We start from the raw sequence: 87,236 nt of genomic DNA on the forward strand, positions 1-87,236 counted from the left end.
TTCGGTCAGCCGGAAGGCGATCTGCAGCGGGAAAATTTCGTCAGTTTCACCAGCGACCAGATCGGCGGCATGCTCTCGCCACTGACCATCTTCCGCGACCAGCAAGGTTTCTCCGGGCGCATCGTCGCCTCGTCGCCGAGCCTCGAGGAAGTGCGGCGCCTGGTGATCGCCGGGTTTGGCATCGGTTGCCTGCCCGAGCATGTGGTGGCGGCGGATGTCGCGGCGGGCCTGCTGTGGAAGCTGCCGCCGCTGGAGGGGATCGCCGATGTCGACATTCACCTGCTGTGGAACAGGGACCAGCGCATGAGTCGGGCCGAGGACAGTTTCATCAAGGCGTTGCAAGCCTGCCTGGATTGATGGGTTGCACAGCGGTCAGTCGTGCGCACTCAGCGCTCGCCCGGCCTTGACCGGCTGGCCGCGAGTCGCCAGGCAGTAGTACAGCGGCACCGTCACCAGCAGCCCGAACAGCCACGACAGGTCCGCGCCCTCGACCAGGTTCGAGTACGGCCCGACATACAGCGAAGTGTTGGCGAACGGCAGCTGCACCAGGGTGCCGCAGGCATAGGCGATGATCGCGTGCGGGTTGAAGCGCCCGTAGATGCCGCCATCGGCGCTGAAGATCGAGGCGATGTCGTACTCGCCCTTCTTGATCAGGTAGAAGTCGACCAGGTTGATCGATGCCCACGGCACCAGCACCAGCAGCAGCGCCAGGATCAGGCCGATGAACTCACCGATGAAGTCCGCCGAGGCGTTCAGCGCCACCAGCACGCACGTCACCAGGATCACCGAGGCCAGCACCACGCGCTCCCTGACGCTCGGCGTCCAGCGGGCGGCGAAGGTCTGGATCGCGGTGACGATCGACAGCACCGCGCCATACAGGTTGAGGGCGTTGTGGCTGACGATGTTGAGCAGGAACAGCACCATCAGGACCGGCCCCAGCCAGCCGGTGGCCTGCCTGACCGCGACCATGGCATCGGTGCCTTCGGGCACGCACAGTACCGCCACGGCACCGAAGCTGAAGCACAGGATGGTGCCCAGGGTCGCGCCGAAGTAGGTGGCCCAGAACGGCCTGGCGATGCCGATTTCACGGGGCAGGTAGCGCGAGTAGTCGCCGGTGTACGGCGAGAAGCTGATCTGCCAGATGATCCCCAACGACACCGTGGCGATGAAGCCCGACAGGTTGAACGCGCCCCGGCTGAAGAAGTCGGCCGGCAACGCCTGGGCGAACATCATGATGAAACCGGCCAGCAGCGCCGAACCCATCACCCAGGTGCCGATGCGGTTGAGGATGTGAATGAAGCGGTAACCGATCACGCCGATGGCGGTGGCGCTCAGGGCACCGATGACGATCGCGCCGGGCATCGGCACGCTCGGGGCGATACCGTGGATCGACTTGCCCGCCAGGACGATGTTGGAAATGAAGAAGCCGACATAGATCAGCGCGGTGAAGAACACGATCAGCAGCGCGCCGTAGCGGCCGAACTGGCCCCGGCTCTGCACCATCTGCGCAATGCCCAGCCGCGGTCCCTGCGCAGAGACCAGGGCGATCACCACGCCGCCCAGCAGATGACCCAGCACGATGGCGACCAGGCCCCACAACAGGTCCAGGTGGAACACCTGCACGACCATGGCGCCGGTGACGATGGGCAGTGGCGCGATGTTGGTGCTGAACCAGAGGGTGAACAGGTCGCGCGCCTTCCCATGGCGCTCGGCGGGTGGAACGTGATCGACCGTGTGATTCTCGACAAACTGGTGTTGCGATGACGGTTGGGACATAGGTTTTCAGCTCGAAAGGTCGTTTTCTTATCGTTGTACGGAAACCGCTCAAGGCGGCCTCTCAGCTGCGCACCATATTATGGTATTCCAAACTTTTGACAACACTGAGCCGCGTTTTTTCGGCGCACCTGCTCCGCTCTGCGCCGCCTCCTTGAACACCAGATTACGCGCGTGAACCAATGAACACGGGGCCTGAACCGTTCATCGCGTTCTCCGGGCAGTGGAAAATTCAGCTTGCAAAACAGGTATTACGGTATACCATCAGACACATCAACGATAAAAACCGCGGACCACCGCAGCTTTCCGAGGATCACGCCATGATCGACGCTACCGTCTACAAGAACGTCCTGGGCTCCTTCCCGTCCGGCGTCACGGTCATCACCACCCTGGACGACGACGGCTCGATCGTCGGCCTCACCGCCAGCGCCTTTTCTTCCCTGTCGATGGACCCGCCGCTGGTGCTGTTCTGCCCCAACTACAGTTCCGACTCCTACCCTGTGCTGATCCGGCAGAAACGCTTCGCCATCCACCTGCTCTCCGGCCAGCAACAGGCCGAAGCCTATGCGTTCGCGAAAAAAGGCAAGGACAAGGCCGCCGGTATCGACTGGACCTTGAGCGGACTGGGCAACCCGATCCTGGCCGGCGCCACCGCCGTCATCGAGTGCGAGCTGTGGCGAGAATACGAAGGTGGCGACCACGCCATCATGGTCGGCAAGGTACACAACCTGATCGTCCCCGAAGAGGCGCCGCGACCGATGGTCTACTGTCGCGGCAAGATGGCCTGCCTGCCCGCCTTCGCCTGACACATTCCGCATCGAGACCTGCCCCGGCAGGCGACAACAACAAGCTCCGAGGAAAGCCCCATGAAATTTTCGCTGTTCGTGCACATGGAACGTTGGGATGAACAGGTCAGCCACCGCCAGTTGTTCGAAGACCTGACCGAACTGACCCTGATGGCCGAAGACGGCGGTTTCAGCACCGTGTGGATCGGCGAACACCACGCCATGGAATACACCATCTCGCCGAGCCCGATGCCGCTGCTGGCCTACCTCGCCGCGCGCACCGAGAACATCCGTCTGGGCGCCGGCACCATCATCGCGCCGTTCTGGAATCCGATCCGTGTGGCCGGCGAATGCGCCCTGCTCGATGTGATCAGCAACGGACGCATGGAGGTGGGCCTGGCCCGCGGCGCCTACCAGTTCGAATTCGACCGCATGGCCGGCGGCATGCCGGCCACCGACGGCGGCAAGGCGCTGCGCGAGATGGTGCCGGTGGTGCGCAAGCTGTGGCAAGGCGACCATGCCTTCGAAGGCGAGGTGTACAGGTTCCCCACCTCCACCAGCGTGCCCAAGCCCATGCAGAAAGGCCTGCCGCCGATGTGGATCGCCGCGCGCGATCCGGACTCGCACAACTTCGCCGTGCAGAACGGCTGCAATGTCATGGTCACCCCGTTGATGAAAGGCGACGAGGAAGTGCTGGACCTGAAGAACAAGTTCCAGGCCGCCGTAGACAACAATCCCGACGTGCCGCGCCCGCAACTGATGGTGCTGCGCCACACCCACGTGCACAGCCCGGCCGACCCGGACGGCTGGAAGGTCGGCGCCCAGGCCATCTCGCGCTTCTACCGCACCTTCGATGCCTGGTTCGGCAACAAGACCACGCCGGTCAATGGTTTCCTCGCGCCCAGCCCTGAATCGAAATTCGCCGAGGTACCGGCGTTCGAGCTGGAGAACATTCGCCGGAACACCATGATCGGCACGCCGGAAGAAATCATCGCGCGCATCAGGTACTACGAGGAACTGGGCGTCGACGAGTTCAGCTTCTGGTGTGACAACAGCCTGCCCCACGCCGAGAAGAAGAAGTCGCTGGAACTGTTCATCAAGGAAGTGGTGCCGGCGTTCGCCTGATTTCCCTTTGCCTGAATTATTGCGGGATCGGCCCGCTCCCGTGGGTCGTCCTGGCCCGCTGGAGTGGGCTTTTTTTCAGGGCCCTAGCGCGGGGCATGACCAGACGCAGACCACCCAGAGAATTTTTCAACCCCTATTGCACATCAAATATTATGGTATACCATCAGACAATAAAATTTGATAACCCTGCCAGGAGCCATCCATGAGTTTCGAAATCCGCAAGATCGTCACCTACTCCGAAGAGACCCGCATCGAGGGCGGCAAGGCCAGCGACAAGCCAGTGACCATGGTCGGCCTCGCCGTGGTGATCAAGAATCCCTGGGCCGGTCGCGGTTTCGTCGAGGACCTGAAGCCGGAAATTCGCGCCAACTGCTCCGACCTGGGCGCGCTGATGGTCGAGCGCCTGACCGCCGCCATCGGCGGCGCCGACAAGATCGAAGCCTACGGCAAGGCCGCCGTGGTCGGTGCCGACGGCGAGATCGAGCACGCCTCGGCGGTGATCCACACCCTGCGCTTCGGCAACCACTACCGCGAGGCCGTGCAGGCCAAGAGCTACCTGAGCTTCACCAACAAGCGCGGCGGCCCGGGCACCTCGATCCAGATCCCGATGATGCAGAAGGACGACGAAGGCCTGCGCTCGCACTACATCACCCTGGAAATGCAGATCGAGGACGCCCCGCGTGCCGACGAGATCGTCGTGGTGCTGGGCGCCGCCGACGGCGGTCGCCTGCACCCGCGCATCGGCAACCGCTACATCGACCTGGAAGAACTGGCCGCCGAACAGGCCAACGCTCGATAACAACAACCAAGACGGGCCGGGGCGTGGCGCGCCTACCCGCCACGCCCGACCTTCAAGGAGCGCCCTCCATGATTCAGCCTGTCGCTGAACGTACACCGGCCGGGACCAGCTACCTGGCCCTCGGCCAGGGCCAACCCGTGGTGCTGATCCACGGCGTGGGCCTGAACAAGGAAATGTGGGGCGGACAGTTCGTCGGCCTGGCCAACGACTATCGGGTCATCGCCTACGACATGCTCGGCCACGGCCAGAGCGCCCTGCCCGCCGCCGACAGCGGCCTGGAAGGCTACGCCGCGCAACTCGCCGAACTGCTCGACCACCTGCAGCTCGCCCAGGCCACCGTGATCGGTTTCTCCATGGGTGGCCTGGTGGCCCGCGCCTTTGCCCTGCACTATCCGCAGCGCCTGGCGGCGCTGGTAGTGCTCAACAGCGTGTTCAACCGCAGCCCGGAGCAGAGCGCCGGGGTCATCGCCCGGGCCGCCCAGGCGCTGGCGCAAGGCCCGGACGCCAACGTCGACGCCGCCCTCGAGCGCTGGTTCAGTCGCGAGTACAAGGCCGCCAACCCGGCGCAGGTCGCCGCCATCCGCCAGGTGCTGGCGAGCAACGACCCGCAGGGCTACCACACCACCTATTCGCTGTTCGCAACCCAGGACATGTACCGCGCCGATGACCTGGGCAGCATCCAGGTGCCGACGCTGATCGCCACCGGCGAACTCGACACCGGCTCCACTCCGGCCATGGCCCGCCAGCTCGCCGCGCGCATTCCCGGAGCCCACAGCGTGGTGCTCGCCGAGCAGCGGCACATGATGCCGGTGGAAGCGCCGCGCGAAGTCAACAAGATGCTGCTGGACTTCCTCAGGCAAGCCCGCACCCTCACCGAATCCGCCAAGGGGATAGTCGCATGACCCTCGTTCGTTTCCAGATGTGCATCGACGGCCAGTGGCGCGATGCCCAGAGTGGCAAGACCTTCGACAGCCTCGACCCGGCCACCGCCAGGGTCTGGGCACAACTGCCCGACGCCGGCGAGGCCGACGTGGAGCTGGCCGTGCAGGCCGCCCAGCGCGCCTTCGAAAACCCGGCCTGGCGCAGCCTCAGCGCCACCGCCCGGGGCAAGCTGCTGCGCCGCCTGGGCGACCTGATCACCGAGCACAAGGAACACCTGGCCCAGCTGGAAAGCCGCGACAACGGCAAGCTGATCCGCGAGACCCGCGGCCAGGTCGGCTACCTGCCGGAGTTCTTCCACTACACCGCGGGCCTGGCCGACAAGCTCGAAGGCGGTACCCTGCCGCTGGACAAGCCCGACCTGTTCGCCTACACCGTGCACGAGCCGATCGGCGTGGTGGCCGGGATCATTCCGTGGAACAGCCCGCTGTACCTGACCGCGATCAAGCTGGCCCCGGCCCTGGCCGCTGGCAACACCATCGTGCTCAAGCCCTCCGAGCACGCCTCGGCGACCATCCTCGAACTGGCTCGCCTGGCCCTGGAAGCCGGCTTCCCGGCCGGCGTGGTCAACGTGGTGACCGGCTATGGCCCGAGCACCGGCGCGGCGCTGACCCGTCACCCGCTGGTGCGCAAGATCGCCTTCACCGGCGGCGCCGCCACCGCCCGCCACGTGGTGCGCAGCAGCGCCGAGAATTTCGCCAGGCTGTCGCTGGAACTGGGCGGCAAGTCGCCGAACATCATCTTCGCCGACGCCGACCTGGACAGCGCCGTCAATGGCGCGGTGGCCGGCATCTACGCCGCCTCCGGGCAGAGCTGCGTGGCCGGCTCGCGCCTGCTGGTGCAGGACGAGATCTTCGATGAGTTCGTCGAGCGCCTGATCGCGCGCGCCAAGCGCATCCGCATCGGCAACCCGCAGGACGACAGCAGCGAGATGGGGCCCATGGCCACCGCCCAGCAACTGGCCGTGGTCGAAGGTCTGGTGGCCGCGGCCCAGGCCGAAGGCGCCCGGCTGCGTCTGGGCGGCAAGCGCGCCGAGGTCGAGGGCGATGGCTGGTTCTACGAGCCGACCCTGTTCGAATGCGACAGCAACTCGATGACCATCATGCAGGAAGAGGTATTCGGCCCGGTCGCCGCGGTGATCCGCTTCAAGACCGAGGAACAAGCCCTGGCGATGGCCAACGACTCGCAGTTCGGCCTGGCCGCCGGCATCTGGACCCGCGACCTGGGCCGCGCCCATCGTCTGGCCCGCGACGTGCGCTCGGGGATCATCTGGGTCAACACCTACCGCGCCGTGTCGGCCATGGCCCCGATCGGCGGCTTCAAGAACAGCGGCTACGGCCGCGAAAGCGGCATCGATTCGGTGCTGGCCTATACCGAGCTGAAGACGGTGTGGATCAACCTGTCCACCGCGCCCATGCCCGATCCGTTCGTGATGCGTTGAAGAGGTGACACAGCAATGATCGAACCCGGCATCTACAAAGACGTGATGGGCTCCTTCCCGTCCGGCGTCACCGTGGTCACCACCCTGGACGCCGACGGCGGCATCGTCGGCATCACCGCCAGCGCTTTCAGCGCGCTGTCGATCGAGCCGGCGCTGGTGCTGTTCTGTCCCAACTACGCCTCCGACACCTACCCGATCCTGCGGGACAGCAAGCAGTTCGCCATCCACCTGCTGTCCGCCGACCAGACCGCCGAGGCCTATGCCTTCGCCGGCAAGGGCAAGGACAAGGCCAGAGGCATCGACTGGCACCTGAGCGAGCTGGGCAACCCGCTGCTGGCCAGGGCCACGGCGATCATCGAGTGCGAGCTGTGGCGCGAGTACGACGGCGGTGATCACGCGATCATCGTCGGCCAGGTGAGAAACCTGGTGCTGCCCGAGCAGCCGGTGACGCCGATGGTGTACCACAAGGGCAAGCTCGGCGGGTTGCCGCCGCTGGGCTGATGCCCGGCCGGATATCGGCGCGGGCCTCTTCGCGGGCAAACCCGCGAAGAACACAACACCGATATCCCAGGTTTCCGGGTGCCGTGCTACCCCACTCCCTCACCCTCGGTCACGGCCCCCGTTTTTCTTCACCCACGCAGGAATCCGCCCCATGAGCAACGAGAAATACGAGAAAGGCCTGCAGATCCGCACCCAGGTGCTCGGCGAGGATTACGTCAGCCGCTCGATCCAGAGCGCCGACGACTTCACCCGACCGCTCCAGGAGCTGGTCACCGAGTACTGCTGGGGCCACGTCTGGGGCCGCGAGGGCTTGTCGCTCAAAGAGCGCAGCATGATAAACTTGGCGATGATTTCCGCGCTCAACCGGCCCCACGAACTCAAGCTGCACATCCGCGGCGCCCTGCGTAATGGCCTGAGCCGCGAACAGATTCGCGAGATCCTGCTGCAAGTCGGCATTTACTGCGGCGTGCCCGCGGCGGTGGACAGCTTCCGCCTGGCCCGCGAGGCCTTCGCCGACGCCGACGCTGAGCCCACCCGTTAACCGCGGGCTGTTCGAACCACTGCAAGGAGTGCCACGGTTCGTGGTGCTTCGCGATGTTGGCGCAACAGCCTCATAAAGAGCGCACCTGATGAAACGCCAGCCCCTCGACGACAGCTTCAAGGTCAACCGCAACCCCGTCACGCTCCGTGAAATCGTGCTCGACAAACTGCGCGGCGCGATCATGAACTTCCACCTGCTGCCAGGCGATCGCCTGGTCGAGCGCGACCTCTGCGACCGCCTCGGCGTGAGCCGCACCTCGGTGCGCGAAGCCCTGCGCCACCTGGAGTCCGAAGGCCTGGTCGAGTTCGCCGACGCCAAGGGCCCGCGCGTGGCCATCATCACCCTGGAAGACGCCCGCGACATCTACGAGCTGCGCTGCGTGCTCGAAGGCCTGATCGTCCAGCTGTTCACCCTCAATGCCAAGGCCAAGGACATCCGCGCCCTCGAACGCGCGCTCGAGGTCAATCGCGAGGCGCTGGAGGAAGGCGAGCTGGCCCAGGTGCTCGACTCGGTGCAGGGTTTCTACGACGTGCTGCTCGAAGGCTCGGGCAACCAGGTCGCCGCCCAGCAGCTGCGCCAGTTGCAGGCGCGCATCAGCTACCTGCGCGCCACCTCGGTGTCCCAGGAGAACCGCCGTGGCGCCAGCAACCGTGAAATGGAAAGGATCGTCGAGGCGATCAAGAGCGGCAACCCGCAGGCCGCCCACCAGGCCTCGGTCGACCATGTGCGCGCCGCCGCCAAGGTCGCCCTGGACTACCTGCGCCAGAAGCAGGACGACAACGCCAAGGTCCGCGAAATCGTCGAGCCCCTGCCCCTCAAGGACCCTCGCATAGGCCGCTGACCATGCCCGCCGCCCCGCGCTACTGCCCGCACTGCACCACGGAACTGGCCCGGGGCATCCCCGGCGGCGATACCCACGAACGCCTGCACTGCACCGGCTGTGGTTACGTGCATTACGTCAACCCGAAGATCATCGCCGGCTGCATCATCGAGCGCGACGGCAAGTACCTGCTGTGCCAACGCGCGATCCCGCCGCGCCCCGGCACCTGGACCCTGCCGGCAGGCTTCATGGAGGCCGGCGAAACCACCGAGCAGGCCGCCCTGCGCGAAGTCTGGGAAGAAAGCGGGGTGCGCGCCGAGATCGTCTCGCCCTACTCGATCTTCAGCGTGCCGACCATCAGCGAGGTGTACATCGTGTTCCGCGCCATCGCCACCGAAGAGACCGGGGAGCATGGCCCGGAAACCCAGGCCTATCGGTTCTTCGCGGCGGACGAGATTCCCTGGGACGAGATCTACTACCCGGCGATCCGGCAGATCCTCGAGCGCTACATCCTGGAACGCCAAGCCGGGGTCTATGGCATCTACATGGGCAACGACGACACCGGCAAGGTGCACTTCATCCGCTGACCACGCCAGGCGCTAGCCCCAACCCTCCATGCGCATCGTCGCCCGCACCAGCCGCTGCTGCTCCTGCTCGATCTCGCGCAGGCTGTCGCGCACGCCATGGATGTGGTCACGCGCCGCGCGCTGGGCCTGCTCCGGTAGCTGCTCCATCACCGCCTGGTACAGGCGCGCGTGCTGGCGATCGATCTGGCGCTTCTGCGCAGGCCGGCAGTAGAGGTTGTTGACCGATGCGAACACGCTGCTGAGGGTCAGGTCGCTGAGCGATTGCAGGGTATGCACCAGCACCGGATTGTGCGACGCCTCGCTGATGGCCCGGTGGAAGGCGTGGTCGCGCCGGGCGTGCTCCCGCGCGTCGACGGGCACGCCGTCGTCATGGGCAGACAGCATCTCCTCGTAGCGCCGCCGGATCAGCAGGCGGTCGACCTCGGTGGCGCGCACCGCGGCCAGGCGCGCGGACTCGCCCTCCAGCATCGCCCGCACTTCGAGCAGGTCGAACAAGGTGCGTGGCTGCGAACGGAACAGGTGCATCAGCGGGCTGGCGTCACCCTGGCCGCTGAGCTCGGCGACGAACGAGCCGCGGCCCTGCTCGGTGTCGATGATGCCGCGCCCGCGCAAAATGCGCAGGCCTTCGCGCAAGGCCGAACGCGAGCAGCCGAGCTTGTCCACCAGACGCCGCTCCGAAGGCAGTGCCTGCCCGACCTTGAGCACGCCATCGACGATCAGCTTTTCGACCCGCCCGGCCACCTGGTCGGCCACCTTGACCCTTGCGCTCATTCACTGCCTCCCACTGGTAGGACCACTGCGCATGACTCCACTCGAGCCGCACGCCAAGACCACAGCTAGCCTAGTACGTATCGAACAAACTGGTAGGACCAGTCTGCAAACCACTCGACGAACATCCCCGTGCCGCCCAGCCTGCAGGGAACAACAACAAGAATCGCCGGGTGAGCCTCATGAACATCCTCTACGACGAACGCGTCGATGGCCCGCTTCCCGCCGTCGACAAGGCCGAGCTGCTGGCGGCCCTGCGCGCCGCCCTCCCCGACCTCGACATCCTGCACCGCGGCGAAGACCTCAAACCCTACGAATGCGACGGTCTCTCGGCCTACCGCACGGTGCCGCTGCTGGTGGTGCTGCCCGAGCGCCTGGAACAGGTGCAGGCGCTGCTCAAGCTCTGTCATCAGCGCGGCGTGCCGGTGGTGGCGCGGGGGGCCGGCACCGGCCTGTCCGGCGGTGCCCTGCCGCTGAGCCAGGGCATCCTGCTGGTGATGGCCCGCTTCAACCGCATCCTCGAGGTCAACCCGCAAGGCCGCTACGCCCGCGTGCAACCCGGTGTGCGCAACCTGGCGATCTCCCAGGCAGCGGCGCCCCACGGCCTGTACTACGCGCCGGACCCGTCCTCGCAGATCGCCTGCTCGATCGGTGGCAATGTCGCCGAGAACGCCGGCGGCGTGCACTGCCTCAAGTACGGCCTGACCGTGCACAACCTGCTCAAGGTGGACATCCTCACCGTCGAGAGCGAACACCTGGCGCTGGGCAGCGACGCCCTGGACAGCCCGGGCTTCGACCTGCTGGCGCTGTTCACCGGCTCCGAAGGCATGCTCGGGATCGTCACCGAGGTGACCGTCAAGCTGCTGCCCAGGCCACAGGTGGCGCGGGTGCTGCTGGCCAGTTTCGACAGCGTCGAGCACGCCGGGCGGGCGGTGGCCGAGATCATCGCCGCCGGCATCATCCCCGGCGGCCTGGAGATGATGGACAACCTGGCGATCCGCGCCGCCGAGGACTTCATCCACGCCGGCTACCCGGTGGATGCCGCGGCGATCCTGCTGTGCGAACTCGATGGCGTCGAAGCCGATGTGCAGGACGATTGCCTGCGCGTCGACGCGCTGCTGCGCCAGGCCGGCGCCCGCGACGTGCGCCTGGCCTGCGACGAGGCCGAGCGGACGCGCTTCTGGGCCGGGCGCAAGAATGCCTTTCCAGCGGTGGGGCGCCTCTCGCCAGACTACTACTGCATGGACGGCACCATCCCGCGCCGCGAACTGCCGCGGGTACTCAAGGGCATCGGCGAACTCTCCGAGCAGTACGGCCTGCGCGTGGCCAACGTATTCCACGCCGGCGACGGCAACATGCACCCGCTGATCCTGTTCGACGCCAACCTGCCCGGCGAACTGGAGCGCGCCGAGGCCATCGGCGGCAAGATCCTGGAACTGTGCGTGGCGGTGGGCGGCAGCATCACCGGCGAGCACGGCGTGGGCCGGGAGAAGATCAACCAGATGTGCGCCCAGTTCAACAACGATGAGATCACCCTGTTCCATGCGGTCAAGGCCGCTTTCGACCCGCGGGGCCTGCTCAATCCCGGCAAGAATATCCCCACCCTGCACCGCTGCGCCGAGTTCGGCGCCCTGCATGTGCATCACGGGCAATTGCCGTTCCCCGACCTGGAGCGCTTCTGATGAACACCGACCTCAGCCTGAACCTGCTGGAACAGGTCAACCAGGCGCTGGACCAGGGCACGCCACTGCGCATCCAGGGCGGCGACACCAAGGCCATGCTCGGGCGCCCGGTGGCCGGCGAGATCATCGATACCCGAGGCCATCGCGGCATCGTCAGCTACGAGCCGAGCGAGCTGGTGCTCACCGCCCGGGCCGGCACGCCGCTGGCGGAGATCGAAGCGACCCTGCACGAGGCCGGCCAGATGCTGCCCTGCGAGCCCCCACACCTGGGCGCCGGGGCGACGCTCGGCGGCATGCTCGCCGCCGGCCTGTCCGGGCCGCGCCGGCCGTGGGCCGGCGCGGTGCGCGACTATGTGCTCGGCACGCGGCTGATCACCGGCCACGGCAAATTGCTGCGCTTCGGCGGCGAGGTGATGAAGAACGTCGCCGGTTACGACGTGTCGCGGCTGATGGCCGGCAGCTTCGGCTGCCTGGGGCTGCTGACCGAGGTGTCGCTGAAGGTCCTGCCACGGCCGCGCCAGTGCCGGAGCCTGCGCCTGGAACTGGACGGCCAGCGAGCCCTGGCCGCGCTGGCCGAGTGGGGCCAGCAACCGCTGCCGATCAGTGCCGCATGCCACGATGGCGAGGCCTTGTACCTGCGCCTCGAGGGCGGCGAAGGGTCGGTGCGCTCGGCCAGCGAACGGCTGGGAGGCGATTCGCTGGACAACCGGTTCTGGAGCGACCTGCGCGAGCAACGCCTGGCGTTCTTCGCCGACCCAGCACCGTTGTGGCGCCTGTCATTGACCAATGCCACAGGCGCGCTGGACCTGCCGGGCCGCCAATTGCTCGACTGGGGCGGCGCCCAACGCTGGCTCAAGTCCGACGCGCCACCACAGGCCCTGCGCGAGCAGATCGCGAAAGTCGGCGGCCATGCCACCTGCTACATCCCCGGCGACCACAGCTGGGCGCCACTGACCCCGGCATTGCTGCGCTACCACCAGGCGCTGAAAAGCCAGCTGGATCCCCGGGGCATCTTCAACCCTGGCCGCCTGTACGCCGATCTGTGAGGCCCGACCATGCAAACCCATCTCAGCGCGTCCGCCCGTCAGCTCGCCCGCGGCGAAGAGGCCGAGCGCATCCTGCGCAGCTGCGTGCACTGCGGCTTCTGCACCGCCACCTGCCCCACCTACCAGTTGCTCGGCGATGAGCTGGACGGGCCGCGGGGGCGCATCTACCTGATCAAGCAGGTGCTCGAGGGCGAACCGGTCACGGCCAGCACGCAACTGCATCTGGATCGCTGCCTGAGCTGTCGCAACTGCGAAACCACCTGTCCATCAGGGGTCAAGTACCACGACCTGCTCGACATAGGCCGCGCCGTGGTCGACCAGCAGGTTCGACGCCCGCTGAACCAGCGCCTGCTGCGCAACGGCTTGCGCGCCCTGGTACCCCGTCCCGCCGCGTTCAAGGCCCTGGTCCACGCCGGGCTGGCACTGCGCCCGGTGCTGCCGGCCGGCCTCAAGGGCAAGCTGCCCGCCCAGGTGCCGGCGCCGGGCCAGCGCCCCGCGCCGCGCCATGCCCGCCGCGTGCTGCTGCTCGAAGGCTGCGTGCAGCAAGCGCTGTCGCCCAACACCAATGCCGCCGCCACGCGCCTGCTCGACCGCCTGGGCATCAGCGTCGAGCCGATTCGCGAGGTCGGTTGCTGCGGCGCCGTCGACTATCACCTGGACGCCCAGCAACAAGGGCTCCAGCGCGCCCGGCACACTATCGATGCCTGGTGGCCAGCGATCGAAGCCGGCGCCGAGGCCATCGTGCAGACAGCCAGCGGCTGCGGCGCGTTCGTGCGCGACTATGGCCACCTGCTGCAAAACGACCCGCGCTACGCCGCCAAGGCCGCGCGCGTCAGCGCGCTTTCCCGTGACCTGGTCCAGGTCCTTCAGGCCGAACCCCTTGACCGGCTCGGGGTGTGCGCCGAACAGCGCCTGGCCTTCCACTGCCCTTGCACCCTGCAGCACGCGCTCAAGCTCGGCGGTGCGGTGGAAGCGCTGCTGACCCGGCTGGGCTTTCACCTCACGGCCGTGCCCGATGGCCACTTGTGCTGCGGCTCCGCGGGCACCTATTCACTGACCCAGCCCGAACTGTCACGCCAGTTACGCGACAACCGCCTGGCGGCGCTGGAAAGTGACCGCCCGCAAGTCATCGCCACCGCCAACATCGGCTGCCAGCTGCACCTCGGCGGCGCAGGAAGGACACCGGTGCGGCACTGGATCGAAATCGTCGAAGCGGCACTGGAAACGGAGACCTCGCATGCATAGCAAGCCAGTTCTGAACCAGGAGGACATCGCACGGTTGCTCGACACCGCCCGCCGGCAGGCCCTGGCCGGACAGTGGTCGGTGACCATCGCGGTGGTCGACGACGGTGGCCACCCGCTGGCCCTGGAGCGCATGGATGGTTGTGCGCCGGCCAGTGCCTATATCGCCCTGGAGAAAGCCCGCAGCGCCGCCCTGGGCCGACGCGAAACGCGGGATTACGAGCAGATGGTCAACGGCGGGCGCACGGCGTTCGTCACCGCGCCGCTGCTGACCAGCCTCGAAGGCGGTGTGCCATTGCGGGTGGATGGCCAGGTGATCGGGGCGATCGGCGTATCCGGGGTCAAGCCGGAGCAGGATGCCCAGGTGGCCAGGGCAGCAGCGGATGCCCTGTGAAACTCTGCGCCTGAATGCTGGATCCAGCCGCGACCTGTGGTGGGCTTGCCATCATCAGCCTTGCTGCCCGATCACCAACGGCTCGCCAATCGCGTAGAAATGCCCGCCTGCCACGTAATGCAGGCTGCGCCACGCCGGGTCGGCATGCTCGTACGCCCAATGCCCGTCACGGAACACCCGGTCATCGGCCCAGGCCGCGACCACTTCGCCGATGAACAGGTCGTAGGTCTGCTGGTTGTGCGGCTCGTCGATCACCCGGCACATCAGCCATGCCGAGCAGCCATTGACCAGTGGCGCCGAGTAACCCTCGACCCTGGCCAGCCCGACCCCGATGCTCGCCAGCTTGTCGGGCTGGTCGAACAGGCTCTGACTGCCGACCTGGTAGGTCAGCCTGGCCTGGGCCGCATTGGGCACCTGCAGCACGAACCAGCCACTGCCCTCCACCAGTTGGCGGGTACGGGCCGTCTTGTCGAGGACCACCGTCACCTTGGGCGGATCGAAATCCAGCGCGCAGGCCCAGGCGGCGGCCATCACATTGTCGACCCCCTCGTGACTGGCCGAGACCAGCACGGTCGGTCCGTGATTGAGCAGGCGATAGGCCTTCGCCAGATCGACGGGCTGGAAGTGGCTGTGCATGGCGAACCTCGGCAATGCAGGTGGATAGGCGTCGGATTGTGCCGCACCCGCCCGCATCGCGCCATCGGCGGCGGGGCTGACACGGATCAAGGCGACGATCAGGCCCCTGCCTGTAGCTTCGGAAGCCTCCTACCACAAGCACGGACGCTTCCTGATTGCTGCCCATCTGAGGCAAAAAGATCATCCGACCTGGAAACCTCAAGACCGCCCTGCGCGGCCAACGCCTTCCAGACGAGGCCAAGCCATGCCCACCCGCGAACTGTGCCACACGCTACGCCAACTGCTGGCCCATGAGGTCAGCAACCCCGACGACAACCCGCACCTGTCCGGCGTGCGCTTCTTCTGCGCCACCGACGAGCACACCCGCCAGCTGATAGAGCGTGTCGAACTGCTCGCCAGCGAGGCGTTCTTCGACGCCAAAGGTCATGCCATCCCCGCCCGCATGCGCGATGCCGCCGTCGATGGCGTGCGCATCAAGCAGAAGCGCAAGGCCTGCGACGACGAAACGGTGATCCGCATCGCCCTGCCGGACAAAGGCTATATCACCATCAGCACCGCCCGGCTCTGACGCCCTCTCGCCTTGCGCCAGGCCAGGCTGCATGGGCAGTGGCCCGTACCGCCGCCCCTTGCAGCTTTTTCGCCAAACCCCGAAGCTTTGCCATCCCTTGCGCTTCGGACTCCCTTCCCGATGGAACTGCATATCCGCCTCGAGGGCCGCAAAGGCCTCGCCGAGCAGCTCTACCAGCAACTGCGCGCCGCCATCGACAGCGGTCACCTGGCCGCCGGCACCCAGCTGCCGCCTACCCGCCTGCTGGCCGAACAACTCGGGGTCTCGCGCAAGACCGTGGCCGAAGCCTATTCCCGGCTGACCTACGACAACCTGCTCAGCGGCGTGGTCGGCCGCGGCACCTTCATCGCCCCGCGCCAGCCCATTCGCAGCAGCAATCGCCAGACCGTCCCGCTGGCCGCCGCCGACACCCTCGAACGCTGGCGCCAGCGCGCCACGGTGCTGGGCCGGCGCGCGCTGGACGCGCCTTCGCGCTACGACTTCGTCGGCGGCGCCTCGAGCAAGGCCCAGTTCCCCTACGACCAGTGGCGCAGCTGCATGAACCACGCCTTGCGGCGCAGCCAGCGGCACACCGAGCGGCAGTTCGCGGCCCAGGGCCTGCCGGAGTTGCGCGAGGCCATCGCTCACCACGTCGCCTACGCCCGCGGCGTGCAGTGCAGCCCCACCGATGTGCTGGTGTGCAACGGCGCCCAGCAGGCCCTGGACCTGATCACCCGGGTGCTGGTCGAGCCCGGCTGCAAGGTGGCCATGGAAGACCCCGGATACCCGCCTGCGCGCCAGCTGTTCCTGGCCCTGGGCGCGCAGCTGCAATCGGTGCCGGTGGACGACCAGGGTATGTGCGTGGAGCGGATCGAGGACGGCACGCGACTGATCTACGTGACCCCGTCGCACCAGTTTCCGCTGGGCATGCCGATGGCCGAGCCGCGGCGCCAGGCGCTGCTGGCACGGGCCGCCGAGCTCGGCGCGCTGATCATCGAGGATGACTACGACTGCGAGTTCCGCTACCAGGGACCGGCGGCCGAGGCCTTGCAGCGCCTGGACCGGCATGGGCTGGTGGCGTATGTAGGGACCTTCTCCAAGACCCTGCTGCCGGAACTGCGCCTGGGCTACGCGGTGCTGCCCCCGGCGGTGCTGCAGGCCGCCTGCGTGGCCAAGCACCTGAGCGACTGGCACAGCCCGAGCCTGCACCAGTGGGCCTTGGCACGGTTCATCAGCGAGGGTTACCTGAACAAGCACATCCGCCGCTGCCACGAGGTGTACAGCGCCCGGCGCGAGCGGATCCTGACGCGGCTCGGCGGCGACCTCGCCCCCTGGTTCGACGCGGTGCCCGCCAGTGCCGGCTTCCACCTGAGCGCGCTGGCCAGGCCTGGGGTCGATGTCGAACTGCTGATCAACCTGGCGCGCAAGGTCGAGGTGGGACTCTACTCGCTGGCGCCGTTCTTCAGCGAGGCCCCGGTGCGCCCGGGGCTGGTGCTGGGCTTCGGCGCCATCGAGTTGCTGGACATCGACCCGGCGCTGGATCGCGTGCGCGACACCCTGCAGCAGCTCAGCTGAGCGATGCCGCCGGCTGGCGCTCGCCACGGGCGATAGCCTGGGCGTAACCGCCCGGGGCGAAACGCGCGGTCACCAGCAACATCGCCAGCACCGTGCAGGTCAGCAGCATCCACGAGGCCTGGAAGTCGCCGCTGGCATCGCGCAACCAACCAGTGATGTACGGCACGATCCCGGTGACGATGAAACCCACGCCCTGGACGAAGGCCGCCAGACTGCCGGCCTCCCCCGGCGTGCGCAGGTGCTCCAGGGTCAGCGTCAGGCTCAGGCTGAAGCATGCCCCCAGGCCCAGGCCGATCATCGCCACCCACAGGCCCATGGCGCTGGCCGGCGCCAGCAACAGGCCGAGAAAGCCGGCCAGCTGGATCAGCAGGGCCAACCACAGGCCGGGGCGGCGGTCGGCCAGGCGACGCAGCAGCAGAGGCAGCCCCAGGGCACCGGTGACCTGGAAGATCGTCATCAGGCCGACCAGTTCACCGCCGCCCTGGGCCGTGCCGCCATGTTCCAGGTGATAGGCCGGCAGCCAGGCCACCATGCTGGTGTAGCCGCCGTTGATCAGCCCGAAATACAAGGCCAGCAGCCAGGCGCGGCGATTGCCGAACCAGTGTCCGCCGCCACCCCCGACCAGGGTGGGTGCATCGTCTCGCGGGCGCAGGACGAGCCAGGCCACCACCGCCAGCAGCGCAGGCAACGCCCAGAGGCCCAGGCCCACCTGCCAATGGCCAAAGTGCGCGCTGATCGATGGGCCGAGCACCGCCGCCAGGCCACCTCCGGTCATCAGCGCCGCCGAATACAGGCCCATGCTCGCCGCCAGGCGGGTCGGGAACCAACGGTTGACCAGCCCCGGCATCATGCCCTGCACCACCGCCACGCCAAGGCCGGCGACCACCGCGCTGGCGATCAGCGCCCATGCGCTGTCCAGCTGCAGCCGCCACAGGCAGGCCAGGGCGATGGCCGAGAGCCCGGCGAGCATGCCGCCGTGCTCGCTCAGCCAACGCCGCAACCAGGGTTGCAGCAGCGGCACCAAGCCCATGCACAGCACCGGCAGCGCGGTCAGCAGCGCCGCCTGCTGATAGCCCAGCCCGGTGCTCTGGCGCATGGGCTCCAGCAACGGGCCGATACTGGTAAGAATCGGGCGCAGGTTCAGTGCCAACAGCAGCACCAGCAACAGGTTCAATGCCGCCCTCATGCCTGGCCGGCCTGCTTCCATTCACGGTACAGGCCATCCTCGCCGGCCGGCTTGAGCGGGCGCAGCGGCAGGCTTTGCTGTTGCGGCGGGCGGGCCATCTGCGCATAGACAGCGGCCGTGGACAGCCCGTAAGGCTCGCCCTCGTCATTGTCGTAGGCGAACCAGGCGCGCTCGATGCCGCACAGGTGCATGGCCGCCAGGCACATCGGGCAGGGATGCCCGCTGGCATAGATCTCGGCGCCGTCCAGGCGCGTGCGGCCCAGTGCCTGGGCCGCCTTGCGGATGGCCTGCAGCTCGGCATGACTGGTCGGGTCCTGGGTGCTGTGGATCTCGTTGACGGCGCGGGCGACGACCTGCCCCTGGTACACCAGCACGGCGCCGAAGGGGCGGCCACCTGCCTGAATGTTGGCGCGGGCCAGGTCGAGGGCTTCGCGCATGTAACGTTCGTGGGACATGAATCGGTTCTCCGCTAAAGACCGGCCCATTATCCCGGCTCGACGACCATGGCTGAAATGAAGAGATTGGATGCCTGCCAGTGGCCATCTGAATAAGCGATTGGCCTCCTGGCAAAGCAGGCGATTGGCTATTCGGCCTGACCCGGCCTGACGCTAAGGTGGTGGCACTTCCCCTCGCCCCCTGGAGCCACACCATGCATGACCGTATCGAATGGGCCAAACAGTCGCCGGAGGCCTACAAGGCCATGGTCGGCCTCGAGCAGGCACTGATTGCCTCGGGCCTGGAGCACTCGCTGCTGGAGCTGATCCGTTTGCGTGCCTCGCAGATCAATGGCTGCGCCTACTGCGTCAACATGCACGCCAACGATGCGCGCAAGGCCGGCGAGTCCGAGGCCCGGCTGCAGACCCTGAGCGTCTGGCGCGAGACCCGTTACTTCACTGCGCGCGAGCGCGCGGCGCTGGCCTGGGTCGAAAGCCTGACCCGCCTGCCCGAGCGCGGCGCGCCGCAGGATGAGTACCTGGCGCTGCTTGAACACTTCGGCGAAAAGAAGGTAGCCAACCTGACGCTGGCCATCGCCACCATCAATGCCTGGAACCGCTTCGGCGTCGGCTTTGCGATGGTGCCCGCTTAACGCCCATCCCTTTCAAGGTGTTCGCCGTTAGCGTTGCAGCGAACACCTTGCGCCCCTCACTCGTCACCCCGAAACCTTGAAAGAGCTGCGCCAAAGCCAGTCAGCAGCACCTGTCAGCCCCCATGCGGCCTTCCGCCAGCCTTAGTTTTTTTAAGGTTCATGAGCACATATTTACTAATTTCTCGATCCCGGCCCGCCCCGCATCATCGCTCCAACAAGAACGCGTCGCCCCTTGCCGGCACGCACCCGGGCAGCACCCGATGCCCCACCTTGCCTTGGAGTCAGTCATGACCAGCGCAGCCAATTCGGCACCCCTCATCGAGAAACACACGATCGGCTACGTGCCGCCGCAAGACCGCCATGGAAAGGTAAGGGATCTGTTCACACTGTGGTTCGGCGGCAACATCGCGCCCTTGCCCATCGTCACTGGCGCGCTGGGCGTGCAGCTGTTCCACCTCAACCTGGTGTGGGGCATCGTCGCCATCCTGGTCGGTCACCTGGTCGGCGGCGTGCTGATGGCGCTGCATTCGGCCCAGGGCCCGCAGATGGGCATCCCGCAGATGATCCAGAGCCGCGCGCAGTTCGGCTCGCTCGGCGCGCTGCTGGTGGTGGTGATCGCAGGCGTCATGTACATCGGTTTCTTCGCTTCCAACATCGTCCTGGCCGGCAAGTCGCTGCATGGCGTGGTCGAGGCCGTGCCGGTGCCGGTGGGCATCGTCATCGGCGCGCTGGGCTCGGGGATCATCGGCATCATTGGCTACCGCTTCATCCACGTGCTCAACCGTATCGGCACCTGGGTGCTGGGCATCGGCATCGTGGTCGGCTTCGGCTACATCTTCAGCCACGTGCAAAGCGACGATTTCCTCACCCGCGGCGGCTTCAACCTGGCCGGCTGGCTGGCCACCGTGTCGCTGGCGGCGCTGTGGCAGATCGCCTTCGCCCCCTATGTGTCGGATTACTCGCGCTACCTGCCAGCCGACGTCAAGGTGAGTTCGACCTTCTGGACCACCTACCTGGGCTCGGCCCTGGGTTCGAGCCTGTCGTTCATCTTCGGCGCCGTCGCGGTGCTGGCGATCCCGGCCGGCATGGACACCATGGACGCGGTCAAGCTGGCCACCGGCACCCTCGGTCCGCTGATGCTGGTGCTGTTCCTGCTCAGCGTGATCAGCCACAACGCCCTCAACCTGTACGGCGCGGTGCTGTCGATCATCACCCTGGTGCAGACCTTCGCCTACCGCTGGATCCCCACCGCCAAGAGCCGCGCCGTGCTGTCGCTGATCGTGCTGGCCGCCTGCTGCGTAGTGGCGGTGTTCGCCTCGGCCGACTTCATCGGCCACTTCGTCGACATGGTGCTGGTACTGCTGGTGGTGCTGGTGCCGTGGACGGCGATCAACCTGATCGACTTCTATGTCATCCACAAGGGCGACTACGACATCCAGTCGATCTTCAAGGTCGACGGCGGTATCTACGGCCGCTACAACCCGCAGGCGCTGATCGCCTACGCGGTGGGCATCGTGGTGCAGATTCCGTTCATGAACACACCGCTGTACGTCGGGCCGGTTTCCACACACATCAATGGTGCCGACCTGTCGTGGCTGGTGGGGCTGGCGATCACCTCGCCGCTGTACTGGTGGCTGGCCAGCCGGGACAGTGCTTATCGGCGTCGGCAGGTGAGCGCGAAACTGGCAGCGACGGCCTGATCCAAAGTGAATCGCGGGGCAAGCCCGCTCCCACGAAACCTGTACGGTACGGTGGGAGCGAGCTTGCCCCGTGACGGTTGCTCCCGGTCAACGCTCGCCGCGCAACATCTCCTTCGGCACATACTTGCCAATCTCATACTTGCCGATCGCCGCCCGGTGCACTTCATCCGGCCCGTCGGCCAGGCGCAGGGTACGCTGCATCGCGTACATGTACGCCAGCGGGAAATCACCGCTCACCCCTGCCCCGCCGTGAATCTGGATGGCCCGGTCGATCACCTTCAGCGCGACGTTGGGCGCCACCACCTTGATCTGTGCGATCTCGCTGCGCGCGACCTTGTTGCCGACGGTGTCCATCATGTAAGCGGCCTTAAGTGTCAACAGCCGCGCCATGTCGATCTCCATCCGCGAGTCGGCGATCTTGTCGACGTTGCCCCCCAGCCGCGCCAAGGGTCGGCCGAAAGCGGTGCGTTCCACCGAGCGTTTGCACATCAGCTCCAGGGCGCGTTCAGCCATGCCGATCGAGCGCATGCAGTGGTGGATCCGGCCCGGGCCGAGGCGGCCCTGGGCGATCTCGAAGCCACGGCCCTCGCCAAGGATCACGTTGTCATAAGGCACCCGCACATTCTCGAACAGCACCTCGGCATGGCCATGGGGCGCGTCGTCGTAGCCGAACACCGGCAACGGCCTAACGATCTTCACCCCCGGCGTTTCGGTGGGCACCAGGATCATCGAGTGCTGCTGGTGGCGTTGGCCGTCGGGGTTGGACAGGCCCATGAAGATCATCACCTTACAACGCGGGTCGCAGGCGCCGGAGGTCCACCACTTGCGACCGTTGATCACCCACTCGTCGCCGTCGCGCACAGCGGTGGCGGCCATGTTGGTGGCATCCGAGGAGGCCACGTCTGGTTCGGTCATGGCGAACGCCGAACGGATCTCGCCGCGCAGCAGCGGCTCCAGCCACTGGCGCTTCTGCGCCTCGCTGCCGTAGCGCACCAGCACTTCCATGTTGCCGGTGTCCGGCGCCGAACAGTTGAACGGCTCGGGCCCCAGCAGCGAGCGCCCCATGATTTCGGCCAGGGGCGCGTACTCGAGGTTGCTCAGCCCCGCGCCATACTCGGACTCGGGCAGAAACAGGTTCCACAGCCCTTCGGCACGGGCCTTGGCCTTGAGCGCCTCCATGATCGCGGTGGGCTGCCAGCGATCACCCTCGGCGACCTGGCGCTCGAACACCGGCTCGGCGGGGTAGACGTATGCATCCATGAATGCGCTGACGCGCTCGCGCAGTGCCTGGACCTTGGGCGAATAGGCGAAATCCATCGGGGCTACCTTCAGTCAATGAAGAACATGGTCCTGAGCCTAGAACAGCCACCCTTCATCCACCTAGTCTATTTTCTGCGTGTATAAACATTCATAACCAATATATGATCGCTCCATAACTCCAACAAAGAGCGGCGCCCATGAACCTCAGCAAGGTCGACCTCAACCTGTTCATCGTCTTCGACGCCATCTACACCGAAGCCAACCTGACCCGCGCCGGGCAGATCGTCGGCATCACCCAGCCGGCGGTGTCCAACGCCCTGTCCCGCCTGCGCGAGACCTTCAACGACCCGCTGTTCGTGCGCACCGCCCAGGGCATGGTGCCCACGCCCATGGCGCAGAACATCATCGGCCCAGTGCGCAACGCCCTGGCGCTGCTGCGCACCTCGGTGCAGGAAAGTCGCATCTTCAATCCGCTGCAGGCGAGCAAGACCTTCCGTATCAGCATGACCGACCTGACCGAGGCGGTGATCCTGCCGCCACTGTTCCAGCGCCTGCGGCGCCTGGCTCCGGCGCTGGTGATCGAGAGCTTCCTGTGCAAGCGCCGCGAAACCACCAAGGAGCTGGCCGCCGGACGCCTGGACTTCGCCGTCGATGCGCCGCTGAACACCGACCCGCAGGTGCGGCACGTCAAGCTGATGCAGGACCACTACGTCTGCGCCATGCGCCCCGGCCATCCGCTGGCCGACAGCAAACTCACCCTCGACAGCTACCTGGGCATGACCCACATCCATATCTCCAGCCGCCGCAACGGCCTGGGCTATGTCGACCTGGCCCTGGGCAAGATGGGCGTGCAGCGCCGTGTCGCCCTGCGCTCGCAGCACTACCTGATGGCCTCGCAGGTGCTGCAGCAGACCGACATGGTGATGACCGTCCCCGAGCGCTTCGCCCGCCGTCACCAGTTGCGCTACCAGCCCTTGCCTGTGGAGGTGCCAGCGCTGGAAACCCACCTGTACTGGCATGAAAGCACCGACCAGGATCCGGCCAATCGCTGGATGCGCGAGCAGATCATCGAATTGTGCGAACGGGTGGTGGTACAGGACCAGCAGGCGCTGGAAAACGCGCAACCCGCCTGAGAAGTTTTTTCCAAAAAACCGCAATTTTGTAGAAAAAAAAATTATTAAAATCGCCACTTGATACGGATAAGGAAAAATATTCATATCCATTACTGCCTAACATGCTGTTCATGGACGCCGAATGGCGGTGTCCCCGCACGGACCCGCACGCGATCATGTCCAGCACCCCGCTCTACTTCGACTACGCCGCCACCACCCCGGTCGATGACCGGGTCATCGAAGCCATGCTTGGCTGCCTTGGCCGTTCGACGAACTTCGGCAACCCGGCGTCCAGCGGACACTTCCATGGCCAGGCGGCTCGCGAGGCGGTGGAGCAGGCCCGTCGCCAGGTGGCCGAGCGGGTCGGCGCGCACGCCGACGACCTGGTCTGGACCTCCGGCGCCACCGAGTCCAACAACCTCGCCCTCAAAGGCATCGCCCAGGGCTTCGACCATCCCGGACACCTGATCACCAGCCAGCTCGAGCACAAGGCCGTGCTCGACACCGCCGCCGAACTGGAGCGCCAGGGTTGGTCAGTGACCCGCCTGGCCCCGGACGCTCACGGCCTGATCCAGGCCGACGCCGTGCAGGCGGCGCTGCGCCCGGACACACGGCTGGTGTCGCTGATGGCGGTGAACAACGAGCTGGGCACGCTCACCGACTTTGCCAACATCGGCGCGCGGGTTCGCGAACACGGCGCACTGCTGCATGTGGATGCGGCCCAGGCGGTGGGCAAGCTGGTGATCGATCTGGCACATCAGCCCGTGGACCTGATGTCGTTCTCGGCCCACAAGATCTATGGCCCCAAAGGCATCGGCGCGCTCTACGTCGGCCCTCGCGCCCGTCCGGTGATGCGCGCGCAGATGCATGGCGGCGGCCACGAGCGCGGGCTGCGCTCCGGCACCCTGGCCACCCACCAGATCGTCGGCATGGGCAGCGCCTTCGCCCTCGCCGGCCAGCCGGGCGAGCCGGAGTACCAGCGTTTGGAGCGACTCGCCCAACGCCTGCGCGAAGGCCTGCTGGCCTTGCCTGGGGTCACGCTCAATGGCTGCGCGCTGCAACGCATTCCGCATACCCTCAACCTGTGCATCGATGCCAAGGGTTTCAACAGCTTGGTCCTGACGGGCGAACTGGCACTGTCCAGTACGTCGGCGTGCAACTCGGCGAGCAACGCGGCCTCCCATGTGCTGCTGGCACTAGGGCTCGACGAACGCCAGGCACGCAGCAGCGTGCGTCTGAGCATCGGGCGGTATACCAGTGAAGCCGATGTGGATGGCGCGATTGCCGTGTTCAAGCGGGTCGTCACAGCCGCTGCGGTGGCGCTCTGGTAGGGGCACGTAGCCGGGGCTGACGCCTTCGCCCACCGCAGGAGCGTCAGCCCGCAGATTCACATGGCGGCCGAACCGCAACAATGGCATCGTGCAGCTTTCCCCAGCGCACAGGACGCGCTCCATGACACTGCACCTCTGGCTCACCTTTTCCCTCGCCTACCTGCTCACCTCGCTCATCCCCGGGCCCAACGTCCTGCTGACCGTGCGCAACGCCTTGCGCCATGGCCCATCGGGCATCGGCATGAGCTTGTTGGGCAACCTCACCGCGCAGCTGTTGGCAATCACTGCCGTGGCCATGGGCGTGGGCGCCTTGCTGATTTCGCTGCCCACGGCGTTCCTGGCGCTGAAGCTGGCGGGTGCCGGGTACCTCATCTATCTGGGTGTACGCCAGTTGTTCTTGCGCAACGCGCCAAAATTGTCGGCCACTGCGCCGACCCCGCCTGCGGCGCAGGCACGATGGCGCATCGCCATGGAAGCGTTCCTGGTCTCGGCGAGCAATCCGAAAAGCCTGATGTTCTTCGTCGCCTTCCTGCCCCAGTTCCTCGAACCCGGCCGATCGATCCTCACTCAGTTCGCGGCGATGTACGTGAGCATGGCGGTGATCGTCTGCGTGGTGCATTCGTTCTATAGCTTCACCGCGTATCGCTTCGGCCAGCAGGTGAAAGCCTCAACCATCGCCGCTTGGTTCAAGCGTGCCAGCGGAGCGCTGTTCATCGGCCTTGGGATACGTCTGCTCAATACCAAAGCGGTGTAAGTCCAGATCGGAGGTTTTAGCCTACCCGCTGTTGCGAAACGGCCTACAGTGAAATACTGTATGCGCATACAGCAAAACAAGGACTCCCCCTGTGGCCGGCACCTCCGTCGCAACACCGAGCAGTTTTGAGCAACTGGGTCAGCGCATCCAGAAGATCATCAACAGCCCCACCGCGCAGCGCAGCCGTGCCGCGCTGATCTTCCGCCTGGAGCACGAGTCGCCTGACGACTGGCACAACCTGCTCGCGGAAATCGCCGAGAACGACAATGTCACCCTCGCTCATCGCGACGACGGCGGCGTGCAGATCTTCTGGACCGTGCCAAAGGAAGACTGACCGTACATGAGAGTTTCGCTTTTCGCTGCCGCCTGCCTGCTGTTGACCACCGCCCCCGCCCACGCCGATGCTCCGCGCACCTTCCAGGAAGCCAAGAAGGTCGCGTGGCGTCTGTATGCGCCGCAATCCACCGAGTTCTACTGTGGCTGCAAGTACAAGGGTAACAAGGTCGACCTGGCCTCCTGCGGCTATGAACCCCGCAAGAACCTGCAACGCGCCTCGCGCATCGAGTGGGAACATATCGTCCCGGCCTGGCAGATCGGCCACCAGCGTCAGTGCTGGCAGAGCGGCGGGCGCAAGAATTGCTCGCGCCACGACACGGTCTACCAGCGCGCGGAAGCCGACCTGCACAACCTGGTACCGAGCATCGGCGAGGTCAATGGCGATCGCAGCAACTACAGCTTCGGCTGGCTGCCCGAGCAGCGTGGTCAATATGGGGCCTGCCTCACCCAGGTCGATTTCAAGGCCAAGAAGGTGATGCCACGCCCATCGATCCGCGGCATGATCGCGCGCACCTACTTCTACATGAGCAAGCAGTACGACCTGCGCCTGTCGAAGCAGGACCGCCAGCTGTTCGAGGCCTGGAACAAGACCTATCCACCACAAACCTGGGAGCTGCAGCGCAACCAGCAAGTGGCCTGCGTGATGGGGCGTGGCAACGACTTCGTCGGGCCGGTCAATATGAAAGCCTGTGGCTGAGCCGGCTCAAGTCAGCGCGCGCAGGTAGGCGCTGGCCTGCTGGTAGCGGGAGAGCCGAGCGAGGTCCGCGGGGCCGGGGCTGGGGATACGCGACAGGTCGCTGTTGTCGGCCAGGTCCGCCAGCTTGACCTGGCGCGCCAGCGGGTCGACGCCCAGGCGCACGACAAAGGCCTCGTAGCTCTCCCCTTCACGCCGGCTGAGTGCCAGCAGCGCGGCGAGGATCTTGAGCGGGAAGCCTTCACGGGCCAGATCGGACAGCGTCAGGGGCGTGTCTTCCAGCACATCGTGGAGCACCGCCACAATCCGTTGCTCGGGCGTGACCACCCGCGCCATCACCCGCAGCGGGTGGAGTATGTAGGCGGCTCCACCCTTGTCGTACTGTCCGTCATGTGCCCTGGTGGCCACGGCGATGGCCCTTTCCAGCGTTGCCATGAGGCGCTCCCCCATTCAACCCCTGCCACGTTCAGCATAGCTGCGACCTTGCAGCTGTGACAGTTTCGCCGAGGTATCCGTTCCAGCGTGGGTCAGCGCTTGACGCCGTGCTGGATGACGATCGAATCGGTCCCCAGCTTGGCCATCACTTCAGCCTTGCGTGCATCGGCCTGGTCCCGGGTCGGGAACGGGCCCAGCAATACCACTGGCTTGCCGTCACGGTATTCGACCCAGGAAGGAATGCCCTTTTCGATCAGCCGCGCGGTCATGTCGGTCAGTGCCCCCATGTTCGGGCCCTGGATCACTTCCACGTCCCAGCCTTCGGGCGCCGGCTGGTCGGCGAGCGCGTCGGCCCGGCGCTGCAAGTCGGCGCCGCCGCAAAGTTCGCGGATACGCAGGTTGTTGCCCGTCTCGTCGATGAGGATCTCGTACTGGCCGTCATGCTTGATGGCCACGTAGCTGCGGTAGGGCTCATACTGCCCGGCGTCGTCCTTGCCACGCACCTGGCCACAGATGGAACCCTGGGTGTCGAACCGCACGTTGGCGAACTTGGCCGTCTTGGGGTTGTTCAGGTGCTCGGCCACCTGCTTGTGCACGCCTTCGACCTCGTTGTCACAGCCCGCCAGGGCCAGCACCGCCATTACCACCGCCAGTTTGCGCACGCGTCTACCTCCAGATTCGAAGGGGCGCATTCTAGCATGAGCGGGAGCGATAACCGGCGGGGTGAAGCGGTAGCGGACAGTTGCAACGTATGTCGTAGGAAGCTGCAGATTCAAACGTAAGAAAACGCCGCCATACCTCAGGCATGGCGGCGTTTTCGTCACAGCCGCGACTCAGGCCGGCGCCGAGGTGCGGATCAGGTGGTCGAAGGCGGCCAGCGAGGCCTTGGCGCCCTCGCCCACGGCGATGACGATCTGCTTGTATGGCACCGTGGTCACGTCACCGGCGGCGAACACGCCGGGGATGCTGGTCTGCCCCTTGGCGTCGACGATGATTTCGCCCCGTGGCGACAGCTCGACCGTACCCTTGAGCCAATCGGTGTTCGGCAGCAGACCGATCTGCACGAAGATGCCTTCCAGCGCCAGGTCGTGCAACGCGTCGGTGGTGCGATCCTTGTAGCGCAGGCCGGTCACTTTCTCGCCATTGCCGACCACTTCGGTGGTCAGCGCACTGGTGATCACCTTGACGTTCGGCAGGCTGTGCAGCTTGCGCTGCAGCACGGCGTCGGCACGCAGCTGGCTGTCGAACTCGATCAGGGTCACCTGGGCGACGATGCCGGCCAGGTCGATGGCCGCTTCCACGCCGGAGTTGCCACCACCGATCACCGCAACGCGCTTGCCCTTGAACAACGGGCCGTCGCAATGCGGGCAGTAGGCCACACCACGGGCGCGGTACTCCTGCTCGCCCGGCACGTTCATCTCACGCCAGCGGGCACCGGTGGCGAGAATCACGGTCTTGGCCTTGAGCGAGGCGCCACCAGCCAGGCGCACTTCGTGCAGGCCGCCATCAGTGGCCGGGACCAGCGTTTCACCGCGCTGCAGGTTCATGATGTCGACGTCGTACTGCTTGACGTGCTCTTCCAGCGCCGTGGCCAGCTTCGGCCCTTCGGTCTCCTGCACCGAGATGAAGTTCTCGATGGCCAGGGTATCGAGCACCTGGCCGCCGAAGCGTTCGGCAGCGACACCGGTGCGAATGCCTTTGCGTGCCGCATAGATCGCGGCCGCGGCACCGGCTGGGCCACCACCGACCACCAGCACGTCGAAGGCGTCCTTGGCGTTGATCTTCTCGGCCTGACGGGCACCGGCATTGGTGTCGATCTTGCCGAGGATCTCTTCCAGGCCCATGCGGCCCTGGCCAAACACTTCGCCGTTCAGGTAGATGCTCGGCACCGCCATGACCTTGCGGGCTTCGACTTCATCTTGGAACAGCGCGCCGTCGATGGCGACGTGACGCACGTTGGGGTTGAGCACCGCCATCAGGTTCAGCGCCTGAACCACGTCCGGGCAGTTCTGGCACGACAGCGAGAAGTAGGTCTCGAAGGTGAACTCGCCGTCCAAGGCCTGGATCTGCTCGATCACCTCGGCGCTGGCCTTGGATGGGTGGCCGCCGACCTGCAGCAGCGCCAGCACCAGGGAGGTGAATTCGTGGCCCATGGGAATGCCGGCGAAGCGCAGGCTGATATCGGCACCCGGGCGGTTGAGCGAGAACGATGGACGACGGGCGTCGTCACCCTCCGCGCGCAAGGTAATGAGATTCGACAGGCCGGCGATTTCCACCAGCAGGTCGTGCAGTTCGCGGGACTTCGCGCCGTCGTCGAGGGAGGCAACGATCTCGATCGGCTGGGTGACCCGCTCCAGGTAGGTTTTCAGTTGCGATTTAAGCGTGGCGTCCAACATACGGGCGATTCCTTTTTCAATCTCGGATACAAAAACGCCCAGGCGATGTCGCCCGGGCGTTTGATGGGGCGGTAGAGGGTTCAGCTTTGGCGGCTGCTTACCGCCCGCGACTGACGCATGGCCTTAGATCTTGCCGACCAGGTCCAGCGATGGCGCCAGGGTGGCTTCGCCTTCTTTCCACTTGGCCGGGCAGACTTCACCTGGGTGGGCGGCGACGTACTGGGCAGCCTTGACCTTGCGCAGCAGCTCGCTGGCGTCACGGCCTACACCACCGTCATTGATCTCGACGATCTTGATCTGGCCTTCCGGGTTGATCACGAAGGTACCGCGATCGGCCAGACCGGCTTCTTCGATCAGCACGTCGAAGTTGCGGGCGATGACGTGGGTCGGGTCACCGATCAGCGGGTACTTGATCTTGCCGATGGTGTCCGAGGTGTCGTGCCAGGCTTTGTGGGTGAAGTGGGTGTCGGTGGACACGCCGTAGATTTCCACGCCCAGCTTCTGGAACTCGGCGTAGTTGTCAGCGAGGTCGCCCAGTTCGGTCGGGCAGACGAAGGTGAAGTCGGCCGGGTAGAAGAACACGACGGACCACTTGCCTTTCAGATCGGCTTCGCTTACCTGAACGAATTCGCCATTGTGGTAGGCGGTGGCGTTGAACGGTTTGACCTGGCTGTTGATGATAGGCATGTGCTGCTCCTTCATGGGGTGAGTAAGTTGATGGAGGCCATCCTACCCAAGCAGGTCCGCGCTGGCTCATTGGCAATGCTCATGTTGGCGATTGGTTTTGGCTATAAGCGGCCAGTGCCGATAGATTCTTTCATTCCTATGCCGGCATGCAGCTCGAGGTCGCGCGGGCCTCCTGGTCGACCTCGAAATCCAGCCAGCAGGCCTGATGCGGCGCGTCCCCCCAGCTCACCCGCAGCCGCCCGCGCGTGGCCCCGGTGCGCACTTGCACCAGGTTCCCCTGCCCCACGATGCCGATTTCGCTGCCCTGCTCGTCGAATACGCGAGCGCCGAACGGCAAGGCCTCGCCTCCCTGGTGTTCGGCACGAAACACCTGCAAGCTGCCGTGGCGCGTGGCGAACCGCAGCAGCGGAGCCGCGCCGGCCCTGGGTACGACCTTGTGCCCGGCAACCAGCAGTTCGGTGCTGCGCGGCATGCCCTTGGGGTCGATTTCGAGGGTGTTGACGCTGTAAGGCACCAACGAGGGGACGACCGCGTAGCCTCGCCGGTCGAGTCGTGCCTGTGAATGCTGCCTCACCCGCGCGGCAGTGGCCCCGGGCGCGTGGACGATGGCGAAGCTTTCGCCCAGCGTGGGCGCGGCCGTCACCCCACCGGCATGCGCCACCAGCGCGCCACGCGCGCCCAGCGCCAGCTGGCGTTGATCGCCGCGGATGCCCAGCGCGGCGCTGAGGTCACCAGCAGGGCCGTGGTAGCGCAGGTTACCATCGATACCGACAGGGTCGCGCGCGCCCCCCTGATACACCGCCGCGAGTCCATGCCCCCACTGTGAATGCTCGCCTGCGCGTGCGTTCCAGCGCAGGTTGCCACTGGACGCCCCACGGGCATCGAAACGCGTTGCGCTGCTCAACACGCCTCGACGGCGCTCACCCAAGGGCACGCTGAAACTGGCGGTGAGGGTACGGAACGAATCGCCGCGCTCATGACGCTGGCGGCTCAGCGTCACTCCATAGGCCAGGGCGCCAAAATGGTTGTTGTAGCCCATCAGGTAGTCGGTGCTGCCGCGCCCTGCCCAACTGCGAGTGCCGCTGACGGACAGATTGAGCCGTCCCGCGCGCGCCCCGAGGGTCTGGTCCAGCACGACGCTGGCGCGCCAATGGCTCGAATCCTCGGATCGTCCGTGGCGGGCCTGAGCGAACTGATCGAACCCAAGGTAGCCAGGGCTCTGACTGCGGGTGATGGACGCATCCAGGCGTGAGCCGCTGGCGGCCACCTCCTGGCGCCAGTTCAACCGCACGGCTTGCCCCTGCCGAGTGCCTCCGGGTGACGGTGCGGCGCTGGCGTGATAGCCGGTCAGACCCACGGCGCCAACACCCGCGTTCAGGGCAACGCCCATGGCACTGCCGAGGTAGTCCTGCGCCATCCACAAACCACCGTGCACACTCACGCGGTTGTTCAGTCCTTGCTGCCAGCTGCCCTGGCTGAACGCCGGGCCGACACGACCGTAGCCGTCGCGCCAGCGACCGGCCCCCCAGTCGAAGCGCTTGCCGCCAGAGCGCAACGCCAGCGCGGCGGCCTGGAACGGCACGGTGAAGACCTGGACACTACCGTCGGCCTCCCTCACCGTGACTTCAAGATCGTCGCTCAAGCCGCTGGGGTAGAGATCGTCTATTTCGAACGGACCAGGCGCCACGGTCGACTCGTGTACCACCCGCCCCCGATGGCGGATGCTGACCAGCGCGGTGCTGTTGGCGATGCCGCGCACCGTCGGCGCATAGCCCCGTCGGGACTGCGGCAGCATGCGTTCGTCGCTGCCCAGCTGCACGCCTCGAAAGGCGGTGCCCGAGAAGACATCCGCGCTGGTGAAGGCATCGCCGAGGGCCAACTGTGCCGACCAGGCCGGTACATCGCGTCGTACCGAGGTTGCACCGAGACGATAGCGAGTCGAAGCATCGCCCTCGTCCTGCAGACTACCCTCATGGCGCCAGTACCAGTCACCCGTATTCAGCCCGGCACGCAGGCCAAGAAAACCTTGACGGATGCTGCCTCGCGCCGGCGCCTGCTGCTGATACAAGTTCAGGTCGTAGTCGACGAAACCGACGGTGACGCCACTGTCCCAACTCTGCGGACTCACCAGATCGACAGGTCGGCGGAGCAGGCTGTCCTGGCTGATGCTCAGCACCAGCCGCAACTCGGCGTACTCCAGCGCTTCGCTGGCGTTCATGCCCAGCGCGTCGAGTGCCGCACATCCATTCGCCTCCTCCAACAGACTGCGCGCTTCTGGCGTCAGGCGTTGCAGGTCCACCCCCAGCGCTTGCAACACGTCGCTTGCGTAGCAGGGGACGGCCGAGGAGGCGCCGGGCGCTAGCCGCAACGATATCCGATGACGTCCGGCCCAATGCTGGTTGAGTGTCACGTCAAGGTCCAGCTCTCCCTCCGCAACGACGTCCGCGCGCTCAAAGCGCTGCAGGTCAGCCGACGTTCCCAGGCGCAGCAGGCGCGGATCGAACTCGACCGGGCTGGCGAGCCCCACACCGGGTAGCGCCAGCAGACCGAGCAGCACTAAGCGCAAATCCATGACAGACATGGCACACGCCCTTACTGCAGCGACACGGCGCTGGCCAGCCGCTCGGCGCCGTGGTCATCGATGAACGAATAGTCCACTTGCGTGGGCATGGCGTGCGCATCGGTCAGGCCATCGATATCGAATCGCGCCTGAGAGAAGGGCAACACGTGTACCGGCTGGCCTTTCAGCAGCGTGCCTTCACGCATCACGCCGACGCGCCCCAGGTTGACCACATACGGGCCGTTGTTTTGCGTCTCCAGCAACCAGCGCGCGCCGTCGCGCACCCAGCGCCAGACCAGCTCGCGATGAGCATCGGCAGGCCTTCCGGCCAGGTTCTCCGGGCGATGGAACAGCTTGATGCGCGTACGCAGCGCCACGTTGATGACGTTGCCGCTACCCTTGGGGCTGACCTCGAGCACATTCAGCCAATACAGGGTTTCGCGATCGAGCGGCATCGCCGTGCCGGTGTGGAACAGGCGCAGGCTCTGACTCTTTCCAGGATCGATGCGAAACAGTGGCGGCATCAGACTGAACGGCACCTGAGGATTCTGTGCGTCCTCCATGACCACGCCATCGTCGATCCAGGCCTGAACCAGCGCGGGCTGCTTGCCCTGATTGGTCAGGCTGACGGTCACCTCGGCCTGGTCGGCCGGGTAGACCACCCGGGTGGTGGCGATGGTCACGCTGGCCTGGACACTGCCGATGGCCAACAGCGAGCCGGCCAGCAGCAGTGCGCGCCAGCCGACGATAGAAAGCAGCTTCATGAACGAATCTCGCATGCAACAGCTGGGGAAGCAGCCCCCGCAGGGGCTACTGGTGCAGGCTTACAAGTACTCGAGCGAGTAACGGACGTTGGTCGAGACCAGACCAGGCGTGGTACTGCCCAGCGAGAAATAACGGGCGGTGTAGTTCAGGATGGCATTGCCGTTGACGATGTCGATCCGCTGGGAGTTCTGGTTACCTCTGGCACCCGCGAGGTTCATGGGCGCTCGGGCGCTGTTGAGCAACTGCACATCGACGTTGCCGGCCGCGCCGGACCCGCCATCTACGGTGAGCCGCCCTTCGGGGTTCACGGTCGGGCCCGGCTCGAAGTAGGTGGAGACCTGGCCAACATGCGAACACTGGCTCAGCACCAGGCTGAAACTCTGCTCGCCGGCGGTCTGCCCAGCCTGGCGCAGATCATAGGTGCTGACTTGCGGCAGGTTGACCAACAGATCGTTGTTGCCGCCGTTGATGACACAGGTCGGGCCCGCCACGCTGCCATTGAAGCTGATCAGACCTTGATCGGCATTGGCCGCCGCCGCAAGCGTCAGGGCAAAGGTGCTCAGGATAATTTTCGGCAAGGCATTCATTGGAAGTTTTCCTCTCGTTGTGACGACCTGGCGACGCCAGGCCGGTGCCACGCGAGCGGCACCCGATGAGTATCGATAACCCACCGGGTCCGAGGCTGTAGGAAAACTTAGAGGCTGTAGGACATTTCACGCGCCACCAGCGTAGGAAGCTTCGCCGGCACTGCGCCACGGAGCCGCGGCCGGGCTCCTGCGGCGCAGGCCCACTTCAACGGGTCACGGTGCGCATGGTCACGAACTCTTCGGCGGCGGTCGGATGCACGCCGATGGTTTCGTCGAACTGCTGCTTGGTCGCCCCGGCCTTCAGCGCAATCCCCAATCCCTGGATGATCTCGCCAGCATCCGGTCCGACCATGTGGCAGCCCAGTACCTTGTCGGTGTCGGCATCCACCACCAGCTTCATCAGGGTCTTTTCCTGAATGTCCGTGAGAGTCAGCTTCATCGCCCGGAAACGGCTCTCGAAGACTTGCACCTTGTGACCGGCAGCCAGGGCCTGCTCTTCGGTCAGCCCCACGGTACCGATCGGTGGCTGGCTGAACACCGCGGTGGGGATGTTCTGGTAGTCGACCGGGCGATACTGCTCGGGCTTGAACAGCCTGCGCGCCACGGCCATGCCTTCGGCCAGCGCCACCGGCGTGAGCTGCACACGGCCGATCACATCGCCGATGGCCAGGATCGAAGGCTCGGTGGTCTGATACTGCTCGTCGACGCGGATGAAACCACGCGGATCCAGTTCCACGCCGGTATTCTCCAGGCCCAGATTGTCCAGCATCGGGCGGCGGCCAGTGGCGTAGAAGATGCAGTCGGCGACAAGCTCGCGGCCATCCTTGAGCGTGGCCTTGAGGCTGCCGTCGTCGAGCTTGTCGATGCGCTGGATGTCGGCGTTGAACTGCAGGTCCAGGCCGCGTTTTTCCAGTTCTTCCTTCAGGTGAGTCCGTACCGAACCGTCGAAGCCGCGCAGGAACAGGTCGCCGCGGTAAAGCAGCGTGGTATCGGCGCCCAGGCCCTGGAAGATGCCGGCAAACTCGACGGCGATGTAACCGCCGCCCACCACCAGCACGCGTCGCGGCAGGTCCTTGAGGTAGAACGCCTCGTTGGAGGTGACGGCCAGTTCCTTGCCCGGGATGTCCGGCACCTGCGGCCAGCCGCCGGTGGCAATCAGGATGTGCTTGGCGCTGTAGCGCTGACCTTCCACTTCCACTTCGTGGGCGCCGGTCATCCGCGCATGCCCCTGCAGCAGAGTGACGCCGCTGTTGACCAGCAGGTTGCGGTAGATGCCGTTGAGGCGCTCGATCTCGCGATTCTTGTTGGCGATCAGGGTGCCCCAGTCGAAGTGACCTTCCTCCAGGGTCCAGCCAAAGCCGGCGGCCTGTTCCAGCTCGTCGGCGACATGGGCGCCGTACACCAGCAGTTTTTTCGGCACACAACCGACGTTGACACAGGTGCCCCCCAGGTAACGGCTTTCAGCCACCGCCACCCTGGCGCCGAAGCCGGCGGCGAAACGTGCCGCGCGCACACCACCGGAACCGGCGCCAATCACGAACAGATCAAAATCGTAGGCCATGTATTCAGTCTCCTAGGCGGGCGCCCAGCATAGCGCCGTTGGCCGCCACAAACAAAAAAGCCACCCTTCGGGACAATGCCGATCGCTCGAAATCATTGGGGCCGCCTTGCGGCCCTTCGCGGGCAAGCCCGCTCCCACAGAAGTTGTGCCTATCTGTGGGAGCGGGCTTGCCCGCGAAGGGCTGCACAGCAGCCCCAATGCATCAGCCGAACGGCATCACCCGAGGGGTGGCTTGCGACCTCTTGGGCGAACTCAGTACGCCTTGCCGGTCTTGTAGTAGTTCTCGAAGCAGAAGTTGGTCGCGTCGATGTAACCTTCGGCACCACCGCAGTCGAAACGCTTGCCCTTGAACTTGTAGGCGATCACGCAGCCATCCTTGGCCTGCTGCAGCAGGGCGTCGGTGATCTGGATTTCACCGCCCTTGCCAGGTTGGGTGTTCTGGATGATGTCGAAGATGTCCGGCGTCAGGATGTAACGACCGATGATCGCGAGGTTCGAAGGCGCGTCCTCGGGGGCCGGCTTCTCGACCATGTTGGTCACACGGTAGATGTCGTCACGGATCATTTCGCCGGCGATCACGCCGTACTTGTTGGTTTCCTGCGGGTCGACTTCCTGGATGGCAACGATCGAGCAGCGGTACTGCTTGAACAGCTTGACCATCTGGGTCAAAACGCCATCGCCTTCCGGGTTGACGCACAGGTCGTCGGCGAGTACCACGGCGAACGGCTCGTCGCCGATCAGCGGACGACCAGTGAGGATCGCGTGACCCAGGCCCTTCATTTCAGTCTGACGGGTGTAGGAGAACGAGCACTCGTCGAGCAGGCGACGGATGCCGACCAGGTATTTCTCCTTGTCGGTACCCTTGATCTGGTTTTCCAGCTCGTAGCTGATGTCGAAGTGGTCTTCCAGGGCGCGCTTGCCGCGACCGGTGACGATGGAGATCTCGTTCAGGCCGGCGTCCAGCGCCTCTTCAACGCCATACTGGATCAGTGGCTTGTTGACCACCGGCAGCATTTCCTTGGGCATGGCTTTGGTAGCGGGCAGGAAGCGGGTGCCGTAACCGGCTGCCGGGAACAAGCATTTCTTGATCATATACGTCCTTAACAAGGGCTTTGCGTACGAAATTCGGCGCAGTCTAATCAGGCGGCGGTCACCTTACAATGCCCGCGCGCCGGCCGATGCCATCATAGAGATATTCCAGTGTAGTTAGTTCCGGAGGCACGCAAATATTGCGCACTGCGCAGGTCAGCGCAGGCTGGCCCGCGTCCACGGCGATGGCGTCCTGGCCGTGGAAGCGGACTGGCCCCGGAGGAGGCCGCCTCAGCCGCCGACTCCCTGCCCGATCAGCACGCCATCGACCTTCTGCCCATACAGGTTGACCCCGTCATTGGCGTGGAATTTCAGGCGTGTCTTCTCGATCGAGCCCTGCACCAGCCGCGGGTCCTGAGGCCGCTCATGGCGATTGATCCAGGCCGCCACGTCCCAGGCCTGCTGGTCGCTCAGGCTGCCGGGCTTGCCCAGGGGCATGTTGTACTTGATGAACGAGGCCGCGGTGTTGATCCGGTGCATCCCGGCGCCCCAGTTGTAGGAGTCCTTGCCCCACAGCGGCGGCATCACATACTCCCCGGCCACCTTCTGCCCTTCGCCATCGTTGCCGTGGCAGAGGGCGCACTGCTGGTCATACACCTGCTTGCCTCGCTTGAAGTCGTAGCCGCCCTCGGGCTGCGGCACTTCCGGATAGCCACGCCCGGCGATCTCCACGCCCGTCGGCGCCTGGGTCGACAGCCAGTAGGCATACACGCTGAGGGCGGTCATCTGCGGGCTGTCGGCGGCCGGTGGCTTGCCGTTCATGCTGAACGTGAAGCACCCCTGGATACGCTCGGCGAAAGTATTGACCTTGTCGTTCTTCTTGCGATACGCCGGATACATCGGGTAAGCGCCCCAGAGCGGCGCGGAGTGGACCATGCGCCCCTGGTCGAGGTGACAGTTGCTGCAGTTCATGCCATTGCCGACCGCCTCGGGCATCAGCCGACGCGTGTCGACGAACAGCGCATGCCCTTCGCGGACCATCTTGCCGAATGCGTTGTCAGGGATCGCGTTTTCCGCGGGAGGTACGAACTGCGGGGCGGTCTGCCCCCCCGGGACCTTGAGCTGGGACTGGTCTTCCATGGCGATAGGCGCGGCGTGGGCGGTGCCCATGGCCAGCAGCAACAGAGCGGGAATCATCGGTTTCATGGCTTGACCTCCTGGCTGGCCGGATGGGCGAAGTAGTCGGCAACCGCCTTGACCTCGGCATCGGTCATCGCCTTGGCCACGTTGACCATCAACTGGTTGGGGTCATTGCTGCGGCTGCCATCGCGCCAGGCATTGAGCTGCGCCACCAGATAGCCGGCGGGCTGTCCGGCCAGGGGGGGAAAGTGCTCGCCGACGCCACTGCCGCCCGGGCCATGGCACTGCACGCAGCCGGGAATCTGCCGGCTCCAGTCGCCGTACAGCGCCAGGCGTGTCGTCGGATCGCCGGCGATCTGCTGACGACGCAGGTCAGGCGCGCCATCGGCGGGCAACGAGGCCAGGTAGGCGCTCACCGCTTCGATTTCCGCGTCATCCAGGGCCTTGGCCAGCGGCTCCATCACCGCCTGCTTGCGGCTGCCAGCGCGAAAATCATGCAGTTGCTTGGCGAGATAGCCGGCCGACAAGCCGGCGAGGCGAGGAAAACCGGCGGCGGCAATGCCCTTGCCGTCCGGCCCATGGCAGCCCAGGCAGGCCATGGCGGCGGGGTTCTGCCCGCCCTGGTTGAAAATCTTCTGGCCGTCGGCAGCGTGCGCCGAGGGCCAGGCCAGGATCAGCACGCTGCCGATCAGGACACGACTCAAGGGGTTCATCACGGAGACTCCATTTCCTTGTTATAAGCTTAGGCTCAAACGATATAAGCCCAGAAATACTAGGCCTATTCCCCGGCATGCGACAACGTGCCGCCGGGAAGGAAAATGGCATTTCGCCAGCTAATCGCCGATTAACTGCGCTGGATCAAGAACCGGAGATGCATTGGGTCGCCGAGGTGCGCACATCGCCCAGGCGCAGGGGGAAGTTGTTCAGGCGCTCGTAGACCTTGATCGAGCTGCCGCTGCCACGCTTGTCGATATCCAGCAACGCTGCGGGGCCAGCACCAGCCGTCAGCTTCTGCGGCACGATCAGGCGCAGCCCGCCCCCGCGGACCTCTTCCTGCAGCGGATCACGGGTATCGGCCAGCTTGCGCTTCACGCAATCGGCATACTCCCGAGGCGACTTGCCGGATATCACATCCATGGTTTCGTGAGACTGCTCCAGTTCCGACACGCTGACACAACCACCCAACGTCAGCGCCACCGCTGCCACCATCCATTTCATGCACGCCATCTCCAGCTTCTTGTAAAGTCATCCTCTGACCACGCCCAGGCGGTTTTGCTCCCACCTCTGGCAGAATTCTCCTTGGCCGGGCCAGCCCGGACGCAAGTGTAACCTCACATCGTGATATCTTTCGCGTTTGCAGAACCAATCCTTGCGGAGCACCCCATGAAATTCGTACACCAGCGCGAGCACCTGAACGAGGACGATATCGTCGTCATCGAATGCTCCCAGCGCTGCAACATCCGCCTGATGAACGACGCCAACTTCCGCAGCTTCAAGAACGGCGGGCGACACACCTACCACGGCGGCCACTTCGAGCGCTTCCCCGCGAAGATCACCATACCCAGCACCGGCTTCTGGAACATCACCATCGACACCGTGACCGCACGCCCGATCTCGGTGACCCGCAAGCCGACCTTCACCCACAAGATCAAGATCATTCGCCGCTCGTCGTCGAAACTCGGATAAGCGCATGAACCAGACCCTCAAATACGTGATCAAGTACAAGCTCGATGGCGAGCGCCGCTGGGATTTCGCCTTGATGCCCGACGCCTCCCTGGAGCAGGCCCGACAAGCACTGCGCAAGATCCACGGCGATGACGCCGACAAGATCAGCGACATCCAGGTCAGCAAGGCCCTGTAACAACGCCCGATCCCGTCGCACTCAAGGAGTCGCCCATGAGCACCTGGCAAGACCGCCGCATCCTCGACCTGCTGGGCATCGAGCTGCCCATTCTCCAGGCGCCCATGGCCGGTGCCACCGGTTCGGCCATGGCTATCGCGGTCGGCAACGCCGGCGGCCTGGGCGCCCTGCCCTGCGCCATGCTCGGCCCCGAGCAGGTACGCAGCGAGATCGAGGCCTTCCGCGCCGCCTGCCCGGGCCCGCTCAACCTGAACTTCTTCTGCCACCAGCCGCCCTTGCCCGATCCCGAGCGCGATGCTCGCTGGAAAGCGGCGCTCAAGCCTTACTACGAAGAGGTTGGAGCTGATCACGACGCACCGACGCCGGTCTCCAGCCGCGCGCCCTTCGATGAACAGAGCTGCCGGCTGATCGAGGAACTGCGCCCGGAGGTGGTCAGCTTCCACTTCGGCCTGCCAGCGCCCGAGCTGCTGGCGCGGGTCAAGGCGACAGGGGCCAAGGTGCTGTCCAGCGCCACCACGGTGGAAGAAGCCGTCTGGCTTGAACAGCGCGGCTGCGATGCGGTCATCGCCATGGGCTATGAAGCCGGCGGCCATCGCGGCATGTTCCTCAGCAGCGACATCACCAGCCAGATCGGCACCTTCGCCCTGGTGCCGCAGGTGGTCGACGCGGTGCGCATCCCGGTCATCGCCGCAGGTGGTGTCGGCGACCATCGCGGCCTGGCCGCGGCCCTCGCCCTCGGCGCCTCGGCGGTGCAGGTCGGCACTGCCTACCTGTTCTGCCCCGAGGCCAAGGTCTCGGCGGCGCATCGCCGCGCCCTGGACAGCGCCCCGGCCAGCGATACCGCGCTGACCAACCTGTTCACCGGCCGCCCGGCCCGTGGCATCAACAACCGCATCATGCGTGAACTGGGACCGATGAGTGCGCTGGCGCCACACTTCCCGTTGGCCGGAGGGGCACTGCTGCCCTTGCGGGCGATCACCGACGCCCAGGGCAATACCGACTTCAGCAACCTGTGGTCCGGCCAGGCGCTGCGCCTCGGCCGACACATGCCGGCCGGCGAGCTGACCCGGGTCATCGCCGGTCAGCCATGCAAAAAACTGACTTCGTGATCAAGAAATTGCCACGATAGCGCTTCCCGACGGATGGCTTATCGCTATATATTTCGCAACATAACGATAACCCACTGTCCCTAGGAGCCGTTTGCATGCGTATTCGCCTGTCCCACCTGGCCATCAGCGCCTTGGCCACCCTGATCTGCGTCAACAGCGCCCTGGCCGATGAAGTCCAGGTCGCCGTGGCGGCCAACTTCACCGCCCCCATCCAGGCCATCGCCAAGGATTTCGAGAAGGACACCGGCCACAAGCTGGTCGCCGCCTATGGCGCCACCGGCCAGTTCTATGCGCAGATCAAGAACGGTGCGCCGTTCGAAGTGTTCCTCGCCGCCGACGACTCCACCCCCGCCAAACTCGAGCAGGAAAAGGAAATCGTCCCGGGGTCGCGCTTCACCTACGCCATCGGCACCCTCGCCCTGTGGTCGGCCAAGCCGGGCTACGTCGATGCCAAGGGCGAAGTGCTGAAGAAGAACGACTTCAAGCACCTGTCCATCGCCAACCCCAAGGCCGCGCCCTATGGCCTGGCCGCCACCCAGGTGCTGGACAAGCTGAAGCTGACCGAGGCCACCAAGGCCAAGATCGTCGAGGGCCAGAACATCACCCAGGCGTTCCAGTTCGTCTCCACCGGCAATGCAGAGCTGGGCTTCGTCGCCCTGTCGCAGATCTACAAGGACGGCAAGGTCAGCGAAGGCTCGGCCTGGATCGTGCCCACCGAACTGCATGACCCGATCCGCCAGGATGCGGTCATCCTGAACAAGGGCAAGGACAACCCGGCCGCCAAGGCTCTGGTCGACTACCTCAAAGGCCCGAAAGCCGCCGCGGTGATCAAGTCCTACGGTTATGAAATCTGATGCCGCTCGACGCCAGTGACCTGGGTGCCATCTGGCTGACCATCAAACTGGCCAGCCTGACCACCGCGATCCTCCTGGTACTGGGCACGCCCATCGCCTGGTGGCTGGCGCGCACCCGTTCCTGGCTACGCGGGCCGATCGGTGCAGTGGTGGCGCTGCCCCTGGTGCTGCCACCGACGGTGATCGGCTTCTACCTGCTGCTGGCGCTCGGCCCCCACGGCTGGATCGGCCAGGCCACCCAGGCCTTGGGCCTGGGCAGCGTGGTGTTCAGCTTCACCGGGCTGGTGATCGGCTCGGTGGTGTACTCCATGCCATTCGTGGTGCAACCGCTGCAGAATGCGTTCGGCGCCATCGGCCAGCGCCCGCTGGAGGTGGCCGCGACGCTACGCGCCAGCCCCTGGGACACCTTTGTCCATGTGGTGCTGCCGCTGGCCCGCCCTGGTTTCATCACCGCCAGCATCCTCGGCTTCGCCCACACCGTGGGCGAGTTCGGCGTGGTGCTGATGATCGGCGGCAACATTCCCGACAAGACCCGCGTGGTCTCGGTGCAGATCTTCGATCACGTCGAAGCCATGGAATACGCCCAGGCCCACTGGCTGGCCGGGGCCATGCTGGTGTTCTCCTTCCTGGTGCTGCTGATGCTCTACGCCGGCCGCCGTGGCAAGGCAGGCTGGAGCTGAAATGAGTGCATCGATACAGGCGCGCCTGAAGCTGGCGCGCGACGATTTCACCCTGGATGTCGACCTGGCCCTGCCAGGCCGCGGCATCAGCGCGCTGTTCGGTCATTCCGGATCGGGCAAGACCTCCTGCCTGCGCTGCCTGGCTGGCCTGGAGCGTGCCGCCAGCGCCTACATCGAAGTCAACGGCGAAGTCTGGGAAGACAGCCAGCGCGGCCATTTTCTCCCCCCGCACAAGCGCCCGGTGGGCTATGTGTTCCAGGAGGCCAGCCTGTTCCCGCACCTGTCCGTGCGCGGCAATCTCGAGTTCGGCTGGCGCCGCATCGCCCCCGCCGAGCGCAAGATCAACCAGGACCAGGCCTGCCAACTGCTGGGCATCGGCCACCTGCTGGCGCGCAAGCCGGCAACGCTGTCCGGCGGCGAAGCCCAGCGGGTCGGCATCGCCCGGGCGCTGCTCAGCAGCCCGCGGCTGTTGCTGATGGACGAACCGCTGGCGGCGCTGGACAGCGCGCGCAAGCGGGAAATCCTGCCCTACCTGGAGCGCCTGCACGACGAGCTGGACATCCCCCTCATCTATGTCAGCCATGCCCAGGACGAAGTGGCGCGCCTGGCCGACCACCTGGTACTGCTGGAGCACGGCAAGGCCGTGGCCAGCGGACCGATCGGCCAGACCCTGGCCCGCCTCGACCTGTCCCTGGCCCAGGGCGAGGATGCCGGGGTGGTGCTCGAGGGCATGGTGGTCGGGCATGACCCGGATTACCAACTGTTCGACCTGCGCCTGCCGGGCAGCGACGGCCAGGTGCTGCGCATCGCCCACCCGGCGCTGCATGTCGGCAGCACCTTGCGGCTCAAGGTCCAGGCCCGCGATGTCAGTCTCGCCCTGGACGCCCAGGCGCCCTCGAGCATCCTCAACCGCTTGCCGGTGCAGGTGCGCGAGTGTCGTCCGGCGGACAATCCGGCCCACGTGCTGGTCAGCCTGGATGCCGCCGGAAGCGGGCTGCTGGCACGCATCACCCGCTACTCGGCGGACCAGCTCGGCGTGCAGCCCGGCCAGCGGCTGTGGGCACAGATCAAGTCGGTGGCGCTGCTCGGCTGAGTAACAGCGAGACGTGCGTTGTCCATTGCTGCATGACCGCTCGATGGATCGCCTCCATGTCCGACTGCCCGTTGCCCCCTGCCCTGCACTACGTCGATGACAGCCAGCCAGGGCTGAGCCGTCGCCGCTGGCGCGACCGTTTCCACTATTACGATGCCCAGGGTCAGCGGATCCGCGACGCCGATACCCTGGCGCGCATCGCCGCGCTGGTGATCCCGCCAGCCTATACCGATGTCTGGATATGCGCCGACCCGCAAGGCCATCTGCAAGCCACCGGCCGCGACGCCCGTGGCCGCAAGCAATACCGCTACCACGCGCAATGGCGCGAGCTGCGCGATCAGCACAAGTACGCACGCATGCTGGCCTTCGCCGAGTCCTTGCCGAAACTGCGCAGGCAACTGGACAGCCACCTGGCACGCCCTGGCCTGGACCGGGAAAAAGTCATGGCGCTGGTGATCAGCCTGCTCGACAGCACGCTGATCCGCATCGGCAATCGCCAGTATTTGCGCGACAACCGCTCTTATGGCCTGACCACCCTGCGCAACCGCCATGTCCAGGTCGAGGGCAGCACCCTGCGTTTTCAGTTTCGCGGCAAGCGTGGCGTGGAGCACAACGTGACCCTGCGCGACCGGCGCCTGGCCAGGCTGGTCAAGCACTGCATGGAGCTGCCCGGCCAGGCCCTGTTCCAATACCTGGACGAGCAGGGCCAACGCCACAGTGTCGGCTCGACCGAGATCAACCTGTTCCTGCAGCAGCTGACCGGGGCCGACTTCACCGCCAAGGACTATCGGACCTGGGCTGGCAGCAGCCTGGCGCTGAGCATGCTGAGGCCACTGGCCTGGGAGCCGGACAGCGAAGCCAGGCGACAGATCACCGCCATTGTCCGTCAGGTGGCTTCACGCCTGGGCAACACCCCGGCGGTGTGCCGACGCTGTTACATCCACCCCGCCGTGCTGGAGCACTTCCAGCTCGGACGACTCGCCGAGCTGCCACGCGCGCGGCGCCGCAAGGGCCTCGAACTGGAAGAAGTCACGCTGCTGAAGTTCCTACAGAGCCTGGGCACCTCCGCCGATCATTGAGGCCGACTATTTACTTCATCAAACAGAGAAATTTCCCATATGACGCCAAGCCCCCTATCCTTGCCACCGAGCACCTTCACTGATGGTTGTCGCCGCGCATCCATCGGAACCTGCGACTAAAGACCGGCAACAGAATTTGTCCGCCGGGGAATTCCTATCCGCCGAAAGCGTCTTTAATGAGAAGGAAGAGGGACAGGCTCCCACCGTTGGGTGAATTGCCCCGCGGTTTTCTATATCACCAAGGAGAACTACATGCTGATACTCACCCGCAAGGTTGGCGAAAGCATCGTCATCGACGATGACATCAAAGTCACCATTCTGGGCGTCAAGGGGATGCAAGTGAGGATCGGTATCGATGCACCGAAGGATGTCCAGGTGCACCGTGAGGAGATCTACAAGCGCATCCAGGCAGGCAGCCCTGCCCCGGAGAAGGACAACGAGCAACACTGAAGCGAACCGCATCATGCCGCACGGATGCGCCTGATCGATTGCCCGCCCGTGCGGGGATGCCCCTTCCGACGCCTCAGGTGCCCAGCAGCTCGCGTACCTTGGCGATCATCCGGTCGATGTCGAACGGTTTCTCGAACACGTCGGCGAACAGCTCCGGACGCAGCCGTCCCTGGCTGGCCTGGGCGCCGCTCATGAGAATCACCGGCAAGTCGGGCAATTGCAGTTCATCGCGGATCGACCGCACCAATTCCTCGCCATTCTGCACCGGCATCATGTAGTCGGTGATCACCAGGTCTACCCGCTTCTCCCTGAGCGCCTCGAGGGCCTTGCGCCCATTGCTGGCCTTTTCCACCAGGAAACCCGCGTCCTCCAGGGCGAAACCGAGGATATCGGCGATCAGGTACTCGTCATCGACGATCAGGATGGTGTTCATCGCGTTATCCCATCAGCGATCTCCCTGCGGGGTCGCTGAGCCACTCAGTACACCACTGGCTCCGTCGAAAACCCGCTCCAGGCTGATGCCGGAAGGCCCCATGATCAACGACTGCACGGCGGGGTCATGGTCGCTGTCGCGAACCTTGACGATCGACAGCGCGCGATGCAGCTGCGCCTCCAGTTCGGCGAAACGCATCAGCACCAGATTGTCGACGATGCTCGACAGATCCGGCGCGGGCGCGGTGATTTCCGCCCCGAAGATGTCACGCATCTCCCACGTCAGCAGGACGGTGACGCCGCGCGCGCGCAACTCACCGGTCAAGGCACGGAAAAAGGCATTCAGCCGCAGCGGATCCAGCGCCAGGCGGCCGAAGGCTCCCAGGCTGTCGATCACCACACGCCTGGCGCCGGTCGCTTCGACCTGCGCCAGCAAACGGGCACCGACCTGATCCAGCAGACCTTCGGTGGTCGGCTGCCAGCTCAAATGCGCCGCACCACTGCGCTCGAGCTCCGCCAGGTCGTAGCCCAGGGCCGCAGCCTTCAAACGCAGGCGCGCCGGCATCTCATAGAAACCGAAATGCAGCCCAGGCGCGGACACGCTCGAAGCGGCCAGAAATGCGATGCCCAATGCGGTCTTGCCCACCCCGGACGGCCCCATCAACAGGCTCACCGAGGCTTCGGCCAAGCCGCCACCGAGCATCCTGTCCAGATCATCCACACCGGTCGCCACGCGATCGAGCGTTTGCGAGCCAGGCTGGGTGGGGCGACTGTAGAGCGACTCCAGGCGCGGAAACACCTGTAACCCGGCTTCGCTGATCAGGCATTCGTGGCGCCCGGACAGCGCGCCGCTGCCGCGCGTCTTGCGCAGTTGAACATGGCGCACGGCGACACTGCCGACCATGTGCTCGCTCAGCTCGATGACGCCATCGACCATGGTGTGTTCCGGGCTGCCCTCGTCCAGGCGCGCACTGGTCAACAGCAGCACGGTACAACCGGCAAACGCAGCATGCCCTTGCAGCTCGGAGACGAATTTCTTGGTATCGAGGCTGGTTTCCGCCCGCGAGCGGGCATTGAGCAGCCCATCGACGACCAGCAGGCTGGCTTGTTGTCGGGCGATTTCCTGGCGCAACAAGCGCACCACGGCGTCCAGCCCTTCCTGCTCCAAGGTATCGAAGGCGCTGACGAACTGGATCGAATCCCCGACCTGCGCCGGGTCGAAGAACGCCAGAGTCGACAGGTACTGAAACAGCCGCTCGTGGGACTCGCTGAGCAAGGTGGCCACCAGCACTCGCCCGCCATCGCGCACGTGGTTGCAGGCCAGCTGGTTGGCCAGGATGGTCTTGCCGGATCCGGGGTGCCCCTGGACGATATAGGACGCGCCCACGACCAACCCGCCCTTGAGCAGCGCGTCGAGCCCTTCGATCCCCGTGGACAGCCGCTTGAGTTGTTCTACCATCGCCTTCTATCCATCGCTCGAAAGTTGATCCGGGCCCGAGCTCGCGGGCAAGTACAAACTCATGCAGGTACCCACGCCAGGCTGACTGCGCACACGGATCGTACCCATGCTCTGCCTGGCGAAGCCATACACCTGGCTGAGCCCAAGGCCAGTACCCTTGCCGAAGGCCTTGGTGGTGAAGAACGGCTCGAAGATGCGTGGCAAGACCTGTGGATCGATGCCCTGGCCATCGTCATGCACCTCGAAACGCACGTAGTGCCCCTGCAGCCCTTCCACCTCACCAACCAGCTGGACACAATCGACCAGCAGCCGTATATGCCCAGTACTCTCGATCGCATCGCGGGCGTTGAACATCAGATTGAGCAGCACCATCTGCAGTTGCCCGGCATCCACCTCGATCATCGGCAGGTCGGCCTGCACCTGCTGTTCCAGCTCGATGTCGCGTGGCAGGGCGTGCTCCATCAGGGCACGGGTGGACTCGACCACCTGGGCCGGTGCGATGCGGGTCACACTCAATTGCCGATGGCGGGCGAAGCTGAGCAGTTGCTGGGTCAGCTGCGTGCCCCGCTGGCCCGCATCGAGGATATGCTCGAGCAGACGCCGGGTGCGCGCCGGGTCCGGGCTGCCAATCGCCAGGCGGGCGGAGCTGAGGATGATGGTCAGCAGGTTGTTGAAATCATGGGCCAGGCCACCGGTCAGTTGCCCCAGGGCCTCGAGCTTCTGCGCCTGGAACAGTTGCGCGCGCATGGCATCCATCTGCAGCGCGGATTCGCGGCGGTCGGTGATGTCACGGGTGACTTTGGCCAGGCCGATGATCTGCCCCTGTTCGTCGCGAATCACATCCAGCGCCGCCAACGCCCAGAACTGCGTGCCATCCTTGCGTACCCGCCACCCCTCATCCTGGGCGACGCCCCGCGCCAGTGCCTGCTGCAGCAGGCGTTCCGGGCGGCCGTCGGCGCGATCGTGATCGGTGAAGAACACCGAGAAATGCCGGCCGATCACTTCGTCGGCACGGTAGCCCTTGATACGTTCGGCACCCGCGTTCCACGACACCACATGGCCTGAAGGGTCGAGCATGTAGATGGCATAGTCCACCACCGCCTGGACCAGCTGTTCATAGCGTGCCTCGGTCATCAGCGAATGGGCCGGTCGGTTCACTGAAACCATGCGCACTCCACAGGGACCGAGAAAGGACATATTGAGCGTAGTCAAAAGTCCTGCCCGCGCGCGGTGTCAGGCGACGATCGTCAGCGGTCGCGCTCCATGATCGACGGCGTGAGCCGCCGAGGCATCGCGACCTTCAATAGCCACAGCCCCACCAGCAGAATCAGCGCGCCACCACCCAGGGCCATGTATCGCTGCGGATGTTGCGCGTCGAGCCCCAGCATGAACAAATACCCGCCCAGGCTCATGAAACCGACGTAGAGGAAGGCGGCCAACAGGCAGACCTGCACGAACAGCAGCCGCCAGAACAGCTTGGGCCGCACGATTCGCACGGGAGGGATTTGACCTGAAGGACGCGCAGACATGATGACGTGCCGAGTTGGATCCAAAGTCGCAACAGTGGCGTAATGGCCGCAGCGTGTCAATTGACCTATAGTGGCCCGCCTCGATCTCACAAGGACGCGACATGACCCCGAATCTCCGCCTGCAAGGTCTGCAGGGCGACCTGATGCGCACCGCCACCGAACTCGAAGCGTTGTCCCAGACCCTGAACGGGCATGCCGTGTTTCTGCGCCACTCGATCCATCAGGCCGACGCCCAGGCCATGGATGAGCATGCGGGGGGATTGCGTCGGTGCGCCAGTGAGATGCGCGGCATCGCCCGTGGCATCGCACCCTGAACCCTGCGCCAGGTTGACGCTTCTATAACAATGGGTTATAAAGCGCGCCTGATCGCCTGCCCCTTCTGTCCATGAAGCCCGGCGGTCAACCGTGCGAGTGTGGTGGAATTGGTATACACAGCAGACTTAAAATCTGTCGGCGTGAGCCTTGCGGGTTCGAGTCCCGCCACTCGCACCACTCTTGTGTCGATGAAAGGCGTCCGCGAGGCGCCTTTTTCATGCCCGCCGGCAATCCTCCGTGCAGCTGCTAGAGTGGACACTGTCCATCTCCACCGGAGCGTAGCCATGCGCTATACCCTGCTCGAAGGTCAACGCGACATCATCCTCCTGCTCGCCCGCATCCTGTTGATGATCCTGTTCGTGCTCTCTGGCTGGAGCAAGCTCACCGGCTTCGAGGGCACGGTCGGCTACATGACTTCCCTGGGCGCTCCCGCACCCATGCTCGCTGCCGCCATCGCGGTGATCATGGAACTGGTGGTCGGCATTCTGCTCATCCTGGGTTTCTACACCCGTCCGCTGGCCCTGCTGTTCGCCCTGTTCGTACTGGGCACCGCCCTGCTGGGCCACCCGTTCTGGAACATGGTCGAGCCAGAACGCAGCGCCAACATGACCCAGTTCCTGAAGAACCTGAGCATCGTCGGCGGGCTGCTCCTGCTGGCCCTGAGCGGTGCCGGACGCTTCTCCCTCGATCGTCGCTGACCCCGACAAAGGCCCGGCGGCCGTGACGTCAATCGTCGCAGTCGTCGTGCCAGGCGGGATGATCGTCATCGTCGAAATCATCCATCGGCGCTTCGTCTTCCTCGAGATCGTCCATGGCGCCGTAGGCATCCGCTTGCGGGTCGAAATCCTCGTGGAATTCAGGGTCCAGCAGATGGTCGTGTTCAGGTTCGGGCAGATCGTCTTCGTCGTGCATGGCAGGCTCCGGTCGCTACAAGCCCGCCTGTATAGGCCGATCGGCTCGTAGGGTCAATCTCCAGGAGGGTTAACCTTGGCTTAACCGACACAGGGCACGCTATGCACTCTCCCTTCAAAAACGCGTTTGCCCGCCACCTTGGCGGGCTTTTTTTCGTGCCTCCGGCGGCGCCGCTCAAGGAACTACATCTGCATCGGTTCAAGCCCGGAGCAATCACCCCTGTGCCATGGCCAAGCGCAAGACCGTTGAAAAATTCAGTAACGGATATTCAGACACCACCGTGCGAGCTTCACGAAATTCTGACATTCGTGTAGGCAGACTGACCGGGCTTCGATACGTTCTGTTCAACCCGCCCACGTGGCGGGTTTTCTTTTTTCACCTCGCTGCCAGGGCACCGACCTGACAACAATCACACAGAGCGCACCGGAATATCCCCACCGCCGCCCTTGCCATCGCGGCGCTCGCTCATCCAGTCGTTGACCTTCTGCCCGAACTCCGCCGGCGCCTTGCGCCCGAACCGCCGCGCCAGATCGAGGATGGTCTGCTGCGCCAGTGCCTCCTCCATGCGCTTTTGCGCGCCCAGCATCACCGCGTGGATTGCGCAGGTGCCCTCGGTCACCCACCCCGGCGCAGAACCCTCGAACACCGCGCAACGTTCGCGAATCTCCCGGCAGTCGAAGATCTTCTTCGGTCCATCGATGGCCGTGACGATATCCAGCACGGTGATTTCGTCGGAAGGCCGCGCCAGGCGAAAACCACCACGCACGCCCTCGGTGGCCACCACCAGCCCGGCGCGCGCCAGCTTGGTGAATACCTTGGCCAGGTATTCCTGGGGCACGCCCTGCAGCTCAGCCAGGTCACGCACGCTGGACTCTCGGCCATCACCACGCTCATCGACCAGGAACAGCAGGCAGTGGATGCCGTACTCGACGCCGGCACTGTAAAGCGACATGTCAATCTCCGACTTGATTTGTCGCAAATAGTACGCTCTTCACCACGACCAGGCAAAGGCTTGCGGCGCCATCCGTCGAGTCGCGATCACCCCTTCAACGCAACAGCCATGCAGGCTCAAGGCGATTCAATCGGCGCGGATCGCCGGCCCAGGCAAAAAAAACACTTGCCGATTTAAACTACGATCAATACAGTCGTAGTTATTCGGCAGGCACTCAACGCCTCATCGAAGACTCGTCCCTCACCTTGCGGAGCCCTTCATGACCTCTCACATCCTCATCATCGGTGCCGGCTTTGCTGGCGTCTGGAGCGCCCTGAGCGCCGCCCGCCTGCTCGACCAGGCCCAGCGTGACGACGTGCGCATCAGCGTGCTGGCGCCACAGCCGCAGCTGCGCATCCGCCCACGCTTCTACGAAGCCGACGTGCATGGCATGCAGGCGCCAGTGGACGAACTGTTCGAGGTAACCGGCGTGACCTTCATCCATGGCAGTGCCGAGACCATCGACAGCGCCGCGCGCCAGGTTGGCTATGTCGATGCCACGGGCCAGCACCAACAGATCGGCTACGACCGCCTGATCCTCGCCGCTGGCAGCCAGGTCGCACGTCCCGCCGTGCCGGGCCTGGCCGAGCACACCTTCGATGTCGACCAGATGGAGTCGGCCGTGCGCCTGGAGCAGCACCTGGTCGGCCTCGCGACCCAGCCTGCCTCCCCCGCGCGCAACACCGTGGTGGTCTGCGGTGGCGGGTTCACCGGCATCGAGACCGCCACCGAAATGCCCGCCCGCCTGCGCGCCATCCTGGGTGAAGGCCAGGCCCGCGTGATCCTGGTCGACCGTGGCCGGAGCATCGGCGCCGCACTGGGCGCCGGTATCACCCCGGCGATCGTCGCCGCGTCGGAACAGGCGGGCGTGCAGTGGCTGACCGGCACCTCGGTGGTCGCGGTCGATGCCGGTGGCGTGACCCTCGACAACGGTGAATACATCGCCAGCAAGACCGTGATCTGGACCGTGGGCGTGAAGGCCAGCCCACTGACCGCGCAGGTGGACGGCGAGCGTGACGCCCTGGGCCGCCTGCGGGTCGACGACCATCTCAAGGTGATCGGCCAGGCGCATATCTACGCCACTGGCGACGTGGCCTGGGCCGCGGTGGACGAACAGGGTAACCACGCCCTGATGACCTGCCAGCACGCCATCCCCATGGGTCGCCACTCCGGTAACAACGCCATGGCCGACCTGCTGGGCATCGCACCTGTCGCGTACCGCCAACCCAAGTACGTCACCTGCCTCGACCTGGGCGACTGGGGCGCGGCGTTCAGCGAGGGCTGGGAGCGTGAACTGAAGCTGCAGGGCCAGGAAGGCAAGAACCTCAAGCGGCAGATCAACTCGGTATGGATCTACCCGCCGGCCGCCGACCGAGCCCAGGCCCTGGCAGCGGCCGATCCGGCAATCGCCATCGTCTGAGTGACCGATGAACAAAAGGCCCTTCACGCGAGTGACGGGCCTTTTCGCGCCTGCCATGGTTTGAACGGCTGGTCAACAATGATGTCATTATGGCATCATCTGAAATAAACAGTATGAATCATGAGGAAATAACCCCTTCGCGGCGCATCGAGAGCAAGAACAACCGAGCCCGGTCAGACCGCGCTCTTGACGCCTGCCAGCCACTGCACTGTCAAGGAGCGTCCCATGCAGTTACGGAACATGAAGATCGGCATTCGCGCAGCGGGCATGTTCGCCTTGCTTGGGGTACTGATCCTGGCCATGGGCCTGATCGCCCTGTATGAAACCCGCAGGATGGACAGCGCCACCAACGAGATCCGTGTCAACTGGATGCCTGCGGTGCTAGCCCTGGGCGAGGTCAGCAGCAACCTGGGCCGGGCGCGCGCGCTCACCCTGCGCAGCGCGCTGGAGGACGGCAGCAGCGCCCGCCACGCCACCCTGGACAGGATCGCTCAGGTCAATCAACAGTTGGAGGGCGACCTCAAGGCTTACGAGGACACCATCGCCGCGCCCGAGGATCGCGCGCTGTTCGACGCCTTCATGGCGCAAAGCGAACGCTATCACGGCCTGCAGAAGGCCATTCGCGATGCCGCCGGCAAGGAGCAACTGGACGAAGCCAGGCGCCTGATCAATGGCCCGCTGGCCGAATACGCCGACAGCATGATGAACGCCCTGACGGCCCTGATCGACTACAACAGGCAAGAAGCCGAGAAAGCCTCGCTGCGCAGCAGTGCCGCCTCGCACGAAGCCCTGACCCTGATCGTCGGCGCCCTGGTCGTGATCCTGCTGGCCCTGGTGGCCATCGCCATTCTGCTCACCCGCAGCATCGTCGTGCCCCTGGCCGACGCGGTGGCGGTTGCAGAGCGGGTGGCCAGTGGCGACCTCACCCACGATATCGTGGTCGTCGGTCGCGACGAACCGGCCCTGCTGCTGCGCGCCTTGAGCCGCATGCAGCAGAGCCTGCGCGAGACCATCCGCAAGATCGCCGCCTCGTCCGACCAGCTGGCTTCGGCTTCGGAAGAGCTGCATACCGTTACCGAGGACACCAGCCGTGGCCTGCACCAGCAGAGCGCCGAGATCGACCAGGCTGCCACCGCGGTCAACCAGATGACCGTGGCCGTGGAGGAAGTCGCCAACAATGCGGTGAGCACCGCCGACGCCTCCAGGGGTGCCGACCAGACCACCCGCGACGGCCGCGACCAGGTCAACCAGGCCTTGAACTCGATCCAGCTGCTGGTCGAGGACGTCACCGGCACCTCCCACGAAATCGAACAGCTGGCCAGCAGCGCCAACGAGATCAGTCGGGTACTCGATGTGATCGGCTCGATCGCTGGGCAGACCAATCTGCTGGCGCTGAACGCCGCCATCGAGGCGGCCCGCGCCGGCGAGGCCGGGCGTGGTTTCGCCGTGGTCGCCGACGAAGTGCGCGCGCTGGCCCACCGGACCCAGCAATCAACAGCGGAGATCGAACAGATGATCGGCGGCATCCAGACCGGCACCGAGCGCGCGGTCAACGCGATGCACAGCAGCCAGGGCCGGGCCGGCGGCACACTGGAAGTGGCACAGTCGGCCGGTCAGGCCCTGGAGCTGATCGCCGAGGCCATCGCCTCGATCAACCAACGCAACCTGGTGATTGCCAGCGCCTCGGAACAGCAGGCCCAGGTGGCCCGGGAAGTGGACCGCAACCTGGTGAACATACGCGACCTGGCGACGCAGACCTCGGCCGGCGCCAACCAGACCAGCGCCGCGGCGCAGGATCTTTCACGCCTGGCAGTGGAGCTGAACGGGATGGTGGCGCAGTTCAAGGTGTGACGACCTGTCGTCAAGCGCAAAGGTGGCTGCGCGTCGGGCCAATTGAAGATGCGCGCCACCTTGGGTCCTTGCTTCCAGGGCAAAAGTCCTTGTCCCGTCGGCCGCTTTTTCCTGCTTCACGGACTGCCCAGAATCGCGCTCCTGAACCCACCTTCTTCAGGAGATGCTCCCATGAAAGGCTTCAAGCCCCTGTTGCTCGCCGCCGCCCTGGCCGCCACCGCGCATGCCGCCAGCGCCGCCGCCTGGCAGGATTCCCCCTACGGCAAGCACGACGAGATCGGCGCCGCCAACCTGCTCACTCCCGAGGTGGTCATGCAGGCCGTGGGCCTGGTCAAGACCGGCAAGACCTACCCGCTGGCCGTGCCAGTGAGCAAGGACCTGCCGGCCTTCCGCCACCGCAGCTTCCACCTGTACAACATCCAGCCCGGTGAACAGGCCGGGCAGACCCTGGGCCGCAACAAGTTCAGCTTCAACGATGAGCTGGTCAACGCCTGGACCGGTGTCGGCACCCAGCTCAACGGCATCGGGCACATCGGCATCGACAACGTGTACTACAACGGCAACAAGGCCGCCGACTTCGTCACGGTCGAAGGCGTGACCAAGCTCGGCGTGGAAAAGGTGCCACCGATGGTCACCCGCGGCGTGGTGCTGGACATGACCGCCCACTACGGCCAGGCCATCGTGCCGGGCGGCACGGCGTTCACCGTCGGCGATATCCAGGCGGTGCTGAAGAAACAACGCATTACCCTGCGCCAGGGCGACGTGGTGCTGTTCAACACCGGCTGGCTGGAGTTGATCGGCAAGGACAACCAGCAGTTCCTGGCGACCGAGCCGGGTATCGACCTGGCAGCGGCGCGCTGGCTGGCTGACCAGGGTATCGTGGCCTTCGGCGGCGATACCTGGGCTTCGGAGGTGTACCCCAATCCGACCGGCGAGGAGTTTCCGGTCAACCAGTTCATGCTGGCCCAGCGCGGGATCTACAACCTGGAGCTGATCGACAGCCGTGCGCTGGTCAAGGACAAGGTGTTCGAGTTTCTGTTCGTGCTCGGGCAGCCGCTGTACAAGGGGTCGACCCAGGTCAATGTCAATCCGGTGGCGATCCACTGACCTTCATTCATTAGGGCTGCTTCGCAGCCCATCGCGGGCAAGCCCGCTTCCACAGGGGAAGCGGCGCTTCATGAGCGTGCCACACCCACCATGCCTTTGCGCCGTCGTGCCAGGCAGGCATAGCCCAGCCACGACATCCCCGCCAGCAATACGGCGAACAGCCCGACCACCAACTGGCTGTAACGCGCCAGCCATGCCGGGAAGCCGATCACCTCTCGATACACCTGGATGTCGGCGCTGCCATCCTCGGAGCGAATGCTGATGCCGCCCTGGCGGATCTGCGAATAGTCGCTGTCGAAGTACACCCAGACCTTGCTCTCGCTCATGCCGTCGATAGCCGGGATTTCGATGAGGTTGGTCGGCGCCTGGACCAGCGTGTCGTTGCCGGCTGCGTCGCGCATCTGCACCAGGCCCCTGGCCGGCAGGCGGATCTGTACGACCTTGGCCGGCTCCGGGCCCGGATTGGCGAGTTCGATCAACAGGCCGGTGCGATGGTCCACCAACCCGGCCTCGAAGGGCCTGGCGAACAATTGCAGGTACGGCGCCTGGGCCAGTTCCAGCAGTTTGTCGATCTGCGCATGGTCGAGCGTGCCGGCGCCGATCTCGCTGATGCGGGCATGCAGACGCTCGTACTTGAGCAGGTCGTTGCTCTGGCTTACCCGCTCGTTGAACTGGCCGGGGTAGGTCAGATGGGCGTAGGTCAGGCGCGCCTGCAGACGGTGGTCATCGCCCAGCGCGGCATGAAGGCCGGCCGCGACGGCCGCGACGACCAGCAAGCCCACGAGGGATTTACCGACTTTTTCCCAGCTCACCTTGAGGGTTCCTTGTAGTGCGGTGTTGAACAGACGCAATCAGCGGCAAAGGGTGCCAAGAACCTGGAGTTCGGGCAAGGCCCAACGGACCTAGCACATGCAGAGCATCACCCCCGCGCTAGCAATCCCGGCACCGCCACCAGCAGCATCGCGATGCCCGAAAGGGTCAACAGCCCCAACACGATGCGTCGAAACGCCAATTCGCTGATCCCCAGATACAACCGCGTCCCCAGCACTGTCGGCAGCAACATCGCCAACGCCACCACGGCAAACGAAGGCAGCAGCGCAGCTGTCACCAGCCCGCTGCCCAGGTAGGTGAGCATGGTCACCGCCAGCATCGACAGGTTGAAGTTCTGGATCACCGCGCGCTGGGTATCGCGCTCGAAGCCGCGCAAGGTGCACCAGAGCGTGGGCACCGTGCCGGTGAAGCCGCCGATACCGCCCAGCACGCCGCCGACCATGCCCACCGCGCCGTCCGCCAGGCGCCCGCCCTGCAGACGCGGCAAACGCGGTGCCAGCAGCATCAGCGGACACCACACCACCAGCAAGGTGCCGAACACCGCCTTGAACCACAGCATGTCGAGGTACGGCAGTACCCAGACACCTAGTGGAATGCCCGCCAGGCCGCCCAGCACGAAGGGCCACAGCAAGGCCCAGCTGAAGCCCCGGCGCACACTGAACACGGCGATCAACTGGCCGGTGAGGCTGCCGAAGACGGTCAGCACTGCCGCCACCCGAGGCTCCAGCCCCCAGGCCCAGAACGACATCGCCACCATGCCGAAGGCAAAGCCGGACAGGCCCTGGACGAAGCCGGCGACGATGGCGCCAAGGGCGATGAGGTAGAGCGGGTCCATGGAAGCTTCCTGCCTGTGTCGAGTGGCGAGGATTCCCCATCGGGCAAGGGTTGTCCATCCCCGGCGCGACGTCGAGCCATGGCCCTTGACCACCGCGCCTGCACCGCCCCATGCTCAGCCGCTTCCACCCCACGCTCAAGGAACGACCGCATGAAGCTGGAAACACTCGCCATCCACGCGGGCTTCAGCCCCGACCCGACCACCAGGGCCGTGGCCGTGCCGATCTACCAGACCACCTCGTTCGCCTTCGACGACACCCAGCACGGTGCCGACCTGTTCGACCTGAAGGTGGCCGGCAACATCTACTCGCGCATCATGAATCCCACCAACGATGTGCTCGAGCAGCGCATGGCCGCGCTCGAGGGGGGCGTAGGAGCGCTGGCCGTGGCCTCGGGCATGGCCGCCATCACCTACGCCATCCAGACCGTCGCCGAGGCCGGCGACAACATCGTCTCGGTGGCCAAGCTGTATGGCGGCACCTACAACCTGCTGGCCCACACCCTGCCGCGCATGGGCATCCACACTCGCTTCGCCGCCCACGACGACATCGCCGCCCTCGAGGCGCTGATCGACGACCGCACCAAGGCAGTGTTCTGCGAATCCATCGGCAACCCGGCCGGCAATATCGTCGATATCGCCGCCCTGGCCGAAGCCGCCCACCGCCACGGCGTGCCGCTGATCGTCGACAACACCGTGGCCACGCCGATCCTCTGCCGCCCGTTCGAGCACGGCGCCGATATCGTCGTGCACTCGCTGACCAAGTACATCGGCGGCCACGGCACCAGCATCGGCGGCATCGTCATCGACTCGGGCAAGTTCCCCTGGGCCGAGAACAAGGAACGCTTCGCCCTGCTCAACACCCCTGACCCGTCCTACCATGGCGTCACCTACACCGAAGCCTTCGGCCCCGCCGCCTTCATCGGCCGTTGCCGCGTGGTGCCGCTGCGCAACACCGGTGCCGCGCTGTCGCCGTTCAACGCCTTCCTGATCCTGCAAGGCCTGGAGACCCTGGCGCTGCGCATGGAGCGCCATACCGAGAACGCGCTCAAGGTCGCCCATTACCTGCAAGCGCACGAACAAGTGGCCTGGGTGAAATATGCCGGATTGCCGGACCATCCCGAGCATGCACTGGCGCGGCGCTACACCGCTGGCAAGCCGGCGTCGATCCTGTCGTTCGGCATCCAGGGCGGCCAGGCGGCCGGCGCACGCTTCATCGACGCGCTGCAACTGGTGGTGCGCCTGGTGAACATCGGTGACGCCAAGTCGCTGGCCTGCCACCCCGCCTCCACCACCCATCGCCAGCTCAACGACGAAGAGCTGGAAAAGGCCGGCGTGCCGCGAGACATGGTGCGCCTGTCGATCGGTATCGAGCACAGCGACGACATCATCGCCGACCTCGCCCAGGCGCTCGAGGCCAGCCGCGGCTGACATGACGCGCCCCACCCGATACCAACGGCGGGCGTCCCCCTGGCAATAGCGGATATCCACGCAATGACGCTGTTCTACCTGAAACTCATCGTCACCCCGCTGCTGATGTGGGCCATCTCCCTCGCCTCGCGCCGTTGGGGTGGCCTGCTGGGCGGGTTGCTGTCCGGATTGCCGATCACCTCGGCGCTGGTGATGACCTTCCTGTCCCTGGAACAGGGCACCGGCTTCGCCCTGGGCGCGGTGCCCGGCGCGCTCGGCGGCCTGGCGGCGGTGCAGGCCACCTACACCTTCTACCTGTTCGCCACGCGCAAGCTCGGCATTGCCCCGACCGTACTGCTGGCGCTCCTGTTCTATGGCCTGGCCGCCTATGCCTTCACCCACTGGGGCACACTGGCCCTGTCGATCGTCGTGGCGCTGCTGCTCATCGGCGTGCTGATCCGTGCCAGTGGCCGCGAGCCCAAGCCCGACACCCTCGCCCGTCCCCGGCATCGATACTGGGAGATACCCCTGCGCATGGTGTCTGCCACCGGCCTGCTGATGATCACCACCAGCCTGGCCAGCTGGCTGGGCCCGGCCACCAGCGGGATGCTGGCGCCGATCCCGGTGATTGCCTGGCCGTTGGTGGTGTTCGCCCATGTGCAGGGTGGCCGCGCCGGGATGGCGGCGATGGTGCGCGGCAATGCCATTGGCGCGGTGGGAGTGATTGCGTTCTACCTGACGATGGCGGGGTTGCTCGAGCGTCTCGGGATCGCCGTGACCATCGGCCTGGCGATGGCCGTGGCGGTCGCGCTGACCGTCGCCCTGGCGGCAGCTTTGCGCCGTGGTCGGGCAGATCATCTGAAGTGAACGCTGTGCAAGCGGATCGACCTGCGGTGCCTGCTTCGCGGGTGCGGTTACCTCAACTGCCCCACGACCAGTCCCAGCGCGATCACGATCATCACCACCCCTGACACTCGCCCGACCAGGCGCGCCGCCGCCGGCCGGGTGCGCAGCAGCGCCTTGGCGCCATAGCCCACCATCAGGTAGATCACCAGCGAACTGCACAGGTGCACCAGCCCCAGCAAGAGGATCTGCAGCGGCAGCGGCCAGCTCGACTGCGGGTCGGTGAACTGCGGCAACAGCGCCAGGAACAACAGGAACACCTTGGGGTTCAGCCCGCTGACGCAGAACCCCTTGAACGCCCAGCGCGACCCCGAATCCGCACCACCCTGCTCGCCCGCCTCGGGCACCGCCGGGTTGAGCAGCAGGTTGCCGCCCAGCCAGAGCAGGTAGACACAGCCCGCCAACGTCAACAGGGTCAGCGCCAGCGGATGCCCGGCGAGCAAGCTACCGACACCGGCCGCGACCACCAGGGTGGCGAGGAAATGCCCCGAGAGCATCCCGGCCACCGCCGGCATTACCCAGCGGCCACGCATGCCGGCGGAGATGGCATAGGCCCAGTCGGCGCCGGGGGTGATCACGAACAGGAAGGACACGGCCCAGAACGCCGCCAATACACTCATGGTCACTTCGAATCTTCCTTTCACACGGGTTTCGATGGAAGAAAGATTACGGATATCGTTCGGGGATTTTCTTTCGTATATTTCCTGATCACGCCTAACTTGTGGAAGATTCTCCCCAATGGACAGAACCGACCGAAAGATCCTTGCCGAACTACAGAAAGACGGCCGCCTCTCGGTGACCGAACTGGCCGACCGCGTCGGCCTGAGCCTGTCACCCTGCCATCGCCGGCTCAAGGCGCTGGAAGAGTCCGCTGCGATCCTCGGCTATCACGCGCGCCTGGCGCCTGCCGCCCTGGGCCTGAATTTCGCCGCCCTGGTGTTCGTCACCCTGCGTGAGGTGACCCGCCAGCCGGTGGCGGATTTCGAGGCGGCGCTGGGGGAGATCCCGCAGATCGTCGAGGCGCAGCGGCTGTTCGGTGATCCGGACTACCTGCTGCATGTGGTGGCCAAGGACCTGCCGGCGTTCCAGAAGCTGTACGACGAACAGCTGACCAGCATTCCCAATGTCAAGCGGCTGAGCTCGACACTGGTGATGAAAGAGGTGATCCAGGACCGCTTGCTGCCGATGTGACGGCCGCCCGGCTGCCGCGACCGAAGCGCGTCACGCCGCCCCCGTGCGCTTTGCCCGGTAACTGCCCGGGCTCTGTCCGGTCCACTTCTTGAAGGCCCGGTGAAACGCGCTGGGCTCCTGGAAGCCGGTGTGCTCGGCGATCTCGGCAATGCTCAGGCAGCCTTCGCGCAACAGTTCGAAGGCCATGGCCCGACGCACCTCGTCCTTGATCTGCTGATACGAGCGCCCTTCCCGCTCCAACTGCCGACGGAAACTGCTGGCGCTCAGTGCCTGCCGCTCGGCCATCGCATGGAGTGTCGGCCATTGCCCGAAATGCCGCGCACGCAGGTGCCGATAGACCTGCGCCGCCAGACCGTTCTGGTAACGAAAGCGAATCACCAGTCCTTGCGGGGCGCTGCGCAGGAAGCTCTTCAGCGCGGCCAGGTCCTGCACCACCGGCAGGCGCAACCAGGCACTGTCGAACTCCACCTCGGTGCGGCCACTGCCCAGGCGCAGGTCCGGCCCCCAGAGCAATGCATCGTCCTCCTGGGCCGGACGCGCCAGCGCCAGCTCGGTACGGTCGATGACGATGCGCCGACCGGCCAGCCAGCACAACAGCCCGATCACCAGCACCAGGTAGGTTTCCTCGGCATACACCCGGGTCAACGGGTCGACGATGGTCGACTGGATAGCGATCACCGCCCGGGGGCCACGCACCGTCACGCTGCCGCGCAAATCACGCAGGAACAGGGCAAAGCTAGCCAGGCACTGGCGCAGTGCCTTGTCCAGGTTGGGCTCCTGAATCAGCCCACGACAGATCAGGGCAAAGCTGCCCAGTGGCATGCCATGGCTGTCGAGGTGGAAGAATTCGTCACGCAGTTCGTCGATCAGCGCCAGCCACAGCTGGGCAAAGGCCTTGGCCGGTACCCGCGCCCCCGGTTGCATCAGCACCTGCGGATCGATACCCACCGCGCGCAGGTGGGCGTCGCGGGCCTGTGGCCGGTCGCGCAAGGCGTGGAGCATGGCATTGAGGAAGTACACCGCGACTGTGTCGCTATCGCGCATGGCAAGCGTCCGCTGTCTATGCTGAGTGGCAAAAAATGCCAGGTTGACTGAACAGATCCGGCATAGGCCGCCCGCAGGCCTTTGCCTAGACTCGATCCACCTCAGGGGTAGTAGAAGGTGCGGCGGCCATTCTCGCAGAGCCGCCCCCACCCCGCCATATGCAAACGGAGCCCTCATGAGCAGCACAGACATCTTCGTCGTCAGCGCGGTACGTTCGGCCATCGGCAGCTTCGGCGGCTCACTCAAGGACCTGCCATTGGCCGACCTCGCCACTCAGGTGAGCCACGCCGCCATCGAGCGGTCGGGCGTGGCAGCCGAACAGATCGGCCATGTGGTGATGGGCAACGTCATCCCCACCGAGCCGCGCGACGCCTACCTGGGCCGGGTCGCGGCGATGAACGCCGGCGTTCCCAAGGAAACCCCGGCCTTCAATGTCAACCGCCTGTGCGGCTCGGGCCTGCAGGCCATCGTCTCGGCCACCCAGGGCCTGCTGCTGGGCGACAGCGACATCGCCCTGGCCGTCGGCGCCGAATCCATGAGCCGTGGCCCGTACCTGCTGCCGCAGGCCCGCTGGGGCGCGCGCATGGGCGACCTGCAGGGCATCGACTACATGGTCGGTATCCTCCAGGACCCGTTCGAGCACTTCCACATGGGCATCACCGCCGAGAATGTCGCGGCAGCCCATGGCATCAGCCGCGAGATGCAGGACGAGGTGGCCCTGACCAGCCAGCGCCGCGCCGCGCGCGCCATCGCCGAAGGCCGCTTCGACGGCCAGATCGTGCCGATCGAGATCAAGACCCGCAAAGGCAGCGTGCAGTTCGCCGTGGACGAGAACGTACGCGCCGAAGTGACCACCGAGCAGTTGGCCGGGATGAAGCCGGTGTTCAAGAAAGACGGCAGCGTCACCGCCGGCAACGCCAGCAGCATCAACGACGGCGCCGCCGGCCTGGTGCTGGCCACTGGCGAGGCCGTGCGCCGCCAGGGCCTCAAGCCGCTGGCGCGCGTCGTCGCCTACGCCCATGCCGGGGTGGAGCCGGCGCTGATGGGCCTGGGCCCGATCCCGGCTACGCAGAAGGTGCTGGAAAAGGCTGGCCTGACCGTGGCCGACCTGGACGTGATCGAGTCCAACGAAGCCTTCGCCGCCCAGGCCTGCGCGGTCGCCCGTGCCCTGGGTTTCGATCCGGAGAAGGTCAACCCCAACGGCTCGGGCATCTCCCTCGGCCACCCGGTCGGCGCCACCGGCGCGATCATCGCCACCAAGGCGATCCATGAACTGCACCGCATCCAGGGCCGCTACGCCCTGGCCACCATGTGCATCGGCGGCGGCCAAGGCATCGCCGTCGTCTTCGAACGCGTTTGAACGGAGTCAGCCGCATGAACATCGAACACATCGCCGTGATCGGCGCCGGCACCATGGGCAACGGCATCGCCCAGGTCTGTGCGCTGGCCGGTTACCTGGTCCTGCTGGTGGATGTCTCCGACGCCGCGCTGGAGCGTGGCGTGGCGACCCTGGGCAAGAACCTCGAACGCCAGGTCGGCAAAGGCACCGTGGACGCCGACAAGGCCAGCGCCGCCAAGGCGCGCGTGCGCACCAGCACCGACTACGCCCAGCTCGCCGGCACGCAGCTGGTGATCGAGGCGGCCACCGAAAACCTGCAGCTCAAGCAGCGCATCCTTCAGCAGGTGGCAGCCAACGTCACCCCCGACTGCCTGATCGCCACCAACACCTCGTCGCTGTCGGTCACTCAGCTGGCCGCCAGCATCGAGCACCCGGAGCGCTTCATCGGCGTGCACTTCTTCAACCCGGTGCCGATGATGGCCCTGGTCGAGATCATCCGTGGCCTGCAGACCAGCGACAGCACCTATGCCCAGGCGCTGCTGGTCACCGAAAAACTCGGCAAGACACCGATCACCGCCGGCAACCGTCCGGGCTTCGTGGTCAACCGCATCCTGGTGCCGATGATCAACGAGGCGATCTTCGTGCGTCAGGAAGGCCTGGCCAGCGCCGAAGACATCGACACCGGCATGCGCCTGGGCTGCAACCAGCCGATCGGCCCGCTGGCCCTCGCCGACCTGATCGGCCTGGACACCCTGCTGGCGATCATGGAGGCCTTCCACGAGGGCTTCAACGACAGCAAGTACCGCCCGGCCCCGCTGCTCAAGGAGATGGTTGCCGCCGGCTACCTGGGGCGAAAGAGCGGGCGCGGCTTCTTCACCTACTAAGGAGCGCGCACCATGCCCCCGGTCACTGCGGCGCTGCGCTGCGCCAACTTCGAGGAACGGCGGGACCGGGCCATGGCCCTGTTCGCCGAGAAGGGCTTCGGCCAGGTCAGCATGCGTGAGCTGGCCGCGCACGTGGGCTTGACCGCGGGATCGCTGTATCACCACTTCCCGAGCAAGCAGGACCTGCTGTACGACCTCATCGAAGAGCTCTACGAGGAGCTGCAGGCCACCCTCGACGAGGGCCGTCGCGCCCTGGCCCGGGGCAGGTCGGCGCTGGCCTGTCTGATCGCCGCGCACTGGCAACTGCATGCCGAGCGGCCTTTGCAGTTTCGCCTGGCGGAGCGCGATTTCTGCTGCCTGAACGAGGATCAACAAGCCCGGCTGTTCGCCCTGCGCGAGCGCTACGAGGCGGGCCTGTTGCGGCTGATTGCGCCGCGGACGCGGCTATCCGGGCAGACCCTGGCGGCCACCGGTCAGGTGCTCGCCACCCTGCTCAATCAGTTGCCGGGCATGTTGCAGGGCAAGGCACTGGGCGAGGGCGAAGGCATGGCGTTGATGGAGAGCCTGGTGGTGGGAGCCGTGGAGCGGACGCTGGGTTCGAGCTGAGCCCGCCGTCACGGCTAAATCCGCACATGCGCCACTCGTCTTCCGGCTATCGGTCATCTGCAGACGAGGTCCCTCCATGAGCAGCATGAGCACCCTGGCATCGAGCGTCGCGCGCAACCTGCGCAAGATCATCAAGGCCGACGACGGCCCCCGTCCCTATCAACTGTTCGATATCCAGTTACGTCGCCGCGAGCTCCTGAGCCCGTCGCTGTGCCGCTTCGTCTTCGGCGGAGAGGATGTGCGCCTGATGCGCACCCTGGCCGCGGACCAGCGGGTCAAGCTGTTCTTCCCCGACGCCGAGGGCCGCGAACCGGCCCTGCCCAAGGATGGCGACTGGCACGCGGCACGTCGCGAGGCACAGCACCCCATGCGCACCTACACCATCCGCGCCCTGCGCCAGGACGCCGGCGAGCTGGACATCGACTTCGTGCTGCACGGCGACAGCGGCCCCGCCTCAGCCTGGGCCGAGCGCGCCCAACCGGGCGACCGCCTGCAGATCGTGGCGCCGCACCGCGCCGCCTGGGACGATCCCGGCGGCTATGAGTGGCAACCGCCACAAGGGCTGCGCAAGCTGTTGCTGATCGGCGACGAAACCGCCCTGCCCGCCATCGCCGGCATTCTGGAAAGCCTCGCCGAGCTGCAGGAACCACCTGCTACCCAGGCGTTCATCGAAGTCCCCGAACCCGGCGACTGCATCGACCTGCGCCACGCCCCTGGCACCGAACTGCACTGGCTGGCCCGCAGCGAACTGGGCTGTGGCTACGGCGAAGCCATGCGCCACGCGGCACTGGAACTCGCGAGGCTGCCACAACCGGCGCCGACCGGCGACAGCGCCGCGGCCTTGAAGGAGGTCGACATCGACAAGGAAATCCTCTGGGAACTGGCCGAGCCGGCCGGCAACGATTTTTACGCCTGGGTAGCCGGCGAGTCGGCGGCCGTGATGGCGATCCGCAAGCACTGGATCAAGGAGCGAGGGCTCGACCGTCGCTGCCTGACCCTGATGGGCTACTGGCGGCACGGGCGCAGCCTGGATTGAAAGCCTTTGGTTGATTTCATCAATGACCACTATCGAGTCTGTCGATTTCCGCTTGCGCCAGCATGCACGTAAGGTTGCGCCATGACCCACACGGAGACACCTCCATGGCCACCGTCCAAATCATGTCCGTCGTCGGCAGCGCCGTCCCCCGCGAACTGCGTCAGCAAGGCCTGCTGGCATGCTGGTACCTGATGCGCAATGGCGAGGCCATCAGCGGCCCGCTCACTTCTCGCGCCTCGGCACAGCATATGGCCGAACACCTGAGCACCTGCGCGCTGCTGGCCTGAACCGAATCTGTTGTCATGCGTTGCTCCCTTAACGCGCTTTGTCGCCCGCCTTCATGGCGGGCTTTTTTTTGCCTCACGGGCACTGCGCGGGGCTCAAGCCAGCGGTGCGGCTGCCGATGTCCTGAAACCTCGAGGCACGCAATCACAAGGAGCGTTCGACACGATGATTCTGGTAGTGGAAGGCATTAGCGCCAGCGGCAAGACCACCTGGTGCGCGCGGCATGCAGGCCGACAGGTGATCGCCGAACATGGGCGCCTGAAGAACGCACCTGACCGAACGGCGGACGCCGTCGGCGCAGCGAGGTTCTGGGCGCAGCGCAACGTCGATCGCTGGCAGGCAGCACTGGCCATGGAACATGCCACTTCGCTGGCGGTGTGCGACAGCGACCCGCTCAAACTCCACTACATCTGGACCCTCTGGCAGATCGGTGAAGCCAGCGAACACGACTGGCTCACCGAGTTGCAGGCCACCCGCGAAACCATCGCGCAAGGGCGCATCGGCTTTGCCGACTGCTACCTCGTCAGCCGTATCGCCCCACAGCTCGCCCGTGAGCGCGCCAACGCCGACACGACCCGTCGTCGGAGCAGATTCGAACTTCACGTACGCCTGCAGCCCGCGTTGCTGAAATGGTACTCGGCCCTGGAGCAGGCGCTGCCCGGCCGGGTACGGTTCGAGCTGCCCGCACAGATGCCCGCCGCGCCAAGGCTCGACGGGCGCTATTCGCTCGAAGCATTCGACCAGATGATCGCATCGCTCGCCTAGCGCGTTCAGCTCTCCAACTGTCGCTGCAAGCACGCGCGGGCTCGAACATTGCCTGGTGACACCGGCCAGTGACGCCCGCGCCGCCAAAGTGAGGCTCTCCCCGCGCAGGACTTATCGATGACGACTCAAGGCAATGACTGAACAGTCACGAAACACCCACTCCGTACTGCCGACTTCGAAGACTTTCACGCGACAAAAAGTTAACGAATATCGACATCATCAAATTAAAAATTGATAAATATCGGCCGCCCCTATACTTATCCGATTCATAGCCCTTCCTTCACACAGAGCCTTGAATCCAATAGCAAAACGCCGCCACCGACCCATTAATTCAAAGCAAGATACCGCCACCCCGCTCTATTGCTCAGCAGTACCGGTTTATATACACAGGACGATTTCATGAGCATATCTGAGCCGTTATCTCCCCGCGTGCGGAGCAAGTGGATGCTCCCCGTGATTTTCTTCACCCTCTCCCTGGTACCGACTCTCGCCATTGTCCTGGCATTCGAAGACTCCTACGGAAAAATCCGCTCAGGCAGGAGCCATCAAGCTGCCGATCACTTTGCCCACGCGGTCGAGCGCTCATTGACCCATGCCCTGAATGCGGCCTACGGCCTGGGTGCGGCCGTGCGGCACCACGACGGCCGGCTTGATGATTTCGCGGAGCTCTCAACGTATATCGTTCCCCACCCAGACCGCCTTTACGCCCTGGCGCTCGCGCCAGACGGCAACATCACCCAGACCGCCCCGATCAACCGACAGATACTGGCGGACAGCAGCGACTTTTCGACGCTGTTCGGCCAGCACAATCGAAAGATGGAGATGGCCGACCTCCCTGCGGACCGGGTCACGTTCAAGGGGCCGCTGCGCCTGGGGGATGGCTCGCTGGGAGCTGTCGGCGTGATCCCGATCTTCATAGGCAAACACGCGGCGGACAAGAAGTTCTGGGGGCTGTCGGTGGTCGCCATTCATCTGGACAGCGCACTGCTGGAAGCAGAGTTAGAGAGCATTGGCAAACTCGGTTATCGCTACAAGTTGTCAGGCCTGAATCCGATCACGGGAAATCTGGAAACCCTGCTCGGCGGCACGATCGCCGAAGACGACCCGCAGCCTGTGATTCAGCGCCCCATCGAAGGAACGGCACTATGGCTCAGCGTGATCTGTGTCGATCGACCCGGCTATGCAGGGCTGATCATGGCCATTGCCATGGCCTTGCTGATCTGTTGCCTGATTGCCTGGTCGTGCTATACCCGGCTGCAATTGATCGATCAGAAAAAGGAACTGAAGAACTTCGCGTCATTCGATACCCTCACGGGGCTGCCCAATCGCCGCTTACTGATGACGCAATTACAAACGACGTTGGAACAGGCCGATCAATATCAACGTAAAGTTGCCGTTTCCTATATAGACCTGGATGGCTTGAAGCAGATAAACGACAACTGCGGTCACGCGGCCGGCGACCAAGTACTGGTCGAATGCTCCCAGCGCATACAACAGTGCCTGCGGCCCAGCGACACACTGGCGCGCGTAGGCGGCGACGAGTTCATCCTGGTCCTGGCCAACCTGCGCCACGAGCACGAAGCCGACACCGTGCTGCAGCGGGTCATCGAAGCGGCCAACATCGACTTCTGTTTCGACGGCACCGGGGCGAGCATTTCGGCCAGCGTCGGCACAGCGTTCTTCGATACCCATGGCAAACGAATCGACGAGCTGCTCACCCAGGCCGACAACGCCATGTACCTGGCCAAGAAAAGTGGAAAGAATCGACGGGTGGTGGCGCCGGTTCAGCAGGCCGACAACTGTTGACATACCGACCGGCTGGCACCCCACCTGATATAGACATGAAAAGGATGCGCAGTGAAATCACTCGATACACCTGTTAAACGCGTCGGCGCCCTGATACTGGCGTTCGGTATTGTGCTCTCGGCAATCGCGGCGATTCAGATACTTGGCGACACTTACGCCAAACGACACTTCGTTGGCGTATGGCTCGAATCCGTGTTTTTCGAAAAATATTCGTTCCGCAAGTTTCCGCTGGCGTCCTATGCAACATGGATAACCTTGATCGGCCTGCTCTTCTCTTTCTGGTACGAGGCCACCGTCAAACGGTTATGGGCATGGGTCGCCACGGGAAGTCTCCCGCCCAGGGCGCCCGGGTCATCCCGACGAATACGCTTCAAGGACGCCAGCAGCGCACTGGAACATGCCTGCAAGCATGCGCCCGGCACGCTATTGCCAGGCCAGATCACCCCGTGCCTGGTCATCTGCGCCAACAGCTCTGGCCAATCGCTCGGGCTGGCGGTGATCGACATCCCGACGAGCGACGGCCCCAAACGGACAACCGCGGCCTTCACCAGCAATGTGCTCCCCAGCGACATCATCGGCCGCCTCTGCGCAGCGCGCGTCGGCCCCGCGGATCCCGAGACCGGGGTACCGTCGCACCTGATTTGCGGCGAGTTCTCGCTGACCTGGCGAGACGGTGCCTGGCAGATGAGGCACCAGCTGTAAACGCCCATTCAAGCCCGTGTCGACGGGCGCTGAACGCTTGCGAAAAGCGGCGCCGAGCAACGGCAGGAGCGGGCTCGGGATTAAATTTCCTTCACCTTGCGCCCTTTGGATATAAGGCATTCGACAGCCGTTGCACCATACTCCAGAATGCATCGGTTCTTTGGGGGAAACCCTTGCACAGCCAACGACATACCAACATTTAGTGAGCCTCAACGTGAAAACTTCCCTGTCCATCCTCAGCCTGCTGCTGTTGCTCACAGGTACCGCGACCCTCCCGTCGACCGCTGCTGCACAACCCCAGGCGACGGTCCAGCGCGACCCTAGCAAACTGCACCTGGCCTCCGGCAGCGCCCTGCTGATCGACCTCAACACCAACCAGGAGCTGTATTCCAGCCACGCCGATCGCGTGCGCCCCATCGCCTCGGTCACCAAGTTGATGACCGCGATGGTCGTGCTCGACGCCAAGCTGCCCATGGACGAAATGCTCACCATGACCATCGCCAACAATCCGGAGATGAAGGGCGTGTACTCGCGGGTGCGCCTGGGCAGCGAGCTGAACCGGCGCGAGACCTTGCTGATCACCCTGATGTCGTCGGAGAACCGCGCGGCCAACTCTCTGGCCAACCACTACCCGGGCGGCTACGGCGCATTCATCAAGGCGATGAACGCCAAGGCGCGCAGCCTGGGCATGAGCCACACGCGCTATGTCGAGCCGACCGGCCTGTCGACCCTGAACGTGTCCACCGCCCATGACCTGGCCAAACTGCTCATGGCCTCGCGCAAGTACCCAATGCTCAGCGAACTGTCGACCACTGCGGAAAAGACCGTGGCGTTCCGCAAGCCCAACTACACCCTGGGTTTTCGCAACACCGACCACCTGGTCAACAAGAGCAACTGGGATATCAAGCTGACCAAGACCGGCTTCACCAATGAAGCTGGGCACTGCCTGGTGCTGCTGACGAAGATGGACAACCGCCCGGTGGCGATGGTGATCCTGGACGCCTTCGGCAAATACACCCACTTCGCCGATGCCAGCCGCATGCGCCAGTGGCTGGAGACCGGCAGCGCCAAACCGGCGCCGGCGGTGACGATGCAGTACAAGAGCGAGCGACAGAACCGCGCGCGCCTGGCCCAGGACTGAGGCCAGCCTGCCGGGGCCGCCTGACGGCCCCGGTACAGCCCAGGCTCAGGCGTGGGTGTCGACCGAGCCGCCAGCCGTGCTGCCACCCGCTTCGCTGAGCGCCTGCAGCAGCTGACCGGTCGCGGCCAGGATCAAGCCGTTGAGCGTGGCGATGCTGGCCTGCTTGGCCTGGACCGCCGCCAGCTTCGTTGGGTCATCCTTGGCCTGCTCCTGCAGCTGGGCCAACTGCTTCTGTTCCTGTTCCAGCTGCTTCTGCAAGCGCTTGATCTGCTCGCGCAGCTCCTTGACGCTCGGCGGCTCGTCGCTCTTGAGGTCTTCAAGCTCCTTTGGCTTGCTGTCCTGGGCCTTGAACACATCACCCTTGAACACCAGGCCGCCCTGCTCGTTGACCTCGGGCTTGCCCGGCTGCGCCGCGGTCGCCGACGGTTGGGCAGCCCCGGCCAGGGTCGGGATATTGATGTTGGCGGTGGTTATTCCAACCATTGCGAACCTTCCTTGAAATGGACTTTTACACAACCGGCTATCGGCCGGTCCGCACGGATCTTGAATGCCGCCTCGCGGATAAATTTGCCCCCCTGCCATTCGTCCACCTGATACCCGAGCCCTGCCCGCGCATGCCGGCAGGCCGATCCGATCAGCCCCGCAACGAGATGGCAATGACCAAGACCCGTTCCCGCAAAGCCCTGTACATCGGCCTGCCCCTGGCCCTGGCGGTCGCCCTGGGGAGTGCCGCCGGTTATTTCTACTGGCAGCGCCTGGAAGCCGGCTACCCGCACAAGATCGTCGAGCAGGCCAATGCGCTGCACGAGCACATGCTGTCCTTCGACAGCCACATCACCGTGCCGCTGGACCTGGGCAGCGCCGGCAACGAAATCGACAAGGACGGCAGCGGCCAGTTCGACCTGGCCAAGGCCGGCAAAGGCCGGCTGTCGGGCGCCGCACTGACCATCTTCGGCTGGCCGGAGATCTGGAACGGCGACAACGCCCCCCATCGCCCCACCCCGGGCTTCGTCGACGCGGCGCGGCAAGAACAGGAAGTACGCTACAAGATCATCAGCGCCATGGTGCGCGATTTCCCCAACCAGGTCGGCATCGCCTATACCCCCGACGACTTCCGCCGCCTCAACGGCGAAGGCAAGTTCGCCGTCTTCATCAGCATGCTCAACGCCTACCCGCTCGGCCATGACCTGGCGCAACTGGACCTGTGGGCCGCGCGCGGCATGCGCATGTTCGGTTTCAGCTACACCGGCAACAACGACTGGGCCGACTCCTCGCGGCCGCTGCCGTTCTTCAACGACACCGCCGATGCCCTCGGCGGCCTGTCGCCCCTCGGCGAGCAGGCGGTCAAGCGCCTCAACGACCTGGGGGTGATCATCGACGTGTCACAGATGTCCACCCTGGCCCTGGAAGACGTCGCCCGCCTCTCCCGCGCGCCGATCGTCGCCTCGCACTCGGCGCCCAGGGCGCTGGTGGACATCCCGCGCAACCTGTCGGACAAGGAGATGCAACTGATCAAGGACAGTGGCGGCGTGATCCAGGTGGTCGGCTTCGGCCAGTACCTCAAGCCGCTGAGCAAGCCGGTGCTGGACAAGCTCGAGGCCTTGCGCGTGCGCTTCGATCTGCAACCGCTGCAGGGCCTGGCCAATGCCCTGATGCCGGGCGACGCGATCATCGCCATCTGGCCCGAGTCGCGCTTCGGCGAGTATGCAAGTTCGCTGTACGGCATCCTTGAAGAAGAGCCCAAGGCCACCCTCAAGCAATACGTCGACGCCATCGACTACACGGTGAAGAAGGTCGGCATCGACCATGTCGGCATCAGCTCGGACTTCAACGACGGCGGCGGCCTGGACGGCTGGAAGGACGTCAGCGAAATCCGCAACGTCACCGCCGAACTGTTGACCCGCGGCTACAGCGAAACGGACATCGCGAAGCTCTGGGCCGGCAATTTCCTGCGTGCCTGGGAACAGGTGCAGAAATCCGCCCGCCCCGTCGCCACTCGCTGATCAAGGCCCCCTACATGAGCAACCGCCGTACCTTTTTGAAACAGGCCGGCCTGCTGGCCGCCAGCCTGCCGCTGCTGCCGCAGGCCCTGGCCCAGAGCGCAAAGCCACTGACCGGCGCCGACAAGTGGCGCCACCTGCGCGAGCTGTTCCCGCTGGACCCACAGGTCGCGCATTTCGCCAATTTCCTGGTCACTGCCCATCCGCGCCCGGTGCAGGACGCCATCGACCGTCACCGCGCCGACCTCGACCGCAACCCCGCCGCGCTGATGGACTGGGAAAGCCAGTACGAATGGCAACGCGAGGACGAGGTGCGTGACTGGGCCGCTCGCTATCTGGAGGTCGGCCAGCGCCAGATCGCCCTGACCGGCAGCACCACCGAAGGCCTGGCGATGATCTACGGTGGCCTCAAGGTCGGTGCCGGGCAGGAGATCCTGATTACCGAGCACGAACACTATTCCGCGCAGAAGGCGCTGGAGTTCCGCAACCAGCGCCAGGGCACCGCGGTGCGCCAGATCCGCCTGTTCGACGACCCCTGAACGGTGTCCACCGACCAGGTGCTGAGCACCATCGACAAGGCCATCAAGCCGCACACCCGGGTACTGGGCATGACCTGGGTGCACTCCGGCAGCGGCGTCAAGCTGCCGGTGGGCGAGATCGGCGAATTGGTGCGCCGGCACAACCGCGAGCGCAGTGAAACCGAACGCATCCTCTACGTGGTCGACGGCGTGCACGGTTTCGGTGTCGAGAATGCGCGCTTCGCCGACTTCAACTGCGACTACTTCATCGCCGGCACCCACAAGTGGATGTTCGGCCCACGCGGCACCGGGATCATCTGCGCCGCGTCCACCGGCATGGAACACCTGGTGCCCACTGTCGCCACCTTCTCCCGGGACGAGGACTTCGCCACCATCATGACTCCCGGGGGCTACCACGCCTTCGAGCATCGCTGGGCCGCCGGCGAAGCCTTCAAGCTGCACCTGCAGCTGGGCAAGGCCGACGTGCAGCAACGCATCCACCAGCTCAACACCCTGCTCAAGGAACGCCTGGCCGAACACCGCCAGATCCAGCTGGTGACCCCGCGCGCCGAGCAGTTTTCGGCAGGCTTCACCTTCTTGCGCATCAAGGACCGCGACGCCGACGCCGTCGCCGCCCACCTCACCGCCAACAAGGTGATGTGCGACGCCGTGTACCGCGACGTCGGTCCGGTGATCCGCCTGGCGCCGAGCCTGCTCAACGACGAGCAGCAGATCGATCGGGCCATGACCCTCATTACCCAGCAACTTTGAACAAGGCATCCCCCCATGAGCGCATCTCTGCACCGCCTCACCCTGGCCGCCGTGCTGGCCGCCTGCAGCCTGCCGGCCCTGGCCGCGCAACCCTCCGACAAACCCGGCACGGTGTTCCGCGACTGCGCCAAGACCTGCCCGGAAATGGTCGTGCTGCCCGCCGGCACCTTCACCATGGGCACTCCGCCCGACGAGATGGGGCGCCAGGACGACGAAGGCCCTCAGCATCCGGTGACCTTCGCCAAGCCGTTCGCCATCAGCCGCTTCCAGATCACCGCCGGTGAGTGGGCCGACTACCAGAAGGCCACCGGCATCGTCATCGCCGACGGCGACGATCGCCCGGGTCGACGCTGCACCAACAGCAAGCCCAGCTACAAGCAGGGCCCGCGCCAGCCGGCGGTGTGCATGAGCTACGACGACATCGAAGCCTATGTGGCGTGGCTGTCGAAGAAGACCGGCAAGCACTACGCCATGGTCAGCGAAGCCCAGCGCGAGTACGCCGCGCGCGGCGGCAGCACCGGCATGTTCCCGTTCGAGCCGGATGCCAACCTCGAGATCAGCAAGAACGCCAACGTCTATGGCCCCAAGGACGGCTTCAGCTACAGCTCGCCAGTGGGCAGCTTCCCACCCAACGCCTTCGGCGTGTACGACATGCACGGCAACGTCTACGAGTGGGTCGCCGACTGCTACCACGACAGCTATGTCGGCGCCCCGGCCGATGGCAGCGCCTGGAAGGAAGCCGGCTGCCGGCAGATCTCGATCCGCGGCAACGACTGGGGTGAGGCACCGATCTTCTCGCGCTCGGGCAACCGCAACACCACGGTGCGCGACGACCGTGGCGACTGGATCGGATTGCGCGTGGTCCGCGAGCTGTAAAGCGCCCGACGGCGGTAAATTCTCCGCCAGCCGGCTCGTTCCTATCGGTGTACTTGCGCAGGACACGGGGCGCCTTTCAGCGGCGCCCCCACTCGACCATCCAAGGAACCGCAACCATGAGCCAGACCTCTTCCCCCGAAAAAATCCACGACCTCATCGGCGTCGGCTTCGGCCCTTCCAACCTGGCCCTGGCCATCGCCCTGGAAGAGCTCGCCGAGACCAACGGCCACGCCCTTGACGCTCTGTTCATCGACAAGCAGACCGATTACCGCTGGCACGGCAACACCCTGGCCACCCAGAGCGAGCTGCAGATTTCCTTCCTCAAGGACCTGGTCTCACTGCGCAACCCCACCAGCCCCTACAGCTTCGTCAACTACCTGCACCAGAAGCAGCGCCTGGCCGACTTCATCAACCTGGGCACCTTCTACCCCTGCCGCCTGGAGTACAACGACTACCTGCGCTGGGCCGCCGACCACTTCGCCACCCAGGCGGTGTACGGCGAGGAAGTCCTGCGCATCGAGCCCGAACTGCGTGATGGCAAGGTCGATCACCTGCGCATCGTTTCCCGCGACCAGCAAGGCCGCGAAACCCAGCGCCGCGCCCGCTCGGTGGTGGTCGGCAGTGGCGGCACGCCGAAGATCCCCGAAGCCTTCCGCGCCTTCAGGAACGATCCGCGAGTGTTCCACCACTCCCAGTACCTGAGCGCCCTGCAACAGCTGCCATGCAACGACGGCAAGCCGATGCGCATTGCCGTGGTCGGCTCCGGACAGAGCGCCGCCGAGGCCTTCATCGACCTCAACGACAGCTACCCGTCGGTCAAGGTGGACATGATCCTGCGCGCCTCGGCCCTGAAGCCTGCGGACGACAGCCCGTTCGTCAACGAAATCTTCGCCCCCGAGTACACCGACCTGGTGTTCAACCAGCCCCACGCCGAGCGCGAGAAGCTGGTCAGCGAATACCACAACACCAATTACTCGGTAGTCGATGTCGACCTGATCGAACGCATCTACGGCATCCTCTATCGCCAGAAGGTCGCCCACCAGTACCGCCATGCCGTGCTGTGCCGCCGCACCATCGAAGAGGTGGTGGAAACCGCCGAAGGCATCGAGCTGACCCTGCGCGACCTGGCCACCGACGTGCGTCAGACCCACCGCTACGACGCAGTGATCCTCGCCACCGGCTACGAGCGCCGCTCGCACCGCGAGCTGCTGTCGCCGCTGCAGCAGCACTTGCAGGACTTCGAGGTGGACCGCGACTACCGCGCGCTGGCCAGCCCCGAATTCGGTGCCAACGTCTACCTGCAAGGTTTCTGCGAAGCCTCCCACGGCCTGAGCGACACCCTGCTGTCGGTCCTGCCGGCACGCGCGGCGGAGATCGGCCAGTCGCTCTACCAGCATCTGGGCAAGCAGGCCAGCAACGCGCCGGCCGCCCTGCGTCAGACCTGCGCCTGAGAACGGGAACCAACCGATGAGCACTTCCAACCGCGGGGCCCTGCGTGAATTGCTGGCCCTGCTCAAGCCCTTCTGGCCGATCGTCACCCTGTCCATCTTCCTCGGCATGATCGGGGGCCTGAGCGTGACCACGCTGCTGGCCACCATCAACGGCGCGCTGCACGCCGAGGGCGACCTGGGGCACAGCCTGATCCTCGGCTTTGCCGGTTTGTGCCTGCTGGCCCTGGTGAGCACGATCCTGTCGGATATCGGTACCAACTATGTCGGCCAGCACATCATCGCCCGGCTGCGCAAGACGCTGGGCGAGAAGGTGCTCGCCGCGCCCATCGAACAGATCGAGCGCTTTCGCAGTCACCGCCTGATCCCGGTGCTGACCCACGACGTGGACACCATCAGCGACTTCGCCTTCGCCTTCGCCCCCCTGGCGATCTCGCTGACGGTGACCCTGGGCTGCCTCGGCTACCTGGCCATGCTGTCATGGTCGATGTTCCTGCTGATGCTGGCGGCCATCGCCATCGGCACGAGCGCCCAGTACCTGGCGCAATCGGTAGGCGTGCGTGGCTTCATGGCCGCCCGCGACGCCGAGGACGACCTGCAGCGCCAGTACAACGCGGTCGCCGGTGGCGCGAAGGAACTGCGCATCCACCGCCCCCGTCGCCACCGCATGTTCGTGCATGGCATCCAGGCCACCGCCGACTTCATCTGCAAGACCCAGATCCGCGCGATCAACACCTTCGTGATCGCCAAGACCTTCGGCTCCATGCTGTTCTTCGTGGTCATCGGCGTCGCGCTGCTGATGCACGGCGCCGGGCCAGGGCAGGACAAGGCGGTCATCAGCGGCTTCGTCCTGGTGCTGCTGTACATGAAAGGCCCGCTGGAGCACCTGATCGGCACCCTGCCCATCGTCGGCCGCGCCGGCATCGCCTTCCAGCGCATCGCCGACCTTTCCCGGCAGTTCTCCTCCCCCGAGCCGCATCTGCTGCTGACCGACGCACCCGCCGCCTGCGCCACGGTGCGCAGCCTGGAGCTGGTCGACGTGAGCTATGCCTTCCCGCCGGTGGGCGATGCCGCGCCATTCCGACTGGGGCCGGTCAACCTGCGGATCGACCAGGGCGAGATCGTCTTCATCGTCGGCGAAAACGGCTGCGGCAAGACCACGCTGATCAAGTTGCTGCTGGGGCTCTACGCACCGCAGCAGGGGCATATCGCGCTGGATGACAAGGTCATCGACGCCAGCGACAGGGACCAGTATCGCCAGCTGTTCACCACGATCTTCGCCGACTACTACCTGTTCGACGACGTGATCCAGGGCGAACAGACCATCCCCGAGGACGCCAACCAGTATCTGGAGCGCCTGGAGATCTCGCACAAGGTGAGCATTCAGGACGGCAAGTTCACCACCACCGACCTGTCCACTGGGCAGCGCAAGCGCCTGGCGCTGGTCAATGCCTGGCTGGAGCAACGCCCGGTGCTGGTGTTCGACGAGTGGGCGGCCGACCAGGACCCGACCTTCCGCCGGATCTTCTACACCGAGCTGCTGCCTGACCTCAAACGCCTGGGCAAGACCATCATCGTGATCTCCCACGACGATCGCTACTTCGATATCGCCGACCAGCTGGTGCGCATGGAAGCCGGTCGCGTGGTCACGCAGCACGTCCCGGCCTGACCACTCCGTCGAGCGCGGCGCACGACCCCGGCTTGGCCGGGGCACGGCGCCGCGACTCGCCCGCAAGGAAGCTGGAACAGTCGATGCCAGAGCATTACCCCCTTGGGGTTTCCATCAGATAAATCGCAAAAGACAGATAGTGAGTTCTGTTTTTTCCGGTTTTTTATCCGTGATGCGTCTAATTATCAGTTACTGGTTATTCCAAAAGAAAAACTGCCCGCTTCCTTCAGGAGTTCCTTTCACCCATGCACCGCCCGAATCTGTCCCCGACCCCTCTGGCACGCGCCGTACGTCCATCGCAGTCGAACCGTACGGTACTGCCGGGCGCCCTGCTCGCCCTGATGCTGCTGGGGAGCAGCGCAGCGCACGCCGAGCAGGTCTCCGTCAACATCGCCGCACAGCCACTGTCCAGCGCCCTGCAGCAACTGGGTCAGCAGACCCACATGCAGGTCCTCTACAGCCCCGAGCTGGTGCAAGGTCTGAAGTCCAGCCCGGTCTCCGGCTCGCTGTCGACCGACGAGGTGCTGCAACGCATGCTCCAAGGCAGCGGCCTGTCATACCGCGTGGATGGCCACACCATCCTGCTGATGCCGCCACCGAGTGCCGGCGAGGCCGCGCTGGAACTGAGCCCGACGTCGATTTCCGGCATGGCGCCGGGCTCGGTGACCGAGGGCACCGGCCTGTACACCACCTACATGTCCAGTAGTTCGACGCGCCTGAACCTGACCCAGAAGGAAACCCCGCAATCGGTCACCGTGGTCACCCGCCAGCGCCTGGACGACCAGAAGCTGACCAATCTGACCGAGGTGCTCGAGGCCACCCCGGGCATCACCGTGCTGCGCACCGGCATCGGCGCCGAGAACGACACCTACTGGTCGCGTGGTTTCCAGATCAACAACTTCGAGATCGACGGCGTTCCCACCTCCCCTCGCCTGGACAACACCACCCAGAGCACGGCGATGTACGACCGTGTCGAGATCGTGCGTGGCGCCACCGGTCTGATCAGCGGCACCGGCACCCCGTCGGCGACCATCAACATGATCCGCAAGCGCCCGACTTCGACCTTCCAGGGCAGCGTGACCGCCGAAGCCGGCAGCTGGGACCGCTACGGCACCGGATTCGACGTCTCCGGCCCACTCACCGACAGCGGCAATGTCCGCGGTCGCCTGGTGGTCGACTACAAGACGCAGAACTCCTTCGTCGATCGTCTCGAGCAGGACACGCAGCTGATCTACGGCATCTCCGAATTCGATCTCAGCGAAGCGACCATGCTGACCGTCGGTTTCAGCTACCTCAAGACCCAGGTCGACGACCCGCTGCGCACCGGCTTCCAGGTCCGCTATGCCGACGGCAGCAAGACCGACTTCAGCCGCTCGAAGAACAGCTCGCCGACCTGGTCGTACAACGACCGCAAGCAGACCAACGTCTTCACCTCCCTCGAGCATCAGTTCGACAACGGCTGGAGCGGCAAGGTCGAGCTCAGCCACAGCGTCATGGACTTCGACGAGCTGATCAACTACATGAACGGCGAGATCAGTTCGGCGGACGGCTCCGGCGCCTACATGTACCCCAACCGCTGGTCGGGCAAGCCTCGCCAGAACAACCTGGATGCCTACCTGACCGGCCCGTTCACCCTGTTCGGTCGCGAGCATGAGCTGATCACCGGCGTCACCCTGTCACGCTACACCGAGAACACCCCGGATCACGGTGGCTGGTTCGGTCCCTGGACCGGCTACGACGGCACCATCGACAACGTCTGGGACTGGAAGGGCCAAGGGCCGCGCCCCGACACCACCACCGTCGGCAAGACCTACATCCAGGAAAACCAGTACGCCGCCTACATGACCGGCCGCTTCCACGTGACCGACGACCTCGCCGTCATCCTCGGTGGTCGCGTCACCGACTGGCGGCGCACCAGCGACTACGAGAACTGGAACGACCCGACGCTCGACAACAAGAGCGACGAGAACCGCCACGGTGTGTTCCTGCCCTATGCCGGCGTGGTCTACGACCTCAACGACACCTGGTCGGTCTACGGCAGCTACACCAAGATCTTCAACCCGCAGCCCTATGGCGTCCACGATGCCAACTTCAAGGCCCTTGACCCACAGGAAGGCACCGGCTACGAGCTGGGCGTGAAAGGCAGCTTCAACGACGACAAGCTCAACGCCAGCCTGGCGCTGTTCCGTATCGAGCAGGACAACCTGGCCGTCTACGAGCGCGCGCCGGACATCTACCGCGCCGAGCAAGGCACCACCACCAAGGGCGTGGAACTGGAGCTCAACGGCGAGCTGGCCGAAGGCTGGCAGGCGTTCGCCGGCTACGCCTATAGCGTCAGCACCGACTCCGACGACAACCGCATCGTCACCAACACACCGCGCCACAGCGCCAAGACCTTCACCACCTACCGCCTGCCCAACATCCTGGACAACAAGCTGACCATCGGCGGTGGCGTGAACTGGCAGAGCAAGACCGGCCAGAACCTGCACACCTTCACCCAGGGCAGCTATGCCGTGACCAACCTCATGGCACGCTACGACATCACCCAGAACCTGAGCGCATCGCTCAACCTCAACAACGTCTTCGACCGCAAGTACTTCTCCTACGTCGACAGCTGGGGCGTGTACGGCGCACCCCGCAACTTCATGACCAGCGTGCAGTACAAGTTCTGACCGCAACCACGACCTGGGGCGCAAGGCCCTGGGTCGTGGCGAACGGATTGAGCGTCTTGTCACAGCGGGCTTGCCCGCGAAGCAGGCGCCCCGGGTACAACGCAAAAGGGCCGCATAGCGGCCCTCGGTTTCCGGTGCGAAACCTCAGTACAAGGCGTCGCGCAACACCTGCGCCAACCTCGCATACACCGTATCGATCTCGGCCGTGACCAGGCGCATGCGCAGGAAGTCGTGCACCAGCCCCTCGAACACTTCACTGCTCACCGTCACCCCCTGCTCGCGCAGGTGACGCGCGTAGGCCTGCCCTTCATCTAGCAGTGGGTCGAAGCCTGCCAGGCCGATGTATGCCGGCGCCACGCCCTGCAGGCCAGAGGCCAGCAGCGGCGAGAAACGCCAGTCCGAACGGTCCTCGGCCTGGCGCGCATAGTGATCGTAGAACCATTCCAGGGTGGCGCTCTCCAGCAGGTAGCCTTCGGCGAACAACGTACGCGACTCCCAGGTTTTCGAGGCGTCGGTCACCGGATAGCACAGCAATTGCAGACGTGGCTGGATCGGCCCGCCGGCCCGCGCTGCGTCGATCGCCAGCACGCTGGCCAGGGTCGCGCCGACACTGTCGCCGCCCAGGGCCACCCGGCTGGCATCCAGCCCCCACTCGCGCGCATTGACCGCCAGCCACGCCAAGGCATCGGCGCAGTCGTCCAGCGCCACCGGAAAGCGCTGCTCCGGGGCACGCCGGTAATCGACGGTCAGCACCGCGCAGGGGGTGCGTGCGCAGAACTCGCGACAGACACCATCGTGCGAGGCGATGCTGCCCACCACGAACCCGCCGCCATGCAGGTACAGCAGCACCGGTAACGGCTGCTCGGCCGGCATGGATGGCCGGTACAGGCGCAACGCCAGGGTGGCGCCATCACGGGCCTGGCAACGCAGGTCCTCGCTGTGGACCTGCGGCGCCCCCCAGCGCATGCGCACGGAGGCCTGCTCGAAGGCATCGCGGGCCTGGGTGGGGGTCGACTGGTGGAAGGCCATGGACTGGCCGTCGCCAGGGCTGGCTTCGACCAGGTCGAGGAATTCGGCAATTTCAGGATTCAGTGGCATGACTCGGTTCCTGAGCCGGACGCACCCGCGTCCGGCCTGTCAGAAGAAAGGAAATTCAATCGGCCTGGACCTGCAGGCAATGCTCGATCAACAGCACCAGTTCGGCCTGGAACTGATCCATGAAGGCGGTGATGGTGCCCTGGCGGAAGCGTCGGTTGCTGTAGATGCAGCGGAACGACAGCTTGCCGTCGAACACTTGGCCGACCACTTCGAGCCAGTTGGCCAGGCTCGCCTGCTGCGAGAAGCTGTCGCCGACACTCTCCGGCGCGGGCAGGAACAGCGCCTGCTCGGCGTCGAAGCTCTGGTCGAGCTGCCCCAGGTAGTTGAAGGTGACCTGCGCCTGGGGCAGGTCGGCCAGGCGCGCGCGCACCCACGGCTCGTCCATGTGACGCAGCACACCGTAGCCGATGCCCTTGTCCGGCACCTGGGCCAACTGCTCGCGGATCGCCACGATCGACGCCCCGGGCGCGGATACCGGGCTCAGGCGCACCGGATACATGCTGGTGAACCAGCCCAGGGTGCGGCTCAGGTCCAACGACTCGAACAGGTCCTCGCGGCCATGACCCTCCAGCAGCACCAGGGCCGACGAACTGTCGTCCCACTGGCACAGGGCCCGGCTCAGAGCGGTCAGCAGCAGGTCGTTGATCTGCGTCTGGTAGGCCGCGGGGGCCTCCTTGAGCAGCTGTGCGGTCCGCTGCGCATCCAGGCTGAACGCGGCCTCTTCACGGTGGCACATGAGGTTGGCGCCGCGCGGGTTGTCGCAACGCAGCGGCCCGTCCTGCCGGTCAAGCTGCGCCACCCAGTAGTCGAGCTCGCGCTCGCGCAGGGTCGCGGCATGGCCGGCCAGGCCAGCGGCCCATTCGCCGAAGCTGCTGGTACGCACCGGCAGCTGCGGCTCCCGTTCGGCGAGGAAGGCCTGGTACGCCTCCTGCAGATCCTGCAGCAGCACCCGCCAGGACACACCGTCGATCACCAGGTGGTGGATCACCAGCAACAGACGCACCTGGCCATTGCCCAGGGTCGCCAGCAATCCGCGCATCAGTGGCCCCTGGGCCAGGTCCAGGCTGCGTTGCAGCTGATTGGCCAGTTCCTCCAGCGCGTCCTCGTCAGCCACATCGCGCACCCACAGCAGCGGGTCGTCGCCCAGGCGCTGCAAGCACTCCTGCAACGGCTGGTAGCGCTGGATCCAGCGCCCCTGCTCCTGGGTGAAGCGCAGGCGCAAGGCATCGTGCTGGCCGAGCATGCAGGTCAGCGTGCGCTCCAGCGCGCGCGCATCCAGGGCCTGGTTGGCACGCAGGATCAACGCCTGGTTGAAGTGCTCCGGGGCATGGGTCTGCGCGGTGAAGAACCATTCCTGGATCGGGATCAGCGGGAAGGCGCCTTCCACCACCACGGCCTGCTGCTCGCCGCTGACCCGTGAAACGCCCTGCTGGTCGAACAGGTTGGCGATGGTCTGGCAGCGCATCAGGTCGCGCAGCTTGAGTTCCAGTTTCAACTGCGCGTGGTTGCGCACCCGCGAGATCACCTGCAGGCTGAGGATCGAGTCGCCACCCAGCTCGAAGAAGTTGTCGGCGATCCCCACCTGCTCGACCTGCAGCACCTCGGCCCAGATCTGCGCCATCCATTGCTCCTCCTCGCTGCGCGGGGGGACATGGCTGGCCAGGTCGAAGGTGGGCTCCGGCAGGGCCTTGCGGTCGAGCTTGCCATTGGGCGAGACCGGCAGGCGCTCCAGGCAGATCACCTGCACAGGCACCATGTAGGCCGGCAGCGTCTCGGCCAGGGCAGCCTTGAGCTGATCGCCGCGCACTTCAGCGGCGGCGGCGACATAGCCGACCAGTTGCTTGCCGGAAACGCCGTCACGGGCGATCACCACGGCATCGCCGACACCTGGCTGCTGGCGCAGGCAGGCTTCGATCTCGCCCAGCTCGATACGGAAACCACGCACTTTCACCTGGTGGTCGAGGCGACCGACGTAGTCCAGTATCCCGCTGTCGCGCAGCCGGACCAGGTCGCCGGAACGGTAGAAGCGTGCGCCGGGCTCACCGAACGGGTCCGGCACGAAACGCTCGGCGGTGATCGACGGCCGCTGGTGATAACCACGGGCCACCCCCTCGCCGCCGATGAACAGCTGCCCGGCGAAACCGACCGGCAACGGATTGAGGTCATCGTCCAGCACACGCAGCGAACGCCGGCCCACGACCCGGCCGATGGGCGCGTAGGCCGCGCCGCAGGGTTCCTCGGCCGAGGCCTTCCACAGCATCGGCGTGACCACTGTCTCGGTCGGGCCATAGCCATTGGTGATGTAGCGCGGCCGCAGCACCTCGCGCACCTCGGCCAAGGTCTGTTCCGGCACCGCGTCGCCGCCCAGGCAATAGATGCGCACAGCGGGCGGCTCGATACCGCTGCGCTGCACGTACTCAGCCACCTGCTTGAGGTAGGCGGGCGGGAAGCAGGCGATGTCGACCCGACCCCGGCTCAGCGCCTCGCAGGTCTGCTGGGGTGTCCACAGTTCGTTGTCGCGCAGAATCAGCGTACCGCCCACCGACAGCGTGGTCAGCCAGCGCTCATGAGCGCCGTCGAAGGCGAACGACATGAAGTGCAGCTCACGGGTGCCGGCCTCCATCTCGTAGAGCTCGGCGATGGCCTGGCAATGCATGCTCAAAGGGCCATGGCTGACCGCCACGCCCTTGGGCACGCCGGTCGAACCGGAGGTGTAGATCAGGTAGGCCAGGCTGTGCTCGCTCGGCACCGGGAACACGCTGGCCGGCGTACAGGCTTCGCTCGCCAGGGTTGCCGGATCGAGCGGTTCCAGGCCCTCGGGCAGGGCCAGGCGCTGGCTCAGGTCGGCACGCCCGATCAGTTGGCGCATGCCGGAATCCTGGATCATGAAGGCCAGGCGCTCGACGGGGTAGTCCAGGTCCAGCGGCACATAGGCCGCGCCGCTCTTGAACACCGCCAGCAGGGCCACCAGCATGTCCACCGAGCGCTCCAGGGCCACGCCCACCAGCACTTCCGGGCCGGCACCACGGGCGAGCAGTTGCCGCGCCAGCAGGTCGGAACGGGCCTCCAGGGCCGCGTAGCTGAGGGTCTGGCCGGCGCACTCGGCGGCGATGGCCTCGGGACGCGCGGCCGCCTGGCGGGCGATAAGCTGCGCCAGCATCACCCGCTCGCAGGCCTGCGCCGGCACCGCGCCCCAGGCATCGAGCGCCTGGTACTGCGCCGGGCTGAGCCGTTGCAGGTTGCCGATGCATTCGACAGGGCTGTCGATCATCGACTGCAGCAAAGTCTCCATCAGTGCGCGAATGCCCTGCACGGCCTCGGGCGTGAAGTGACTGCGCAGGAACAAGTACTCGATCGCCAGGGTCTCGCCCAGGGTCACCGCCAGGTCCATGGGGAAGTTGGTGACATCGTGGCTGCTCGAGGCGCCGAAGCGCAGGCCGCCCTGGGCCTGTTCCAGGCGCTGGTCGATGGGGTAGTTCTCGAACACGATGATGCTGTCGAACAGGGCCTGGCCGCCCTGCCCCGACCAACGCTGGATATCGGCCAGCGGCGCATGGGCGTGCTCGCGCAGGTCCAGGTTGTCGGCCTGCAGTTGCTGCAGCCACTGATCCAGGCGCTGGGTCGGCTCGAGGGTCTGGATCACCGGCAAGGTGTTGATGAACAGGCCAAGCATGTGCTGCGCGTTGGCCAGGCTCTCGGGGCGGCCGGCCACTGTAGCGCCAAAGGCCACGCTGCGCTGTCCGGTGTAACGCTGCAACAGCAACAGCCAGGCGCCCTGGATCAGGGTGTTGGCGGTAATGCCCTGGGCGCGGCAGTGCTGCTGCAACGCGGCGGTGCGCTGGGCGTCCCAGCGGGTATACAGCGCCTCGTGCCCCGGCAGGTCGGCATTGTGCCGCGGGTGGACCGACTGGCTCAGCTGGGTCGGCGCGTCGAGCAGGCGCAGACGGCCCTGCCAGTAGTCCTGCAGGCGGCCTTGGTCCTGATCCTGCAACCAGGCGATGAAGTCACGATAGCGCCCGCTGTCACCGGTGACTTCGCCGCTGGCGTAATGCTGCAGCACCTCGCCGAACAACTGCGAACTGCTCCAGCCATCCATGAGGATGTGGTGGCTGGTCCACACCAACTGGTGCTCGGCGTCACCCGTGCGCACCAGCAACAGGCGTTGCAGCGGCACCTGGCCGAGGTCGAAGCCACGCTGTGCGCGGGCGAGCGCCTCGAGGTCGGCGGCGGTGAAGGATCGTGCCCGCCAGTCGAGCACGGTCATCGCCACGTCGACGTGGCGGTGCACCACCTGCAACGGCGCGCTCTGGCCCCCCTCCCAGTGGAAGGAGGTACGCAGGATCTCGTGACGACCGATCACATGCTGCCAGGCGGCGCGGAAGCGCTCTTCCTCGAGCCCCTCGACCGGCAGGCTGAGCTGGTTGACGTACAGGTCGTCGCCTTCGTCGGACAGGCTGTGGAACAGCATGCCCTGCTGCATCGGCGACAGCGGGTAGATGTCCTCGACCTCGGCCACCGACACCGGCAGTGCGTCGAGCTGCGCCTGGCTCAGGCCCGCCAGCGGGAAGTCCGATGGCGTCAGCCCCTGTGGCGCCCGGCAGTGCTCGACCAGCGCCGCCAGCTCCGCCTCGTAGGCGCGGGCCAGCCGCTCGATGGTCGCGCGGGCGAACATCTGCCCGCTGAAGCTGAACGCCAGGCTCAGCTCGCCGCCATACACCTGGCCATTGAGCACCAGCCAGTTGCCCAGCGGCGCCAGCGGGCTCTGCTCCTCGCCCGCGCTTTCGGCGGCAGGCACGAACAGCGCCCGCTCATCAAACTGGCCATCCAGCTGGCCCAGGTAGTTGAAGGTGATGCGCGGCACCGGCAACTGGGCCAGGCTATCGCGCGCGGCCTCGTCGCCCAGGTAGCGCAGGACGCCGAAGCCGATGCCCTTGTGCGGCACGCCGCGCAGCTGTTCCTTGACCTGCTTGATCGAGGCGCCCAGATCGTCGGCCGGGGTCAGGCGCACCGGGTAGGCGCTGGTGAACCAGCCCACCGTGCGGCTCAGGTCGATGTCGTCGAACAGGTCTTCGCGGCCATGCCCCTCCAGCTCCACCAGCGCCGAGTCGGCGCCGCTCCAGCGGCACACCACGCGGGCCAGGGCGGTCAGCAGCAGGTCGTTGACCTGGGTGCGGTAGGCCGTCGGCGCCTGTTGCAGCAGGCGCCGGGTCAGCTCGGCGTCCAGGTGCGCCTGCACGCTCTGGCGATGGCGGTTCTGCAGGCTGGCGCTCAGGTCGGCCTCGGGCAGGTCCAACGGCGCGCCATCGAGTTGCCATTGCCAGTAGGCCAGCTCGCTGTCCAGGCTGGCGGCATGTTGCTGCAAGCGCTCGCCCCAGGCCTTGAAGGCGCTGGTCTTAGCCGGCAGTTTCGGCGCGCTGCCCGCCAGGGCCTGGCGGTAGGCATCATGCAGGTCTTCCAGCAGCACCCGCCAGGACACGCCATCGACCACCAGGTGGTGGATCACCAGCAACAAGCGCTGGCTACCGTCGGCCAGGTCGATCAGCACCGCGCGCAACAGCGGGCCCTGGGCCAGGTCCAGGCTGCGCTGGGCTTCCTCGCAGGTCGCCTCGATTTCCTCGGCGCTGCGCACCGCGGCACGCCACAGCAATGGCTGGGCCGGTTGCAGCGGGCCGTGTTCGGCGCTGCCGTCGGCAAAGCGCAGGCGCAGGGCGTCGTGCTGGGCGTACAGCGCCAACAGCGCCTGCTCCAGCGCGGCGGCATCCACCGTTTCGGTGCCACGCAGCAGCAGCGACTGGTTCCAGTGCTGCGGCTCGCTCATGCGCTGGTCGAAGAACCACTGCTGGAAAGGCAGCAGCAGAGCGTTGCCCGTCACCGGGCCCTGGTCGATACGCGGCACGACCGCATCCCCGAGCTGGGCCACGGCCGCCAGACGCTGCACGGTCTGGTGCTGGAACAGCGCCTTGGGCGTGATATGGATCCCGGCCTGCCGCGCACGGCTGACCACCTGGATCGACATGATCGAGTCACCGCCCAGGGCGAAGAAGTTCTCGGTAACGCTTACCGGACCACCCCCCAGCACGGCCTGCCAGATCTCGGCCAGGGCGGTTTCCGTCGGTGTGGCCGGCGCCTGATAGTCGCGGGTCTGAAGGGCCACGTCTGGGCGTGGCAGGGCCTTGCGGTCGAGCTTGCCGTTAGGCGACAGCGGCAGGCTGTCCAGTGCCAACCACTGGTTCGGCACCATGTAGTCCGGCAGGCCACGGCGCAGGTGTTCGGCCAGTTGCGCCTGCCACTCGGCGGTTTCGCCGTTCAGCACCACATAGCCAACCAACTGCTTGCCATCCGGCACCGTCACCACCGCTTCACGGACCAGCGCGTGCTCCAGCAAGCGCGCCTCGATCTCGCCCAGCTCGATGCGCAGGCCGCGCAGCTTGACCTGGTGGTCGATA

At 65.5% G+C, this 87,236-nt stretch carries 84 protein-coding genes, 1 tRNA gene and 1 pseudogene (1 of these 86 only partly in view); 55 read left to right on the forward strand and 31 right to left on the reverse strand.

Translation table 11 applies throughout. The annotated features are described in order from the left end of the window. Positions 1–357: the end of a LysR family transcriptional regulator gene (locus tag N7422_RS16585; RefSeq protein ID WP_279807539.1), read on the forward strand. Its footprint begins 552 nt before the window's first position; 357 of the gene's 909 nt are visible here — the last part of the coding sequence; the start codon falls outside the window, past its left edge; the stop codon is at positions 355–357. Positions 358–372: 15 nt separating this feature from the next. On the opposite strand, the gene N7422_RS16590 is transcribed toward N7422_RS16585, so the two are convergent. Further along, positions 373–1,776, reverse strand: a complete 1,404-nt coding sequence (locus N7422_RS16590) for a cytosine permease (protein WP_279807541.1) — start codon at positions 1,774–1,776, stop codon at positions 373–375. A 317-nt stretch (positions 1,777–2,093) separates the two neighbouring features. Between N7422_RS16590 and N7422_RS16595 the strand changes: the two genes are divergently transcribed. From N7422_RS16595 to N7422_RS16635, 9 genes are all read left to right on the forward strand, one after another. Further along, positions 2,094–2,579 carry a flavin reductase family protein gene (locus tag N7422_RS16595; protein ID WP_279807542.1) on the forward strand — a complete coding sequence of 162 codons (486 nt, stop codon included), beginning with the start codon at positions 2,094–2,096 and terminating at the stop codon, positions 2,577–2,579. A 60-nt stretch (positions 2,580–2,639) separates the two neighbouring features. Then, the gene (locus N7422_RS16600) at positions 2,640–3,683 is read left to right on the forward strand and encodes an LLM class flavin-dependent oxidoreductase (protein ID WP_279807543.1); all 1,044 of its coding nucleotides are present in this window, start codon (positions 2,640–2,642) and stop codon (positions 3,681–3,683) included. Positions 3,684–3,885: 202 nt separating this feature from the next. Further along, entirely contained in the window at positions 3,886–4,482 is a 597-nt protein-coding gene (locus N7422_RS16605; protein ID WP_279807544.1) for an amino acid synthesis family protein, read from the forward strand. Between the two features lie 68 nt (positions 4,483–4,550). Then, on the forward strand, positions 4,551–5,384 hold the full coding sequence (locus N7422_RS16610) for an alpha/beta fold hydrolase (RefSeq protein WP_279807545.1): 834 nt from the start codon (positions 4,551–4,553) through the stop codon (positions 5,382–5,384). Next, a complete protein-coding gene (locus tag N7422_RS16615; RefSeq protein ID WP_279807546.1) occupies positions 5,381–6,862 on the forward strand; it encodes an aldehyde dehydrogenase in 1,482 nt (493 codons plus the stop codon). The genes N7422_RS16610 and N7422_RS16615 overlap by 4 nt, the downstream gene beginning before the upstream one ends. 15 nt (positions 6,863–6,877) lie before the next feature. Further along, positions 6,878–7,363, forward strand: a complete 486-nt coding sequence (locus tag N7422_RS16620; protein ID WP_279807547.1) for a flavin reductase family protein — start codon at positions 6,878–6,880, stop codon at positions 7,361–7,363. Between the two features lie 151 nt (positions 7,364–7,514). Beyond that, positions 7,515–7,904, forward strand: a complete 390-nt coding sequence (locus N7422_RS16625) for a carboxymuconolactone decarboxylase family protein (protein ID WP_279807548.1) — start codon at positions 7,515–7,517, stop codon at positions 7,902–7,904. A gap of 88 nt (positions 7,905–7,992) precedes the next feature. Continuing rightward, the gene (locus tag N7422_RS16630) at positions 7,993–8,745 is read left to right on the forward strand and encodes a GntR family transcriptional regulator (RefSeq protein ID WP_279807549.1); all 753 of its coding nucleotides are present in this window, start codon (positions 7,993–7,995) and stop codon (positions 8,743–8,745) included. Between the two features lie 2 nt (positions 8,746–8,747). Beyond that, positions 8,748–9,311, forward strand: a complete 564-nt coding sequence (locus N7422_RS16635; RefSeq protein ID WP_279807550.1) for an NUDIX hydrolase — start codon at positions 8,748–8,750, stop codon at positions 9,309–9,311. 12 nt (positions 9,312–9,323) lie between these two features. Here N7422_RS16635 and glcC read toward each other — a convergent pair whose 3' ends face one another. Next, positions 9,324–10,082 (reverse strand): transcriptional regulator GlcC, encoded by a 759-nt coding sequence (gene glcC, locus N7422_RS16640; protein ID WP_279807551.1) that lies wholly within the window; start codon positions 10,080–10,082, stop codon positions 9,324–9,326. A gap of 179 nt (positions 10,083–10,261) precedes the next feature. Here glcC and glcD point away from each other — a divergent pair, with 179 nt between their 5' ends. The 4 genes from glcD to N7422_RS16660 are packed head-to-tail and all read left to right on the forward strand — an operon-like array spanning position 10,262 to position 14,443. Beyond that, complete coding sequence (glcD, locus tag N7422_RS16645; RefSeq protein WP_279807552.1) at positions 10,262–11,761, forward strand: glycolate oxidase subunit GlcD; 1,500 nt, start codon at positions 10,262–10,264, stop codon at positions 11,759–11,761. After that, complete coding sequence (gene glcE / locus N7422_RS16650) at positions 11,761–12,807, forward strand: glycolate oxidase subunit GlcE (protein ID WP_279807553.1); 1,047 nt, start codon at positions 11,761–11,763, stop codon at positions 12,805–12,807. Before glcD ends, glcE begins: the two co-directional genes overlap by 1 nt. 9 nt (positions 12,808–12,816) lie before the next feature. After that, a complete protein-coding gene (glcF, locus tag N7422_RS16655) occupies positions 12,817–14,052 on the forward strand; it encodes a glycolate oxidase subunit GlcF (protein WP_279807554.1) in 1,236 nt (411 codons plus the stop codon). After that, on the forward strand, positions 14,045–14,443 hold the full coding sequence (locus tag N7422_RS16660) for a heme-binding protein (protein WP_279807555.1): 399 nt from the start codon (positions 14,045–14,047) through the stop codon (positions 14,441–14,443). Before glcF ends, N7422_RS16660 begins: the two co-directional genes overlap by 8 nt. A 54-nt stretch (positions 14,444–14,497) precedes the next feature. Here the strand turns inward: N7422_RS16660 and N7422_RS16665 are convergent, their stop codons facing one another. After that, positions 14,498–15,079 carry a flavin reductase family protein gene (locus N7422_RS16665; RefSeq protein WP_279807556.1) on the reverse strand — a complete coding sequence of 194 codons (582 nt, stop codon included), beginning with the start codon at positions 15,077–15,079 and terminating at the stop codon, positions 14,498–14,500. Positions 15,080–15,323: 244 nt separating this feature from the next. On the opposite strand from N7422_RS16665, the gene N7422_RS16670 reads away from it, so the two are divergent. Beyond that, entirely contained in the window at positions 15,324–15,647 is a 324-nt protein-coding gene (locus N7422_RS16670) for a hypothetical protein (RefSeq protein WP_279807557.1), read from the forward strand. A gap of 120 nt (positions 15,648–15,767) precedes the next feature. Further along, a complete protein-coding gene (locus tag N7422_RS16675; RefSeq protein ID WP_279807558.1) occupies positions 15,768–17,201 on the forward strand; it encodes a PLP-dependent aminotransferase family protein in 1,434 nt (477 codons plus the stop codon). Here the strand turns inward: N7422_RS16675 and N7422_RS16680 are convergent. Together N7422_RS16680 and N7422_RS16685 are read right to left on the reverse strand one after the other, a co-directional pair. Continuing rightward, complete coding sequence (locus N7422_RS16680; protein ID WP_279807559.1) at positions 17,194–18,387, reverse strand: cyanate transporter; 1,194 nt, start codon at positions 18,385–18,387, stop codon at positions 17,194–17,196. The genes N7422_RS16675 and N7422_RS16680 overlap by 8 nt on opposite strands. Next, a complete protein-coding gene (locus N7422_RS16685) occupies positions 18,384–18,842 on the reverse strand; it encodes a nucleoside deaminase (RefSeq protein WP_279807561.1) in 459 nt (152 codons plus the stop codon). The genes N7422_RS16680 and N7422_RS16685 overlap by 4 nt, the downstream gene beginning before the upstream one ends. Positions 18,843–19,036: 194 nt before the next feature. Here N7422_RS16685 and N7422_RS16690 point away from each other — a divergent pair, with 194 nt between their 5' ends. Beyond that, positions 19,037–19,474, forward strand: coding sequence for a carboxymuconolactone decarboxylase family protein (locus N7422_RS16690; RefSeq protein ID WP_279807562.1), 438 nt, complete (start codon positions 19,037–19,039; stop codon positions 19,472–19,474). Positions 19,475–19,761: 287 nt separating this feature from the next. After that, entirely contained in the window at positions 19,762–21,174 is a 1,413-nt protein-coding gene (locus N7422_RS16695) for a cytosine permease (RefSeq protein ID WP_279807563.1), read from the forward strand. 87 nt (positions 21,175–21,261) lie between these two features. Here the strand turns inward: N7422_RS16695 and N7422_RS16700 are convergent, their stop codons facing one another. Then, positions 21,262–22,491 (reverse strand): acyl-CoA dehydrogenase, encoded by a 1,230-nt coding sequence (locus N7422_RS16700; protein ID WP_279807564.1) that lies wholly within the window; start codon positions 22,489–22,491, stop codon positions 21,262–21,264. A 140-nt stretch (positions 22,492–22,631) separates the two neighbouring features. Here N7422_RS16700 and N7422_RS16705 point away from each other — a divergent pair, with 140 nt between their 5' ends. From N7422_RS16705 to N7422_RS16725, 5 genes are all read left to right on the forward strand, one after another. Continuing rightward, a complete protein-coding gene (locus tag N7422_RS16705) occupies positions 22,632–23,567 on the forward strand; it encodes a LysR family transcriptional regulator (protein WP_279807565.1) in 936 nt (311 codons plus the stop codon). A 155-nt stretch (positions 23,568–23,722) separates the two neighbouring features. Further along, a complete protein-coding gene (locus N7422_RS16710) occupies positions 23,723–24,877 on the forward strand; it encodes an aminotransferase class V-fold PLP-dependent enzyme (RefSeq protein WP_279807566.1) in 1,155 nt (384 codons plus the stop codon). 121 nt (positions 24,878–24,998) lie between these two features. Continuing rightward, positions 24,999–25,631 (forward strand): LysE family translocator, encoded by a 633-nt coding sequence (locus tag N7422_RS16715; RefSeq protein WP_279807567.1) that lies wholly within the window; start codon positions 24,999–25,001, stop codon positions 25,629–25,631. A gap of 91 nt (positions 25,632–25,722) precedes the next feature. Next, positions 25,723–25,965 (forward strand): DUF1654 domain-containing protein, encoded by a 243-nt coding sequence (locus N7422_RS16720; protein WP_279807568.1) that lies wholly within the window; start codon positions 25,723–25,725, stop codon positions 25,963–25,965. 6 nt (positions 25,966–25,971) lie between these two features. Further along, positions 25,972–26,664: an endonuclease I family protein gene (locus N7422_RS16725; RefSeq protein ID WP_279807569.1), complete on the forward strand. Its 693-nt coding sequence runs from the start codon at positions 25,972–25,974 to the stop codon at positions 26,662–26,664. Between the two features lie 6 nt (positions 26,665–26,670). On the opposite strand, the gene N7422_RS16730 is transcribed toward N7422_RS16725, so the two are convergent. From N7422_RS16730 to N7422_RS16785, 12 genes are all read right to left on the reverse strand, one after another. After that, a complete protein-coding gene (locus N7422_RS16730; RefSeq protein WP_279807570.1) occupies positions 26,671–27,096 on the reverse strand; it encodes a GTP pyrophosphokinase in 426 nt (141 codons plus the stop codon). A 92-nt stretch (positions 27,097–27,188) separates the two neighbouring features. Then, a complete protein-coding gene (locus N7422_RS16735) occupies positions 27,189–27,758 on the reverse strand; it encodes an SPOR domain-containing protein (protein ID WP_279807571.1) in 570 nt (189 codons plus the stop codon). Positions 27,759–27,929: 171 nt separating this feature from the next. Then, a complete protein-coding gene (ahpF, locus tag N7422_RS16740) occupies positions 27,930–29,492 on the reverse strand; it encodes an alkyl hydroperoxide reductase subunit F (protein ID WP_279807572.1) in 1,563 nt (520 codons plus the stop codon). A gap of 123 nt (positions 29,493–29,615) precedes the next feature. Further along, positions 29,616–30,179 carry an alkyl hydroperoxide reductase subunit C gene (gene ahpC, locus N7422_RS16745; protein ID WP_279807573.1) on the reverse strand — a complete coding sequence of 188 codons (564 nt, stop codon included), beginning with the start codon at positions 30,177–30,179 and terminating at the stop codon, positions 29,616–29,618. Between the two features lie 136 nt (positions 30,180–30,315). After that, positions 30,316–32,760 carry a fimbrial biogenesis outer membrane usher protein gene (locus tag N7422_RS16750; RefSeq protein ID WP_279807574.1) on the reverse strand — a complete coding sequence of 815 codons (2,445 nt, stop codon included), beginning with the start codon at positions 32,758–32,760 and terminating at the stop codon, positions 30,316–30,318. Between the two features lie 11 nt (positions 32,761–32,771). Then, a complete protein-coding gene (locus N7422_RS16755; protein WP_279807575.1) occupies positions 32,772–33,503 on the reverse strand; it encodes a molecular chaperone in 732 nt (243 codons plus the stop codon). Between the two features lie 60 nt (positions 33,504–33,563). Then, the gene (locus N7422_RS16760) at positions 33,564–34,091 is read right to left on the reverse strand and encodes a fimbrial protein (protein WP_279807576.1); all 528 of its coding nucleotides are present in this window, start codon (positions 34,089–34,091) and stop codon (positions 33,564–33,566) included. 205 nt (positions 34,092–34,296) lie between these two features. Continuing rightward, the gene (gorA, locus tag N7422_RS16765; protein ID WP_279807577.1) at positions 34,297–35,652 is read right to left on the reverse strand and encodes a glutathione-disulfide reductase; all 1,356 of its coding nucleotides are present in this window, start codon (positions 35,650–35,652) and stop codon (positions 34,297–34,299) included. A 252-nt stretch (positions 35,653–35,904) separates the two neighbouring features. Further along, positions 35,905–36,744, reverse strand: coding sequence for a UTP--glucose-1-phosphate uridylyltransferase GalU (gene galU / locus N7422_RS16770; RefSeq protein WP_110733547.1), 840 nt, complete (start codon positions 36,742–36,744; stop codon positions 35,905–35,907). A gap of 228 nt (positions 36,745–36,972) precedes the next feature. Continuing rightward, positions 36,973–37,887 (reverse strand): c-type cytochrome, encoded by a 915-nt coding sequence (locus N7422_RS16775; protein ID WP_279807578.1) that lies wholly within the window; start codon positions 37,885–37,887, stop codon positions 36,973–36,975. Beyond that, positions 37,884–38,534: a c-type cytochrome gene (locus N7422_RS16780; RefSeq protein WP_279807579.1), complete on the reverse strand. Its 651-nt coding sequence runs from the start codon at positions 38,532–38,534 to the stop codon at positions 37,884–37,886. Before N7422_RS16780 ends, N7422_RS16775 begins: the two co-directional genes overlap by 4 nt. Positions 38,535–38,679: 145 nt before the next feature. Then, positions 38,680–39,039, reverse strand: coding sequence for a hypothetical protein (locus tag N7422_RS16785; RefSeq protein WP_279807580.1), 360 nt, complete (start codon positions 39,037–39,039; stop codon positions 38,680–38,682). Positions 39,040–39,204: 165 nt separating this feature from the next. Between N7422_RS16785 and N7422_RS16790 the strand changes: the two genes are divergently transcribed. From N7422_RS16790 to csrA, 8 genes are all read left to right on the forward strand, one after another. Next, positions 39,205–39,507, forward strand: coding sequence for a DUF1883 domain-containing protein (locus tag N7422_RS16790; RefSeq protein ID WP_279807581.1), 303 nt, complete (start codon positions 39,205–39,207; stop codon positions 39,505–39,507). A 4-nt stretch (positions 39,508–39,511) separates the two neighbouring features. After that, a complete protein-coding gene (locus N7422_RS16795; protein WP_279807582.1) occupies positions 39,512–39,682 on the forward strand; it encodes a hypothetical protein in 171 nt (56 codons plus the stop codon). Positions 39,683–39,717: 35 nt separating this feature from the next. Next, a complete protein-coding gene (locus N7422_RS16800; protein WP_279807583.1) occupies positions 39,718–40,791 on the forward strand; it encodes a nitronate monooxygenase in 1,074 nt (357 codons plus the stop codon). Between the two features lie 95 nt (positions 40,792–40,886). Beyond that, the gene (gene modA / locus N7422_RS16805) at positions 40,887–41,645 is read left to right on the forward strand and encodes a molybdate ABC transporter substrate-binding protein (RefSeq protein ID WP_279807584.1); all 759 of its coding nucleotides are present in this window, start codon (positions 40,887–40,889) and stop codon (positions 41,643–41,645) included. After that, entirely contained in the window at positions 41,645–42,325 is a 681-nt protein-coding gene (gene modB, locus N7422_RS16810; protein ID WP_186661628.1) for a molybdate ABC transporter permease subunit, read from the forward strand. The genes modA and modB overlap by 1 nt, the downstream gene beginning before the upstream one ends. A 1-nt stretch (position 42,326) precedes the next feature. Next, positions 42,327–43,418, forward strand: coding sequence for a molybdenum ABC transporter ATP-binding protein (gene modC, locus N7422_RS16815; RefSeq protein ID WP_279807585.1), 1,092 nt, complete (start codon positions 42,327–42,329; stop codon positions 43,416–43,418). Between the two features lie 56 nt (positions 43,419–43,474). Further along, positions 43,475–44,497, forward strand: a complete 1,023-nt coding sequence (locus tag N7422_RS16820) for a DNA topoisomerase IB (protein ID WP_279807586.1) — start codon at positions 43,475–43,477, stop codon at positions 44,495–44,497. Between the two features lie 252 nt (positions 44,498–44,749). Continuing rightward, complete coding sequence (gene csrA, locus N7422_RS16825) at positions 44,750–44,947, forward strand: carbon storage regulator CsrA (RefSeq protein WP_279807587.1); 198 nt, start codon at positions 44,750–44,752, stop codon at positions 44,945–44,947. 73 nt (positions 44,948–45,020) lie between these two features. On the opposite strand, the gene N7422_RS16830 is transcribed toward csrA, so the two are convergent. From N7422_RS16830 to N7422_RS16845, 4 genes are all read right to left on the reverse strand, one after another. Beyond that, positions 45,021–45,380, reverse strand: coding sequence for a response regulator (locus tag N7422_RS16830; RefSeq protein ID WP_279807588.1), 360 nt, complete (start codon positions 45,378–45,380; stop codon positions 45,021–45,023). Positions 45,381–45,392: 12 nt separating this feature from the next. After that, a complete protein-coding gene (locus tag N7422_RS16835; RefSeq protein ID WP_279807589.1) occupies positions 45,393–46,838 on the reverse strand; it encodes an ATPase domain-containing protein in 1,446 nt (481 codons plus the stop codon). A 6-nt stretch (positions 46,839–46,844) separates the two neighbouring features. After that, positions 46,845–48,005, reverse strand: a complete 1,161-nt coding sequence (locus tag N7422_RS16840) for an ATP-binding protein (RefSeq protein ID WP_279807590.1) — start codon at positions 48,003–48,005, stop codon at positions 46,845–46,847. Positions 48,006–48,085: 80 nt separating this feature from the next. Then, positions 48,086–48,367: a hypothetical protein gene (locus tag N7422_RS16845; RefSeq protein ID WP_279807591.1), complete on the reverse strand. Its 282-nt coding sequence runs from the start codon at positions 48,365–48,367 to the stop codon at positions 48,086–48,088. Between the two features lie 101 nt (positions 48,368–48,468). Here N7422_RS16845 and N7422_RS16850 point away from each other — a divergent pair, with 101 nt between their 5' ends. The 3 genes from N7422_RS16850 (at position 48,469) to N7422_RS16860 (ending at position 49,380) form a co-directional block, all read left to right on the forward strand. Beyond that, positions 48,469–48,681: a hypothetical protein gene (locus N7422_RS16850; RefSeq protein WP_279807592.1), complete on the forward strand. Its 213-nt coding sequence runs from the start codon at positions 48,469–48,471 to the stop codon at positions 48,679–48,681. Between the two features lie 93 nt (positions 48,682–48,774). Continuing rightward, a tRNA-Leu gene (locus tag N7422_RS16855) sits at positions 48,775–48,859 on the forward strand. A 107-nt stretch (positions 48,860–48,966) separates the two neighbouring features. Then, complete coding sequence (locus tag N7422_RS16860; protein WP_279807593.1) at positions 48,967–49,380, forward strand: DoxX family protein; 414 nt, start codon at positions 48,967–48,969, stop codon at positions 49,378–49,380. Between the two features lie 28 nt (positions 49,381–49,408). Here N7422_RS16860 and N7422_RS16865 read toward each other — a convergent pair whose 3' ends face one another. Together N7422_RS16865 and N7422_RS16870 are read right to left on the reverse strand one after the other, a co-directional pair. Further along, on the reverse strand, positions 49,409–49,594 hold the full coding sequence (locus N7422_RS16865; RefSeq protein WP_279807594.1) for a hypothetical protein: 186 nt from the start codon (positions 49,592–49,594) through the stop codon (positions 49,409–49,411). 409 nt (positions 49,595–50,003) lie between these two features. Further along, positions 50,004–50,546, reverse strand: a complete 543-nt coding sequence (locus N7422_RS16870; RefSeq protein WP_279807595.1) for an Rrf2 family transcriptional regulator — start codon at positions 50,544–50,546, stop codon at positions 50,004–50,006. 259 nt (positions 50,547–50,805) lie between these two features. On the opposite strand from N7422_RS16870, the gene N7422_RS16875 reads away from it, so the two are divergent. The 3 genes from N7422_RS16875 to N7422_RS16885 all read left to right on the forward strand — a co-directional run bounded on the left by N7422_RS16875 (position 50,806) and on the right by N7422_RS16885 (position 54,963). Then, a complete protein-coding gene (locus N7422_RS16875; protein ID WP_279807596.1) occupies positions 50,806–52,005 on the forward strand; it encodes an NAD(P)/FAD-dependent oxidoreductase in 1,200 nt (399 codons plus the stop codon). A 225-nt stretch (positions 52,006–52,230) separates the two neighbouring features. Next, positions 52,231–53,856 (forward strand): methyl-accepting chemotaxis protein, encoded by a 1,626-nt coding sequence (locus N7422_RS16880; protein ID WP_279807597.1) that lies wholly within the window; start codon positions 52,231–52,233, stop codon positions 53,854–53,856. Between the two features lie 171 nt (positions 53,857–54,027). Then, a complete protein-coding gene (locus N7422_RS16885) occupies positions 54,028–54,963 on the forward strand; it encodes a cyclase family protein (protein ID WP_279807598.1) in 936 nt (311 codons plus the stop codon). Positions 54,964–55,031: 68 nt separating this feature from the next. On the opposite strand, the gene N7422_RS16890 is transcribed toward N7422_RS16885, so the two are convergent. Next, positions 55,032–55,775, reverse strand: coding sequence for a hypothetical protein (locus N7422_RS16890; protein ID WP_279807599.1), 744 nt, complete (start codon positions 55,773–55,775; stop codon positions 55,032–55,034). A gap of 107 nt (positions 55,776–55,882) precedes the next feature. Further along, a complete protein-coding gene (locus N7422_RS16895; RefSeq protein ID WP_279807600.1) occupies positions 55,883–56,629 on the reverse strand; it encodes a sulfite exporter TauE/SafE family protein in 747 nt (248 codons plus the stop codon). A 150-nt stretch (positions 56,630–56,779) separates the two neighbouring features. Between N7422_RS16895 and N7422_RS16900 the strand changes: the two genes are divergently transcribed. Both N7422_RS16900 and N7422_RS16905 read left to right on the forward strand, forming a co-directional pair. Then, a complete protein-coding gene (locus N7422_RS16900) occupies positions 56,780–58,057 on the forward strand; it encodes a bifunctional O-acetylhomoserine aminocarboxypropyltransferase/cysteine synthase (RefSeq protein ID WP_279807601.1) in 1,278 nt (425 codons plus the stop codon). Between the two features lie 63 nt (positions 58,058–58,120). Continuing rightward, positions 58,121–58,903, forward strand: a complete 783-nt coding sequence (locus tag N7422_RS16905; protein WP_279807602.1) for a hypothetical protein — start codon at positions 58,121–58,123, stop codon at positions 58,901–58,903. A 47-nt stretch (positions 58,904–58,950) separates the two neighbouring features. On the opposite strand, the gene N7422_RS16910 is transcribed toward N7422_RS16905, so the two are convergent. Then, positions 58,951–59,565, reverse strand: a complete 615-nt coding sequence (locus N7422_RS16910) for a LysE family translocator (protein WP_279807603.1) — start codon at positions 59,563–59,565, stop codon at positions 58,951–58,953. 112 nt (positions 59,566–59,677) lie between these two features. On the opposite strand from N7422_RS16910, the gene N7422_RS16915 reads away from it, so the two are divergent. Beyond that, positions 59,678–60,130: an Lrp/AsnC family transcriptional regulator gene (locus N7422_RS16915; RefSeq protein ID WP_279807604.1), complete on the forward strand. Its 453-nt coding sequence runs from the start codon at positions 59,678–59,680 to the stop codon at positions 60,128–60,130. A 30-nt stretch (positions 60,131–60,160) separates the two neighbouring features. On the opposite strand, the gene N7422_RS16920 is transcribed toward N7422_RS16915, so the two are convergent. After that, positions 60,161–61,174, reverse strand: a complete 1,014-nt coding sequence (locus N7422_RS16920) for an AraC family transcriptional regulator (RefSeq protein ID WP_279807605.1) — start codon at positions 61,172–61,174, stop codon at positions 60,161–60,163. A 175-nt stretch (positions 61,175–61,349) separates the two neighbouring features. On the opposite strand from N7422_RS16920, the gene N7422_RS16925 reads away from it, so the two are divergent. The 9 genes from N7422_RS16925 to pbpG all read left to right on the forward strand — a co-directional run bounded on the left by N7422_RS16925 (position 61,350) and on the right by pbpG (position 69,738). Continuing rightward, positions 61,350–62,534 carry an acetyl-CoA C-acyltransferase family protein gene (locus tag N7422_RS16925; protein ID WP_279807606.1) on the forward strand — a complete coding sequence of 395 codons (1,185 nt, stop codon included), beginning with the start codon at positions 61,350–61,352 and terminating at the stop codon, positions 62,532–62,534. A gap of 14 nt (positions 62,535–62,548) precedes the next feature. Further along, the gene (locus N7422_RS16930) at positions 62,549–63,397 is read left to right on the forward strand and encodes a 3-hydroxybutyryl-CoA dehydrogenase (protein ID WP_279807607.1); all 849 of its coding nucleotides are present in this window, start codon (positions 62,549–62,551) and stop codon (positions 63,395–63,397) included. Between the two features lie 12 nt (positions 63,398–63,409). Continuing rightward, positions 63,410–64,003 carry a TetR/AcrR family transcriptional regulator gene (locus N7422_RS16935; protein ID WP_279807608.1) on the forward strand — a complete coding sequence of 198 codons (594 nt, stop codon included), beginning with the start codon at positions 63,410–63,412 and terminating at the stop codon, positions 64,001–64,003. A gap of 76 nt (positions 64,004–64,079) precedes the next feature. After that, positions 64,080–65,039: a siderophore-interacting protein gene (locus tag N7422_RS16940; RefSeq protein WP_279807609.1), complete on the forward strand. Its 960-nt coding sequence runs from the start codon at positions 64,080–64,082 to the stop codon at positions 65,037–65,039. A 104-nt stretch (positions 65,040–65,143) separates the two neighbouring features. Further along, entirely contained in the window at positions 65,144–65,326 is a 183-nt protein-coding gene (locus N7422_RS16945; protein ID WP_279807610.1) for a hypothetical protein, read from the forward strand. Between the two features lie 163 nt (positions 65,327–65,489). Beyond that, on the forward strand, positions 65,490–66,089 hold the full coding sequence (locus N7422_RS16950) for a hypothetical protein (protein ID WP_279807611.1): 600 nt from the start codon (positions 65,490–65,492) through the stop codon (positions 66,087–66,089). A 399-nt stretch (positions 66,090–66,488) separates the two neighbouring features. After that, a complete protein-coding gene (locus tag N7422_RS16955) occupies positions 66,489–67,895 on the forward strand; it encodes a diguanylate cyclase (RefSeq protein ID WP_279807612.1) in 1,407 nt (468 codons plus the stop codon). A 51-nt stretch (positions 67,896–67,946) separates the two neighbouring features. Then, entirely contained in the window at positions 67,947–68,597 is a 651-nt protein-coding gene (locus tag N7422_RS16960) for a hypothetical protein (protein ID WP_279807613.1), read from the forward strand. 214 nt (positions 68,598–68,811) lie between these two features. Further along, on the forward strand, positions 68,812–69,738 hold the full coding sequence (gene pbpG / locus N7422_RS16965) for a D-alanyl-D-alanine endopeptidase (RefSeq protein WP_279807614.1): 927 nt from the start codon (positions 68,812–68,814) through the stop codon (positions 69,736–69,738). A gap of 45 nt (positions 69,739–69,783) precedes the next feature. Here pbpG and N7422_RS16970 read toward each other — a convergent pair whose 3' ends face one another. Further along, complete coding sequence (locus N7422_RS16970; protein ID WP_279807615.1) at positions 69,784–70,221, reverse strand: hypothetical protein; 438 nt, start codon at positions 70,219–70,221, stop codon at positions 69,784–69,786. A 173-nt stretch (positions 70,222–70,394) separates the two neighbouring features. Between N7422_RS16970 and pvdM the strand changes: the two genes are divergently transcribed. From pvdM to N7422_RS17000, 6 genes and pseudogenes are all read left to right on the forward strand, one after another. Continuing rightward, positions 70,395–71,741 (forward strand): pyoverdine-tailoring dipeptidase-like protein PvdM, encoded by a 1,347-nt coding sequence (gene pvdM, locus N7422_RS16975; RefSeq protein WP_279807616.1) that lies wholly within the window; start codon positions 70,395–70,397, stop codon positions 71,739–71,741. 14 nt (positions 71,742–71,755) lie between these two features. Next, a pseudogene (locus N7422_RS16980) lies at positions 71,756–73,027 on the forward strand (aminotransferase class V-fold PLP-dependent enzyme). A gap of 15 nt (positions 73,028–73,042) precedes the next feature. Continuing rightward, positions 73,043–73,903, forward strand: coding sequence for a formylglycine-generating enzyme family protein (locus tag N7422_RS16985; protein WP_279807617.1), 861 nt, complete (start codon positions 73,043–73,045; stop codon positions 73,901–73,903). A 116-nt stretch (positions 73,904–74,019) separates the two neighbouring features. Continuing rightward, on the forward strand, positions 74,020–75,354 hold the full coding sequence (locus N7422_RS16990) for a SidA/IucD/PvdA family monooxygenase (RefSeq protein ID WP_279807618.1): 1,335 nt from the start codon (positions 74,020–74,022) through the stop codon (positions 75,352–75,354). Between the two features lie 16 nt (positions 75,355–75,370). After that, the gene (locus N7422_RS16995) at positions 75,371–77,020 is read left to right on the forward strand and encodes a cyclic peptide export ABC transporter (RefSeq protein ID WP_279807619.1); all 1,650 of its coding nucleotides are present in this window, start codon (positions 75,371–75,373) and stop codon (positions 77,018–77,020) included. Positions 77,021–77,265: 245 nt separating this feature from the next. Then, complete coding sequence (locus N7422_RS17000; protein ID WP_279807620.1) at positions 77,266–79,692, forward strand: TonB-dependent siderophore receptor; 2,427 nt, start codon at positions 77,266–77,268, stop codon at positions 79,690–79,692. A gap of 144 nt (positions 79,693–79,836) precedes the next feature. On the opposite strand, the gene N7422_RS17005 is transcribed toward N7422_RS17000, so the two are convergent. Beyond that, positions 79,837–80,790: an alpha/beta hydrolase gene (locus N7422_RS17005; RefSeq protein ID WP_279807621.1), complete on the reverse strand. Its 954-nt coding sequence runs from the start codon at positions 80,788–80,790 to the stop codon at positions 79,837–79,839. A gap of 55 nt (positions 80,791–80,845) precedes the next feature. Beyond that, a partial coding sequence (locus N7422_RS17010; RefSeq protein ID WP_279807622.1) for a non-ribosomal peptide synthetase occupies positions 80,846–87,236 on the reverse strand: 6,391 nt, incomplete at its 5' end.

Origin of the sequence: Pseudomonas sp. GD04091 (assembly GCF_029836165.1) — a bacterium.
GTDB lineage: Bacteria > Pseudomonadota > Gammaproteobacteria > Pseudomonadales > Pseudomonadaceae > Aquipseudomonas.

Coding starts and splice junctions, on each gene's coding strand:
- glcD (WP_279807552.1), top strand. CDS start 10,262: ATGAACATCCTCTACGACGAACGCGTCGATGGCCCGCTTCCCGCCGTC.
- pvdM (WP_279807616.1), top strand. CDS start 70,395: ATGACCAAGACCCGTTCCCGCAAAGCCCTGTACATCGGCCTGCCCCTG.
- N7422_RS16860 (WP_279807593.1), top strand. CDS start 48,967: ATGCGCTATACCCTGCTCGAAGGTCAACGCGACATCATCCTCCTGCTC.
- N7422_RS16710 (WP_279807566.1), top strand. CDS start 23,723: ATGTCCAGCACCCCGCTCTACTTCGACTACGCCGCCACCACCCCGGTC.
- N7422_RS16875 (WP_279807596.1), top strand. CDS start 50,806: ATGACCTCTCACATCCTCATCATCGGTGCCGGCTTTGCTGGCGTCTGG.
- N7422_RS16795 (WP_279807582.1), top strand. CDS start 39,512: ATGAACCAGACCCTCAAATACGTGATCAAGTACAAGCTCGATGGCGAG.
- N7422_RS16970 (WP_279807615.1), bottom strand. CDS start 70,221: ATGGTTGGAATAACCACCGCCAACATCAATATCCCGACCCTGGCCGGG.
- N7422_RS16615 (WP_279807546.1), top strand. CDS start 5,381: ATGACCCTCGTTCGTTTCCAGATGTGCATCGACGGCCAGTGGCGCGAT.
- N7422_RS16915 (WP_279807604.1), top strand. CDS start 59,678: ATGGACAGAACCGACCGAAAGATCCTTGCCGAACTACAGAAAGACGGC.
- glcF (WP_279807554.1), top strand. CDS start 12,817: ATGCAAACCCATCTCAGCGCGTCCGCCCGTCAGCTCGCCCGCGGCGAA.
- N7422_RS16665 (WP_279807556.1), bottom strand. CDS start 15,079: ATGCACAGCCACTTCCAGCCCGTCGATCTGGCGAAGGCCTATCGCCTG.
- N7422_RS16725 (WP_279807569.1), top strand. CDS start 25,972: ATGAGAGTTTCGCTTTTCGCTGCCGCCTGCCTGCTGTTGACCACCGCC.
- N7422_RS16755 (WP_279807575.1), bottom strand. CDS start 33,503: ATGAAGCTGCTTTCTATCGTCGGCTGGCGCGCACTGCTGCTGGCCGGC.
- N7422_RS16600 (WP_279807543.1), top strand. CDS start 2,640: ATGAAATTTTCGCTGTTCGTGCACATGGAACGTTGGGATGAACAGGTC.
- N7422_RS16995 (WP_279807619.1), top strand. CDS start 75,371: ATGAGCACTTCCAACCGCGGGGCCCTGCGTGAATTGCTGGCCCTGCTC.
- N7422_RS16920 (WP_279807605.1), bottom strand. CDS start 61,174: ATGCGCGATAGCGACACAGTCGCGGTGTACTTCCTCAATGCCATGCTC.
- N7422_RS16880 (WP_279807597.1), top strand. CDS start 52,231: ATGCAGTTACGGAACATGAAGATCGGCATTCGCGCAGCGGGCATGTTC.
- N7422_RS16830 (WP_279807588.1), bottom strand. CDS start 45,380: ATGAACACCATCCTGATCGTCGATGACGAGTACCTGATCGCCGATATC.
- N7422_RS16750 (WP_279807574.1), bottom strand. CDS start 32,760: ATGTCTGTCATGGATTTGCGCTTAGTGCTGCTCGGTCTGCTGGCGCTA.
- N7422_RS16800 (WP_279807583.1), top strand. CDS start 39,718: ATGAGCACCTGGCAAGACCGCCGCATCCTCGACCTGCTGGGCATCGAG.
- N7422_RS17005 (WP_279807621.1), bottom strand. CDS start 80,790: ATGCCACTGAATCCTGAAATTGCCGAATTCCTCGACCTGGTCGAAGCC.
- N7422_RS16680 (WP_279807559.1), bottom strand. CDS start 18,387: ATGAGGGCGGCATTGAACCTGTTGCTGGTGCTGCTGTTGGCACTGAAC.
- N7422_RS16780 (WP_279807579.1), bottom strand. CDS start 38,534: ATGAACCCCTTGAGTCGTGTCCTGATCGGCAGCGTGCTGATCCTGGCC.
- N7422_RS17000 (WP_279807620.1), top strand. CDS start 77,266: ATGCACCGCCCGAATCTGTCCCCGACCCCTCTGGCACGCGCCGTACGT.
- N7422_RS16760 (WP_279807576.1), bottom strand. CDS start 34,091: ATGAATGCCTTGCCGAAAATTATCCTGAGCACCTTTGCCCTGACGCTT.
- N7422_RS16820 (WP_279807586.1), top strand. CDS start 43,475: ATGTCCGACTGCCCGTTGCCCCCTGCCCTGCACTACGTCGATGACAGC.
- modB (WP_186661628.1), top strand. CDS start 41,645: ATGCCGCTCGACGCCAGTGACCTGGGTGCCATCTGGCTGACCATCAAA.
- N7422_RS16895 (WP_279807600.1), bottom strand. CDS start 56,629: ATGGACCCGCTCTACCTCATCGCCCTTGGCGCCATCGTCGCCGGCTTC.
- N7422_RS16850 (WP_279807592.1), top strand. CDS start 48,469: ATGACCCCGAATCTCCGCCTGCAAGGTCTGCAGGGCGACCTGATGCGC.
- ahpC (WP_279807573.1), bottom strand. CDS start 30,179: ATGCCTATCATCAACAGCCAGGTCAAACCGTTCAACGCCACCGCCTAC.
- N7422_RS16985 (WP_279807617.1), top strand. CDS start 73,043: ATGAGCGCATCTCTGCACCGCCTCACCCTGGCCGCCGTGCTGGCCGCC.
- N7422_RS16705 (WP_279807565.1), top strand. CDS start 22,632: ATGAACCTCAGCAAGGTCGACCTCAACCTGTTCATCGTCTTCGACGCC.
- N7422_RS16690 (WP_279807562.1), top strand. CDS start 19,037: ATGCATGACCGTATCGAATGGGCCAAACAGTCGCCGGAGGCCTACAAG.
- N7422_RS16635 (WP_279807550.1), top strand. CDS start 8,748: ATGCCCGCCGCCCCGCGCTACTGCCCGCACTGCACCACGGAACTGGCC.
- N7422_RS16610 (WP_279807545.1), top strand. CDS start 4,551: ATGATTCAGCCTGTCGCTGAACGTACACCGGCCGGGACCAGCTACCTG.
- N7422_RS16900 (WP_279807601.1), top strand. CDS start 56,780: ATGAAGCTGGAAACACTCGCCATCCACGCGGGCTTCAGCCCCGACCCG.
- glcC (WP_279807551.1), bottom strand. CDS start 10,082: ATGAGCGCAAGGGTCAAGGTGGCCGACCAGGTGGCCGGGCGGGTCGAA.
- N7422_RS16990 (WP_279807618.1), top strand. CDS start 74,020: ATGAGCCAGACCTCTTCCCCCGAAAAAATCCACGACCTCATCGGCGTC.
- N7422_RS16715 (WP_279807567.1), top strand. CDS start 24,999: ATGACACTGCACCTCTGGCTCACCTTTTCCCTCGCCTACCTGCTCACC.
- N7422_RS16700 (WP_279807564.1), bottom strand. CDS start 22,491: ATGGATTTCGCCTATTCGCCCAAGGTCCAGGCACTGCGCGAGCGCGTC.
- N7422_RS16685 (WP_279807561.1), bottom strand. CDS start 18,842: ATGTCCCACGAACGTTACATGCGCGAAGCCCTCGACCTGGCCCGCGCC.
- N7422_RS16845 (WP_279807591.1), bottom strand. CDS start 48,367: ATGTCTGCGCGTCCTTCAGGTCAAATCCCTCCCGTGCGAATCGTGCGG.
- N7422_RS16625 (WP_279807548.1), top strand. CDS start 7,515: ATGAGCAACGAGAAATACGAGAAAGGCCTGCAGATCCGCACCCAGGTG.
- csrA (WP_279807587.1), top strand. CDS start 44,750: ATGCTGATACTCACCCGCAAGGTTGGCGAAAGCATCGTCATCGACGAT.
- N7422_RS16670 (WP_279807557.1), top strand. CDS start 15,324: ATGCCCACCCGCGAACTGTGCCACACGCTACGCCAACTGCTGGCCCAT.
- N7422_RS16620 (WP_279807547.1), top strand. CDS start 6,878: ATGATCGAACCCGGCATCTACAAAGACGTGATGGGCTCCTTCCCGTCC.
- N7422_RS16775 (WP_279807578.1), bottom strand. CDS start 37,887: ATGAAACCGATGATTCCCGCTCTGTTGCTGCTGGCCATGGGCACCGCC.
- N7422_RS16605 (WP_279807544.1), top strand. CDS start 3,886: ATGAGTTTCGAAATCCGCAAGATCGTCACCTACTCCGAAGAGACCCGC.
- N7422_RS16630 (WP_279807549.1), top strand. CDS start 7,993: ATGAAACGCCAGCCCCTCGACGACAGCTTCAAGGTCAACCGCAACCCC.
- modC (WP_279807585.1), top strand. CDS start 42,327: ATGAGTGCATCGATACAGGCGCGCCTGAAGCTGGCGCGCGACGATTTC.
- N7422_RS16870 (WP_279807595.1), bottom strand. CDS start 50,546: ATGTCGCTTTACAGTGCCGGCGTCGAGTACGGCATCCACTGCCTGCTG.
- gorA (WP_279807577.1), bottom strand. CDS start 35,652: ATGGCCTACGATTTTGATCTGTTCGTGATTGGCGCCGGTTCCGGTGGT.
- N7422_RS16955 (WP_279807612.1), top strand. CDS start 66,489: ATGAGCATATCTGAGCCGTTATCTCCCCGCGTGCGGAGCAAGTGGATG.
- ahpF (WP_279807572.1), bottom strand. CDS start 29,492: ATGTTGGACGCCACGCTTAAATCGCAACTGAAAACCTACCTGGAGCGG.
- N7422_RS16790 (WP_279807581.1), top strand. CDS start 39,205: ATGAAATTCGTACACCAGCGCGAGCACCTGAACGAGGACGATATCGTC.
- N7422_RS16865 (WP_279807594.1), bottom strand. CDS start 49,594: ATGCACGACGAAGACGATCTGCCCGAACCTGAACACGACCATCTGCTG.
- N7422_RS16675 (WP_279807558.1), top strand. CDS start 15,768: ATGGAACTGCATATCCGCCTCGAGGGCCGCAAAGGCCTCGCCGAGCAG.
- N7422_RS16930 (WP_279807607.1), top strand. CDS start 62,549: ATGAACATCGAACACATCGCCGTGATCGGCGCCGGCACCATGGGCAAC.
- glcE (WP_279807553.1), top strand. CDS start 11,761: ATGAACACCGACCTCAGCCTGAACCTGCTGGAACAGGTCAACCAGGCG.
- N7422_RS16730 (WP_279807570.1), bottom strand. CDS start 27,096: ATGGCAACGCTGGAAAGGGCCATCGCCGTGGCCACCAGGGCACATGAC.
- N7422_RS16595 (WP_279807542.1), top strand. CDS start 2,094: ATGATCGACGCTACCGTCTACAAGAACGTCCTGGGCTCCTTCCCGTCC.
- galU (WP_110733547.1), bottom strand. CDS start 36,744: ATGATCAAGAAATGCTTGTTCCCGGCAGCCGGTTACGGCACCCGCTTC.
- N7422_RS16940 (WP_279807609.1), top strand. CDS start 64,080: ATGAGCAGCATGAGCACCCTGGCATCGAGCGTCGCGCGCAACCTGCGC.
- N7422_RS16785 (WP_279807580.1), bottom strand. CDS start 39,039: ATGAAATGGATGGTGGCAGCGGTGGCGCTGACGTTGGGTGGTTGTGTC.
- N7422_RS16950 (WP_279807611.1), top strand. CDS start 65,490: ATGATTCTGGTAGTGGAAGGCATTAGCGCCAGCGGCAAGACCACCTGG.
- N7422_RS16660 (WP_279807555.1), top strand. CDS start 14,045: ATGCATAGCAAGCCAGTTCTGAACCAGGAGGACATCGCACGGTTGCTC.
- N7422_RS16840 (WP_279807590.1), bottom strand. CDS start 48,005: ATGGTTTCAGTGAACCGACCGGCCCATTCGCTGATGACCGAGGCACGC.
- N7422_RS16945 (WP_279807610.1), top strand. CDS start 65,144: ATGGCCACCGTCCAAATCATGTCCGTCGTCGGCAGCGCCGTCCCCCGC.
- N7422_RS16835 (WP_279807589.1), bottom strand. CDS start 46,838: ATGGTAGAACAACTCAAGCGGCTGTCCACGGGGATCGAAGGGCTCGAC.
- N7422_RS16925 (WP_279807606.1), top strand. CDS start 61,350: ATGAGCAGCACAGACATCTTCGTCGTCAGCGCGGTACGTTCGGCCATC.
- N7422_RS16885 (WP_279807598.1), top strand. CDS start 54,028: ATGAAAGGCTTCAAGCCCCTGTTGCTCGCCGCCGCCCTGGCCGCCACC.
- modA (WP_279807584.1), top strand. CDS start 40,887: ATGCGTATTCGCCTGTCCCACCTGGCCATCAGCGCCTTGGCCACCCTG.
- N7422_RS16905 (WP_279807602.1), top strand. CDS start 58,121: ATGACGCTGTTCTACCTGAAACTCATCGTCACCCCGCTGCTGATGTGG.
- N7422_RS16695 (WP_279807563.1), top strand. CDS start 19,762: ATGACCAGCGCAGCCAATTCGGCACCCCTCATCGAGAAACACACGATC.
- N7422_RS16590 (WP_279807541.1), bottom strand. CDS start 1,776: ATGTCCCAACCGTCATCGCAACACCAGTTTGTCGAGAATCACACGGTC.
- N7422_RS16935 (WP_279807608.1), top strand. CDS start 63,410: ATGCCCCCGGTCACTGCGGCGCTGCGCTGCGCCAACTTCGAGGAACGG.